Source organism: Mycobacterium sp. ENV421 (assembly GCF_002887815.1).
Classification (GTDB): Bacteria; Actinomycetota; Actinomycetes; order Mycobacteriales; family Mycobacteriaceae; genus Mycobacterium.
In genome coordinates this window covers 1-115,343 of sequence record NZ_PDHO01000006.1, presented here as the reverse complement: position 1 = coordinate 115,343, position 115,343 = coordinate 1, and the positions used below count along the sequence as shown (strand labels likewise).

Genomic DNA, 115,343 nt, shown 5'->3' with positions numbered 1-115,343 from the left:
TCGTAACCCGGCGACAAACACGTCGTACGCGCCGGACATGTCGCCGCCAACGACGAGAACCTCGGGGTTAAGCAGGTTCACCGCGGCGGCGATCACCTCACCGACGTGGCGGCCACTTTCGCGCAGCAGCCGGCGCGCTTCGCCGTCGCCGTGGTTGGACAGTTCGACGACGTCGCGGATGTGGTGGACCTGCCGGCCCTGCTCCTGCAGTGTGCGTACCAATGCCCATCCGCCGGCGATCGCCTCCAGGCAGCCGGTGTCGCCGCAGCGGCACGGTATGCCCGCAGCCGCGACGGTCTTGTTGTGGCCGAACTCGCCTGCCGCGCCCACAGCGCCGCGCTGGAGTACGCCGCCGCACACGATCCCCGCGCCGAGGCCGGTGGATGCCTTGATGAGCAGCAGATCGTCGTGAATTCTCAAGCGCCCGCGGCGTTCCGAGAGCGCCTGAACGTTGGTGTCGTTGTCGAGCACGATCGGTGCCGTCGTCAGCTTCCGGAAGTACGGCTCCAACGGCACGCCGTCCCAACCGCTCATCACCGGAGACGCCAGGCTGCAGCCGCGCTGCTGGTCGACCGTGCCGGGTAGCGACACCCCGACGCCGAGCACGTCACCCGCGGCCCGGCCACTCTCGTCGAGCAGTACCTCGAGGCGCTTGACCAGGTCGGGCATCAGATCATCGGGGCCGATGCGGATCTCGGAGTCCATGTCGGCCAGGGCGTGGATGTCGCCGGCCAGGTTGCACACCGCGAGCCGGGTGCGGCTGCGGCCGATGGCCGCCGACAGGACCACACCGGCTTCGGCGTTGAACCGCACCAGCGCTGGTGGGCGACCGCCGGTCGACGGCCCCTCATCGCCTTCGGAGACCAGCCCGCGACGGGCCAGGGCGGCGATGCGGCTGCCGACCGCCGTCCGGGACAGGCCGGTCAGCTCCCGGACCTCGGTTCGGGTGGTGGCGGTGCCGGCGCGTATCAGCGCGAAAACGTCCCCCGTTGTCGCGGGGGCAGCGGAACGCCTGGTTACCGGCATCTTTCCATTGAACCAAGATCAATCGGCCAGGCAAAGCAATGGAGACACCCATCACTTTGACCAGATTTAGACAAAAGTCGGTTGGTTGTGTGGTTTAAGTGGCGGTAGGGTCGGGGGACAGGGACCGAGCGCTGCACCGCGGCAGCATCCGCCACCGCACAGAAAGTCGATAGCACCCGTGACCCTCACGCTCCGACCCGCCGCACCGGCGGCGTCTCCCGCGCTCTGCCCGACCAGGACCGGGCTGGGCATTCTTGCCCTGGCATTCGGTGCCTTCGGAATCGGCACCAACGAATTCGTCGCGATGGGCCTGCTGCCCGAGATCGCCGGCGGCCTGCGGATCTCTGAACCGACCGCCGGCCACATCATCTCCGCCTACGCGCTCGGCGTCGTGGTCGGTGCGCCCGTCATCGCCGCGCTGACCGCGAAATTCAATCGCAAGGTCGTGTTGATGACCCTGATGGCGTTGTTCGCCGTCGGCAACGTGCTGACCGTGCTGGCGCCCAGCTACGGAGTCCTGATCGCCGCCCGCTTCATCGCAGGCCTTCCGCATGGCGCGTTCTTCGGTGTCGCGGCACTGGTGGCTGCGCAATTGCTCGGGCCCGAACGGCGGGCCAAGGCAGTCGCGCAAGTGATGACAGGCCTGACCGTGGCGACCGTGATCGGAGTGCCACTGGCGTCCTGGCTTGGCCAATTGCTCGGCTGGCGAAGCGCGTTCGCGCTTGTCGTCGGCATCGGACTGGTGACGTTGGCTGCGATCTGGATGTGGCTTCCCGACCTGGCCGCGACCAGCAGCACCAGTACCCGTGCCGAACTCGGCGCGCTGCGACGCCCGCAGGTCTGGTTGGCGCTGGCGATCGGCATGGTGGGCTTCGGCGGCATGTTCGCCGTGTACACCTACATCGCGACCACCCTGACCGATGTCACTGGTGTCTCCCGCTCGTGGGTGCCCTTGGGGCTGATGGTGTTCGGCGCCGGCATGGTGGTCGGCAATCTGGCCGGCGGCCGGATGGCCGACCGGTCGGTGATCCGCGGCCTGTATGTGTCGATGACGGCTCTTGCGCTGGTGCTCGCGGCTTTCGTGGCCGGCGCGCACAACCCGTTCACCGCGATGGTGCTGTTGTTCGGCATCGGTGCCAGCGGAGCGGCGATCGCGCCCGCGCTGCAAACCCGGTTGATGGATGTTGCCGCCGAGGCGCAGACGCTGGCCGCCGCGCTGAACCATTCGGCCTTGAACATCGCCAACGCGTCGGGGGCGTGGATCGGCGGACTGGTGATCGCCGCAGGATATGGCTACACAGCGCCGGCCGCCGCGGGTGCGGGGCTGGCGGTCGTCGGTCTGGTGGTGCTGAGCGTCTCGGTTGCTCTGCAGCGTCGGTCTGCGGCGGTGTCCTCATGATCCGCGTCATGCTGGCTTTTCTGCTGAAGCGGCGGGCGCCGATGTGTGTGGATCTGTATCTGCCTGCGCGGCAACGCGTCACCATTGTCGTGGGGCAGCGGGCGGCCCGTCGGGAGGCGAGCTGATGGCCGAACACGTGATCTTTCGCCACGACCCCGACCGACAGCCACAGCTGACCTTCCGCGGCGTACCCAGCGGCTGCGCAGGCGGAGCCAACACGATGGCCGAGGCCCGTGCGTCCTACCGGACCTGCCTGTCGGCCCGGCTGCACGTCGACCGTCGCGCCCTGCCACCCGTCGTCGAGCACATCGAAGGTTCGGTGGGCGGCATGTGGGTGCGCACCAAAGTGGGTGCGGTGCATCGGGATACGGCAAGTGACCGAATGCTGCTGCAGATCCTGCTGACCGAGCAGACCGGGCTGCGTGAGGAAGTGGCGCGGCTGGCCGCGCTGGGCGCCGAACCCGTCGTCGTGCTGGCTGAACCCGACTATGCGCTCGAAACGCTGCTGGACCAGATGTCGGCGCGGGACGCAATTGTGGTCGCACATTCCGATGACAACGGCTCGGTGGACTGGAGTGTCTTGTTCGGGCCGGAATCATCTGTTCAACAGGGTGTTCCGAGTGTCGTGGTGGACGAAAACCTACGGACAACTCCGGTAGCGACGGTCACCCGGGCGCATCCGCGCGCCGCGCTGGTCGTGCGGCACCAGCGGACCGCACACATCGCGTCATGACCGCCTTGCTCGATCGCGGGATCTGTCACCCGTCGGCGGGGAACACTGATGGACACAACGTCCCCGAAGGGAGGACCGTGCGCGCGACACCGCAATGCTGGCTGACCGATATGGACGGCGTCCTGGTCCGCGAGGAACATGCGTTGCCCGGGGCCGCCGAGTTCCTGGCGTGCCTGATCGACAAGCAGCGACGATTCCTGGTGCTGACCAATAACTCGATCTACACCCCGCGTGATCTCGCGGCACGGCTGGCGCGCTCGGGGCTCGACGTGCCGGAGTCGGCCATCTGGACCTCGGCGCTGGCCACCGCGGCCTTCCTGGATGATCAGCTGCCGGGCGGGTCGGCATATGTGATCGGCGAGGCAGGGCTGACCACCGCACTGCACGAGGCGGGGTACACGCTGACCGATACCGGTCCGGACTTCGTGGTGCTCGGCGAGACGCGCACCTATTCTTTCGAGGCGATCACCAAGGCGGTCCGGCTGATCGGCCAGGGTGCCCGGTTCATCGCCACCAACCCCGACGTCACCGGACCGTCGGCGGAAGGGCCGCTGCCGGCGACCGGTTCGGTGGCCGCGATGATCACCAAGGCGACCGGGCGCGAACCGTATTTCGTGGGCAAGCCCAACCCGATGATGTTCCGCAGTGCGCTGAACCGGATCGAGGCGCATTCGGAGAGCACTGTCATGGTCGGTGACCGGATGGACACCGACGTGGTGGCCGGTATCGAGGCCGGTCTGGAAACCATTCTGGTGCTTACTGGTTCGACGACCGTCGAGGACATCGAGCGCTACCCGTTCCGGCCGGCTCGGGTGTTGCCATCGATCGCGGAGGCGATCGAGCTGATCTGAGGCGCTGCGTATCGGCTCGAGTCAGTTAGCCACTGCACGTCCCTCGAAGCGGACCGGTTTGTGCCGAGTTGGTTGAGCCTGTGGATGAGCGCGGATCTGTGGACAACTCGGCGGTTTCGGCGGTGATTCAGGTCGTAGGCGTCGGCGGGTGTCGGCCTCGTGCCCGACGCTGCACTCATGACGACGATGAGCCGCAACCAGCTCGGTGCGCTGGGGGAGCAGCTGGCGGCCGAGCATCTGGAGTCGCTGGGTTTGCGGATCGTGGTTCGGAATTGGCGCTGCCGCTATGGCGAACTCGACGTGATCGCGGCGGCGCCCGACGGCACGCTGGTGTTCGTCGAGGTGAAGACCCGCACCGGTGACGGGTTCGGCGGCGTGGAATACGCGGTCACCCCGGCCAAGGTGCGGCGGATCCGCCGGCTGGTGGGGATCTGGCTGGCCGGCCAAGACCGGGGTTGGGCCGCGGTCCGCATCGATGTCGTCGGCGTACGCATCGGTCGCCGGCGCACCCCGGAGATCATCCATCTGCGTGGGGTCGGCTGATGGCGTTGGGGCGCGCCTACTCGGTCGCGGTGCGGGGCCTCGATGGCGAGATCGTCGAGATCGAGGCCGACATCACCGCGGGGCTCCCCGGGGTGTACCTGGTGGGACTGCCCGACGCCGCGCTGCGCGAGTCCCGAGACCGGGTGCGCGCGGCAATCACCAACTGCGGCAACGAGTGGCCGATGTCGCGACTGACCTTGGCGCTCTCGCCGGCAACGCTGGCCAAGGCCGGCTCGCTGTACGACATCGCGATCGCCGCCGCGGTGCTGTCGGCAAGCCATAAGAAGCCGTGGGATCGGCTGGAGAAGACGGTGCTGCTGGGAGAGCTGGCGCTCGACGGCCGGATCCGATCGGTGCGTGGCGTGCTCCCGGCCGTCCTGGCGGCCAAGCGACAAGGCTGGCCCACTGTCGTGGTGCCGGTCGCCAACCTCGCTGAGGCCAGTCTGGTCGCCGGCATCGAAGTCCTTGGCGCCCAGACACTGCGGCAGCTACAAGGCTGGTTGACGGGAAAGGCCGCCCTCGCCGACCGCGTGGACACACCGGCGCCGCAGGCTGATTCGGTTGCCGACCTGGCCGATGTGGTGGGCCAGACGCATGCCCGGTTCGCCGTCGAGGTCGCCGCCGCCGGCGCACACCACCTGATGCTCACCGGCCCGCCCGGTGTGGGGAAAACCATGCTGGCCCAACGGCTTCCCGGGCTGCTGCCCGAACTCACCGAACGTGAGGCGCTGGAGGTGACGGCGATCCACTCGGTGGTCGGAATGCTGTCCGAGACCACCCCACTGATCACTCGTCCACCGTTCATCGCGCCGCATCACTCGTCGAGTGTGGCCGCACTGGTCGGTGGGGGCTCGGGCATGGCGCGCCCCGGTGCAGTCAGTCGCGCCCACCGGGGCGTATTGTTCCTCGACGAATGCGCCGAGATTCGGGTCAGCGTCCTCGAATCACTACGAACACCATTGGAAGACGGCGAGATTCGGCTTGCCCGCCGCGACGGGGTGGCGTGCTACCCCGCGCGTTTCCAGCTCGTGATGGCGGCCAACCCATGCGCCTGTGCGCAAACCGACCCGAAAGACTGCATCTGCACGTCGCTGGAGAAGCGGCGCTATCTCGGCAAGTTGTCCGGACCGCTGATGGATCGGGTGGACCTGCGGGTCGAGATGCACATGGTGCGCGCCGGTGCCTTCGCGCCCGATGCCGCGGAACCCACTGCCGCTGTGCGGGATCGGGTTGCTCAGGCGCGTGCTGCGGCCGCCGAACGCTGGCGTCGATACGGATTCACCACCAACGCCGAAGTCACCGGGTCGGTGCTGCGGCGCAAGTTCCGGCTCGACGCCACCGCGATGGCCCCGTTGAAGATGGCACTCGAGCGCGGGGTCCTCAGTATCCGAGGCGTTGACCGGTCGTTGCGGGTCGCCTGGACCTTGGCGGATTTGGCCGGACGCACCACACCGAGCGTCGACGATGTGGCGGTGGCACTGAGCTTCCGTCAGGGAGGAGCAAAGTCATGACGGACGTGGCCAAGACTTTGGCATGGGCGTATCTATCCAGGGTCGCCGAACCGCCCTGCGACGAGATCGCCGCGCTGGTCAAAGACGTCGGCCCGGTGGAGGCCGCCCGCCGGGTCGCCGGAGGCGAGGTCAGTGACGCGTTGCGGGAACGCACCGCCGCGCGGCGCGATATCAATGCCGCCGAGGCGGACCTGGCCCTGCTCGAACGTCGCGGAGGCCGACTGATCACGCCCGACGACGACGAATGGCCGACCCTGGCGTTCACCGCCTTCGGCGGGTCCGCGGTGCGGGAGAAACCACACGGCCGGCCACCGATCGCGCTGTGGGCGATCGGCCCGTCCCGGCTCGACGAGGTCGCGGAGCGGGCCGCGGCCATCGTCGGAACCCGGGCGGCCTCCGGGTATGGCGAGCACGTGGCCGCCGACCTGGCCGCAGGGCTGGCCGAGCAGGACGTCACCGTGGTCTCCGGCGGCGCCTACGGCATCGACGGGGTGGCGCACCGTGCCGCGCTGGCGGCGGAGGGTCAGACGGTGGCGGTGCTGGCCGGCGGCATCGACGTACTGTATCCGGCCGGCCATTCGGCGCTGCTGCACCGGATCAGTAATTCCGGCCTGCTACTCACCGAATACGCGCCCGGTGTACGGCCCGCCCGGCACCGTTTCCTGACCCGCAATCGGCTGGTGGCGGCGCTGGGTACGGCCACCGTGGTGGTGGAGGCCGGTGTCCGCAGCGGGGCGGCGAACACCGCCGCGTGGGCGCGGGCGCTCGGCCGGGTGGTCTGTGCGGTGCCCGGCCCGGTGACGTCGGCGTCGTCGATGGGATGTCATGTGCTGCTGCGCAACGGTGCCGAGCTGGTGACGCGAGCCGACGAGGTCGTCGAATTGGTCGGTCGGGCCGGCGAATTCGCCGACGAGGAGCCGCGACCGGTAGGCGTGCTCGACGGTCTGAGCGACCCCGAGAAGCAGGTGTACGAGGCGCTGCCCGCCCGCGGGGTGCGCAGCGCCGATGACATCGCGGTGGCGTCCGGTCTGGCGCCTACCGCGGTGCTCGGCCCGCTGGCGATGCTGGAGATCGCCGGACTTGCCCGCCGTGAGGAGGGCTGCTGGCGGCTGGTGCGCAGGCCGGCCTGACGATGTAGACGGCCGGAACACACGCTCGAAACGTATAGTCGAGCCGGTTGGCTATCGATTTTCTTTCGTCGGGAGGCGATGTGGCGGGTCGACCACTACACACATTTCAGGTCGTCAGTACCGAGCAGCTGGCGCCGCACATGGTGCGCGTCGTCCTCGGCGGTACCGGGTTCGACACGTTCACACCCGGTGAGTTCACCGACTCCTACGTCAAGTTCGTCTTCGTGCGCGACGACATCGACGTCGCGTCGCTGCCGCACCCGCTGACGCTGGACAGCTTCAAGGACTTCCCGCCCGAACAGCAGCCCACCGTGCGCACCTACACCGTGCGCCGCGTCGACCCGCAGGCTCGTCAGATCACCGTCGACTTCGTGGTCCACGGTGAGCACGGCGTGGCCGGACCGTGGGCGGCGGCCGCCACACCCGGCGACACCGTCTACCTGATGGGCCCCGGCGGGGCGTACGCACCCGACCCGGCCGCCGACTGGCATCTGTTCGCCGGCGACGAGGCAGGACTCCCCGCCATCAGCGCAGCCCTGGAAGCGTTGCCGCCCAACGCTGTTGGCAAGGCCTTCATCGAGGTGGCCGGCCCCGAGGACGAAGTCGAGCTCAACGCGCCGGAGTCCGTGGCCATCAATTGGATCTACCGCGGCGGGCGCGCCGACCTGGTCGGTGACGACCGGGCCGGTGACAACGCGCCCCTGATCGAGGCCGTCACCACCACCTTGTGGCTCCCGGGCCAGGTGCAGGTCTTCATCCACGGTGAAGCCCAAGCCGTCATGCACAACCTGCGCCCCTACATCCGCAAGGAGCGCGGAGTCGACGCCAAGTGGGCCTCCATCTCCGGCTACTGGCGGCGCGGCCGCACCGAGGAGACGTTCAAGCAGTGGAAGCGTGAACTCGCCGAGGCCGAAGCCGGGGAGGCTTAAGCCGGCGCGATCGCCTCGGTGTCATTCTCGGGTTCGGGCTTGATGTCCCGCTCGGCTGGGACCGCGCGCATCCGCTCGCTGTAGGCCGGCCGCTGCCGGACTCGCAGCGGCCACCAGAACCAGGGTCCGAGGATCGCGGCGATCGACGGTGTCATCAAGGACCGCACGATCAACGTGTCGAGCAACAGGCCGATACCGATCGTCATCCCGCCCTGACCGACGTTGAGCAGGTCACCGGAGATCATCGAACCCATCGTGAAGGCGAACACCAGTCCGGCCGCGGTGACCACAGTGCCGGTACTGCCCATCGACCGGATGATGCCGGTGTTGATACCCGCGCCGATCTCCTCCTTGAATCGCGACACCAGCAGCAGGTTGTAGTCACTGCCGACCGCCATCAAGATGATCACTGCGAACGCCAGCACAATCCAGTTCAATTCGATGCCCACGATCCGCTCGAAGATGAACACCGACAGGCCGAAGGCGGCACCCAGCGAGATCACCACCGTCCCGACGATCACCATCGACGCCACCAGTGCGCGCGTGATGATCAGCATCACGATGAAGATCAGTGTCAGAGCGGCGAACGCGGCGATCATGGTGTCGTATTTGGCTCCCGCCTGCACGTCGCGGTACGTGGCCGCCGTGCCGGTCAGGTAGACGTCCGCATTGGCCAGCGCGGTGCCCTTGATCGCCTCGTGCGCGGCGGTCAGCTGGTCGTCGACCACCGAGATGCCGGCTTCCGATGCGGGATTCACATCATGGGTCACAATAAGCCGGGCCGCTTTGCCGTCCGGTGAGAGGAACAGCTTCAGCCCCTTCTGGAAGTCCGGGTTGGCGAACACCTCCGGCGGCAGGTAGAAGTAGTCGTCGCTCTTGGAGGCGTCGAACGCCTCGCCCATCGCGGTGGCCGTGTCGGTCATCTGCTGCATCTGCTGGATCAACCCGTCGAAGCTGCTGTGGATGGTCTGCAGGGTGTGCTGCATCGTCGTGGCGGTTGCGATGATCGGGCCGAACTGCTGCACCATCTGCGGCACCAGCGCGTCGATGCTGTCCATGCCGTTGACCATCTTGTCCATGCCGTCGACCATCGCCGTCATGTCGGTCTGCAGTGCGGCCATGTTGTCGCTGAACGTGTTGACGCCGTCCATCGCGTCGAACGCCGAGCGCACCGCAAAGCAGGCCGGGATGTTGAAACAGTTTGGCTCCCAGTAGAAATAATTACGGAACGGCCGCACCTCGTCGTCGAAGTTGGCGATGTTATCGCGCATCTGGTCCAGCGTGGCCTTCATGGTGTCCATGTCGGCGACGCTGCGGTGCGCTGACTCCACCATGCCGTGGCCCGCGCCGACGGTGGTGTGCATGGCGTCGGAGAACTTCACCATCAACGCTTGCAGCTGAGTCATCGATCCGATCATCGCGCCCATGTCGTCACTCATCTTGCTGATGTCGCCGACGCGCTGCTTCAAGAACTGCAGGTTCTGGGTGATCGGTACCGAGGACATGCTGATCTGGTAGGGGATGGAGCTGTGGGCGATGGGGGAGCCCAGCGGACGGGTGATACTCTGCACCATTGCGATGCCTTTGATTCTGAACAGCGCCTTGGCAATCCGGTCGAGCACAATCATGTCGGTGGGGTTGCGCATGTCGTGGTCCGACTCGATGGTCATGATGTCGGGGTTGAGTCGCGCTGTGCTGAAGTGCTTTTCGGCCGCCGTGTACCCGACGTTGGCCGGCACGTCGGAGGGAATGTAGCGGCGGTCGTCATAGCTCGTCTTGTAGCCGATCATGGCCAGCAGGCCGAGCAGCACGATGCTGGTCGCCGCGGCGAGAATGGGTTTGGGCCAGCGGACTGTTGCGGTGCCGACCTTGCGCCACCCCCTGGTCTTCATCATCCGCTTGGGATCGAGCAGACCGAATCGGCTGGCGACGACCAGGATGGCCGGGGCGACGGTCAGTGCGGCGGCGACGACGATGATCAGGGCCAGGGCTGACGGGTAGGCCAGCGAATTGAAGTAGGACAGCCGGGTCAGCCGCAACGTCAGCATGGCGCCCGCGATGGTCAGCCCGGAGCCGAGGATGACGTGGCCGACGCCGTGGAATGCGCTGTAATAGGCCGATTCCGGATCCTCGCCGTTCTGTCGGGCTTCGTGGTAGCGACCGATCAGGAAGATCGCGTAGTCGGTGCCCGCCGCGATCGACAATGCCGTCATCAATGGGACCGAGAACGTCGAGAAGTCCATGATCCCGAGGTGGCCGATCACCGCGACCGCCCCGCGGGCGGCACCCATCTCGATGCCGACGATCGCCAATATGAGCAGCACGGTGCTCACCGATCGGTAGACCAAGGCCAGCATGATCGTGATGACGATCATCGTGACCACGGTCATCTTGATCATGCCGCGGTCACTGGCTTCGAGTGAATCCGTGGTCAATGGCGCAGGGCCGGTGACATAGGCGTGTAGCCCTGCGGGAGGCGGGGTTTGGTCGATGATCGTGCGCACAGCATCCACCGAGTGGTTGCCTTCGGTGCTGCCCTGATCACCGGCCAGGTTCAGCTGGACGTAGGCGGCCTTGCCGTCACTGCTCTGGACGCCGGCGGCGGTGATCATGTCGCCCCAGAAGTCCTGAACGTGCTCCACGTGCTTGGAGTCGGCGTTGAACTTCTCGACGAGGGTCTGGTAGTAGCGGTGCGCCGCGTCGCCCAGGGGTTGATCGCCGACGAGCACCACCATGGCGATGCTGTCCGACGTGGACTCCTGAAATTTCTGTCCCATCCGCTTGGCGGCGATCACCGCGGGCGCGTCCTGCGGTGACATCGATACGGCATTGGCCATGCCGACCTTCTCGACCTGCGGGACAAGCAGATTCACCGCTGCGGTGAATGCCACCCAGACCAGGATGATCGGAACCGCGAGCGCCCGGATGGTGCGGGGGACCCGGGTCCGAGTGTCCTTGGTGTGGGCGCTCATGCGGCTTTGTCCAGACAGAAGGCTTGCGCGTCACGGCCGTTGGCGAAGTTCTCGGCGACGAGTTTGTCGTCGACCAGGATGCGGCACCCCAGAGCATCGGTATCGCCCTGGGCGACCACATTGGCCAGCACGCCGGGGTCGGTGGTGCTCACCGTCACCGACCAGGGCAACTCCGTGAAGGCGGCCTCTATCGTTTTGCCGTTGACGTCGAGGTAGCTGATCCGTCCGGATGCCTCTGCGGGACCGACGATCTCATAGGTCACCCGCTTGGTGTTGATGGGCTTGATGGCGTCTGCCGGCATCGCGGCGGCGAGATAGGGCTTGTCGGAGTCAAAGAACGTTCGAAGCCGGCCGACCACACCGACCGCGGCGAGTAGGGCGATCACCACCATCGCTGCCACCCAAAACCGTTTCAGCAAGCCAAGCATTGGCGGCATCTCCCTCTCGTGTGACGCGACTCAGGCCGCATCCCGTGGACAGCGACCATCTAGTAATACCATAGGGGGTATGGTATACAGAAATGGTGGGAACCGAGAAAGTCGACGTCGTCGACGTCGAGAAAGGCCAGCAGCCGCAGTGTGATGCGGCCGTCGCCGGCGCGTTGACACGGCTGCGCCGTGTGCACGGTCAACTCGGCGGTGTGATCGGGATGATCGAAGAGGGTCGCGGGTGCAAGGATGTCGTCACTCAGCTCGCAGCGGTGTCAAAGGCTTTGGACCGTGCGGGTTTCACGATCATCGCGACCGGCCTGCGCGAATGCATCGACCCGGCCGCCGCCGGGCGCGAAGGCGCCCAGAAGTTGACGATCGACGAGTTGGAGAAATTGTTCTTGAGCCTGGCCTGACGCCGGCTCTTCCGGAAAGGAGATCACGATGTGCCGAGCTGTGAATTGTCGGGTGTGCGGGAAGACGACGTGGTCGGGGTGTGGCATGCACGTCGATCAAGTACGTCGCGGCGTGCCTGCCGGGCAGTGGTGCTCGGGTCACGCCGAGAGCGAGGCGCCGCGGTCGCGCTGGAATCCGTTCAAGCGGTCCTGACGCCGGCAACCCACAGCCGTTGGTGCGCACAGTGGCGCCGGCGCTCTGTCGGTGGCGGGCGAACAGTTGACTCTGCGCGATAGCCTCGGAGGGTTCCCGACAAGCGAGGTGAGTGGTTCTGCGTTCTTATCGACTGGTCGCGGTGTCGGTTCTCGTGTGGGTGGCCGGCCTCGGGCTGATCGGCGCACCGCGGGCGGCGGCGCAACCCGCTCCCGAGGACGGATCACAACAGGTCACCGTCGCGATTCACCGCCTCGAGCCATTTGTGATGAAGACCAGCACCGGGGAGTGGACCGGGTTCAGCATCGACCTATGGACCGAGATCGCCAGGCGGCTCGGCTGGAGGACCGACTACCTCGCTACCGACGACGTCAACGGCCAACTCGCTGCGGTGGCCGACGGCAGAGCCGATCTGGCGGTAGGCGCGATCTCCTTGACCGCCCAACGCGAAAAGTCCTTCGACTTCTCGCAGCCCACACTCGATGCCGGGCTGCAGATAATGGTGCCCGTCCACCACACCCGACCGTCGGTGCCGGGCCTGGGGGGTTTCCTCGATCTGTTGTGGAGCCGGACCATGTTGATCTGGCTCAGCGCCGCCGTCGTGGTGAGTGTGGTCCCGGCGCACATCTTCTGGTTCATTGAACGTCGTACCGCCAAACCGGTTGTCTCGAGGTCATACTTCCCGGGCATATTCCAGGCGTTCGGTTGGGGAATCGGGTCGCTCGTCGGCAAGAACAGCACCGCGGCCACCCAGTCGGTCACCCGTGCGCTGGCGATTCTGTGGGGCTTCGCGGGCATTGTCTTTGTGTCCTTCTACTCCGCGAACCTGAGCGCCACACTGACCGTGGCGAAGCTGGAGTCCAAGATCAGTGGTCCGGCGGATTTGTATGGCAAGTCGGTGGCGACGGTGGCCGATACGACCGCCTCGTCGTACTTGCGCGGCATGGGCATCGAAGCGACCGAGACCCGTACGATCGACGACTCCTACCACCTGCTCAACAACGCGGATTACGACGCGGTCGTGTTCGACGCGCCGGTGCTCCGCTATTACGCCGCGCACCGCGGCGAGGGTGCCGTCGCATTGGCCGGTCCGGTCTTCCAGGACGAAAGCCAGGGCTATGTCTTTGCCATCAACAGCCCGTTGCGCAAACCGATCAACCAAACGGTGTTCCTGATGCGCGAGGACGGCACCTACAACTTGATCAAGGAGAAATGGTTCGGCGACGACGAGGCAACCTCGGCAAGCAGTGCAAATTAGCGGCTGTTTCGGACACGCCGGGCCGCTCGCTCCCGTAATGTCCGCGCGTCTGCGAACGTAGCGGAGTGGACCCGAGCGACTACGCGGCGATCCTCGACGATTACGCCGAGTACCTCGCGCTGGAGCGCGCCCGCTCCGAGCACACTCAACGGGCCTATCTCACCGATCTGAAATCGCTGTTGGCCTTCCTCGACGAGCGCGCCCCGGGCGCCGGGCTGGGCGGACTGAGCCTGCCGATCCTGCGCTCCTGGCTGGCCGCGCAATCCGCCGCCGGAGCGGCCCGCACGACCCTGGCCAGGCGCACCTCGGCAGTCAAGACGTTCACCGCCTGGGCCGTCCGGCGCGGTCTGCTTGCTGAGGACCCCGCGGTCCGGCTTCAGCTGCCCAAGGCCCGTCGCACCCTGCCCGCGGTACTGCGTCAGGATCAGGCGCTGGCCGCCATGGCCGCCGCCGACCTCGGCGCCGAGCAGGGCGACCCGCTGGCGCTGCGTGACCGGCTGATCGTTGAGCTGCTCTACGCCACCGGCATCCGCGTCAGCGAGCTGTGCGGCCTGGACATCGACGACGTCGACACCGGCCGGCGGGTGCTGCGCGTTCTGGGCAAGGGCAACAAACAACGTACGGTCCCGTTCGGAGCGCCGGCGCTGGCCGCGCTCACTGCCTGGCTGACCGACGGCAGGCCCGAACTGGCCACCCCCGACTCCGGTCCCGCGCTGCTGCTCGGGACGCGCGGCAAACGACTCGACCCCCGCCAGGCCCGCACGGTTGTGCACCAAACGATGTCGGCGGTCGACGGGGCGCCCGACATCGGACCGCACGGTCTGCGGCACAGCGCGGCCACCCATCTACTCGAGGGCGGCGCCGACTTGCGCATCGTCCAGGAGATCCTCGGTCACTCGACGTTGGCGACCACGCAGCTCTACACCCATGTGACGGTCGCGCGCCTGCGCGCAGTGCACGATCAGGCTCACCCGCGCGCCTGAGAATCTAAGTGCCGCAGAATGTTTGAAAGCAGCGGCCGAAATCTTCCGGTGCGGGCTCGGCGTAGCGTTCGAACCCCGCACGCTCGTCGTACGGCGAGCGGAGCGCCACCAGCAGCCGCGTGAACGGCTCGAGGTCGCCCACCGTGGCCGCGGTCAGTGCCTCCTCGACGAGGTGATTGCGGGGGATGTACACCGGATTGACGCGGCGCATCGCTTCGACGTCCGGGCTCAGGCTGCGCCACCGGGTCGCCCACGCCTCGAACGGTGGCTCGATGACACCCTCGGCGAGTCGACGGAAGAACGAGGTGTAGTCGACGCGCTCGCCTTCGAGTAGCTCCACCAGATCCTCGGTGAGTTGCAGGGCGGGTGCGTGCTCGACCTCGGCACCCAGTCCGAGCTTTCGGCGCATGCCCGCCAACCACGCCGAGGAGTACCGCGGCGCGAACTGCTGCAGCGATTCGGTCGCCAGCTCGACAGCGCGGTCCTGATCCTCATCGATCAGCCCGAGCAGCGCCTCGGCGAAGCGGGCGAGATTCCAGGTGGCGACGGAAGGTTGGTTGCCGTAGGCGTAGCGGCCCCACGAGTCGATCGAACTGAACACCGTCTTGGGGTCGAAGGCGTCCATGAAAGCGCATGGCCCGTAGTCGATCGTCTCACCCGAGATCGTCATGTTGTCGGTGTTCATCACGCCATGGATGAAGCCGACCAGCATCCACTGCGCGACGAGGTGGGCCTGAGCGGCGATCACCGAGTCGAGCAGCGCCAGATACGGATTGTCGGCTTCGGCGGCGGCCGGGTGGTGCCTGCTGATCGCATGGTCGGCGAGTCGTCGCAGCACCTCGAGTTCGCCTGCGGCCCCGACATATTGGAAGCTGCCGACGCGCAGATGGCTGGACGCGACACGGGCGAGGACGGCGCCCTCCAGCTGGGTCTCGCGCTGGACGATGCGCCCGGTGGCCACGACCGACAGCGAGCGGGTGGTCGGAATGCCCAGCGCGTGCATCGCCTCGCTGATCAGGTATTCACGCAGCATCGGACCGACCGCCGCCAGGCCGTCGCCGCCGCGGGCGAACGGCGTGCGGCCTGATCCCTTGAGATGCAGATCGCGTAACCGCCCGTCGGCGTCGGTGAGTTCACCGAGCAGCAGTGCGCGGCCATCGCCCAGGCGCGGCACCCAGCCACCGAACTGGTGACCGGCATACCCCTGCGCGACGGGCTCGGCGTCCGCGGGCAGCTGAGTCCCGACAAGTAGCCCGATTCCGTCGGGACTGCGCAGCCAGGCGAGGTTCACCCCCAGCTCGGCGGCCAGCGTCTCGTTGAGCACGAGCAGCCGTGGGTCAGGGGCGGCTTCGGCCTGCCAGCGCAGCGCGATCTCGGGCAACTCGGTGGCGAATCGGTGGCCGAGGACGACGGTCGTGTCGGGCGCGATGCTCATTACCGACCAGCCTACGGAGAATTACTTCTCGCGAGCAGACACCAACTCGCAATTTCGAGAGCCAGTTCGTACGAGTTTGTGTCTGCTCGCGGTGGGGATTCTCACCCCGCCAGCGGCTTGAGCCGAACCGGCGTGCCGGTTAGCAGGCCCAGCGGATCGATGTAGTCGGCTCGCGACGCCGGGCCCCACATCGCCCCCCAATGCAGGCACGCCGGTGCCGGGCAGCCCGCATGCCCGGGCAACAGCCGGCCCAGCGCCGTCGACCCGTCGACGAGCTGACCGACCCGCACCGAGGCCTCGACCGGTTCGTAGCTGGTGCGCAATCCGCCGGCATGCGCCAACGACACCACCGGGCGCCCCGCCAACCTCCCGGCGAAGACCACCGTCGCCGGGCCTGCGGCGTAAACCGGCTGGTCAGGCGTCCCGGCCAGGTCCACGCCGCGGTGACCGCGCTGCCAGTCCGGCGACGGTGCGTCGAAGGCCCTGGTCACCGACGGCGGAGGCCGCAGCGGCCACACCAGCCGGCCGGCGTCGGCACGCCCGGCGCCCGCACACACCAGCAACGCCGCCACCACCACCGCAATGACCCGCATCACTCCAGTTCAGCGCGATATTCGCCGAGACGAAAGCCGCCAGGAGCCATCCTGTGGACGGACGCCGCGCTGTGGACAAAGCACCCCTTCGAGCGGTGTAAACTTTCCCCTGCAACTCGCGCCAGCGGGTTGACTTCGCGCGCCTGTTCCGCAAGTTCGCCACGTCGACACTTGCACCACGCATGCCGGTTGGTCTCGTCCGAGGTTTCACAACGACGGGTCGGCACGCCTCAGGCGCCAGGGCTTGGCTTCACCCGAAGCCGGGCGACAACCGACAACACATAAGGAATGGCCGACCCATGGCTGTTGTAACCATGAAGCAGCTGCTTGACAGCGGCACGCACTTCGGGCACCAGACCCGACGTTGGAACCCCAAGATGAAGCGGTTCATCTTCACCGACCGCAACGGCATCTACATCATCGATCTGCAGCAGACGCTGACCTACATCGATCAGGCCTACGAGTTCGTCAAGGAGACCGTCGCCCACGGCGGCACCATCCTGTTCGTCGGCACCAAGAAGCAGGCCCAGGAATCCATCGCCGAAGAGGCGACGCGCGTTGGCATGCCGTACGTGAACCAGCGCTGGCTGGGTGGCATGCTCACCAACTTCCAGACCGTGCACAAGCGCCTTCAGCGGATGAAGGAGCTCGAGGCCATGGAGCAGACCGGTGGCTTCGAGGGTCGCACCAAGAAGGAAATCTTGATGCTGACCCGCGAGAAGACCAAGCTCGAGCGCAGCCTCGGCGGTATCCGGGACATGGCGAAGGTGCCGTCTGCGGTGTGGGTCGTCGACACCAACAAGGAACACCTCGCGATCAGCGAGGCCATCAAGCTCGGCATCCCGGTCATCGCGATCCTGGACACCAACTGCGACCCCGATCAGGTCAACTACCCGATCCCGGGCAACGACGATGCGATCCGCTCCGCGGCGCTGCTCACCAAGGTGATCGCCTCCGCGGTGGCCGAGGGTCTGCAGGCACGCTCCGGCGGTTCGGGCGACAAGGCTGACCCCGGTTCCGGAGCCGCGGCCGAGCCGCTCGCCGAGTGGGAGCAGGAGCTGCTCGCCAGCGCAACCGCGTCGGCCCCCAACGACGCTGGGCCGGTCGCCACCGAAACCACCACTGAAGGTTCTTAAGTTTTTAGGGAAGGGCCACATGGCTAACTACACCGCTGCCGACGTCAAGCGGCTTCGGGAGCTCACCGGTGCGGGCATGCTCGACTGCAAGAACGCCCTGGCGGAGAGCGACGGCGACTTCGACAAGGCTGTCGAAGCGCTGCGCATCAAGGGTGCCAAGGACGTCGGCAAGCGCGCTGAGCGTGCCACCGCCGAAGGCCTGGTCGCCGCCAAGGGCGGGGCGATGATCGAGCTCAACTCCGAGACCGATTTCGTCGCCAAGAACGCCGAGTTCCAGAAATTGGCCAACGACGTGGTCGCCGCCGCGGCGGAGTCCAAGGCCGCCGACGTGGAGGCCCTCAAGGCCGCCAAGATCGGCGACACGACAGTCGAGGAAGCCGTCGCGGCACTCTCGGCCAAGATCGGCGAGAAGCTCGAACTGCGCCGCGCGGCGTACTTCGACGGCAACGTCGAGGCCTACCTGCACAAGCGTGCCGCCGACCTGCCGCCCGCCGTGGGCGTGCTGGTCGAATACACCGGCGACAACACCGAGGCGGCGCACTCGGTGGCGCTGCAGATCGCCGCGCTGAAGGCCAAGTACCTGACCCGTGACGACGTCCCCGCCGACATCGTGGCCAACGAGCGCCACATCGCGGAGGAGACCGCCAAGGCCGAAGGTAAGCCCGAGCAGGCACTGCCCAAGATCATCGAGGGCAGGGTCACCGGCTTCTACAAGGACGTCGTGCTGCTCGATCAGCCGTCGGTGTCCGACAGCAAGAAGACCGTCAAGGCGCTGCTCGACGAGGCCGGCGTGACCGTGACCCGGTTCGTCCGGTTCGAGGTCGGTCAGGCCTAGCGCCCGACACCAAACTTGGGCGGAACACCAACCGCCCACTGGAAAACCCCGCGCCACATCCGGCGATCCCGGAGGCGCGGGGTTTTGCCATGTCGGGATCGCTGCTATTGAACACGTGCCTGCTAGCGTCGGCGGAATGCAACATGTGAACGCCTACCGCGATGACGCGCTCGGCACGATGGACGCCGTCGCTCTGGTCGACGCCCTCCGCACCGGCAAGGTATCCCGCCTCGAGCTCGTGGAGGCCGCCATCGCGCGTACCGAGGCGGTCAACCCCATGCTCAACGGTCTGGCCCATCAGACGTTCGAGCGGGCACTGGCCCGCGCGGCCGCCGGCGGCCACGGATACTTCGACGGGGTGCCGACGTTCATCAAGGACAACGTCGATGTCGAGGGCATGCCGACCATGCAGGGCACCGACGCCTGGGAGCCCCGTCCCCAGCCCGCGCACGGCGAGTTCGCCAGCCTCTTTCTGGCCACCGGCGTGGTGCCGCTGGGCAAGACCCAGCTCTCGGAGTTCGGGTTCAGCGCCTCCGCCGAGCATCCGCGGCTGGGCGCCGTTCGCAATCCGTGGGACACCGACTTCACCGCCGGGGCGTCGTCGTCGGGCTCCGGTGCGTTCGTCGCGGCCGGTGTGGTGCCCATCGCCCACGCCAGCGACGGCGGCGGCTCCATCCGCATCCCCGCCGCCTGCAACGGCCTGGTGGGCCTCAAGCCGTCACGGGGCCGGCTACCGCTGGACAAGATGACCCGACAGATGCCGGTGCGCATCGTCAACGACGGGGTGCTGACCCGCAGTGTGCGCGACACCGCCGCGTTCTACCGGGAAGCCGAGCGGGTCTGGCGCGACCGCAAGCTGCCGCCCATCGGCGCGGTGACCGGGCCGAGCACTGCCCGGCTGCGCATCGCCGTCGTCACCCAATCGGTCGTTCGTCAGGCCGCACCCACCATACGGGATCACACCCTGAAGACCGCCGAACTGCTTGCCGGCCTTGGTCATAGCGTCGAATACCTCGACCAGCCGCCGGTGCCGCGCTACTTCTTGGACGACTTCCTGTTGTACTGGGCGTTTCTGGCGATGACGCTGGTGCGCACCGGGCAGCGGACGTTCGGTCAGAGTTTCGACAAGACGAAGCTCGACAATCTCACCCTGGGGCTCGACCGGCACGCCACCCGCAACCTGCACAAGTTGCCGATCGCCATCACGCGGTTGCGCAGGCTGCGGCGAATCACCGCCCGGCTGTATCAGACGTACGACGTGATCCTGATGCCCACGCTCGCCGAGGAGACGCCCCGCATCGGTCATCTGGATCCCACCGCGGACTTCCAGCAGATCATGGACCGACTGATCGACTGGGTGGCATTCACCCCGCTGCAGAACGCGACCGGCGAGCCGGCAATCTCTTTGCCGCTGGCCCAATCCGCGTCCGGCATGCCGGTGGGCATGATGCTGGCCGGACCGCTCGGGCACGAACGCCGACTCCTGGAGCTCGCCTTCGAGCTCGAGGCGGCTCAGCCGTGGCCCCGTATCGACACCGCGCCTCGGCAGCCGCTGTCGCACTAGTTGCCACAGACACCTTGATTTAACAGCCGGGGTGCTCGCGTAACTCGGGTGACATCAGCGGATTCGGTGGCCGAAACAGTCCACGCCGAATATTTTCGGTGTGGAAACCTCTGCCTCCACAACGATTTCGCGGCCATCGGTGATCGCCACAACATCCGGAAACAAGACGTTCGTGCGTCTGCTCCGGTTTGCTTGGGCGAACATCCGCCGGCGGCCCGAACGGTTTGTGCTGTCTGTTCTCGGTATCGCACTGGCGATCACCTGCGTGACGGTGGTGCGCACGATTTCGTCGAGCTTCGCCATCACCGGCGCCGATTCGGTGACCGACGTGCTCGGTGGTGCTCAACTGTGGGCGGTGCCTGCCGCGGGCGTCCACTACGACAGCTCGGTGCAGGCGCTCGTCGCCGATGGTCCGGTCCCGGTGATCGACGCCCCTGGGGGGTGGCGGGCGATCAAGACGCTCTCGGGCACTACCGACATCGGTGGTACGCCGGTATCGCTGCGCGGCAACGACGAAATCCCGGACAGCCAAGCAGTTTTGGGCTCCGGCGTCGCGCAACGACTGGGTCTGCACGACGGTGACCGGGTCAGTGTCGGCTCGCAGAGCCTCGCTGTGGTGGTACGCGGCACGGGAGAATCGGTCACGGTGTCGACCCCACTGGCGCGCACCGTGGTGGGCGACAGCGGGTGGTGGACCGTGTACGCGCCGACCGGTCAGGAGAAGAGCCGCAGCCTCGGCAGCACCTTTGGTGACGCGGTAGGGCTGCGGTCCACCTCCGATCCGTCCGTCAAGCCAGATCCCGGCGGCCCGGGATTGATCTACGACACGGTGGGCGGTACCGGCCCGCTGACGTTCGATCAGAAGTTCTCGGCGTTGTTCTCCGGCAAGGTCACCAGCTCGACGCTGGGCATCATCTCGATCATCGGGCTGGTGCTGGGGTTCATCATCGCGGTCTCGTCCTTCCTGGCGGCCGTGCAGGAACGCCGCCGTGAGTTCGGCATCATGTCCAGCATCGGCCTGGCCGACGAGGTGCTGTATTTCTTCCTCGTGGAGTCCGCCGTCGTGTTCATGGCGGCTTACGTGGTGGGGGTGCTGACCGCGGGAGTCGCTGTGTGGCTGGTGATTCCGGGCATCGCGACGCCGGTCGCCTGGCTTCAGGCGGCCGGCATGGTGGCGGGCTTCCTGCCCGCGATGTCGATCGTCGGTGCACTGATACCGGTGCATCGCCTGTTGCAGAACCGTCCGGTCGACCTGCTCGGAGCGCGCTGATGATGAGGTTCGGACTTTCCTACGGCTGGCTGGCGGCACGACGCCGGGTCCGCGAGATGGTGCTACCGATCGTCACCACCGCCACCGGCGCCTTTCTCGTCGTCATCGTCTTCGGAATGTCGGCAGGCATCCAGGAACAGTCGGCGTCGCTGGGTCACGCAGGAGAAATCGGCCGGGCCGTCATCCTGATCGCGATCACGGTGCTGCTGGTGGGTGTCGTGGAAGTGGCTGTGGCGACCACCCGCACGATCGCGCATCGCACCCGCGAACTCGGGGTGCTCGGCGCCACCGGAGTGCCGCGCCGTCCTGTCATCGCCGCACTGCTCGTCGAACCGGCAGTCGCGGCCACGCTCGGAGCGATCGTCGGTGTGGTGCTTGCGATCATCGCCGCCGTCGCATTCGGCATGCTCGGTCTGGTGCCCACCGGGGTGTCGGCGGCCGGTCTCGGATTCGGCTCGGCGATCGCGGTCGCGGTCAGCATTGCCGCCGCCCTGGCGACCAGCGTCATCCCCACCTGGAACGCGGCGTCGCGTCCCCCCGTCCATTCCCTGTCGACCGGAGGTTAGACATGACCGCAGTCGAAGACGCCGTCCCCGACGTCGCGTCAGCGCCCGAGCCGTCGCCGGTGATCGAGATCAGCGACGTGTGGAAGTTGCACAAGCTCGGCGACGAAGTCGTCAAAGCCCTGATCTCCGCCGAGTTGACCGTGATGCCAGGCGAATTCGTCTGCCTGATGGGTCCGAGTGGGAGCGGCAAGTCAACGCTGCTGAACATCATCGGCGGCCTGGACCGGCCGACCAAAGGGTCGGTGCTGATCGCAGGCCGGGACACCGCCAGGCTGACCGAAAGCCAGTTCGCCGCACTGCGCCACGACACCATCGGGTTCATCTTCCAGAGCTACAACCTGATCCCGTTCCTGTCCGCGGTCGAGAACGTCGAGCTGCCGCTGATGTTCGAGCCGTATGACCGTAAGGCGTTGCGGCAGCGCGCACTCGACCTGCTCGACCTGGTCGGGCTGAGCCACCGGGTGCACCACCAGCCGACCAAGATGTCGGGCGGTGAGCAGCAGCGGACCGCGATCGCGCGGTCGCTGATCAGCAACCCGACGCTGGTGCTGGCCGACGAGCCGACTGCAAATCTGGACCACCGTACGGGGGAGACGGTGGTGCGCATGCTGCGCGACCTGTGCTCAACGCTGGGCGTGACGGTCGTTGCCAGCACCCACGATCCCACGGTGGCCGATGAAGCGAGCCGTGTCGTCCGGATGAGAGACGGACAAATCATCAATTGATCCAACTCCGATGGGGAGTTACGTATGACGCAACAAATAGATGCGCCGGCCTCGGCCGGGCGTGACAAGCTGCTGACCACAGAGCTCGTTCCCGAGCAGGTACTGCCGAAGGTGATGACCACCTTCGGCCTGACCGCCACCTACGTCTTCATCATCTGCTGGATCACCGGCTCGTCGATCATGGCTGCCGGCGGGTGGACCGCGATCCCGATGTGGATTCTCGGCATCCTCACCTTCCTGATCCCCGCGGGCATGGCGGTCGCCGAACTCGGCAACCTGTGGCCCGGTGAAGGTGGTGTCTACATCTGGGCGACCCGAACCATGGGCGAGACTTGGGGATTCATCGGCGGCTACCTGTCGTGGATCCCGGTGGTGCTGAACTCGGCGTCCTCACCGGCGATCATCCTGCAGTTCCTGCTGCTGGCTTTTCACGCCGAATTGGGCCTGACGCTCACCATCATCATCCAGGTGGCGCTGCTGTGGGCTGTCATCGGCCTGGCGCTGGCCAAGCTCGCTGCCAACCAACGCATCATGAACACCGTCTTCGTCGTCTACTGGGCCCTGACCGCCGTCATCTTCATCTCCGGCGTCATCTACGCCATCCGCAACGGGTCGGCCCAGGAGTTCACCGCGCACGCCGCAATGGTTCCCGACTTCGCCGGCGCCGGTTTCCTGTATGGCACCGTGCTGCTCTACCTGGTCGGTGTCGAGACGCCGTACAACATGGGCGCGGAGTTCCTCTCGGTACGCAAGAGCGGACCGAAAATGGTGGTGTACGGGTCGATCGCGCTGATCCTGATCTACCTGCTGACCACACTTGGCACCATCATGGTGCTGCCGGCCGATCAGGTGAATCCGGTCACCGGTGTCATCGGCATGCTGGGCACCGCCGCACCCAAGGGCGTGATGGAAGCCGCGGCTGTCGTGCTGGCCATCATCGTGTTTGTGGCGTTGATGAGCTACCAGGTCACCTACTCCCGACTGATCTTCGTCTCCGGTCTGGAACGTCACCTGCCGCGCATTTTCACACACCTCAATCCGCGTACCCGCAATCCCGTGACGGCGATCCTCATCCAGGGCGTGCTCTCGTCGCTGCTCATCGTGGGGCTCTACTCCCAAAGCAGCATGGCCAACGTCACCGTGTTCCTGCAGGGCGGCCTGTCCATCGCGTGGCTGATTTCCGGATTCTTCTTCCTGGTCCCGGTCATCATCGCGCGCAAGAAGTACTCCGATCGCTATGCCGCGGAGAAGTTCTGGCGGATCCCCGGCGGCACGGTCGGTGTCTGGATCACGGTCATCGTCGGCTCGCTGGGTACCATCGGCGGCGTCTATTACTCGTTCGCGAAGTCGTGGATCGCGGATGTGCCCGACAGCACCTGGATGACCTGGACCGGCAGCATCGCGCTCGGCATGTTCGCCCTGGGTGTCGTTGTCTACATTTTCGGCCGGCGCTCGGCGCACAAGACGACCAAGGAAGACGCACTGGCGCATCTGGCCGTGCTCGATCTCAAGAAATCCGAATCACCTAGCCCTGAGGCGGTTTGACCGACAATGACCATGGACAGCACCGTGCTGAGCACGGGAACGACCGATGACCGTGCCGCTTACCCGCTCGACCCGCTCAGCGGAGCCGAGATCGAGATGGCGGCCGCGATCGTCAAAGAATCCGACTATTCAACTCCGACACTAAAATTCGTGATGATCCAGCTCGCCGAGCCGGCCAAGAACACGCAGCTGACGTTTGAGTCGATGACCGATGTCCCGCGGCGGGCGTTCTGCACCATGTACGACGGGGCGGCCAAGATGATCTACGAGTCGGTCGTCGACATCGGCGCCCGGGTGGTGGAGTCCTGGACTGCGATTCCCGGCCGCTTCCCGTCGTATCTGGTCGAGCACATGACCGGCGTCGAGGAGGTGGTCCGAGCCGACCCACGCTGGCAGGAGGCGATGCGCAAGCGCGGCATCACCGATTTCGACCTGGCGATGATCGATCCGTGGCCGGCCGGCTATTACGGAGCGCAGGATCACTACGAGAACTCGCCGCTGATCTGTCGCCCGCTCACCTTCATGCGGGCGGCGCCGTCGGAGCACGGATACGCCCGCCCGGTGGAGGGCGTAATCGTGACCTTCGACCTCGACTCCATGACGGTGCTCGACGTCGAAGACCACGGCGTGGTGCCGTTGCCGCCCAAGGCGGGCAACTACTCGGCGCAGTTCATGTTCGACGCCGACAACCGACCGGCCTTCACCGAGTTCCGCGACGACGTCAAGACCATCGAGATCACCCAGCCGGACGGACCGAGCTTCACCGTCGACGGCTGGAAGGTCGAGTGGCAGAAGTGGTCTCTACGAGTGGGATTCAACCCGCGCGAGGGCCTGACATTGCACGAGATCACCTACAACGACCGGGGCACCGTCCGGCCGATCATGTACCGGGCCGCGCTCTCGGAGATGGTGGTGCCGTACGGGGACACCTCGCCGACACACTGGAACAAGAACGTGTTCGACATGGGCGAGGTCGGCATGGGCTTCTCGGCGAACCCGCTGACCCTGGGTTGCGACTGTCTGGGCGAGATCTTCTACTTCGACGGCATGGTGCACGATTCCGACGGCAATGCGGTCACCATCCCCAACGCGATCTGCATGCACGAAGAAGACTACGGAATCTCCTGGAAGCACACCGATTTCCGCACGGGCGAGGTCGAGGTGCGTCGCTCGCGCCGGCTGGTGATCTCGATGATCTGCACGGTCGGCAACTATGAGTACGGGTTCTTCTGGTACCTGTACAACGACGCGTCGATCGAGATGGAGGTCAAACTCTCCGGGGTGCTCACGACGGGGTCGATCCCCGAGGGTGAGAAGCCGCGGTGGGGCAAGCTGGTGGCGCCGGGTATCTACGGCCCGAATCACCAGCACTTCTTCAGTTTCCGACTCGACATGGCCATTGATGGTCCGGATAACAGTGTCTACGAGGTGGATTCGATCGCCGAGCCCGACCCGGCGCTCAACCCGCACCACAATGCCTGGATCACCCGAGACACCCTTGTCGCGTCGGAGGCCGAGGGCGCCCGGGACTGGAACTGGCAGACCGGGCGCTACTGGAAAGTCACCAACCCGTCGAAGATCAACGAACTCGGCGCCGAGGTGGGTTACAAGCTGGTGCCGCGGGACCCGGTGCCGGTGATGGTGCAGGAGGGCTCCTACATCTATGACCGGGCCCGATTCGTCCAACACAATCTGTGGGTGACGAAGTACGACCCGGCCGAGAAGTTCGCCGCCGGGGACTACATGTATCAGTGCGCCGAGGCGCAGGGGCTGCCCGAGTACGTCGCCGACGACGCCCCGCTGGACAACACCGACGTGGTGCTCTGGTACACGGTGGGGGCCCACCACATCGTTCGGCCCGAGGACTGGCCGGTGATGCCGTGCGCCTACACCGGATTCCACCTCAAGCCGATCGGCTTCTTCGACGGTAATCCCGCGCTTGACCTGCCGCCGTCACCACCGAAAGCCTGCCACGCCAATCACTGACAACCAACGAGGCTGCAGCGCAACGTAATCGGGATCAGCTACTGGTCCGGGGCGCCGAGGGCGGCGAGAATGGTACGGAATTCTCGCCGCTGCTCGGTGGACAGGCCCGCCATCAGCCGCTGCTCGGCGGCGCGGACGCCCGTCTCGGTGCTGTCCAGCAGCTCTGCACCGGCCCGGGTCAGCTTCGCGGGCAACGAACGGCCGGAGGCCACGGTGTCGGGGCGGGTGACCAGCCTGCGTTCTTCGAGGCTGCGCAGCACCATGTTCATCGCCTGTGGCGAGACGCCGGTGTCGCGGGCCAGTTCAGCGTTGGAGCGGTCGGGGAACCGGGACAGAATTCGCATGCAGATGTATTGCGGGAACGAGAGGCCGGCCGGTTCGAGCGCGGTGGTGCTCACTTCGGCGCGCAGCGCCGAGGCCACCCGGTGCATCAGGTAGCCCAGCGGCTCGTCGTGACCTCCACCCATGTCAATGATATTGACATATATCAACTGGGTTGATAGTCGTGGAGGTATGAGTACAGAAGATCTCTTTGATTCGGCCTACCGTCAGTCGGCTCCGCAGTTCGCGGGCCTTCGTCCGCCGTGGAGCATCGACGAGCCCCAGCCCGAGATCGCGGCACTGATCGAACAGGGCAAGTTTCACGGTGACGTGCTTGATGCCGGCTGTGGGGAGGCGGCGGTCTCGATCTACCTCGCCGAGCGCGGCTTCACCACCGTCGGCCTGGACCTGTCACCCGCGGCCATCGAGCTCGCCCGCGCGGAGGCGGCCAAGCGCGGCCTGCGGAACGCGAGTTTCGACGTCGCCGACATCAGCGACTTCGGCGGCTACGACGGCAGATTCGGCACCATCGTCGACTCGACCCTGTTCCACTCGATGCCGGTCGAGTTGCGCGACGGCTATCAGCGCTCGATCGTGCGTGCGGCCGCACCGGGGGCGTCCTACTTCGTCTTGGTCTTCGCGGTCGGATCGATGCCCGCCAATGGGCCCGTGCATCCGGTGACCGAGGACGAGCTGCGCGCCGCGGTCGAACCGTATTGGGTGATCGACGAGATCCGTCCCGCGCGTATTCACGCCAACGTGCCACCGGAGATGGCTGCGATGGTCAAGTCGGCCGGTGGTGACCTGCGCGAGGAGCCGAAGGGTCGCAAGTCGATGCCGGCCTGGCTGTTGTCGGCGCACCTCGGCTGACTGCCGCTTGATGGGCGACGTCGTGTCGTAGGCTCTGCCGCATGGAACTACTACGTCATGTAGTTGTGCTGGTGCACATCGTCGGGTTCGCGGTGACGTTCGGCGCGTGGGCGGCCGAGGGAGCCGCCCGGAGGTTTCGCACCACCCGGTTGATGGACTACGGCCTGCTGGTGTCGCTGCTCACCGGTCTGGCGCTGGCCGCGCCGTGGCCCGCCGGAATTGTCTTGAACTATCCCAAGATCGGGGTCAAGCTGGCCATCCTGGTGGTGATCGGTGGCCTGCTCGGTATGGGCAACGCCCGGCAGCGGCGCACCGGCGAGCCGGTTCCGCGCCCGGTCTTCCTCTCGGTGGGGGTCTTATCGCTGACGGCAGCGGGTATCGCTGTGCTGTGGTGATGGGCGCACCCGGCATAACCCGGGAAATCGGCACCTTCGGCGATGAGGCAGGATGGAAGTGCCGTCCCGAAAGTCGCCGGGATGGCACTCTCATGCCAGGAGCCCGACTAGTCCGAGGAGTCTGATGGGGGAGACGGCGACGGATTCTCAGGAATTGCGCCCACATTTCAACAGGGTGGTGCTCAAGCTCGGTGGGGAGATGTTCGGCGGCGGATCGGTCGGGTTGGATCCCGACGTCGTCGCCCAGGTGGCCCGCCAGATAGCCGAGGTGGTCCGCAGTGGCGTCCAGGTTGCTGTCGTCATCGGCGGCGGCAACTTCTTCCGCGGCGCGCAGCTGCAGCAGCGCGGGATGGAACGCACCCGCTCCGATTACATGGGCATGCTCGGCACGGTCATGAACAGCCTTGCGCTGCAAGACTTCCTGGAAAAGGAAGGCATCGTCACCCGGGTTCAGACCGCCATCACCATGGGGCAGGTCGCGGAGCCTTACATTCCCTTGCGCGCGGTGCGGCACCTGGAGAAGGGGCGCGTGGTGATCTTCGGAGCCGGCATGGGTCTGCCGTACTTCTCCACCGACACCACAGCGGCGCAGCGCGCCCTGGAGATCCGTGCGGATATCGTGCTGATGGCCAAGGCTGTCGATGGCGTCTTCACCGCCGATCCGCGACAGGACCCGAAGGCCCAGATGATCACCGAGATCAGCCACCGCGAAGTGCTCGATCGCGGGCTTCAGGTCGCCGACGCCACGGCGTTCAGTTTGTGCATGGACAACGGAATGCCGATCCTGGTCTTCAACCTGCTCACCGACGGGAATATCGCCCGGGCGGTCGCAGGTGAGAAGATCGGAACTCTGGTCAGCGGTTGAGGAGGACCACTACATGATTGAAGAGGCTCTCTTCGATGCCGAAGAGAAGATGGAGAAGGCCGTCTCGGTCGCCCGCGACGACTTGGCGTCCATCCGGACCGGACGGGCCAACCCGGGAATGTTCTCCCGCGTCGTCGTCGACTACTACGGGTCGCCGACGCCGATCACGCAGCTGTGCAGCGTCAACGTGCCCGAGGCACGGATGGTCGTCATCAAGCCCTACGAGGCGTCGCAGCTACGGGCGATCGAAGACGCGATCCGCCACTCCGATCTCGGGGTGAACCCCACCAACGACGGCAACATCATCCGGGTGTCGATCCCGCAGCTGACCGAGGAACGCCGCCGCGATCTGGTCAAGCAGGCCAAGTCCAAGGGTGAGGACGCCAAGGTGGCGGTGCGCAACGTGCGCCGTCGTGCCATGGAGGAACTGCACCGCATCCGCAAGGACGGCGAAGCCGGCGAGGACGAGGTCGGGCGCGCCGAGAAGGATCTGGACAAGGCCACAGCCACCTATGTCGGCCAGATCGACGAGTTGGTCAAGCACAAGGAAGGCGAATTGCTGGAGGTGTAGCCACCTTTCAGCAACGCATCGAAGTGGCGGAAACCGATACCGGCGGCGCGGCCGCGCAGCCATCGCCCAAGAGTTCGCGCGCAGGGCGTGATCTGCCCGCCGCCATCGCCGTCGGCGTCGTGCTCGGCGCGATGGCGATCGGCAGCCTGCTGTTCGCCCCGAAGTGGTGGATGCCGCTATTGGCCATCGCGATGGCGATCGCCACCCACGAGGTGGTCCGCCGGCTTCGCGAGCACGGGTATGTGATGCCCGTCGTGCCGCTGCTGCTCGGTGGCCAGGCGATGATCTGGCTGGCCTGGCCGTGGGGCGTGGCGGGAACGCTGGGCGCCTACGGTGCCACGATCGTGGTCGCCATGGTGTGGCGCCTGCTCGGTCAGGGTCTGCGCGAGCAGCCGGTCAACTATCTTCGCGACATCGCCGCCTCGGTGCTGCTGGCCACCTGGGTGCCGTTGTTCGCGAGTTTCACCGCGCTGCTGATCTTCCAGGACAACGGCGGCGCCCGGGTCTTCACCGTGATCGCCACCGTCGTGTTCGCCGACATCGGCGGCTACACAGCCGGCGTGCTGTTCGGCAAGCATCTGCTGGCCCCGGCGATCAGCCCGAAGAAATCCTGGGAGGGCCTGGGCGGCTCGCTGTTGTTCGGCGTCACCGCGGCCGTGCTTTCGGTCACGTTCCTGCTGCACAAGCCGGCCTGGGTCGGTCTGCCGCTCGGGCTGATGCTGGTGATTACCGGAGTCCTCGGCGACCTGGTGGAGTCCCAGGTCAAGCGCGACCTCGGTATCAAGGACATGGGCACGCTGCTGCCCGGCCATGGCGGCATCATGGACCGCGTCGACGCGATGCTGCCGTCTGCGGTCGCCGGCTGGATAGTCCTGACTCTGCTGGCCTGACCGCCATACTGGAGCCAATGAAACAAGAGCTCGTCTTCGAGGCACCGCGGCGTGGGTTACCGCCGCGGCATCTCGCCGACCTGGATGCCGCGGCCCGCGCGGCCGCGGTGGCCGAACTGGGGTTGCCGGCATTTCGGGCCAAGCAGCTCGCGCAGCAGTACTACGGCCGGTTGCTCGCCGATCCTCAGCAGATGACCGATCTGCCCGCGGCGGTCCGCGACGCCGTCGCCGATGCGCTGTTCCCGAAGCTGCTCACGGTGGCCAAAGAAATCGAGTGCGACGCGGGTGAGACCCGAAAGACGTTGTGGCGCGCCCACGATGGCGCCACGTTCGAGTCGGTGCTGATGCGCTACCCGAACCGCAACACGGTGTGCATCTCGTCGCAGGCCGGCTGCGGCATGGCGTGTCCGTTCTGTGCGACCGGACAGGGCGGGCTGACCCGCAATCTGAGCACCGCCGAGATCCTGGAGCAGGTTCGGGCGGCGGCGGTGACCTCGCGCGACGAGTTCGGCGAACGCCTGTCGAATGTCGTGTTCATGGGGATGGGTGAGCCGCTGGCCAACTATGCGCGGGTGCTTGCCACCGTGCAGCGCATCACCGCGGCGCCCCCGGAGGGCTTCGGGATCTCCGCGCGGTCGGTCACGGTGTCGACCGTCGGGCTGGCAGCGGCGATGCGCAAGCTCGCCGACGAACACCTCGGTGTGACGCTGGCGTTGTCACTGCACACGCCGGACGATGAGCTTCGCGACACCCTGGTGCCGGTGAACAACCGCTGGCAGGTCAGCGACGTGCTTGACGCCGCGCGCTACTACGCCGACCAGACCGGCCGGCGGGTGTCGATCGAGTACGCGCTGATCCGCGACGTCAATGATCAGCCCTGGCGTGCTGATCTACTCGGCAAGAAGCTGCATCAGGCCCTCGGCCCGTTGGCGCACGTGAACCTGATTCCGCTGAACCCGACGCCGGGCAGTGAGTGGGACGCCAGCCCCAAGCCGGTGGAACGCGAATTCGTCCGCCGGGTGCGCGCTCAGGGAGTGTCATGCACTGTGCGCGACACCCGCGGGCGGGAGATCGCCGCGGCATGCGGCCAGCTCGCCGCCAGCGGTTAGCGCGTCGGCCTAGCGGATCCAGCCGCGGCGGCGACCCCACCAGTCGCGCACGGTCACGGCGAACACCAGCACCGCGAACACGATCAGCACGTAATCCTCGACGTGGCCGACGTGATTGCCCTTCAACATCGCCAGCAGGAAGACCGTGACGAAGATGCCGAGAGCGTGCCAGGTGCGCGGATTGACCTTGCTCCAGCCCCAGGCAGCTGAGGGTACGTCGGCCGGATCGACCTCTGAATAGCGCTCCACCTCGGTGCTGACCATTGCGGCTCCTGTCACTCGGCAACTGCGGTAATTCTGGCATACCGCTTCGACCCGAGCTCAGCCGATCTGGCCGTAGCGCCGCAGCGCTTCGACCCGCTCCGCGGCGTGGTCGACGATCGGCTCCGGATAACCGGGTGGTGGGCCGCCCTTGAGCTTGTGGACATCGGTGACGTCGGCGAGCTCGGGCACCCACCGCCGGATGTACTCCCCGTCGGGGTCGAACTTCTGGCCCTGGGTGGTCGGGTTGAACACCCGGAAGTAGGGGGCCGCGTCGGTCCCGGACCCGGCGCACCACTGCCAGCCGTGCTGATTGTTGGCCATGTCGCCGTCGACCAGCTGCTCGAGGAACCACCGGGCGCCCCACTGCCACGGCAGATGCAGATCCTTGACCAGGAAGGACGCCACGATCATCCGCACCCGGTTGTGCATGAATCCCGAGTCGCGCAGCTGACGCATCCCGGCGTCGACGATCGGAAATCCGGTGCGGCCCTCCTTCCAGGCCTCGAACGCCTTCGTCGACTCGGGGCCGGTGTCCACCTCGATGGCGTCGAAGTTTCGGTTCCAGTTCCACCACGCGCTGTCCGGCCACTGGTCGAGCACCGCGGCGTAGAAGTCCCGGAACGCCAGCTCCCGCAGATACGAAGCCGGACCCTTGGTGCGGAAGTCGAGGTCGGCGGCCATCGTCCTCGGGTGAATCGTGCCGAACTTCAGATGCGCCGACATCCGGCTGGTGGCCGCTTTGTCCGGCCGGTTGCGATCCTCGTCGTAGTCGGCCAGATGGGATCGGACGAACTCCTTCCACCCGGCCAGCGCCGCCGCCTCGCCGGCCTCGAGGTCGAGGTCGGCACCCGGGTCGGGGGCGTCCACCCGCAGCTTCGCGGGCAGGTCCGCCGGGTCGATCCAGTTCACCTTCGCTGTTGCCGACGCGGCGGGACCGCGCCATCCGACTTCCCGCCACCGGGCCAGGAACGGGGTGAAGACCTTGTACGGGGTGCCGTCGTCCTTGGTGACCCGACCCGGCGTGACGAGATAGGGCGAACCGGTGGCCTGCAGCGTCGCCCCCGTCTCGGCCAGTGCGGCCGTGACCGCCGCGTCGCGCCGCACCCCGAACGGGGTGAAGTCGGCCGAGACATGCACCTCAGTGGCGTTGATCTGCTTGCACAGCAAGGGGATTCGTTCCTCGGGCCGCCCGCGGGTGATCAGCAGCCGGCCGTCGAGTGAGTCGGCGAGCGTGCGCAGCGAATCCCCGAGGAATTGCAGCCGACGTGGGCCCGATGACGTCTCCAGACGTGGGTCCAGCACGAAACAGGCGAGCACCTCGTTGCCGTCGGCGGCAGCCTCCAACAGCGGGGGCAGATCGTTCAGGCGCAGGTCGCGACGGAACCACAACAGTGTGGGCATGTTCCTATGCTGCCCTTTCCATGCTGAAGGTATGCGCGACGCAGGTCCTCACCCGCGGGGTGACCCGCACGCCGCCCGAGCTCTCGATCACCGAGCCGGCCGGCGTACGGGTCGCGCCGGTCTACTGCGCCGGCGGCATCAGCACCGTGTCGATGAGGTACACCGTGGCGTTGGCGGTGCGCACGCCACCGCACACCACGTTGGCACCGTTGACCTGCAGGTGATCGCCCGAGCCGGTGACCGTCAGGTCCGCGCCTTGGACGGTCTTGTGAGTCCCCACCACCTTGTCGGGTGTGGCCTGACCCGGAACCACGTGATAGGTCAGGATCGAGGTCAGCAGGTCCTTGTTGGTCTTGAGCTGGTCGATGGTGGCCGGGTCGATCTTCGCGAAAGCGTCGTCCGTAGGCGCGAAGACGGTGAACTGCCCGCCGTTGAGGGTGTCGACCAGGTTGACCTCGGGGTTCAGCTTGCCGGACAGCGCAGCCGTCAGGGTGGTCAGCATCGGGTTGTTGGCGGCCGCGGTGGCGACCGGGGCCATCGACATTCCGCTCACCGAACCCGGCCCGGTGGGCACCTGCTCGGCGTAGGCCGCGCAACCCGGCCCAACCGGACCTGAGTGGTTGTCGGCGGCGGCGACGGGAGCCAGGCCCACCGAGAACACCGCGGCCATGGTGAGGCCGGCCATCGACGCGACCTTCGTGGATACCTTCATCGACATTCGTTCATTCCTTTCGTAAGACGTTGCGCCAGAAGAGGTCAGCGCACCGTGGCGATGTGTTGAGAGTTGTCGTGGTTCGTGCGGAGCGCGCCGGGTCACTGGGCGGGCGGCATCAACACCGTGTCGATCAGGTAGACCGTGGCGTTGGCCGTCTGCACACCGCCGCACACGACGTTGGCGTCGTTGACCTTCAGCGCGTCACCGGATCCGGTCACCGTGACCTCTGCGCCCTGGACGGTCTTGTGCTGGCCGACGACCTGAGCGGGGCTGGCCTGCGCCGGAACCACGTGGTAGGTCAGGATCGAGGTCAGCAGGTCCGAGTCGGTCTTGAGCTTCTCGACGGTGGCGGGATCGAGCTTGGCGAACGCGTCGTCGGTCGGCGCGAACACGGTGAACTGCCCGCTGTCGAGGGTCTGCACCAGGTTGACGTTCGGGTTGAGCTTGCCCGTCAGCGCCGACGTCAGCGTCTTCAGCAGCGGGTTGTTGCTGGCTGCCACCGTCACCGGGTCCTTCGACATGCCCGCGACCGAACCGGGTCCGGTAGGCACCTGTTCGGCATAGCTCGCGCAACCGGGGCCGACGAGCGTGCCGGCCGGTGCGGCCGCCGCCGAGGTGGTGGTCGAGGTCGTCGTGGTCGCCGCAGGCGAGGTGCTCGATGACGACTCCGCCGTCGTACTGGTCGAGGAACAGCCCGCGAAGAGCACGGCGGCCGCCGTCAGTCCGACAGCGCTCAAAACGGTGCGATGAAATGCCATAGGTGACTCCCTTGTCGTGTGAATCGGTTCCAGTCGGTGCGACCGGTCGTGATCGGCAATGCACAGGCAATTCGGCACGCACCGCGGTCCGGACGGGTGCATCCGGGGTGGGGTCACAAACGCGTCACAGTCTCGGCGGGCGCGAATCGACAGGGATGCCGGGATTGCGGGCCGCACGCGGCACAATTGAGTGGTGAGCGCCGCCAACCGTCTCCGGGTCCTGATCTTGGGCAGCACCGGTTCCATCGGAACCCAGGCGCTGGAGGTCATCGCCGAGAATCCGGACCGGTTCGAAGTCGTCGGTCTGGCCGCCGGCGGGGGGAATCCCGACCTGCTCGCCCGACAGCGCGCCGAGACCGGTGTGACCAGCGTCGCCGTCGCCGACCCCGCCGCCGCGGACCAGCTCGGTGATGTCACCTACAGCGGGCCCGACGCGGTCACCCGGCTGGTGCAGGACACCTGCGAGACCGGCGTCGACGTGGTGCTCAACGCCCTGGTCGGGGCGTTGGGGCTGGAACCGACCCTGGCTGCGCTGGCCTCCGGCGCCCGCCTGGCCCTGGCCAACAAGGAATCGCTGGTTGCCGGCGGACCGCTGGTGGTCAAGGCAGCGGCTCCGGGACAGATCGTGCCCGTCGACTCCGAGCACTCGGCGCTGGCCCAGTGCCTGCGCTCAGGCACTCCCGACGAGGTCGCCAAACTGGTGCTCACCGCCTCCGGCGGGCCGTTCCGCGGCTGGTCCGCCGCCCAGCTCGAGCCTGTCACTCCCGAGCAGGCCGGCGCCCACCCGACCTGGAACATGGGCCCGATGAACACGCTGAACTCTGCGTCGCTGGTCAACAAAGGTCTGGAGCTGATCGAGACGCATTTGCTCTTCGGTGTTCCCTACGAGCGCATCGAGGTCGTCGTGCATCCGCAGTCGATCGTGCACTCGATGGTGACGTTCACCGACGGCTCGACGATTGCCCAGGCCAGCCCGCCGGACATGAAACTGCCGATCTCACTCGCCTTGGGCTGGCCGGACCGCGTGCCCGCCGCCGCCGCGGCCTGCGACTTCACCACGGCCTCCACCTGGGAGTTCGAGCCGCTGGACGCCACGGTGTTTCCCGCCGTCGACCTGGCTCGCGAGGCCGGACAGGCCGGCGGCTGTCTGACCGCGGTCTACAACGCCGCCAATGAAGAGGCCGCCGAGGCCTTCCTGACCGGAAAGATCCGGTTCCCGGCCATCGTGCGAACAATCGCCGACGTGCTGCACGCCGCAGACCAGTGGGCCGCCGAACCCGCTACCGTGGAAGAAGTACTTGACGCGCAGCGCTGGGCACGGCAACGGGCCCGCGAGGCCGTCACACAGGAGGTCGCTTCAATCCGATGATGTTCGTTATCGGCATTGTGCTGTTCGCACTCTGCATCCTCATCTCCGTGGCGCTGCACGAATGCGGTCACATGTGGGTGGCGCGCGCCACCGGAATGAAGGTGCGCCGCTACTTCGTGGGCTTCGGTCCGACCCTGTGGTCCACGCACCGGCCCAACCGGCTCGGCTCCACCGAGTACGGCGTCAAGGCGGTCCCGCTCGGCGGCTTCTGCGATATCGCCGGTATGACCTCGGTCGAGGAACTCACGCCCGACGAGCGCCCGTACGCGATGTTCAAGCAGGACACCTGGAAGCGGGTGGCGGTGCTGTTCGCCGGGCCGGCGATGAACTTCATCATTGGTCTGGTGCTGGTCTACGGGATCGCCATCGTGTGGGGTCTGCCCAACCTGCATCAACCGACGAATGCGATGGTCGGCGAAACCGCTTGCGTCGCACCACAAGTCAGCAAAGACAAGGCGGGTGACTGCACTGGACCCGGTCCGGCCGCGCTGGCCGGCATCAAGAAGGGCGACGTCATCACCAAAGTCGGTGACGCCCGGGTCAAGACCTTCGACGAGCTCGTCTCCGCGGTGCGCAAGGTGAACGGTCCCACCGTCTTCACCGTCGACCGGGTCGAGAACGGGCAGTCCCGAGAGTTCACCACCACTGTCGACGTCACCACGACCCAGCGGTGGACGTCCAAGGACGCGACCGCACCGACCACTGTCGGCGCCATCGGTGTCGCGCCCGAGGTTTTCGGTCCCACGCAGTACAACCCGCTGTCGGCGGTCCCCGCGACGTTCGCGTTCACCGGTGACCTGGCCGTCGAACTGGGCAAGTCGCTGGCGAAGATCCCGACCAAAGTCGGCGCGCTGGTGCACTCCATCGGCGGCGGCGAGCGCGACCCCGAGACCCCGATCAGCGTGGTGGGCGCCAGCATCATCGGCGGCGACACCGTCGATCACGGTCTGTGGGTGGCGTTCTGGTTCTTCCTGGCCCAGCTGAACTTCGTGCTCGGCGCGATCAACCTGGTGCCGCTGTTGCCGTTCGACGGCGGGCACATCGCGATCGCGGTGTTCGAGAAGATTCGCAACCTGCTCCGGTCGGCGCGCGGCAAAGTCGCCGCGGCGCCGGTCAATTACCTGAAGCTGATGCCCGCCACCTACGTGATCCTCGTCGTGGTGGTCGGCTACATGCTGTTGACCGTCACCGCCGACCTGGTCAACCCGATTCGACTGTTCCAGTAGTCGGCCCGACGTTTGGAGATGAAGAAGTGACTTCCATTGGCCTGGGCATGCCGGCCCCGCCCGCACCCGTCCTTGCGCCGCGCCGCACGACCCGCCAGCTGATGGTGCGCGACGTCGGCGTCGGCAGCGACCACCCGATCTCGGTGCAGTCGATGTGCACCACCAAGACTCATGACGTCAACACGACGCTGCAGCAGATCGCCGAGTTGACCGCCGCGGGCTGCGACATCGTGCGGGTGGCGTGCCCGCGCCAGGAAGACGCCGACGCGCTGTCCGAGATCGCCAAGCACAGCAACATTCCGGTGATCGCCGACATCCACTTCCAGCCGAAGTACATCTTTGCCGCGATCGACGCAGGCTGCGCGGCCGTGCGCGTCAACCCCGGCAACATCAAGGAGTTCGACGGCCGGGTCGGTGAGGTCGCCAAGGCTGCGGGCGCCGCGGGTATTCCGATCCGCATCGGGGTGAACGCCGGCTCCCTGGACAAGCGGTTCATGGAGAAGTACGGCAAGGCCACCCCGGAAGCGCTCGTCGAGTCCGCGCTGTGGGAGGCCTCGCTGTTCGAGGAGCACGGCTTCGGCGACATCAAGATCAGCGTCAAGCACAACGATCCGGTCGTGATGGTGGCCGCCTACGAGCAGCTGGCCGAAAAGTGTGACTACCCATTGCATCTCGGCGTCACCGAGGCGGGGCCCGCGTTCCAGGGCACCATCAAGTCGGCGGTCGCCTTCGGCGCGCTGCTGTCCCGAGGGATCGGCGACACCATCCGCGTCTCGCTGTCGGCCCCTCCGGTCGAAGAGGTCAAGGTCGGTATCCAGATCCTGGAGTCGCTGAACCTGCGGCCCCGCGGTCTCGAGATCGTGTCTTGCCCGTCGTGCGGGCGGGCGCAGGTCGACGTCTACACGCTGGCCAACGCGGTGTCGGCCGGTCTGGACGGACTCGACGTGCCGCTGCGGGTGGCCGTCATGGGATGCGTCGTCAACGGTCCGGGGGAGGCGCGCGAAGCCGATCTCGGCGTGGCGTCGGGCAACGGCAAGGGCCAGATTTTCGTCAAGGGCGAGGTGATCAAGACCGTGCCAGAGGCACTGATCGTCGAGACGCTGATCGAAGAGGCCATGAGACTTGCCTCCGAGATCGGCGACGCCCAGCGTGACAGCGGCACATCTGCCAGCGGTTCGCCTGTCGTGACCGTAAGCTGATGGCGTAACCCGCCGGGGTTCCTCCGCAGAAAGTAAGGCCCATGTCGGCTCCGCCACTGTTTCGTCTGGTCGACGAGCGACGGGTATCGGTGGTGCGCGACGCCGCGGCGGTGAGCCGGGTTTTCGCCGACGATCCGGTCGGCTCCTGCATGGTCGCGGCGCGCGTCGCCGATCACGGCGTCGAGCCGCAGGCGATCGGTGGCGAACTCTGGACGCGCAGGCGCGCTGAGGAATCCCTCTGCTACGCCGGGGCGAATCTGATTCCGCTCCGTGGCGCGCAACCCGACCTGCACGCGTTCGCCGACAAGGCGATGAGCACCGCCCGGCGCTGTTCGTCTCTGGTCGGCCGGGCCGAACTGGTGCTGCCGCTCTGGGACCGCCTGCAGCACACCTGGGGGCCCGCCCGCGATGTGCGCGACCACCAACCGCTGATGGCATTGGGTGTGTCCCCGTCCGCACGAATCGACCCGGCGGTGCGGCGCGTGCGCGTCGACGAGCTCGATGCCTACCTGGTCGCCGCGATCGACATGTTCATCGGCGAGGTCGGTATCGATCCGCGGATCGGCGATGGCGGCCGGGGATATCGCCGCCGCGTCGCCAGCCTGATCGCGGCGGGCCGGGCCTATGCCCGTTTCGAGCACGGGCAGGTGGTGTTCAAAGCGGAGGTGGGTTCGCAGTCACCGGTGGTCGGCCAGATCCAGGGCGTGTGGGTGCATCCGGAGTGGCGCGGCCACGGGCTCGGCACGTCGGGCACCGCAGCGGTGGCCGCCGCCGTGGTCAACAGCGGGCGCATCGCGAGCCTGTACGTCAACAGCTTCAACGCGGTCGCCCGTGCGGCATATGCGCGCGTGGGCTTCGCCGAGGTCGGGATGTTCGCAACCGTCCTGCTCGACTGATTTCGTCATATTTACATGTGCCCGATCTGAGACGAGATCTTCCCGATCCCGCCTAATGTAGGTGAGACGCGGTGCACGTCGCGTCAAGGTCTGGAGTTCGCGGGGGTCCGGGGTGTTTGCGGTCTGCCCGCGTTGTCGAATCGGGGGGTCGGCATGCGGGAATCTCGTTATGGTTTGCCAACTTTCGGCTGGGTGACCGGCGCCCTGATGGCGCTCGGGGTCGGCGCCTCGATCACAGTGGGCTGCGGTGTCGCGGCTGCTGACGACGGCTCGTCGTCGTCAGCGGCGGCGTCCACGTCGAAATCCGGTGCGGCACATTCCAAGCCGTCCTCACACACCTCGAGTCGGCCGCGCGCGCCGCAGGCGAAGAAACCGGTGGCGGCGGTCGGCACGACCGGCCGCCGGGTCGCGGCGCAGGCGCAGGCGCAGCCCGAAGTCACCGCCTCCGCGCTGGTCGGCGCGCAACCGGTCAAGGCGGCAACGGCCACCAAAGGTGCTTCGGCAGTGGGTAATCCGCTGGGGTTCCTCAATTCGATCGCCCGGCGGATTCAGGTCACTTTCTTCAACCGAACGCCGACGATCTATTACGACGCGTCGAAGAACGTCATCAATGACGACGGCACCATCACCGGGCAGGTCATCGGCAGCGACGCCGACGGCGACGCACTCAAGTACACCGTCAGCACCCCGGCGGACGGGACGGTGAAGGTCGACAGCAGCGGTCACTTCACCTACACGCCCGGGGCCGACTTCGTGCCCGCCTCCGGTGACCTGTTCACCGCGTCGGTGAGCGACGCCATGGCCGGGCGCTACCACGGACTGATGGGATTGCTGGTTCCGGGATGGGGGTCGACGGCAAGCCTGGTTGCGAAGGTGACCGGTACGATCCCGTTGCCCGGCGATCCGGGAGGTGTCGGAACATGGGGTACACCAACGCGATCCACGTTCTTCACTGACTGGTCGGTGCTGTCGGACTGGTGGGTGTACAACGGCAGGACTCAACATGGCAACCGCACACCGAACCAGATTTCGTTCGCCGACGGGGTGATGACGCTGTCGGGTGACGCGGCAGGCAATGATGCGGGCATCGCGTGGGGGCCGGGCCAGAAGTACGGCGCCTGGGAGGTCCGAGTCAAGATCCCGGTGGGTGCGCCGAACTACGATCCCGTGCTGCTGCTATGGCCTGATGCCGAAAACTGGCCCACCGGAGGTGAAATCGACTTCATGGAGATCTGGGGCGACGGCTCGCGGCAGGCGGTGAATTCGGTCCTGCATTACTCGTCGACCAACCAACAGGCCGGTGCGACGATGGCGGTGGACGCCACGCAGTGGCACACCTACGCGGTCAAGTGGACACCGACCGAGATCACCACCTACGTCGATGGCACGACGATCTTCACCACCACGGACACCTCGATGTTTCCGCCGGGCCCGATGCACCTGGCGATCCAGCTGGACATGCTGGGTCCCGACATCTCGGCCGGAGCGAAGATGATGGTGGCGTGGGTCAAGGAGTATTCACTGGCGTCGGTCCTGTGACCGGCGCCGCGCAACTTTGAGGTTCCGATCGACTCCACCGCGGTGTGTTTGCGGCACTTTCCGGTCACGGGCTCATAACATTTGCCCCAATGGCTACTTGCACCTCATTAGCAACACGAGTAACAGGCGTCATCTCGGTTTTGGCGGTGGTGGCGGCGTCGGCGACCCTGTCGGCGTGCACCCCGCGCCCCGATGGGCCGGGCCCGGCTGCGGAGAAATTCTTCGCCGACCTCACCAAGGGCGACACCGCCTCGGCTGCGCAACTGTCCGACCGCCCGGCCGACGCCCAGGCCGCGCTGAACGAGGCATGGGCAGGGCTGCAGGCCACCCACCTCGACGCCCAGATCCTGGGCTCGCGATACACCGAGGACACCGGCAGCGTGAACTACCGCTTCACCTGGCAGCTGCCCAAGAAGCGAACCTGGACCTACGACGGCGTGCTGCAGATGATCCGCGACGAGGGCAATTGGCACGTCCGCTGGACCCCTGCCGGACTGCATCCCAAACTTGGTGAGCACCAGCACTTCTCGCTGCGTTCCGATCCGCCGCGGCGGGCCTCGGTCAATGAGCTCGGCGGTACCGACGTGCTCGCTCCGGCCAACCTGTATCGCTATCAGCTCGACGCCGCCAAGGCAGGCCCCGCGCTGATGTCCACCTCGCGGGTGGTCGCAGACCAGCTGCGCCAGTTCGACAACACCCTGGACCCGCAGCGCCTCGCTGAGCAGGCCAGCTCGTCGAGCGCCCCGCTGGACCTGATCACGCTCAAGCCGGTGGACCACGACAAGGTCGCTCAGGCGCTGGACATGCTGCCCGGGGTTGTCGTCACCCCGCAGGCCGACCTGCTGCCCACCGACGACCGCTTCGCCCCGGCCGTCATGGGCCAGGTGAAAAAGGCGGTGATCGACGAACTCGACGGCGAGGCCGGCTGGAGAGTGGTCAGCGTCAACCAGAACGGCGCCGACATCGACGTGCTGCACGAGGTGGCGCCCACCCCGGCGCCGTCGATCTCGATCACCCTGGACCGGTCGGTGCAGAACGCCGCCCAGCACGCCGTCGACACCCAGGGTCGCAAGGCGATGCTGGTGGTGATCAAGCCGTCGACCGGCGAGATCCTCGGCATCGCGCAGAACGCCGCGGCCGATGCCGACGGACCGGCGGCCACCACCGGGTTGTATCCGCCCGGCTCGACCTTCAAGATCGTCACCGCCGGCGCGGCCATCGACCGCGACATGGCCACCCCCAACACGCTGCTCGGCTGCCCGGGTGAGATCGACATCGGCCACCGAACCGTGCCGAACTACAACAAGTTCGACCTCGGCACCGTCCCGATGTCGAAGGCGTTCGCCAATTCGTGCAACACGACGTTCGCCGAACTGGCCAGCCGGATGCCCCCGACGGCGCTGACCGTGGCGGCCTCGCAATACGGCATCGGCCCGGACTACACCATCGACGGGTTGACCACGGTGACCGGCACGGTGCCGCCGACGGTGAACCTGGCCGAACGCACCGAGGACGGATTCGGCCAGGGCAAGGTGCTGGTCACGCCGTTCGGTATGGCGCTGGTGGCCGCGACCGTCGCCGCGGGCAAGACGCCGACCCCCCACCTGATCGTGGGCAGCCAGACCTCCGAGACCGGCGATCACCCGCCGATCACCCCGGCGATGCTCGACGGTCTGCGCCCGATGATGCGGCTGGTGGTCACCAATGGCACCGCCAAGGACATCAGCGACGCCGGCGATGTGCGCGGTAAGACGGGCGAGGCCGAGTTCGCAGGCGGATCCCACGCCTGGTTCGCCGGCTACCGCGGCGATATGGCGTTCGCAGCGCTGATCGTGGGCGGCGGGAGTTCGGAGTATGCGGTCCGGATGGTCAAGATGATGCTGCAGGAGTTGCCGGCCGACTACCTGGCTTGACCCCAGGCGTCAGAACGTCGGCAGGTACGACAGGCTCTCATTCCAGAAGTCGTCGTCACCGTAGCTGCGCAAGTACTTGGACTTTCGAAACGCCTTGTCGCCGAAGAGGTCGAACACGCCGACTTCGGAGTGGTCTTGCTCGGTCGCGACGTACGCCGTGTCGCCGCGCTCGAGTCGGCGAACCATGTGTTCGCGACGACAACTGTCGACATCGTTCCCGACCTGATACTGAACCGCGACCAGATGGCGATAGTCGCGGCTCTCGGGGGGTGACATTCGCCGAGCAACAATTTGATAACGCATCGCACCACCTCGAAATATGCAGCTAGAAAGCGTGTCGAAGACTCTACAAGAGTTTGCCAAAAATGCAGCGTCGTGTCGAGTTCTCGGCGCGTCGCTGCTGGCTCGAGACCGTGGAACACCCGATGCTTAGATGAGGCGTGGCCAACCGGATTCAGACTCTGCTGGGTGTTGCCTACCCCGTCGTCCAGGCGCCGATGACCTACATCGCGCGGGCCACGCTGGCCGCTGCGGTGTCCGAGGCCGGGGGACTCGGGGTGATCGAAACCCTCACTCCGGAAGGTCGCGCCGACCTGCGTCGAGTGCGCGATCTGACCGACCGGCCGGTGGCCGCCAATCTGATGATCCAGGGCTGGAAACGGGATCCGTCGATCGTCGATGTGCTCGCCGAGGCGAACGTCCGCCACGTGTTCACCTCCGCGGGCGACCCGGCCCTGTTCACCGCCCGGCTGCACGACGCGGGGATGACCGTGGTGCACGTGGTGGGATCGCTGCGGGGCGCCCTCAAAGCCGTCGACGCCGGGGTGGATGCGTTGGTGGTCGAGGGCGTCGAGGGCGGGGGATTCAAATCGGCGCTCGGAGCGTCCACCTTGGTGCTGCTGCCGCTGATCGCCGACCAGGTCGACCTGCCCCTGATCGCGGCAGGCGGGATCTGTGACGCCCGCTCGGCCGCCGCGGCGGTGGTCCTGGGGGCCGAGGGCGTCCAGATGGGCACTCGCATGCTGGCCAGCCGCGAGGCGGCGGTACACGCCAACTTCAAGGACGCCATCGTCGCCGCCGATGACTCCGGGACGATCCTGCTCGACCTTCCCGGCAATCCCACGATGCGGGTGCTGCACGTCGGTCTGGCCCGTCGGGTGTCGGCCGAGGGGGCCTCCGCGCCGCTGATCAGCGGTGTCACCGAGCTCTACTTCGAGGGCGACATGGAGGCCAGCGTGGCCAACACCGGTCAGGTCTCGTCGCGCATCGGCGAGGTTCTGCCGGTCGCCGACATCGTCCGCGATACCTGGCTTGGCGCCCAGGGCGTCCTCACCGGGGCCGCGGCCCGGCTCTGAGTCAGCCGGCGACGATGTTGCCGCCCGCGACCCGCACCGCCACCTGGGTCAACGGAGTCACGGCGGGCCCGCGCAACACGGCGCCGTCCAGGCCGAACCGACTGCCGTGGCACGGGCAATCGAGCGTGCCGTCGGTCACCGTGGACAGCTTGCAGCCGGCGTGCGTGCAGCGGGCCACGAATCCCTCGAAGACGCCGGCGGTGGGCTGGGTGACGACGGTGTCGCCTATCACCTTGCCCGACCCGACCGGGATGTCGGTGGCCGCCGCCAGCACCTGACCCGGTGCACTGGTCGTCGGCGGGGACACGAGCTCACCGGTGTTGGAATTGCAGGCGGCGATCGGTGCGACGGCGGCCCCGATGAGGACAGTTCGACGCGGCAGCCCAAAGATCGACGCACTCATCGGCCCAGGCTAGCCAGCCCGATCCCAGAGGTCGAGCAGGTACCGTGGAGAGGCCATGACCGGAATCGAACACACCCCTGGACTGCGGGTTTCCGATGCCGACCGCAACGGAACGCTGCGGCGGCTGCACAACGCCGTCGCGCTCGGGCTGATCGACATCGGCGAATTCGAGGAACGGTCGGCGCAGGTGTCGGCCGCGCGGATGCATTCCGATCTCGAGGTGTTGGTGGACGACCTGCCGGGGCCCGGGGCGATCGTCACCTCCGCCGCCGATCGGGTCGAACTGCGCGGCTGGATGGGGTCGCTGAGGCGGCAGGGCGAGTGGATGGTGCCGACCCGGCTGGCGTTGGTGCGCCGCTTGGGTTCGGTCGACCTCGACCTGACCAATGCCCGGTTCGCCGGGCCGGTCGTCGTGATCGAGCTGGACATGGTGCGCGGGTCGTTGGATTTGCGGCTGCCCGACGGCGCCAGCGCGTCGATCGACGACGTCACCGTGTACGCCGGCAGCGCCCGCGACCGTCGCAAGGACGCCCCGGCGGAAGGCACCCCGCACGTCGTGCTCACCGGCCGGGTGGTCATGGGGTCGGTCAACGTTCGCGGCCCCAAGCGTCCGCTGTTGCGCCGCCACTAGGCTGGGAACATGCCCGTACGTACCGCACTCCGGCCCGGAACCGTTGCACCGGAACTGCCTGTCCCCAAGGCGATCGAGCGACCGGAATACGTCGGTAAGTCGACGGTCGCCGAAGGCAGCGAACCGTGGGTCCAAACGCCCGAGGTGATCGAGAAGATGCGCGTCGCCGGGCGGATCGCCGCCGGCGCGCTGGCCGAGGCGGGTAAGGCCGTCGCGCCGGGGGTCACCACCGACGAGCTCGACCGCATCGCCCACGACTACATGATCGATCACGGCGCCTACCCGTCGACGTTGCACTACAAGGGTTTTCCGAAGTCGTGCTGCACGTCACTGAACGAGATCATCTGCCACGGCATCCCCGATTCGACCGTCGTCGAGGACGGCGACATTGTGAACATCGATGTGACGGCCTACATCAACGGCGTGCACGGTGACACCAATGCCACCTTCCTGGCGGGCGAGGTCAGCGAGGAACACCGTCTGCTGGTCGAACGCACCCACGAGGCGACGATGCGCGCGATCAAGGCCGTCAAGCCCGGCCGGGCACTGTCGGTGGTCGGCCGGGTCATCGAAGCCTATGCAAACCGGTTCGGCTACAACGTTGTTCGCGACTTCACCGGTCATGGAATCGGCACGACGTTCCACAACGGACTGGTGGTGTTGCATTACGACCAGCCTGAGGTCGAGACCGTGCTGGAGCCGGGGATGACGTTCACCATCGAGCCGATGATCAACCTCGGGGCGCTGGACTACGAGATCTGGGACGACGGCTGGACGGTGGCCACCAAGGACCGCAAGTGGACCGCGCAGTTCGAGCACACGCTGGTCGTCACCGAGGACGGTGCGGAAATCCTGACGCTGGCGCCCTAGTCATGGCGAGTGTGCGTCCTCGTACGCGGTCAGCGGCGTGTTGCGTACGCAACCGCACATTCGGCGCCGCGACGTGAGCGCCGGCGCGCTGCTGATCGCCGGCACCACATCGGATGCCGGTAAGTCGATGGTCGTCGCGGGGTTGTGCCGACTGCTGGCGCGCAAGGGAATTCGCGTGGCGCCGTTCAAGGCGCAGAACATGAGCAACAACTCGGTGGTCGCCCTGGACGCGCACGGGGTCGGCGGCGAGATCGGCCGGGCCCAGGGTATGCAGGCGCGCGCGGCCGGACTGGCGCCGAGCACCCGGTTCAACCCGGTGCTGCTCAAACCCGGCAGCGACCGCACCTCCCAGTTGGTGGTCAGGGGCCGCCCGGTCGGCACTGTCGGCGCAGCCGACTACATCCACCATCGCGACCGGCTCGCCGGGGTGGTCGCCGACGAACTGGCTTCACTGCGCGCGGAATTCGACGTCGTGCTGTGCGAAGGTGCGGGATCGCCGGCCGAAATCAATTTGCGGGCAACCGATCTGGCCAATATGGGCTTGGCCCGGGCGGCCGATCTGCCGGTGGTGATCGTCGGCGACATCGACCGCGGCGGTCTGCTGGCTCACCTGTTCGGCACCGTCGCCGTGCTGTCGCCGGAAGACCAGGCACTGATCGCGGGCTTCATCGTCAACAAGTTCCGCGGGGATCCGGCCCTGCTGGCCCCCGGGCTCGACCAGCTCGCCGAGCTCACCGGCCGGCCCACCTACGGCATCGTGCCGTACAGCGACGGGCTGTGGCTCGACGCCGAGGATTCGGTGTCGGTGGTGGCCGGGCATGTGGTCGGTATCCCGGCTCCGCCGCGCGGTGAGCAGCGGTTACGCGTCGCGGCGATCCGGCTGCCGCGCATCTCCAATTCCACCGACGTCGAGGCACTGGCCTGCGAACCGGGCGTGCTGGTCCGGTGGGTCAGCGAGCCGGCGGAACTGGCCGACGCCGACGTGGTCGTGATCCCCGGCAGCAAGGCGACTGTCGCCGACCTCGGCTGGCTGCGGGAGCGCGGCCTGGCCGATGCGATCACCGCGCATGCGCACTCCGGTCGCCCGGTGCTGGGCATCTGTGGTGGTTTTCAGATGCTGGCACGGCGCATCGGTGACACCGTCGAAACCCGGGCGGGTGATGTCGAGGGGTTGGGACTGCTCGATGCCGAGATCGACTTCGCGGCCGAGAAGGTGCTGCGGCACTGGGAGAGTCCGTTGAGCGGTTACGAAATCCACCACGGCCGGGTATCCCGATGTGGCGAGGACGGCTGGTTCGACGCCGACGGCGCCGTCCAGGGTTATCTGCGAGGCGCGGTGTTCGGCACCCACTGGCATGGCTTGCTGGACAATGACGAGTTCCGGCGCGGGTGGCTCACCACGGTCGCGGCGGCCGCGGGCCGGACCGGTTTCGAGGTTGCGACCGATGTCAGCGTGCCGGCCCGCCGGGATGCCCAGCTCGATCTGATGGCCGATCTGCTGGTCGCCCACCTCGACATCGATGCCCTGTTGTCGCTGATCAGCGGTGGTGCACCGGTGCGTCCGACGGTGAGCACCCGCGTGCATCGCCTACCCTGAACTCATGTCGGGTCGGGCAGTTCTGGTCACCGCGTCGGCGGCTGCGGTCTTGGTCGCCGGTTGCGGGTCGACGGTGTCGGGAACCGCGACGTGGCCGGGTGCCACGCTGGAGAAGGCCACGCTGGCCCCTGCCGATTTCCCGCCCGGCGTGCAGTACGACCGGATCGTCGAGCAGCTCGGTCAACCTGACAACACCGGTAGTCCACCGTCGATGCGGTCGCGACCGGAGGGCTGCGCGAACGCCCTGACCAACGTGATCGCCGACTCGGCCGAACGCGGCCCGGGCAGCGCGGCCAAATACGCGGCCACCTACAACGGCACACGCATCGTGATGACGGTCCTGTCGTGGCCCCTGGATCTCGACAAGCTCGAGGCGGCGGCCGGCCGCTGCGCCCAGTTCGAGACCTACTTCGACACCCGCAGCAAGGGCATCCCGATCACCACCACGGAGCTTCCCGGGTTGAGTGATGATGCGCTGGCCTATCAGCAAACGATGCAGCTGATGGGTTCGGCCAGTAGTGTTTACATGGCGTTCCAGAATGTGGGCCGGTATGGAGTTTTCGGAATCGCTTTTCCCACATCTGATCCCAGCATCGCTGCCAAAGCGTCACTGCCGCAGACGTTCCTGGACGTGTTTGCCAAACAAGCTGTGAAGATCCGTAAGGCGATCTGAGGAGATGAGGAACCCTGCCGAAACTGCCTCGGGCCCGCTGGTTTCCCAGTAACGTGGCGAAATGCCTTCGACGATGGTGACTGTCGACGGGTTCCCCGTCCCGGTCAGCGTGACCGGACCGGAGAAGGGCCCCCATGTCGTCGTGCTGGGCGCGGCCCAGCACGCACCTGCTGCCTATGACGGGGTCTGTCAGCGCTTGCACACGGCGTCGGTTCGCACGGTGGTCATCGGCGCCGACCCTCGGCTACATCCCAAAGCGGTCATCGGCATCCTCGACGCCCTCGACGTCCGATGGGGAATCCTGGTGGGGGATCGCGCGGGCGCCGAACTCGCCTGGGAACTGGCGGCCACCCGGCTCGATCGGTTCACCGGCCTGGTCGTGATCGACCGCGGACATCCGCGTGTCCCCGACCAGAACGGTGTGGTCCGCGATGAGGACTGCCCACCGGTGGAGATCAACACCACCGCGCTGGTCAGCACCCCCGCCGCCCGGGCATTGGCCAGGGCCAGTCAGCGCTACGTCTACAGCGATTACCGGTTGGTGGAGTTCACCGGCAGGCGCAATGCCGCCGAGTCCACCGCCCAGCTCGCGGCGGAGATCGTGTTACGCACCAGCACCTGGTGAGTTCAGCGCGGCGCCGCCTCGGTCGCCTCGCTGGGGGTCCACGCCTGGGGTAGACCCGGCTGTCCGGGGAACAGGAAGTCGACGAAAGCCTGTGCGGTGGGCTGTGGCTGGTGATTGGCCAGCCCGGGCCGTTCGTTGGCTTCGATGAACACATACTCGTCGCGGGTCACGTCGGGCACCAGGAGATCGATGCCGGTGACCGGGATGCCGATGGCGTCGGCCGCCACCACGGCGACCCGGCACAATTCGGGATGCACGATGGCCGTCACATCGTGAATGGTGCCGCCCTGGTGCAGGTTTGCGGTTTTGCGCACCCGCAGCCGTTCGCTTTCGGGAAGGACGTCGTCGAACGACCAACCGGCCTCGGCGACAGTCGCTTCGGTGACGTCGTCGAGGGGGATACGCGATTCACCACCGGTGGCCGCGGCGCGGCGGCGGCTCTGGGTCTCGATGAGTTCCCGCACAGTGTGTTTGCCGGTGCCGAGGATCTCGGCCGGTTTGCGCAGAGCCGCGGCGACGACCTTGCCGTCGATGACCACCAGGCGAAGATCATCGCCGGCGGCGCGTTGTTCGATCAGCACTTCGGGGTGTTGTTCACGGGCGCGCGCGAGAGCGGCGTCGAGCGCCTCGGGGCTGTCGATTCCGACGGTGATGCCCTTGCCCTGCTCGCCGCGGGTCGGTTTGACGACGACGTCGCCGACCTCGGCCAGGAAGGCATGGTCTTCGTGGTCGAAGGTGGCCAGCCGGCCCCGCGGCACGACGATGCCGGCTTCGGACACGATGCGACGGGTCAGTCGCTTGTCGTCGCAGCGGCTCATCGCGACCGCGGAGGTGTATTCGCTCAAGGACTCTCGCGTCACCACACTGCGGCCGCCGTACGACAATCGCATCTCACCGGTTTCGGCGTCGAGGACCTCGATGCGGATTCCGCGGCGCATGGCCTCGTCGGCGATGATGCGCGCGTATGGGTTCAGATCGTCGACAGTCTCGGACGCCGGGGTGAACAGCGGCTCGTTGATCGCGTTCTTGCGCTTCACGGCCAGCACCGGAACGCGCTGGAAGCCCAGCTTCTCGTACAGCGCGATCGCGGCGTCGTTGTCGTAGGCCACCGAGAGGTCCAGGTAGGCGCGGCCGCGCTGGCGGAAGATGGCGGCCAGCGTGCGGGTCAGCGATGCGCCGATGCCGGGCAGGCTGGCGGTCGGGTCGACCGCCAGTGACCACAGGCTGGAGCCGTCCTCGGGATCGTTGAACAGGCGCTTGTGGTCGACGCCGGTGACGGTGCCGACCACCGACCCGTCATCGTCGCGCACCGCGACGAGGTACTCCACCGCGTCGCGGTGCAGGTGGTTGTTCCAGATCAGCTCGGTGGGGGCGGGGACCATGCCGCAGCGCACGTACACCCGGTTCATGTCGTCGGCTTCGGCCTGATCTCGCAATTGGCGCACGGTGAATCCGGCCGGTGTCGGCACTTCGGGGTCGTCGGGGTGCAGCCGCCAGCGGTAGGTGTGGCTGGGGTCGATGAACAGTTCGGCCGGCGACTTGGCCACCAGCACATGCGATTCGCGGGCATAGATGCAGATGTCGCGCCGGCCCTGCTCCTCCTGCTGCAGCACTGCGGCCAGCTTGTCGGGGCTCTCGAAGGTCTGCCCGAAAATCAATCGGCCCCAACCCAATTCGAGAACGGTGTCGTCGGACATCTCACGGACCAGGTCTTCGGGCGAGGCCTCGTGCAGGCTCATCGTGATGGCCTCGGTGTGCGACGAGGTGCTCATGCGGCCGGCCCGGTGATGCCGTGCTGCTGCAGCCATAGCTCGAGGAGTCCGATCTGCCAGAGTTCGTTGCCGCGCAACGGGGTCAGCCGTCCGTTCGGATCGGCCAGCAACCGCTCGACGGCCTCGGGCCGGAACAGGCCGCGTTCCTTGGCCTGGGGCGCGTACAACGCGTCACGGACCATCTCCAGGTACGGCCCCTCCAGATGGGTGAGCGCTGGTACCGGGAAATAGCCCTTCGGCCGGTCTATCACCTCGGCTGGAATCACTTGGCGGGCAGCCTCTTTCAGCACGCCCTTGCCGCCGTGGGCGGTCTTCAACTCGGGCGGGCAGGTCGCCGCCAGCTCCACCAGGTCGTGGTCGAGGAAGGGCACCCGGCCCTCCAGCCCCCAGGCCATCGTCATGTTGTCGACGCGCTTGACGGGATCATCGACCAGCATCACGGTGGTGTCCAGTCGCAACGCGCGGTCCACGCCGGTCTGCGCACCGGCCCGGGCGAAGTGCTCGGCGACGAATGACAGGCTGGGATCCTCCCGGCCGGTGAGCCGGTCGTCGGCGATCAGCGCGGCCACGCCGTCGTGGTCGCGGTCGAAGAACGCCCCCCGGTAGCGGGCGACCGAACCGTCGACGCCGGCCGCGTCCGGCTCGGCCATCGGGGGATACCAGTGGTAGCCGGCGAACACCTCGTCGGCGCCCTGGCCGGACTGAACGACCTTGACGTGCTTGGCGACTTCCTGGCTCAACAGATAGAACGCGACGCAGTCGTGGGAGACCATCGGCTCGCTCATCGCGCCGATCGCGCCCTGCAGAGCGGGCAGCATCCGCGCGGTGTCGATGCGGATCTGGTGGTGGTCGGTGTCGAAACGCTTGGCCACGATGTCGGAGTAGACGAACTCGTCACCCTTGACGCCGCCGACCGATTCGAAGCCGATGGAGAAGGTGGACAGTCCGTGCTGGCCTGCTTCGGCGAGCAGACCGACGATCAGGCTCGAGTCCACCCCGCCCGAGAGCAGGCAGCCGACGGGCACGTCGGCGACCAGGCGGCGCTTCACGGCGGCCCGCAGCGAGTCGAGGACCGCGTCCTCCCAATCGCGTTCGCTCCAGTCGGACCGGTCCGCGCGACGGCTGAAATCCGGTTCCCAGTAAGTGATCTCACGTCGCTTGCCGTCGGGTTCGATGGCCAGCAGGGTGCCGGGGGAGAGCTTGCGGACCCCGCACAGGATGGTGCGCGGTGCCGGGACCACCGAATGGAAGGTCAGGTAGTGGTGCAACGCGATCGGGTCGATGCGGGTGTCGACTCCGCCGCCGGCCAGCAGGGCAGGCAGTGATGACGCGAACCGGATGCGGTGGGAATCTTCGCTGATGTACAGGGGTTTGATGCCGAGCCGGTCCCGGCCGAGCAGTACGCGTCCGCTGTCTCGTTCGGTGATCGCGAAGGCGAACATGCCGGACAAGCGGTCGACGAACCGGTCACCCCAGTGGTGGTAGGCCTTGAGCAACACCTCGGTGTCGCTGTGGGAGAAGAACCGGTAGCCATGACCGGCGAGTTCGTCGCGCAGAGCTTCGTAGTTGTAGATACAGCCGTTCCAGGCGATGGTCAGTCCGAGCTCGGCGTCGACCATCGGCTGGGCGCCGGCGTCGGACAGGTCGATGATCTTCAACCGGCGATGGCCGAGCGCCACGCGCCCCTGTGACCACACACCCGACGCGTCCGGCCCGCGGGGCTCCATCGTCTCCGCCATTGCAGCCACCGCGGCCACATCGGGGGCCTGATTGTCGAGACGGACTTCACCCGCCGCTCCACACATCGTTACGACCAATCCCGTCTGTTTCGCTGTCTTCGGCGTTCCTATTTACCCGCGACGAACGATTCTTAACCCGAGCCTAGACGCCGGTCACAAAAACCGCGCCCCTCGGCCTGGGGCACGAGGGGCGCGGGGCCCGCCTCACGGAGGGCCTGGGGTGTGGTCTCCTGCAGTGTTTAGGAAACCCCCTCCAGTTCCTCACCGGTGAGGTCGATTTGCCGCACCGGCCCGGTGAACCAGTTCTTCACCGACGCGTGCCAGTAGATGTACAGCAGGATCAGCACGCCGCCGACCACCAGTGGGGTGTAGTTGACGAACTTCCACTCGAAGCTCGCGTCCCATGGCGCGCCGCCGATCGAGGTGGGGAACATCGCGATGATCGAGGTGATGATGATCTCGGCCAACGCCAGAGGTGCCATCCACTTGTGATGCCCACGGAGGTTCCATTTGCCCAGGGGGAACGAGTCGCCGGCTTTCCAGCGGAAGTAGATCGGCACTGCGAAGCACAGATAGAGGCCGACCACCCCGATCGAGACCACCGCGAAGAAGGCGATCGGCACCGGGGCGCCATTGATGTCCACCTGGACCAGGGCGGGCAGCGTCAAGATGGCCGCGATCACCGCGGTGACCATGACGGCGTTGGCGGGCACCTTCTTCGTGCTGAGTTTGGACCACAGCTGATGGCCGGGCACCGCCCGGTCGCGGCTGAACGCGAACAGCATCCGCGAGGCGCTGGTCTGGCACGCCGTGGTGCAGAACAGCTGCCCTGCGGTGGAGATCAGCAGCACGATCGCCACCCACTTGGAGTCCATCGCCTGGCTGAAGATGGTGGCGACCGCGCCACCGCCCGTGGTCACGCCATCGACGTCCTGGACGGCGAACAGGAAGCTCAGCAGCAGGATCCAGCCGCCGATCGTGGAATAGAAGATCGACCGCCAGATGCCTTTGGCCGCGCCATCGGCCGCACTCTTGGTCTCCTCGGACAAGTGTGCCGACGCGTCATAGCCGGTGATGGTGTACTGCGTGAGGATCGCCGACATCGGCAGCACGAACAGCAGGAAGCCGAAACCGGAGGTGGATCCGCCGAAGAAGCCGGTGTTGTTGACCGTGGTCGCGAAGACCGTGGAGAAGCTGGCGTGCTGGGCGGGGATCAGCCACAGGATCACGATCACTGCGGCTGCGCCGATGACGTGCCACCACACCGAGATGTTGTTGATCACGGCCAGCAGGTGGCTGGAGAAGATGTTGATGGTCGCGACGATCACCAGGATGACGAGGAACATGACGAATGTCCGGGTCAGGCTGTAGCCGGCCAGCCAACTCTCGCTGAACGTGCCGAGCGTCAGATCAAGGAAGGTCGCCGATCCGTAGGCCACCGACGCCAGGATGGCGATCAGGCCGATCAGGTTCAGCCAGCCGGTGTAGTAGCCGGCTTTGGGACCGCCCAGTTTGGCTGCCCACCAATAGATTCCGCCCGATGTGGGGAATGCCGACACCAGCTCGGACATGCACAGCCCGATGAGCAGGATGAAGACCGACAGGATCGGCCAGCCCCAGGCGATGGCCGCCGGGCCGCCGTTGTTCCAGCCCAGGCCGAACGAGGTGAAGCAGCCGGCCAGGATCGAGATGATCGAGAACGAGATGGCGAAATTGCTGAAGCCGGACCAGGACCGGTGCAGCTCCTGGGTATACCCGAGGCTGGCGAGGTGCTTTTCGTCGTCGTCGAGTAGTTCGTGACCCTCTGGCACGGTGTCTCCTTCTGGGCGTCATTACGAAGAGGCGCCCACCGGCGCTCTCCTGAGTAGGGACAATAGAGTGCTATTGGTCTGGTGTCCTACCTTTGGAGTGACGTTTATGTAAACCTGGACGACGACGCCGTCGCGACGGCGGCATCCAATGGTTGACTTTCCGTCTAATCAACCCGATCCCGGGCTATCGAGAGGGGCACGCGTGACGCCTGATGGTGCCGGCCGCCGCCGGCCAGGTCTGTTGCTGCAGGCCGAGTTGGAAGCCATGGTCGCCGCCGGTGAGATCGACACGGTGATCGTGGCCTTTGCCGATATGCAGGGCCGGCTCACCGGCAAGCGGATCTCGGCCGAATTGTTCGTCGACGATGTCGCCGCCCACGGCGCCGAGTGCTGCAACTACCTGCTGGCCGTGGACGTCGACAACAACACGGTCGACGGTTACGCGATCTCGAGCTGGGAGACCGGCTACGGCGACATGGTGATGACCCCGGATTTCAGCACGCTGCGCCGTATCCCGTGGCTCCCGGCCACCGCACTGGTGATGGCCGACCTGTCCTGGACCGACGGCCGGCCGGTGAGCCAGGCGCCGCGCGGCATCCTGCGCAAACAGCTCGACCGGCTGGCCGAACGCGACATGTGTGCGGTCGCCGCGACCGAACTCGAGTTCATGGCGTTCGACACGAGCTACCGCGACGCCTGGAAGGCGGGCTACCGCAACATCACTCCGGCCACCGACTACAACATCGACTACGCGATGCTGGCGTCGACGCGGATGGAGCCGTTGCTGCGCGACATCCGTAACGGGATGGCCGGTGCCGGCATGTACTGCGAGGGCGTCAAGGGCGAATGCAACCTCGGCCAGCAGGAGATCGGGTTCCGGTACGCCGACGCGCTGGTCACGTGCGACAACCACACGATCTACAAGAACGGCGCGAAAGAGATCGCCGATCAGCACGGCAAGAGCCTGACGTTCATGGCGAAATACGATGAGCGGGAAGGAAACAGCTGCCACATTCACATCTCGTTCCGTGGCACCGACGGCTCCGCGGTGTTCGCTGATGACTCCGACGAGCTCGGCATGTCGTCGATGTTCCGCAGCTTCATCGCCGGTCAGCTCGCCACGCTGCGCCAGCTGACGCTGTTCTATGCCCCGAACATCAACTCCTACAAGCGGTTTGTCGACGGCAGCTTCGCGCCGACTGCGATCGCGTGGGGCATGGACAACCGCACCTGCGCGTTGCGGGTGGTCGGCCACGGATCCGGGATGCGGATGGAGTGTCGCGCCCCCGGCGGTGACGTCAACCAGTACCTCGCGGTGGCGGCGCTGATCGCCGGCGGGCTGTACGGCATCGACAACGGGTTGGAGCTGCCCGATGCGGTTGACGGCAACGCCTACACCAGTGGGGCCGAGCGGCTGCCGACCACGCTGGCCGAGGCGGCCGCGCTGTTCGAGGGTTCGGCGGTGGCGCGCGAGGTGTTCGGCGACGACGTCGTGGAGCACTACCTGAACAACGCCCGCGTCGAGCTGGCGGCGTTCAACTCCGCGGTCACCGACTGGGAGAGGGTGCGCGGTTTTGAGCGGCTCTGAGAGGGAGACCTTGCTCCGTCCCGTCGTGGGCCTCACGACGTATCTCCAGCAGGCTCAGACCGGCGTCTGGGATGTGCACGCCAGCTTCCTGCCCGGCATCTACATCGAAGGCGTCACGCTGGCCGGGGGCATCGCCACACTGCTCCCGCCGCAACCGGTGGACGCCGGCATCGTCGAGCGGATCCTGGACGGCATCGACGGTCTGATCATCACCGGCGGCCGCGATGTCGATCCGTCCGCATACGGCCATGATGCGCACCCGGCCACCGACGTGCCGGACCGTGTTCGCGACGCCTGGGAGCTCGCGCTGGTTGCCGCGGCGATCCGCCGGCACCTGCCGGTGCTCGGCATCTGCCGCGGGGCGCAGGTGCTCAACGTGGCACTGGGCGGCACACTGCACCAGCACCTGCCCGACGTCGTCGGGCACACCCGTCATCAGCAGGGCAACGCGGTCTTCACCACCTCGACGATCAGCACCGTGGCGGGTAGCCGGCTGGCCGGCCTGATCGGCGAGAGCACGAATGCGCAGTGCTACCACCACCAGGCCATCGACCGGCTCGGCGACGGACTGATGATCAGCGCCTTCGACGGTGAGGGTGTGATCGAGGCCGTCGAGGTGCCGGGGGACGTTTTCGTCCTGGCCGTGCAATGGCATCCCGAGGAAACCCTGGACGATCTTCGCGTGTTCGCCGGCCTGGTCGAGGCGGCCCGGGCCTACACAACGGAAAGAGTGAATTGAGTACAACCGAACTGGTCAATCCGGCCACGGAAGAGTCGCTGCGCACGGTGGAGCTGACCGATGTCGCCGGCGTCGACGACGCCGTTGCGCGCGCCAAGGTCGCCCAAAAGGTCTGGGCCGCACAGGCGCCCGCCGAGCGGGCGGCCGCATTGCGGGCGTTCGCCGCCGCAGTCGACGCGCATGTCGGGGAGCTGGCCGCCCTGGAGGTGGCCAACTCCGGTCATCCGATCGGCGCGGCCGAGTGGGAGGCCGGACATGTGCGCGACGTGCTGCAGTTCTATTCGGCCAGCCCGGAGCGCTTGTCGGGCAAGCAGATTCCGGTGGCCGGTGGCCTGGATGTGACGTTCAACGAGCCGATGGGTGTGATCGGGGTGATCACGCCGTGGAACTTCCCGATGCCGATCGCGGCGTGGGGCTTCGCGCCCGCGCTGGCCGCAGGCAACGCGGTGGTGCTCAAACCGGCCGAGTGGACGCCGCTGACCTCGATGCGGCTCGGTGAGCTCGCGGTGGAAGCCGGCCTGCCCAAGGACCTGTTCCAGGTGCTGCCCGGCCGCGGTTCGGTGGTCGGCGAGCGGTTCATCAGCCACCCCGATGTCCGCAAGATCGTGTTCACCGGTTCGACCGAGGTCGGCACCAAGGTGATGGCCGGGGCGGCCAACCAGGTCAAGCGGGTCACCCTGGAGCTCGGTGGCAAGAGCGCGAACATCGTGTTCGCCGACTGCGATCTGGAGAAGGCCGCGGCCACCGCACCCTACGGCGTGTTCGACAATGCCGGCCAGGACTGCTGTGCGCGCAGCCGGATTCTTGTGCAGCGCAGCGTGTTCGACAAGTTCATGGAACTGCTCGAGCCGGCCGTCAAAGGCTTGGTCGTCGGTGATCCCGCGGCCCGGGACACCGAGATGGGACCGCTGGTGTCGCGCAAGCACTTCGAGTCGGTGGCCGCCTACGTACCTGATGACAGATGCGTCGCTTTCCGCGGCTCGGCGCCGAGCGGACCCGGTTTCTGGTTCCCGCCGACGGTGCTCACCCCGCAACGCACCGACCGCACCGTCACCGAGGAGATCTTCGGACCGGTCGTGGCGGTGCTGCCGTTCGACGACGAGGCCGACGCCATCGCGCTGGCCAATGACACCGAATACGGTCTGTCCGGGTCGATCTGGACCGACAACCTGTCGCGGGCCATGCGGGTGTCCCGCGCGGTCGAGGCGGGCAACCTGAGCGTGAACTCGCATTCGTCGGTCCGGTATAACACCCCGTTCGGCGGCTTCAAACAGTCGGGGCTCGGCCGTGAACTCGGCCCGGACGCACCCCTGCACTTCACCGAAACCAAGAACGTCTTTTTTGCTGTAGAGGAGAGCTAGATGGATCTGTCCCAGCGACTCAAGGACAAGGTCGCCGTCGTCACGGGTGGGGCGAGCGGTATCGGACTCGCAGCCGTCAAACGGATGCGGGACGAAGGTGCGATCGTCGTCATCGGGGATCTCGACGAGACAACCGGCAAGACCGTGGCCAACGACTTGAACGTGACGTTCGTCCAGGTCGACGTTTCCGATCAGGTCGCGGTGGATAGGTTGTTCGACACCGCTTTCGAGCTGCACGGCGGCGTCGACATCGCGTTCAACAACGCGGGTATCAGCCCGCCCGACGACGACCTCATCGAGAACACCGGCATCGACGCCTGGGACCGGGTGCAGGACGTCAACCTGAAGTCGGTCTTCTTCTGCTGCAAGGCCGCGCTGCGGCACATGGTGCCCGCGCAGCGCGGCTCGATCATCAACACCGCCTCGTTCGTGGCGGTCAACGGTTCGGCCACCTCCCAGATCTCCTACACCGCGTCCAAGGGCGGCGTGCTGGCGATGTCGCGCGAACTCGGAATCCAGTACGCGCGCCAAGGCATTCGGGTCAATGCGCTGTGCCCCGGCCCGGTGAACACGCCGCTGTTACGGGAGCTGTTCGCCAAGGATCCCGAGCGGGCCGCCCGCCGACTGGTGCACGTGCCGATGGGCCGGTTCGCCGAGCCGGAGGAGCTGGCCGCCGCGGTGGCGTTCCTGGCCAGCGACGACTCGTCGTTCATCACCGGGTCCAGCTTCCTGGTCGATGGCGGCATCACCGGCCACTACGTCACCCCGCTGTAAATCATGGTTCGGCGGGCAGGAACGGAGTGACCCGGGAATTGTCAAGTGCACCGGAACCGCAGCAGGCCCACGAGGCATTGCTGCGTCCGGTGCGCCTTGGCAATGCCTTCGAGGACACCGTCGGCCGGCTGCTGCAGACCATCAAGCTCGGTGTGCTCACCCCCGGTGACTCGCTACCCCCGGAACGGGAGCTCGCCGCCCGGCTCGGCGTCAGCCGAGACACCGTCCGGGAGGCGATCAAGTCCCTGGCCGACGCCGGTTATCTGGTGTCGCGCCGCGGCCGCTACGGCGGCACCTTCCTGGCCGAGTCGCTACCGGCCCCCACCGAAGGCCGGGTGCGGTTCAGCCGCGCCGACATCGACGACGCGCTGCGGCTGCGCGAGATCCTCGAAGTCGGCGCCGCCAGGATGGCCGCGACCCGAACGCTGACCGCGGCCGAGCGGGAAGGGTTGTGGTCCCGGCTGACCGATGTGCGCTGCTCGTGCGCAGAGGACTATCGGCGGCTGGACTCCCGGCTGCACCTGGCCATCGCCGAAGCCGCCGGCTCGGCATCGCTGGTGCCGCTGGTGGCCGAGAACCGGATGCGGCTGAACGCGCTGTTGGATCAGATTCCCTTGCTGCGGCGCAATATTGCGCACTCCGACGAACAGCACAAGGCCATCGTCATCGCCATCCTCGCCGGCGATCCTGATGCGGCCGGGGCGGCGATGCAGGCCCACGTCGCCGGGTCGGCCGCCCTGCTGCACGGCTTTCTGGACTGAATTTCCCTTTCGCTTTATTGCCATTTCTGCGTGCGCTTCACCGCGTGCGCGCATTCTGTGCCCACGGCCGTGGTGAAGGAGATCTGGGATGGGTACCGGACCGGAACACGATGACTCCGCCGATCGCGCGCTGAAGGCCAAGCACCGTGCCCTGTGGGCGTCCGGTGACTACCCGACGGTGGCCGCCGAGTTGGTGGCCGAACTGGGACCGCAACTCGTCGACGCTGTCGGCATCCGGCCCGATCACGTGGTGCTGGACGTGGCCGCCGGCGCCGGCAACGCCTCGATTCCGGCCGCCGAAGCCGGCGCGCGAGTGACCGCCAGCGACCTCACCCCGGAGCTCTTCGACGCCGGCCGCCGGATCGCCGCCGCCCGTGGTGTCGAGTTGGAGTGGGTGGAGGCCGACGCGGAGGCGCTTCCGTTCGCCGACAACCACTTCGATGTCGTCCTGTCCTGTCTGGGCGCCATGTTCGCCCCGCATCACCAGGCGGCCGCCGACGAGCTGGTGCGGGTGTGCCGGCCGGGTGGGACGATCGGGATGATCAATTGGACGCCGCAGGGCTTCATCGGGCAGTTGTTCGCCACCATGAAGCCCTATGCCGCACCGCCACCCCCGGGTGCCTCGCCCGCACCGCTGTGGGGCGACGAGAACCATGTACGAGAGTTGTTCGGCGACAACGTCACCGACCTCACCATGGCACGGCGGGCGCTTCCGATGACGCACAGTCCCAGCCCGCTGGAATTCCGGGAATACTGGAAACGCAACTACGGACCGACGATCGCTGTGTACAGCTTCAATGCGGAGCGCCCCGACCAGGTGGCGAACCTCGACCGCGACTTCCTGGCGTTCCTCGAGCAGTGGAATCAGTCGGATCGGCCCGGCCACACCGCGTATTCGGCCGAGTATCTGGTGCTGACGGCGACCAAGGCCGCGCGGGATTGACGGTGATCACCCGGCGATGAAGGCCAATCCGGCAACCCCGACGACGTAGAGCACAACCACGGCGATCGAGTCCGGACCCATGCGAAGCCATTGCCGCTGTGGGCGAAAGATCAGCCCTGCCATGTACACCACGGTGAGCAGGGCGGCCAGGGCGGTGAGGTAGATGTCGGTGTGATGGGCGGTCGGCAACACGGCGGCGCCGGACAGCAGCGCCGCGAGGAGGAAGAGCACCGGCAGGAAAGCGTTGCCGCCGAAGATGTCGCTCATCGCCAGCTTGTAGTCGCCCATCCGAGTCGACGCCAAGCCGGTCGACAACTCGGGAAGCGAGGTGGCGGCAGCAAGCACGGTGGCGCCGAACAACACCCCCGACATGCCCCAGCGGCTGAACACCTCCTCGCCGCTGCGTTCGATCAGAACACCGGCGAGCAGTGTGCCGAGCGCCGCGACAACGAACACGGCGACCGCGCGGCCGGTGCTGACGCCCCGTTGCGTAGCGGTCTTCTCGTTCGTGGCGGTGGAGTGACCCGGTGGCTTGTCCTGGCTGCCCGGCGCGTGGCCGCCGTCGTGCCACGGCAGGCCCTGTCCGGCGCGGCGGATCAGATACAACCCGATCGCCCAGACGGCGGCGATCAGGACCGCACCGGGAGTCAGCCGCCAGACGATCAGCGAATCGGGCAGCTGCGTGGACATCACCACGATCACCAACAGCGCCACCACGAGACCGGCTTCCAGCACCAGGGTCAGCGATGCAGCCAGATAGGTCAACGGCTTTCGCGGACGCGTGCCTGCGGCGTCGAGGACGGCCAGGACGACGGTCTGGATCGCGACGCCACCGAGGATGTTGCCGACCGCCACATCGACGTGATGGGACAGTGCGGCGCTGGCGGTGATGGCGATCTCGGGCAGGTTGGTCGCAATGGCGAGAAGGATGACCCCGCCGAGCGCCGAGCCCAGATGCCATCGCTGCGAGAGCACATCGGTCGTCTGGGACAACTTGATTCCCGCGAACCAGATCACGGCGGCGCAGACGACGAAGATCGCCACCAGCGCCGGCGAAGCCAGAGAGGTCATGGCGATGTGTTTCCCGCCCGGCGGGATGCTAACCAGAGGGCAACAGTTGTCCAGCGACAAACAATCGGCGCGGGCGTCGAGTCGGTCAGCCGGCCTGATCGTCGCGACCGGCGGCGGCGAGGAGATCCTCGCGCGCCCGCGCCACCCGGGAGCGGATCGTGCCCACCGGGCATCCGCAGACCTCGGCGGCTTCGGCGTAGGACAAGCCCAGCACCTGGGTGAGCATCAACGCATTCCGGCGGTCGGTGTCCAAGCCGTCGAGCAGCATCCTGATCTCGGTGATCTCCTCGAAGCGCCCGCTGCTGCGCCGGGAGTCGAGCACCTGCTCCAGGTCGACCGCCGAGGTCGTGCGCGGTCGCGCCTGGTTGCGGCGGATCTGGTCGACCACGACGCGGCGGGCGATCGACAGCAGCCAGGTCCGGGCCGAGGACCGGCCGGAGAACCGGGGGAGTGCGCCCAACGCCCGCAGGAACGTCTCCTGGGTCAGGTCGTCGGCGTGACCAGGATCACCGAGAAAGGCGACCGCGCGCCACACGTCGCGCTGGGTGGCCTTGATGAACGCCTCGAGTGCGGCCGCATCGCCCCGGCCCGCGGCCAGGGCCAGCGCAGTCACGGGGTCGTCGTCGCGTTCGGCCACGCTCAGTGAGACTAGGGGATCTCCATGACCGCCACATTCCCGGCCCGTTGCAGGCGCGTATTTTGGGAGGCTGGGGAACCCGACGGCAGCTTCAGCCGACTCTTCCCTCGGGTCCGCACCACAGCCAAGGAGAGCGATGACGGTATCGGTCGTGGGCGGGTCGACCGCTCCGGGCGTGTCCGACGCCGCGCACCGGATCGAACTCGACGTCTCGGGGATGTCCTGCGCGGCGTGCGCGGCCCGGGTCGAGACCAAGCTCAACAAGATCGGCGGCGTGCGCGCCTCGGTCAATTACGCCACCCGGGTGGCCAGCGTCGACGCCCCCGACTCGGTGGCCGCCGACGACCTGTGCGAGGTGATCCGCAAGGCCGGGTACGACGCCGCTCCGCGTGCGGCCTCGTCGGCCGAGCCGGTGGACCCCGACGACAAGATGGCCCGCAGCCTGCTGCGGCGGCTGGCGATCGCCGCCGTGCTGTTCGTGCCACTGGCCGACCTGTCGGTGATGTTCGCGGTCGTGCCCAGCACCCGGTTCACCGGCTGGGGTTGGCTGCTCACCGCGCTGGCGGCGCCGATCGTCACCTGGGCGGCCTGGCCGTTCCACCGGGTCGCCCTGCGCAACGCCCGCCACGGCACCGCCTCGATGGAGACGCTCATCTCGGTCGGGGTCACGGCGGCCACGTTGTGGTCGCTGTACACGATCTTCATCGGGCATCGGGACCGGCGCAGTGACGGCATCTGGCAGGCGCTGCTGAGCAGCGATTCGATCTATCTGGAAGTGGCCGCCGGCGTCACCGTCTTCATCCTGGCCGGCCGCTATCTCGAGGCCCGGGCGAAGTCTCGGGCAGGCAGCGCGTTGCGCGCGCTGGCCGCGCTGAGCGCCAAGAACGTGACGGTGCTGCTGGCCGACGGCAGCGAAATGGTGCTGCCCGCTGACGAACTCAAAGAGCAGCAGAAATTCGTGGTACGCCCCGGCGAGACGATCGCCGCTGACGGGTTGGTGATCGAGGGTGACGCCGCCATCGACATGAGCGCGATGACGGGCGAAGCCAAGCCGTCGCGTGCCCATCCCGGTGGCCCGGTGGTCGGCGGAACGGTGGTGCTCGACGGTCGGTTGATCGTCGAGGCGGCCGCCGTGGGTGCCGATACCCAGTTCGCCGGGATGGTGCGGCTGGTCGAGGAAGCGCAAGCCCAGAAGGCCGATGCGCAGCGGCTGGCCGACCGGATCGCCGGGGTGTTCGTGCCGGTGGTCTTCGGTATCGCGGCGCTGACGGCGACGGGCTGGTGGCTGGCCGGGGCCGACGCCGATCGGGTGTTCTCGGCGGCGCTGGCGGTGTTGGTGATCGCGTGCCCCTGTGCGCTGGGACTGGCCACCCCGACCGCGATGATGGTGGCCTCCGGACGCGGCGCGCAGCTCGGCATCTTCCTCAAGGGTTACCGTGCGCTCGAAGCCATCCGCGCGGTGGACACCGTGGTGTTCGACAAGACCGGCACACTGACCACGGGTCATCTGGCGGTCACCGAGGTGACGGTCGCCGACGGCGCGCAATCCGACGAGATCCTGGCGCTCGCCGCGGCGGTCGAGGTGGCCTCCGAACATGCTGTCGCGGTGGCCATCACGACCGCCACCGACGAGCGCCGCCAGGTGGAGGATTTCCGTGCCCACCCCGGCCGCGGGGTCGTCGGGACGGTGTCCGGGCAGCACGTGACGGTGGGCCGCCCATCGTGGGTCGCCGGGCAGGCCGAGATCCCCGAGCCGGTGCAGTCGGCGCGACGGCGTGGTGAATCCCGCGGCGAGACAGTCGTCTTCGTCGCCGTCGACGGACGGGTCTGCGGTGCCGTTGCGGTGGCTGATGCGGTCAAGGAGTCGGCCGCCGACGCGGTGGCCGCGCTGCACCGCCGGGGGCTGCGCACAGTGCTGCTCACCGGCGACAACGCCGCCGCCGCGGGTGCGGTGGCCACCGAGGTCGGCATCGATGAAGTGATCGCCGAGGTGCTGCCCGAAGGCAAGGTCGACGTGATCGAGCAACTGCGCGAACATGGCCGGGTGGTCGCCATGGTGGGTGACGGCATCAACGACGGACCCGCGCTGGCATCGGCGGATCTGGGTCTGGCCATCGGGCGCGGGACCGACGTGGCGATCGGCGCCGCCGACATCATCCTGGTGCGCGACGATCTCGACATCGTCCCGCAGGCACTCGACCTGGCCCGTGCGACCATGCGCACGATCCGGACCAACCTGTTCTGGGCATTCGGCTACAACGTGGCGGCCATCCCGATCGCCGCCGCCGGATTCCTCAATCCGCTCATCGCCGGTGCGGCGATGGCGTTCTCATCGTTCTTCGTCGTCTCGAACAGCCTGCGGCTGCGCAACTTCGACTCCCGATAGCCACCGGAAGGCAGATCTCGATGTCTCACACGTTCAAGGTCACCGGCCTGCACTGCCAGAGTTGTGTGCGGGTGGTCAGCGGTGCGCTGACGGCGCTGCCGGCGGTCAGCGCCGTCGACATCGACCTCGACCCCGAGGGCGCGTCGATCGTGCGGGTCGACGGCGACGTCAGCGTCGAGCAGGTCCGTGCCGCGCTCGCCGACGAGGGCGACTACGCCGTCGTCGGCTGAGACGCGATGACCGTCATCACACCGATCTCGCGGGAGTTCCTGCGCGGTGCACAGGAACTCGAGCAGACGAGCCATGGCCTGCTGCCGCATCGGCTGCCCGGTTGGGCCCGGGCGCAATGCGCCGACCCACAACTCGCGATGGCCGAAGCCCAGCCGGCCGGGTGCCGATTGGTGTTCGAAACCCGGTCCACCGAAATCGAATTGGACGCCCTGCGCACCCGGCCCGCCTATGTGGGCATGCCCATGCGACCCGACGGCCGCTACGACCTGCTGATCGACGGGGAGCTGACGGCGCAGGCCAGCCTGACCGGCGGCAGCCTGCTGATGAAGGATGTCGCCGCCGGCACCGAGGAACTCATCGCCGGCCCGCCAGGGACGATTCGCTTCGCCGGCCTGCCGGACCGGGCCAAGTCCGTCGAGATCTGGTTGCCGCACAACGAGATCACCGAACTGATCACACTGCGCAGCGACCACCCGTTGCAGCCTCGCCCGATCACCCGGCCGGTGTGGCTGCATCACGGCAGTTCCATCAGTCACGGCTCCAATGCCGTGCACCCCACCGGCACCTGGCCCGCGGTGGCGGCCGCCGGCGCCGGCGTCGAACTGATCAATCTCGGTATGGGCGGCGCGGCGCTGCTGGATCCCTTCACCGCCCGCACCATGCGCGACATACCCGCCGACCTGATCAGCGTCAAGATCGGGATCAACATCGTCAACGCCGACCTGATGCGGCTGCGCGCTTTCGGCCCGGCCGTCCATGGCTTCCTCGACACCATCCGCGACGGGCATCCGGTCACGCCGATCGTCGTTATCTCCGCGGTGCACTGCCCGATCCACGAGGACACGCCGGGACCGTTGGCCCCCGACTTCAGCGGCGGAACACTGGCATTCGCCGCCACCGGCAACCCGACCGAGGTGTCGGCAGGCAAGCTGACGCTGCGCGTCATTCGTGATGAACTCGCCCGCATCGTCAGCCACCGCGCGGTCACCGACCCGAACCTGCGCTACGTCGACGGCCTGGACTTGTACGGTCCCGCGGACTTCGCCGAGTTCCCGCTTCCCGACCGGCTGCACCCCGGCCCGCAGGCCCACGAGCGCATAGGGCAGCGGTTCGCCGAAGTCATCCGCGGGACCCTCCCGCTCCTGTAGCGAACCGATCGAATCAGTGTGGCGCCAAGGCCAATTCAGTGCGACGAGTGTGGTGGGCAGTGCCGGTCGCGAGCTACCACCTCGGGTTGAGGGTCTGGCGATGTGCTGCATCGACTCGTCGACCGCGACCGACCTGCCACAGATTCACCCTATCATCTGAACACCTGAACAGATAAGTTGATGGCATGACGGAATACTCATTGCCTGACTTGGACTACGACTACAGCGCGCTCGAGCCCCACATTTCCGGCGAGATCAACGAGATTCACCACAGCAAGCACCATGCGACCTACGTCAAAGGCGTCAACGACGCGTTGGCCAAACTGGAGGAAGCCCGCGCCACCGCCGACCACGCCGCGATCTTCCTCAACGAGAAGAATCTGGCCTTTCATCTCGGCGGCCACCTCACCACTCGATCTGGTGGAAGAACCTGTCGCCCGACGGAGGTGACAAGCCGACCGGTGAGCTGGCGGCCGCCATCGACGATGCGTTCGGGTCATTCGACGGTTTCCGTTCTCAATTCGCCGCAGCCGCAAACGGTTTACAGGGTTCCGGTTGGGCGGTGCTGGGTTACGAGCCGCTCGGTGGCAGACTGCTCACCTTCCAGCTCTACGATCAACAGGCCAACGTGCCGCCGGGGATCGTGCCGCTGCTGCAGGTCGACATGTGGGAGCACGCCTATTACCTGCAGTACAAAAACGTCAAGGCCGACTACGTCACGGCCTTCTGGAATGTCGTGAACTGGGCCGACGTTCAGGACCGGTTCGCCGCCTCGACCGGCAGACCGCTGGGCGGCCTTGCCTGACAGGCTGATTCAGCGCCGGTTCTTGGCCAACTCCCGCAGCATCGCGTTGTAGGCGTCCAGATCGTCGTCGTAATGGGCGTCGGCGTGCCGGTCGGTGCGGGTGGCGGTCCGCCGGTCTTGACGCGCCCATTGGTACACCAGTGCAATCACCACGACGATGACGGGGAGTTCGCTCGAACCCCAGGCGATCGCCCCGCCGAGGTGTTGGTCGTCGTTGAGGCTCGCCAGCCACGGCACGTGCAGGTAGCGGTAGAACGTCCCGCCGAGCACCGAGGTCATGGTCATGGTCGCGATGCCGAAGAACGCGTGAAACGGCATCACCGCGAACAGCAGGCCCAGCCGCCCGATGAACGGCAATCGCTTGGGTCCCGGGTCGATACCGATGATCCCCCAGAAGAACAGGTACCCGGTGATCAGAAAGTGCAGGGTCATGAACTCGTGACCCCAGTGGTAGCGCACCAGGGTGTCGAAGATCGGGGTGAAGTAGACCGCGTACAGCGATCCGACGAACAGCACGAAAGCCGTTGCGGGATGGGACAGGAACCGTGACGCCGGCGAATGCACCAGCCACAGCAGCCGTTCCCGCGCACCCGGCGGATGGCCGGCGCCCGCCACCGGAAGCGCGCGCAGCGCCAAGGTGATCGGTGCGCCGAGCACCAGGAACACCGGGATGAACATGTTAAGCGCCATGTGCTCGGCCATGTGCACGCTGAACATCGCCGACCCGTAGGCGCGCACCCCCGAGCTGGTTGCGAGGAGCAGTGCGGCACAACCCAACAGCCATGCCACCAAGCGGCCGGGCGGCCAGGCGTCGCCGCGCCGTCGCAGCCGGATGTAGCCGATCACGTAGCCCAGCGCCAAGACCACCGCCGCGACGCCGAGCAGCACGTCGAAACGCCAGACAGTGAGCAGCCGAAGCGCATTCGGCGGGTCGGAGAGCTGGTAGCCGAGGAAGACGTCCCAGGCGGTGAACTCGTGTGCCAACAGCCGGGGCGCGGTCTGAACCGCCATCGCCGCCGCGGCGGCGACCGCCACGATGCCCGCCACCGCGCCGGTCACGGCGCTCCGGGGGGCGATCGCCAGGCTCACGATCAGGGCGACCGCGGCCAGCGCGCCGAATCGTCCATAGTCCGACGCCAGCCCGGCCGGTGTCGCCAGCAGGAACCACAGCACGGCGCCGTAGATCAGGGCCGCCGCGCCGGCGACCCGCTGGGTGAGCAGAATCCGTCTGCGCAGTTCGGCCGTCGGCGGGGCCAGCGCCGCACTGACCGCCACGCCGGTCAGCACAGCCAGCGCGGTGGCGAAGACGATCACGGCGCTGGTCGCGTAGTCGTGGTTGGGCCCCTGGCCGGCGTTCCCCGTGACCGGTAGCGCGATCACGCCGATGAACGCGGGAATCAGCAGCACGGCGTGCCACGACCAGCGCAGGGTGGCGCGCAGACTGACGGTCACCACGGCCGCGACGACAGCGGCGGCGACCCAGCCGCGGCCCATTTCCGATGCGCCGAGCGCACTTCCGAGGCCACCGCTGGTGATCAACCGGGTCACCGGCACGCCGGCGGCGTTGGCGGCCTGGACCGGGATCATCGCCAGCGCCGTGACCAGCCAGATGGGGGCGAGGCGCTCGGCCAGCAGATGCACCCGGAATGACGCCGGGTCGAGCACGCCGCGGTCGTCGGGCTCGGCGGCGATGACGATGAACACCAGCGCGCCCAGACAGATCGCGGCGGCCAGCGTCGCGGTGAAGTAGCCGATCAGCCCGGCGACGCTGGTCGCCAGGCCGGGGTAGGAGTCGCCGGTCGCGGTGAAGCGACGGTCACCGGAGGCCACCGCGTAGGCGACGAGGGCGGCGAGCAGCCCGAGGTAGCCGCCGAGCATCCACCGACCCGGCGAGCGGGTGCCTGTGTGGGTGGCTTCCATCATCGCGAGTCTACGACTCGTCGTCGTAGTCGAGTCGCCGTGGTGGGAACTTTCTGGTGCGATGAATCGACCATTGCTGACGTGCCGAGCGGAGAAGGAGTGACCGGTGATCGCTGACCTGACGCTGCGCTGGGTCGTCACGCTGCTGTTCATGCTCGCCGCCGCGGAATGCCTCTCGACCCTCGTCGTCGGTGACCGGCGCCCGGCAGGTGTCGTCAGCCAACTGCTGCACGTCGTGATGGCGGTGGCGATGGCGGTGATGGCCTGGCCGTGGGGCGCGGCACTGCCGACCGTCGCGCCGATGGTGTTCTTCCTGCTCGCGACCCTGTGGTTCGTCGCTGTCACAGCGAGCCCGACCTGCGCCGGCCATCGGGTCGCGGGTGTTTATCACGCACTGATGATGCTGGCGATGGCGTGGATGTATGCCGTGATGAACGGCCGGCTGCTGCCCGGGCAGGCGTCCTACGCCGGGGACACGGCGTCGACGTCCGGCGGGTCGTCGGGCCATGCCGGTCACGCGGGGATGAACATGCCCGGCATGGACATGTCCGGGGCCGCGGGCACGGCGGACAGCTCCGGCGGCGGATACCCGCCCTACATCGACACGCTGAACTGGGTGTACACGATTGGGTTCGCGGTGGCCGCGGTGTTCTGGCTGTATCGCTACCTGGCGGTGCGAATGGACCGCGAGCCCGCTGCGACGGCGCGGCCGCTCGGGATCCTGTGTCAGTCGATGATGGCCGCCGGGATGGCGATCATGTTCGGCGTGATGCTCTGAGGCGACGACCAACTGTGGCCCGAAGGATCGGGCCACAGTTCGTGGTGTGTCGGTCTAACAGGAGCCCTGCGCCCGCAGCGCCGTCTTCGCCGTCGTCGCGGTGCATACCTGCGTAGCTGTCGACGAAGCGCGCCGATGATTACCGGTGGCGACCTGGTGGCCGCTGAGTTGGCGGATCACTGCTGCGGAGAGGTCTGCCTCGTCGGGTAGCGCCGCACCCCTGGTTTGCAGGGAGTCGTAGGTCGTCTTGATCAGGCCGCCGTTCAACAGGCCCGTCACCGTGCCGTTCGATCCGTGGGTCGGGTGCTCGTAGTTCGGCGTGCCAAATGCGTTGTGGTAGTTGATTCCGAGTGCGGAATCGTCCAGGGCCTTGGTGAATGCGGTGCTCTGGTTGAACACCCGGTCGCCGAGTGCTTGGACGGCGCGCACACCCGGTGCCGGATTGCCCGGAGTGTCTTCACTTCCGAAGCCCGGCCGGCCGACTGCGTCGCCTGACGGGGTGCTGTAGCCGTGGGCGTGCCCGATACCCGCTCCGGGAGTCGCGACCATCAGTACCGCGGCCAGAGCGGTCCCGCCCAGTGCGGCGCCTGCGCGAATGCGGCGCCGGGGATTGACGTGCTGCGTGATCATGTGGGTCTGCCTTTCAGTCAATGGTGGTGTTTTTCAACGGCCTCGGCCGTTGCAGGCCGCCGTGGTAGGCACGCCGGTGTCGGTGCACATCGCCCTGGACCCGCCGCCGTTGCCGGTGGCAGTGCCGGCACCGGCCCCGCCGCGGGTATTGGCGCCTCCGCTCTTCGCGCTGCTGTCGGTGCTGCCGCTGGTGCCGGAATCTGAGCCGCCGTGGTCGTGGCCGGGATGCGCGGCCGCATTTCCCGCCAGGGCGACGCCGGCTGAGACCGCTGCGGCGGCCACGAACGCGCCCAGTAGTCGCGGCGCCCGACTGTTTTTTGTGACCTTCATTCGTCTCTCCCGTGTTGGTGGACCCGATCTACTACAGGGCGTAGTAATCGAGGGCATATCGGTGCCCTTGCGGGCCGGCTGACCCTGATTCCGTCAGCTGCGTGCGAGCCTTAAATCATCTCTAGGGGGCTGAGCCCTCACAGCAGACGATCAGGAAACGCACAGATAGTTGGTCGCGGGCCGCCGCGGAAAGTTCCCCGTTGTCAGGTCACGCAGCGCCGTCGGTGGGGTAGAGGTGACCGCGGCGACGGCCGCGAGAGGCACTGTCGGGCAACACCACATCGGCGGTGATGGGCGCGGCATCACCTCGGGGCTCCGGCTCGGACGCCCGGCTGTCGCGCCACACCAGCAGCGCCAGGACGGTCCCGGCCAGCACGGGCAGGTGCGATAGGACGCGGTCGAGCGTCACCGCGCCCGCGACCGCGTCGGAGACGACGTAGCCGGTGAGGACCGCGGTGAACACCGACAGCACCCCGGCCAAGCCGGCGGCCGCGGTAGGTCGCGCCGCCGCGACGATCATGACCACGCCCAGTGCCGCCGACCATGCCGTCGACTCGTTGAGCAGGTGGCCGCCCATCATCGCGTGGTGGGTGGCGGCCGATGTTCCGACGTTGACGCCGAAGGCCTGAGCCCCTGCGACCCCGACCTGCATGAGCCCGATGACGGCCAACGCCGCGCGCAGCATGGTGTTGGTCGATGGCAGCCGCCGACGTGCGGCCAAAAGCTGGTCATTCGGCGCAGCGACGGCCGCCACCTGGGACCGGCCGGCCAGCCGGCGCAGCAGCTGCGTCTGCTCGACGGCCCTGGCGTACCACGCCCCGCACTGGTCGCAGGTGGTGAGATGCTCGTCCACCCGGGCCGCGGGAACGGGTTCACGTTCGCCGTCGATCCGGGCTGACAACGCCTCCCGGGCGACATCGCAGTCCACGCATCAATAGTCGCGTACGGGGGCCGGATTGTTCCAGCGTCCCGGGTCCAGCCCGCCTGCTGGGCTAGATTCCTAGTCATGGATGCCCCCGGCGATACGGCGAAGGTCGAGCTTGCCTCGTCCGCGCTGGCCGATGTGGACATCCACAATTGGACGCAACGCTTCGATCTGTTGTCCGACCCGCACCGGCTGGAGATCCTTCTTGGGTTGCACCGCGCGCCCGGCATCTGCGTCGGTGATCTCGCCGCCGCTGTGGGACGGTCGGAAAACGCTGTCTCGCAGGCACTTCGGGTGCTACGTCAGCAAGGCTGGGTCACCTCGACGCGGGTGGGGCGTCAGGTCAGCTACCGGCTGGAGGATCACACCGTGCACGATCTGCTGCACTGGATCGGCGCCGCCCACTCCGAGTGAGTGACCTCTTCACTCCATTATCTGTACAGGTAGACAGATATCTCGCCGGCCGATTATGGTTGACCGTTGGGGACCGACCCGACCGCGAGGAGACACGTTGAGCGTCCAGATCACGGCCATGCACATGAGCGACGGCCTGGTCAACGCGCCGACCTCGGTGATGTTCGGGGCGCTGGCGATCGCGGCGGTGGCGGTGTGTGGCTGGCGGGCGCGTACCGAACTCGACGAACGCACCGTCCCGCTGGCCGGTCTGGTCGCCGCCTTCATCTTCGCGGTCCAGATGATCAACTTCCCGATCCTGCCCGGCGTGAGCGGGCATCTCCTCGGTGGCGCGCTCGCCGCGATCCTGGTCGGCCCGTACACCGGCGTGCTGTGCATCACGATCGTGCTGGTGGTGCAATCCCTGCTGTTCGCCGACGGCGGCGTGACCGCACTGGGGATGAACATCACCAATATGGCGTTGATCGGCGTCACCGCGGGCTACGCCGCCGCGCGGGTCCTCTACGCACTGGTGCGACGGCGTCGCCCCGGCTCGGTACCGGCGCTCGGAGTCGTCGGCTTCCTCTCGGCGTTGTTCGGGACAGTCTGCGCAGCAATGGGATTCGTGGCCGAATACGCGATCGGCGGTTCCGCGCCGACCTCGCTGGGCACAGTCGCCACCTACATGCTCGGTACCCATGTCCTGATCGGTATCGGCGAAGGGCTGATCACGGCGGTGACGGTGATGGCTGTCGTCCGGTCCCGTCCGGACCTCGTCTACCTGCTGCGCCGCGATCGCGACCGCGAGGTGGTGGCCGCATGAGCGCGCAGGCGGTGGCCCGGCGCTGGCAGTTCTGGGTCGGCTTCGGGGTGGCGATCCTGCTGATCGCCGGTGTGGTGTCCTACTTCGCCAGCTCGAGCCCGGACGGACTGGACTCGGCGACATTGCAGGGCTGTCAGGTCGTCCACACCGACCACGGTGAACAACTGACCGGCAGCTGCATCGCCCAGCACGCGACCGAACACACCATGTCGGCCTCGCCGCTGGCCGACTACACGATCTTCGGCCATCCCGCGACGAGCGGACTCGCCGGCGTCATCGGCGCCCTCGTGGTGTTGGGTATCGCCTTCGGCGGATTCTGGCTGATCGCCCGCAGCCGCCGCGCGAAGGACTGAGATGGGAGCCGGGCACTCCCACCCGCTCTACCGGGACGGCGAATCAGCGGTGCACCGCGCACCCGCGGAAGTCAAGATCGCCGGACTCGTGTTGTTCGTCCTCGCGGTGGTGGCCACCCCGCGGGAGATGATCTGGCCGTTCGCCCTCTACGCCGTGATCGTGCTGGTGGTGTGGCGGGTGGCTTCGATCCCGCTGCGGTGGATCCTGCCGCGGATGCTGATCGAAGCGCCGTTCATCGTGCTGGCCGTGTTGCTGCCGTTCGCCGAAGGCGGCGAACGCGTCACGGTCGGCGGTCTGCAGCTGTCGGTCGCCGGGTTGTGGGCGGCGTGGGGGATCGTGGTCAAAGGCACGCTCGGCGTGGCCGCCTCGCTCACCGTCGCCGCCACCACGTCGGCGCGGGAGCTGCCGTTGGCGCTGAGCCGGCTCGGGGTGCCGGGGCTGGTGACCTCGATGCTGGTGTTGATGATCCGCTACATCGACCTGCTGTCGGCGGAGGTCAGCCGGATGCGGATGGCACGGATCTCCCGCGGCGACTCTCCGCGCGCCCTCCATCAGATCGGCGCGATCGCGAAAGGCGTTGGGGCGTTGTTCCTCCGGTCGTACGAGCGGGGCGAGCGCGTGTACCTGGCGATGACGTCACGCGGCTTCGACGGCACGGTGCCCGAGTTGGCGATCGTCGGGGCCGGTCCGCGGGCCTCAGGGGCGCAGTGGGTGTTCGCGCTCACGCCGGCGGTGGCCGCGGCCGCGGTGGCGGCCTCGGCGTGGGTGCTGCGATGAGCGCGCCGGCCGTCCGCGTCGAGGGTCTGCACTACCGTTATCCCGACGGCCGGGTGGCGCTCGACGGTGTCGATCTCAGCATCGCGCCCGGTGAGCGGGTGGCCATCCTCGGCCCCAACGGGGCGGGTAAGACCACGCTCATGCTGCATCTCAACGGCGTCCTCACCGCCACCTCGGGCACCGTCGAGATCAGTGGAATTACGTTGACCCGCAAGAGTCTTCGCGACATCCGGCGCCGAGTTGGGTTGGTGTTCCAGGATCCCGACGATCAGCTGTTCATGCCCACGGTCGCGCAGGACGTCGCGTTCGGCCCGGCCAACTTCGGGCTCACCGGGGATGCGCTGCGCGCCCGGGTGGCCGCCGCGTTGGAGGTCGTGTCGATGACCGAGCACGCCGACCGCAGTCCCGGGCATCTGTCCGGTGGGCAGCGTCGCCGCGCCGCGCTGGCCACTGTCCTGGCCTGCGAGCCCGAGATACTGGTGCTCGACGAGCCCTCGGCGAACCTCGATCCGGTCGCGCGGCGGGAACTGGCCGAGACGCTGGCTACGCTGCCGGCGACGATGGTGATCGTCACCCACGACCTGCCGTATGCCGCGCAGCTGTGCGACCGGGCGATCGTGCTCGACGGCGGCGCGGTGGTCGCCGACGACACCGTCACCGCGGTGCTGTCCAACGCCGAATTGCTGGCCGCCCATCGGCTCGAATTGCCCTGGGGTTTCGCGGTTCCCGCGCGCTGATCGTGTCCCGAGCAGACACAAAATCGTATGAATCGGGCGAGAATTCCACGAGTTTCTGTCTGCTCGCGAGGGAAATCGAGCACGCGTCAGTCGGCGAGCGACAGGACGACGGGGCCGCCACCCGCGTCGACACCATCCAGGATTCTGGACGGGACCCGGAACACTCGCCCTGGCGATGCGGGCCAGGGCAGGGTCGTGCGGCCGATGACGGCACCATCCTGGCGGGCAACGACTTTGGGAATGCGGACCAGCCGATCAGTCCACAACAGCAGCCGGTGCCGGGCGGGCGCCGGATCGCCGGGACGCACCAGATTGGGAGCCACCCAGCGCAACGGCGCCGCGGCGTGGATCGGAACCCCCGCATCCGTAGGCCGGTGTCCCGCCAGGTGGGCGCGGACCTGGCCGGCGACGTGGCGGCCGTCGAGTGCGGCGATGTCGGCGGTGTCGACGGGGTGCAGCAGGTTGCCGATCGCGAAGACCCCGGGTCGGCTGGTTCGCAGCGCCGTGTCCACGACCGGACCGAGAGTTCCGGGATCGATGTCGAGGCCGGTGCTGCGGGCGAGTTCGTGGTCCGGGATCCAATCGCCGGTCAGGACGACGGTGTCGCAGTCGACGATCCGGCGTTCACCGGTGTCGAGATTCTCGACCTCGACGCCGGTGACTGTCGGCGTGCCGATGATCCGCACCACTCGGGTGCGTGTGGCGATCTGCAGTCCCAGCAGCGGTGACCGGCCGGCGAGGTTGAACACGCCGTAGGACTCCGGCGACGGGTATTCGGTTGTCATCAAGACGGTCTGGCAGCCGACGTGTTTGAGGGTGAGCACCGCCGAGTAGCTGACCAGCTCGGCACCGACCACGACGGCACGCCTGCCGACGGTGCGATGCTTGAGATGCACCGCGTTCTGCAACAGGCCGGTGGTGTAGACGCCCGCCCCGCGATCGCCGGGAATCAACCGGGCCGGGCGTGGTCGCTCACGTGCCCCGGTGGCCAGGACGATGGCCCGGGCGGTGAGGTGGTAGCGCCCCTGCGGTGAGGTGATTTCGAGAGTCTGATCGTCGGCCCAACCGGTGACCATCGCACTGGTGCGTATCGCCGCGCCGGCGGCGCGGGCATCCCGGGTGAGCCGTTGCGCGTAGGCGGGCCCGCTGATGAACGTCTTGCGGTCACGCATTCCGTAGCCCGGGTGATCGCTGTGCCGCGGGATCCCACCGGCTTCCGACTCACGTTCCAGAACAACGACATTCAGCGTGCTGTTGCGGGCCAGGTCGGCGGCCGCCGTCAGTCCGGCGGGGCCGGCGCCGACGATCGCGACGTCGACCGTTTCGGTGGCGGTCATCGGCGGCTCTCCTGGTGAGTCTCACGGTCGAACACCGACTGGACTTCGGCGCCGCAGAAGAACGCCTGGCAGCGGCCGTTCATCACGCGGGTGCGTCGCCGCAGTCCCTCCACGGTGGCGGGCGGGATCACCGAATGGCAGGCGTCGCGAATCTCACCCTCGGTGACCCGCTCGCAGAAGCACACGATGCGCCCGTAGGCGGGGTCGGCGGCGATGGCGTCGGGCTGCTGGAAGGGGCGGGGGAATGCCTCGCCCAGATTCGGCATCTGCGGGGGAGCCGGCAGTTCGGCCTTCGGCACCAACGACAGACCGGCGTCGGCGAGCTGATCCCGCACGTATTCGGCGATTGCCATACCCGCGGTCAGGCCGGTGGAGCGGATACCGCCGACCAGGAGGTAGTGCTGCGCGGTATCGGCCTCGATGAGGTAATCGCCGTTGTCGATGGCCGCACGGAGCCCGGAGTAGGTGGCGGTCACTTCCTCCTCGAGGAGGCGTGGCATCAGAGTCCTGCCCTTGCCGAGCAGGAAATCGAAGCCGGCTTCGGAGGTGCCGGTGGCGGTGCGGTCCTGCAGATCTTCGGACGTGGGTCCGAGCATGACATTGCCGTAGATGGTCGGACTGACCAGCACGCCCTTGCCGCGCGCGGTCGGCACCGGCAACACGATCTTGTCCACCAGTGCACGGGCGAGCTTGTCGTAGACGATGAGTTCGCCGCGGCGCGGGGTGACCGTGAACCGCTGATAGCCGAACAAGGCGTCGACGAGATCGGCGCCGAGTCCCGATGCGTTGACGATCCAGCGTGCGGTGACCTCCCCGCCGCTGGTGTGAAGAGTGGTGGCATCCGCTGCGATGTCGACGCCGTCGACCCGGTGGCCGGTCAGCAGCACGGTGCCGCGGTTGACGGCATCGGTGGCCAGTGCGAGGTTGACCGTCCACGTGCAGATGATCGATTCGTCGGGGACGGTCAAGCCACCGAGTGCGCCCGGTCCGAGGTTCGGGATATCGGCGTAAACCGCTGCGGCGTCGATGATTTCGCAGTCGTGGTAGCCGTTGTCTTCGGCTTTCTTCCGCAAGCCGGGTAGGGCGTCGAGTTGCTCCTGGTCCCAGGCCGCCAGGATGGCTCCGGTTCGTTCGACCGGGATGCCGGTGAGCGAGGCGTAGTCGGAGAGCAGGTGGTAGCCGCGGTGCACCATCGCCGACTCGAGCGTGCCGGGCTTCGCGTCGAAGCCGGTGTGCAGGATCGCGGTGTTGGCCTTACTAGTGCCGTCGCCGACGTCGCTACGGGCCTCGATGAGCGCGACCGAGAGTTGGTGGCCGGACAGTTCACGGGCGATCGCCGATCCGACGATGCCCGCGCCTATGACGACGACGTCGTAGGCGGTGGGGGTGGTCATCACATCTCCTGGGAGGGGTAGGTGGTGGCGGCAAGTTCACGCCACCGATCACGAAAGCCGTTGGCCTGCTGTCCTGTCCAACTCGGTTCGTAGGTCGCCGCAGGTGCCCAGTCCGGAACGACCTCGGACAGAGACTGATTCGGAGACCGGCTCAGCCGGGCCAGCGCCGCGGCACCGAGCGCGGTGGCATGGGCGGACGGGTACACCTCGACGGGCACCTGCAGGATATCGGCGCAGGCCTGCATGAGGATGGTGGACTGGGTCAGTCCGCCGTCGGCGCGCAACGTGGTCAGCGGCGTCGGGGTGTCGGCGTTGATGGCGGTCACCAATTCGGCGATCTGGGCGGCGATGCCCTGCAGGACGGCCAGCACCAGATGACCGCGATCGGTCGACAACGTCATCCCCGAAATGGACGCCTTGGCTTGAGATTTCCACCACGGTGCCGCCAGACCGGCCAGTGCGGGCACACACAGCACCCCGCTGCTGTCCTTGGCTGCGATGCCGTCCATCTCCTCGGCGCCGCCGACGATGCCGAGCGAGCTGAGCCAGCGCACGGCCGACGCCGCGGTGTACACCTGACCGTCGACGCAGAACGTGTCGCGGCCCCCGATCCGCCATGCCACCGAGGAGGTCAACCCGGTGGTGGAGTGCACGCCGGTGGTTCCGGTGTTGGCCAGCAGGAACGCGCCGGTCCCGAAGGTGCATTTGGCCATGCCCGGCTCCAGGCAGGCCTCGGCAAGCAGGGCTGCCTGCTGATCGACGACGATACCGCCGACCGGAATTTCGCCGCCGAATGCCGTTGTTGTGCCGATGGTTTCGTCATTGCCGACGATGGCCGGTAGGCGTTCGCCGTCGAGCTCGAACAGCGCCAGCAACTCGTGGTTCCACTCCTTGGCGCCCAGATCCACCGCCAGGGAGCGACTCGCGGTGGTGGCGTCGGTGACGAACGCTCCGGTCAGCTGGTGCAGCAGCCAGGTGTCCGATGTGGTGACCACTCCGGCGGTCTCGACATTGCGACGCAGCCAGGCCATCTTCGGTGCCGAGAAGTAGGGGTCGAGCACCAGCCCGGTGCGGTCGGCCAGCATCTCGCCCCAGTCGCGCATGGCCGCGCACAGCGGTTCGGCACGGCGGTCCTGCCACACGATCGCCGGCGTCAGAGCACGGCCGGTATCGGGATCCCAGGCCAGGACCGTCTCGCCCTGGTTGGCCAACGAGACCGCGTCGATCGGGGAGTTCGCCTGGGCCACCGCTGCGCGCCCGGCGATCAGGACCGACTCGAGCAACTCATCCGGGCTCTGTTCGACGCCACCGCCCTCGAGATACCGCGGATGCACGGCGACTTCGGCCAGCCCCACCACGCCTTCGTCGGGGTCGACGACGATGGCCTTGGTTCCCGACGTGCCCTGGTCGATGGCCAGGACACTCATCGCGGCACGTCCTCGGCGACTTGCCGTGCGCCGGCCGCGCTGTCGAGTTCGGCATCTATCGAACGCAATCCGGGCATCTTGAGCCCGTCGCGACCGCGGGTGACCAACAGGTAGCCCAGGTAGACCGCGCCGATCGCCACCATCACCAGCACATAGAGCCAGGGCTGCCGGAACGAGGCGTCGCGGAACAACGACAGCGCGAACACCAGCCACGCCACCGCCACGACGATGATCGGGACCTCCCACCGGCCGAGGCTGAACGCTGCGCTCTGCGGCAGCTGACGCCGCTTGGCGATGTAGAGCGCCACGGTGATGGCATAGATGACGGCCGGCAGCAGGGTCGCTGCGGAGAACAGGATGAACAGCGCGTCGGTACTCGTGGAGAAGACGCCGAGGATCACCGCCGAGATCGTGGTCATCGCGATCGTGGCGTTCAACGGGGTCTTGGTGCGGGGAGACACCTTGTGCAGCGCCTGCCAGCCGGGGAAGCGCTGATCGCGGGACATCGCCCAGGTCAGTCGCACACCGCTCATCACGATCACCAGACCGCAGGCGAAGATCGCGATGGCGACCAGGATCAGCAGCGCGGTGCCGACGAATGAGCCGAGGATGTCGCGGATGACGTCGGCGATCGGAGTTCCCGACTCGGCCAGCGCCGTCGGATCGTTGACCGCGGCGGTCACCACCAGCAGGAACAGGAAGCCCAGCACGCCGGAGGCCAGTACGGCCTGCCACATCGCCCGTGGCACAACAACTTCCGGCTTCTTGGTCTCCTCGGCCAGGTTCGCGGCGGATTCGAAGCCGACGATGGTGAAGGCGCCGAGCAGGAAGCCCAGCATCCAGGGGCCGGCGGCGGTCGCGGTGCCGAAGTTCCAGTAACCCTCGGCAGGGATGTCGCCGCGGGAGAACAAGTTGCCCGCCGACAGTTTGTGGGTGACCACACCCACGATGAACAGCAGGACGACCAGCGCCACCATGCCGATCAGTTCAGCACTGACCGCGAAGTTGTTCACCCGTTCGGTCCACTTCGTCGAGACCGCGACCAGAAGACCCTGCAACAGCAGGATGGCGGCGGTGATCAAGAACGACGTCAGTGCCGTGCCCGTGAAGTCCAACAACGCCGGAACGACTGTCGCCGCGACGGTGTAGTCCACCGCGACGGCCACGATGGCCAGGAAGGTGAACGAGATCCAGCCGGTGATCCACCCCAGGATCGGGTTGGCCAGCCGGGACACCCACTGATAGGCGTAGCCGGTCACCGGGATCCGGGCGGCCAGCGCGCCGAGCAGCAGGGCGACCGCCAGCTGCCCGATGATCACGATGGGCCACGTCCAGATGCCCAGTGGGCCGGAACTTTTCAGAACACTGCCGTACGTGGTGAAGATGCCGGTGGCGATCGAGACGAAGGCGAATGCCACTGCGAAGGAGGCGAATCGACCGGTGGAGCGCTCCAGGGTGTCGGTATAGGTGCCCCCGGAAAGGTCCTGAGAAGGGGTCCCCGCGGGTGGCGGTGTGGAAGAATGCGTCACTGGATCGGTCTTTCTGACTCTGAGTGATTCGGATATGAGGTTCGGTCCCGCGGGCGGCGCTGCAACGCCGCCCGCACCCATGTGGGGGGAGCGATTCAGGCAGTGGCTGCGGCCGGCGGCCGCGCTGACAAGACCACACCTCCCGTCTCGTCGAAGGCTGCTGCAACAGCCGCGTCGGTGCTTTGGTCGGTGATCAGGCCGTCGACCGCGCTGAGGGCACACACCCGGTGCGGCGCCACCTGGCCGAGCTTGGAGGAATCGGCCAGGATGTAGCTGCGCGCGCTGTTGGCGATGATCGTGCGCCGGACGTCGATCTCGTCGAGATGGAAATCGGTGAGCCCCGAGCGGGCGTCGACCCCGCCGGAGCCGATCAATGCGAGATCGGGATAGATGTCGGCGAAAAAGGCTTTGGTGTGGGCATTCGAGCAGGCCAGGTCGCCGGGGCGGACGCGCCCGCCGGCCAGCAGCACCTGGATGCCGGGGCGGTCGGCCAATTCGACGGCCACCGGCAGCGACGGCGTGACGATCGTGCCGGTGAATCCGCGCGGGATCGCCTGGGCGACGGCGACCGCAGTCGTGCCGATGTCCAGGACCACGGTCTGGCCGTTCTCCATCAGTCCCACAGCGACTTTCGCAATCTGAGCCTTCGCCTGATGGCGGATGACCGAACGTTCGGTGAACGACGGTTCCATCGCTCGGCGCTGGTCGACCGCCGCGGCACCGCCATGCACGCGGCGGATCACGCCACGCTCCTCCAGCAGTGCCAGATCGCGGCGTACGGTCTCCGCGGAGACACCCAGCCGGCGGACCAGGTCGTCGGTGCTGACGGCCTGGCCGGAGCTGCTGACGGCCTCCACGATCGCTTCTTGCCGTGCGACGGGCAGCATCTCAGCTGACCGATTTTGTGGATTTTTGACCGCACATGACTGCAAGTGTGGAGTGTTGTGTGCATCACGTCAAGCCGAGCAACCACTGAAGCCCGCGAGCAGACACGAAAGGTACGCGACACACCGGTTTTCGGAGGCGTTTGTGTCTACTCGCGAGAGGAAGGTGAGCCGTCAGTGCCGGCGCGACGGCGGCCAGGGCGGCTCGCCGCACAACGCCAGCAGTGCGTTCTCGATCACTTCGGGCAGGGCCGGGTGAATCCAGTACTGACCTCGGGCCATCTCCTGACCGGGCAGCCCGAAACTCATCGCCTGGATCAGCGGCTGGATCAACGACGATGCCTGGTACCCCATGATGTGGGCGCCCAGGATCTTGCCGCTGTCCTGCTCGACGATGAGCTTGGCGAACCCCGTGCTGTCCTCCATCGCCCAGCCGTACGCCACGTCGGAGTAGTCCTGCACCTTGACGTTGATCTTGTATCCGGCTGCGCGGGCTTCGTTTTCGGTGAGCCCGACGCAGGCGATCTGCGGATCGGTGAACACCGCCGACGGCACGAAGCGGTGATCGGAGTACATCAACGCGTCAGTGTCGTCCCAGTCCTGCAGCAGGTTGTGCCGCACCACCCGGGCCTCGTGGTTGGCGACATGCTTGAGCTGATAGTGCGACGACACGTCACCGAGGGCGAAAATGCCTCGCGCGGTTGTGCGTTGGTAGTCGTCGACCTTGACCAGACCGTGCTCGTCGAGTTCCACGCCGGCCAGGTGCACGTCCATCAGATCGCCGTTCGGCTGGCGGCCGGTGGCCACCAGCACGGCATCGGCGTGCACTTGCGATCCATCGTCGAGTTCGACCACGGTCTGGGACCCGTCCGTATGCGCCCCGATCATGTTGCGGTGGCTGCGGATCTCCCACTTCTTGGCGGCGATGTCGGTGAACCGCTCGCAGAGCGTGTCGTCGCAGTGCGACAGCATCGCGGCACCGCGGATGACGATGGTGACCCGGCTACCCAATGCCGAGAAGACATGCGCGAATTCGGCCGCCACGAACCCGCCACCGATGATCACCAGATGGTCGGGTAGCTCGGGGATGCGCATGATCGTGTCGCTGGTGTGGACATCGACACCGCAACCGGCGATCGCGTCGGGCACCATCGCCCGCGCACCCGCGGCGATCACCACCTGCGCGGCGGTGAACTCGTCACCGGCCTCGGTCCGCAGCCGGTAGCGATCGTCGTCGCGGCCGGTGAATCGGGTGTGGCTGTCATAGACCGTCACGTCCGGCGAGGACCGCCGATAGTTCTCGCCACCGGCCGCCAACGGATCGATCCGGCCGAACACCCGCGAGACGATATCGGTCCAGCGCACGCCATCGATGTGGGCGTCGACGCCGAATCGGGCGGCCTCGCGGACGGTCTGAGCCACCTCGGCGGCGTAGACGAACATCTTGGTGGGGATGCACCCCACGTTCAGGCAGGTGCCGCCGAACACGCCCTGCTCGCAGATCGCGATCTTCTTGCCGCTGAACCGCTCGTCGATGATCGTGTTGCCCGAGCCGGTCCCGATGATCGCAATGTCGAAGTGCTCCAACGACTTCCCCTTATCCCTGACCTGCGGCCGACGCGGCGGTGTGGCGTGCGCGGTAGAAGTCCAGCCAGCCCGACAACTCGTCATAGGCTGCGGCACGCGGCTCGGCCAGCGACAGGAACACGTCGTGCTTGGCGTCGCGGATCGGCACCACCGTCGTGCGATTACCGATACAGCCCGCCCGCCGCGCGATCTGCGTGACGTCGAGCACCGCGTCACCGCGCTGCATGCTCGCCGCGTCGGCGCTCTCGGTGACGCTGTGATCGGAACGCAGGATCAGGTTCGGCACGCCGACGTCCAGACCGCGGTGCAATGTGGCGTGACCGCGGCGGATCGCGTGGATCCAGCCGAACGTCACCGGGAAGCCGCCCAGCGGTTTCCACTCCAGGTTGTAGTCGAACTCACCGTGGTAGTCGCGGTGCAGTGTCAGCCCGTAGCCGCCCTTACTGGTGCTGCGCACCACCCGGGTCTTGCGAACCCGCGACATCGCGCCGATGGCCGTCGAGGTGAGCCGGGTGCGCAGGATCGCGGGTCCGTGCAGATCCAGCCATGGGCTGTTCAACACGAGACCGCCGATGGACAGCGCCGCGGTCGCGGAGCGCCGCCGCACCCGATCGAGCCACAGCGACACGATCAGTCCGCCGGCCGAGTGGCCGCATACCAGGATGGTCGTACCGGGATTCTCGATCGCAATGATCTCGACCGCCCGCTCCAGCTCGCGGTCATAGCGGGCGAGGTCGGTGGTGAAGTGCGGCGTCTGGCCGTCGCGCCACGACCGCCCGCACTTGTGTTGGTCCAGCGCGTAGAACCGGAACCCGGCGCCGGTGAAGTGGTCGGCCAGGTCGGTGTTGAAGAAATAGTCGGTGAATCCGTGCACCGCCAGCACCGTGTGGGTGGCCGGTTTGCCGTCCGCGCGGCGCACCAGCGTGGCGAACAGATCTCCCTCACCATCGGGGTCCGGGCCCAACGCCATGGTGGCCTGTTGGTAGCCGGACAGGACGTCGTCACCCCAGTCGGCCTGCCGTGGCGTCACAGCCCCTACCCTAGCTGTGAGCAATGCGGGGTGTGGTGCTGGCGACTCTCGCGAATAAGTCGGTGTCGGGCGGGATAACCTGACTGTCTATACAGCTGTCACAAGTAAAGGACGACGATCCGGTGTCAGATACCACCAAGACCGATGTCGTACTGGTCGGTGCGGGAATCATGAGCGCGACGCTGGGCGCCCTGCTGCGGCTGGTCCAGCCGGACTGGTCGATCACGCTGGTCGAACGCCTGGACGCCGCAGCCGCCGAGAGCTCCGATCCGTGGAACAACGCGGGTACCGGCCACTCCGCGCTGTGCGAACTGAACTACACGCCGGAAAAGGCCGACGGCACCATCGACATCGCCAAGGCCATCACCGTCAACGAGCAGTTCCAGGTCACCCGCCAGTTCTGGAGCTACGCCCACGAAAACGGCATCCTGCCCGACGTCCGCAGCTTCCTGAATCCCATCCCGCACGTCAGCTTCGTGCAGGGCGCCGAGCACGTCGACTACCTGCGCCGCCGCCGGGAGACCCTGGTGCGCAACCCGTTGTTCGCCACGATGGAGTTCATCGACGACCGCGACGAGTTCAGCCGTCGGCTGCCGCTGATGGCCAAGGGCCGCGACTTCTCCGAGCCGGTCGGCCTGAACTGGACCCAGGACGGTACCGACGTCGACTTCGGCTCGCTGACCCGTCAGCTGCTCTCCTTCGGCACCGAGCGCGGCATGAGCACATTGTTCGGTCACGACGTTCTCGATCTGCACAAGGAGTCCGGCGGCGGCTGGACGGTGAAGATCCATAACCGTCGCACCGGGCAGAAGCGCAAGCTGTCGGCCAAGTTCGTGTTCGTCGGAGCCGGCGGTGGTGCGCTGCCGCTGTTGCAGAAGGCCGGCATCCCCGAGGCCAAGGGCTTCGGAGGCTTCCCGGTCAGCGGTCAGTGGCTGCGCACCGGCGACCCGGAACTGGCCGCCGCGCACCAGGCCAAGGTGTACGGACTGCCCCCGCTGGGTGCCCCGCCGATGTCGGTGCCGCACCTGGACACCCGCGTGATCAACGGCCGTTCCTGGTTGCTGTTCGGTCCGTTCGCCGGGTGGTCGCCGAAGTTCCTGAAGGAAGGCAAGGTCACCGACCTGCCGCTGTCGGTCAAGCCCAACAACCTCGCTTCGATGATCGGCGTGGGGCTCACCGAGATGGGCCTGTTGAAGTATCTGATCGGCCAGTTGGCTCTCAGCGAAGCCGACCGGGTCGACAACCTCCGCGAATTCGCCCCCACCGCACGGGATTCCGACTGGGAGCTGGACATCGCCGGCCAGCGGGTGCAGGTCATCCGCCGCGACTCCAAGAAGCTCGGTGTGCTGGAGTTCGGCACCACGGTGCTCGCCGCCGCCGACGGTTCGATCGCCGGCCTGCTCGGTGCCTCCCCGGGCGCCTCCACCGCGGTCCCGGCGATGATCGAGGTTCTCGAACGCTGCTTCGCCGACCACTACCAGGGCTGGCTGCCCAAGCTCAAGGAGATGGTGCCTTCGCTGGGCGTCAAGCTCTCGGAGAATCCGGACCTGTTCGGCGAGGTGTGGGCGCACGGCACCAAGGTGCTCGGGCTCGAGAGCGGAACCCACGCCGGCCACGCCGCACGGGCTGCCGGCCCCGACAGCACCCCGGTCGCGTCAGATTCCGGTGATCCGGAACCCGCGGGAGTGGTGTGACGGTCGCCTTGCGCCGGTCCTGGGCCAAGGACCTCGACGCGGCGACCCTGTACGAGCTGCTGAAGCTCCGGGTCGAGGTGTTCGTCGTCGAACAGGCTTGTCCCTACCCGGAACTCGACGGCCGCGACCTGCTGGCCGAGACCCGGCATTTTTGGCTGGAGCAACCCGACGGCACGGTGATCGCCACGCTGCGGCTGATGGAGGAGCACGCCGGGGGAGAGAAGGCATTCCGCATCGGCCGGGTGTGCACCCAGCGCCCGGCCCGCGGTCAGGGCCACACCAGCCGGCTGATGCAAGCCGCGCTGGCCGATGTCGGTGATCACGCCTGCCGGATCAACGCCCAGACCTACCTTGTCGACATGTACGGCAACCACGGATTCGTGGTCGACGGGGCCGAATTCGTCGAAGACGGGATCCCACACGTTCCGATGTTGCGCCCGGCCGCACCGATCTTGACCGAGAAGCCGTGAACGCACCCGCTTTTCCGTTCAGTGCGATCGTCGGGCACGACCAGCTGCGTCTGGCGCTGATCCTGTGTTCGGTGCGCCCCGAGATCGGCGGGGTGCTGATCCGCGGCGAGAAGGGCACCGCGAAGTCGACGGCGGTGCGGGCGCTGGCCGCGGTCCTGGCCGAGGTGGACGCCGGTGCCCGGCTCGTCGAGTTGCCGATCGGCGCTACCGAGGACCGGGTCGTCGGATCGCTGGACCTGCAGAAGGTGCTGCGCGATGGTGAGCACGCCTTCTCACCGGGCCTGCTGGCCCGCGCCCACGGTGGCGTCCTCTACGTCGACGAGGTCAACCTCCTGCACGACCACCTCGTCGACATCATGCTCGACGCCGCCGCGATGGGCCGGGTGCACATCGAGCGCGACGGTATCTCCCACTCCCACGAGTCGCGATTCGTGCTCATCGGAACCATGAATCCCGAAGAGGGCGAACTGCGTCCGCAACTCTTGGACCGGTTCGGGTTGACCGTCGACGTGCACGCCTCCCGCGATGTCGCGGTGCGCAGCGAGGTGATCCGCCAGCGGCTGGCCTACGAAGCCGATCCCGCCGGATTCGCCACCCGGCACGCGGGCGCGGACAGCGAGCTGGCCGCCCGGATCGCCGCCGCCCGAGCGCGGGTGGCCGCAGTGGTGCTGCCCGATGCCGAACTGATCCGGATCGCGGCGCTGTGCGCGGCGTTCGACGTCGACGGCATGCGAGCCGACCTGGTGGTCGCACGCACCGCGGTGGCGCACGCCGCCTGGCGTGGAGCCGAAGTCGTTGAGCAGCAAGACATTCGGGTGGCCGCCGAACTGGCGCTGCCCCACCGCCGCCGTCGCGACCCGTTCGACGACCCGGGCCTGGACCCGGCGCAGCTCGACGAAGCGTTGGCCGCCGCCGACCCTGAATCCGGCCCCGAACCGGAGCCCGAGCCGGACCCGCCAGGGGGTGGGCAGCCGAGCGAAGGATCTCCGCAATCGTCTGCGCCGCAAGGCACGTCGTCCTCGTCGCCGCGCCCGGCTGCACCCCCCTCGGCGACGTTCCGGACCCGTGCGCTGACCGTGCCCGGCGTGGGGGAGGGCAACCCCGGTAGGCGCTCGCGGGCCCGCAACCGCTCCGGTGCCGTGGTCACCGCGACCGATTCCCCCCAGCAGGGGCACGGTCTGCACCTGTTCGCCACCGTGCTGACCGCCGCGGGCAACCGCCGGTTGCGTCCGCAACCCGAGGACATCCGCCGCGCCATCCGGGTCGGCCGGGAAGGCAACCTGGTGATCTTCGTCGTCGACGCCTCCGGGTCGATGGCCGCGCGGGACCGGATGTCGGCGGTATCCGGTGCGGCACTGTCGCTGCTGCGCGACGCCTACCAACGCCGAGACAAGGTCGCCGTCATCACCTTCCGACAGGACGGCGCACGAGAACTATTGCCGCCCACGACGTCGGCGCACATCGCCTCGCGGCGGCTGACCCGATTCGACACAGGTGGCACCACGCCGCTGGCGCAAGGACTGCTGGCGGCGCGGGACGTCGTGGTCCGCGAACGAGTGCGGGACCGCACCCGCCGCCCGCTGGTGGTGGTTCTGACCGACGGCCGCGCCACCGGTGGGCCGGACCCGCTGGGGCGCAGCCGTTCCGCGGCCCGCCGGCTGGTCGCGGAAGGTGCCGCCGCGGTGGTGGTGGACTGCGAGACGTCCTACGTCCGGCTGGGGTTGGCCGCCGATCTGGCCGAGAATCTGGAAGCCCCCCTGCTGCAACTGGAGCAGCTGCGCGCAGACTATCTGGCACAGGCCGTGCGCAGGGCCGCCTGAAGCTGCGTTAGCGTTCGGAAAGGTTTACGTCCATGCCGCAGGGTCAGCCGCTCACCGTGCCGAACGACGGGCTGACCACCCGGGCCCGTCGCAACACCCCGGTGCTGGCCGTGCACACTGGGCCCGGCAAGGGCAAATCCACCGCGGCGTTCGGAATGGCGTTGCGCGCGTGGAACGCCGGGATGAGTGTGGCGGTCTTCCAGTTCGTCAAGAGCGCCAAGTGGAAGGTCGGCGAGGAGTCGGCGTTCGCCGCACTGGGCCGGCTGCATGACGAGCAGGGACTCGGCGGAGCCGTGGAATGGCACAAGATGGGCTCCGGCTGGTCGTGGACTCGGAAAGCCGGCTCCACCGACGATCACGCCGGGGCCGCCGCCGAAGGGTGGACCGAAATCGCCGGGCGCCTCGCCGAACAACGACACGACTTCTATGTCCTCGACGAGTTCACCTATCCGCTCAAGTGGGGCTGGATCGACGTCGACGAGGTGGTCGACGTTCTCCTCGACCGGCCGGGTGGTCAGCACGTCGTGATCACCGGCCGTGATGCGCCGCAACGCCTTCTCGACGCCGCCGACCTGGTCACCGAGATGGCCAAGCTCAAACACCCGATGGACGCCGGCCGCAAGGGTCAGCGCGGAATCGAGTGGTGAGCATGACCAGCATTCCTGCCGTGGTGATCGCCGCGCCCGCGTCGGGAAGCGGAAAGACCACCGTCGCAACGGGTTTGATCGGCGCGCTGCGGGCCGCCGGCCGACGGGTCGCCCCGTTCAAAGTCGGACCGGACTTCATCGACCCCGGCTATCACGCCGTCGCCGCGGGCCGGCCGGGCCGCAACCTCGACCCCGTTCTGGTGCCCGAGGAGCTGATCGGCCCGCTGTACCGGCATGGCAGCAGCGATGCCGACATCGCCGTGATCGAAGGCGTGATGGGCCTTTTCGACGGCCGTATCGACGAGCATCCGGTCACACCCGCGCGCGGCTCCACCGCCCACGTCGCCCAACTGCTCGGCGCCCCCGTCGTCCTGGTGGTCGACGCCCGCGGCCAGTCGCAGAGTATTGCCGCGGTGCTGCAAGGCTTCTCGACGTTCCACACCGGCGTGCACATCGGCGGGGTGATTCTCAACCGGGTCGGCACCAACCGCCACGAACAGGTGCTGCGCCAAGCGTGCGAGGCGGTCGGGGTGCCGGTGCTCGGTGCGATTCCGCGCCGTGACGAATTGGCCGTGCCGTCACGGCATCTGGGGCTGATCACCGCCGTCGAGCACGGCGAGCAGGCCCGCGCCGCGGTCGCCGCGATGACCGAGCTGATCGCTCGTCACGTCGATCTGCCCGCCGTCGTCGCGCTCGGTGCCTCGCGGGTGCAGGCGCCGGCGTGGGCACCCGAGGACGTGGTCGGCGAACCCCACGGGGGGCATCCGGTGGTCGCGATGGCCGCGGGCAAGGCCTTCAGCTTCGGCTACGCCGAACATCGCGAACTGCTGCGGGCCGCCGGGGCTGACGTCGTCGAATTCGATCCGCTCACCGACAGCCTGCCCATGCGCACCGCGGCGATGGTCCTGCCGGGCGGCTTTCCTGAGCAGCATCTGGCCGATCTGTCGGCGAACTCCGAACTGCGCGCCCAGATCCTTGAGTTGGCCGGCCACGCACCCGTGCAGGCCGAATGCGGCGGCCTGGCCTATCTGATGGATGACCTGGACGGCCATCCGATGTGCGGGGTACTGGCCGGCTCCGCCCGATTCACCCCGAGGCTGACGCTCGGCTACCGGGAGGCCGTGGCGGTGTGTGACTCATCGCTGCATGCCGCGGGTCAGCGCGTTGTCGGCCACGAATTCCACCGCACCACAGCGGAATTCATCCGCGCGCCCGAGTCGGCCTGGGCGTTCCGGGGCCATGCCGGCCAGCCCGTTCGGGAGGGTGCGGTCCACGCCGGGGTGCATGCGTCGTATCTGCACACCCACCCGGTCGCCCAACCGCAGTCGGTCGCTCGATTTGTCGCGCACGCAACCTTGACTAGGCTGCCCCGGTGACCGAGAACGCCTACCTCGTCGGCTTACGCCTGGGCGGCAAGAAGGTCGTCGTGGTCGGCGGCGGGACAGTGGCCCAACGGCGGATTCCGCTCCTGATGGCCCGCGATGCCGATGTGCACGTGATCACCCGGGCCGCGACACCGGCTGTCGAGGTACTGACCACCACCAACCCCGGCATCACGCTGGAATTGCGGGACTACCGCGACGGCGACCTCGAGGGCGCCTGGTACGCCATCGCCGCGACCGACGACCCGGCCGTCAACGCCGCCATCGTCGCCGAGGCCGACCGTCGGCAGATTTTCTGTGTGCGCGCTGACATCGCCCGCGAGGGCAGCGCGGTCACCCCGGCCTCGTTCGACCACGACGGGCTCCTGGTGGGTGTGCTCGCCGGTGGGGAGCACCGCCGGTCGGCGGCGATCCGCACCGCCATCCGCGAAGCCTTCCAGCAGGGACTGATCACCGCCGAGGCTCCGGACGACGTCACGCCCGGCAGCGTCGCCCTGGTCGGGGGCGGTCCCGGCGACCCCGAGCTGATCACCGTGCGTGGCCGGCGGCTGCTGGCCCGCGCCGACGTCGTCGTCGCCGACCGGTTGGCGCCACCGGAACTGCTCGCCGAGCTCGGACCGCACGTCGAGGTCATCGATGCCGCGAAGATCCCGTATGGCCGGGCGATGGCTCAGGAAGCGATAAACAAAATTCTTATAGACCGCGCCCGGGAGGGGCGGTTCGTGGTGCGCTTCAAGGGCGGCGACCCGTTCGTGTTCGCCCGCGGATACGAAGAAGTTCTGGCCTGCGCGGAGGCCGGCATCCCGGTCACCGTCGTACCCGGTGTGACCAGTGCCATATCGGTGCCGGCGATGGCCGGTGTTCCTGTTACTCATCGCGCGGTCAATCACGAATTCGTGGTGGTCAGCGGGCATTTGGCACCCGACCATCCGGAATCGTTAGTGAATTGGAATGCGCTGGCGCAATTGTCGGGAACGCTGGTTTTGTTGATGGCCGTCGAACGCATCGAATTGTTTGCCCAGGAATTGATGTCGGGCGGCCGACCTGCGGAAACACCGGTATTGGTGGTGCAACACGGCACCACCGCCGCCGAACGCATACTCCGGACCACACTGCGCGATGCGCCTGATCGGATTCGAGCCGACGGTATTAGGCCCCCGGCAATCATCGTGATCGGCCCCGTCGCGGGCCTTCCCGGGGCGTTCGGCCTTTAAAGAATCCTTAAGATTACTGTAGGGTAGCTCGGTATGACGGCCCTCAACGACGCTGCGCGGGCGACCGCCAACAGTTCTGAGCGCGCGGTCCCGATGCGCCTCGAGCCGGCAGCACTGGCGAAGACCAACAAGTACATCCCGAGCTGGTTGCCGTCTCGGCGGTTCTTCGCCGCGGTGACCGCCATCGGCGGCATGCAGCTGCTGGCCACGATGGACAGCACTGTCGCTATCGTCGCGCTGCCCAAGATCCAGGACGAGTTGGCGTTGTCCGATGCCGGCCGTAGCTGGGTCATCACCGCTTATGTGCTGACGTTCGGCGGGCTGATGCTGCTCGGCGGCCGACTCGGCGACACCATCGGCCGTAAGCGCACCTTCATCGTCGGCGTCGCGCTGTTCACCATTGCGTCGGTCCTGTGCGGCGTCGCGTGGGACGAGGCGACGCTGGTGATCGCACGGCTGCTCCAAGGTGTCGGTGCCGCGATCGCCTCACCGACCGGTCTGGCCCTGGTGGCCACCACATTCCCGAAGGGGCCGGCGCGCAACGCGGCGACCGCGGTGTTCGCCGCGATGACGGGCATCGGCTCGGTGATGGGCCTGGTGGTCGGCGGCGCGCTGGTCGAGGTGTCCTGGCGGCTGGCGTTCCTGGTGAACGTGCCGATCGGCCTGCTGATGATCTACCTGGCTCGCAAGACCCTGCGCGAGACCCACCGTGAGCGCATGAAGATGGACGCCGCCGGTGCGCTGCTGGCGACCGTGGGTTGTACCGCGGCGGTCTTCGGCTTCGCCCAGGCGCCCGAGAACGGATGGCAGTCGCCCATCACCCTGGCCTCGGGCCTGGCGGCCGTACTGGCCTTCGTCGCCTTCGCGTTCGTCGAGCGTCGCGCGGTCAACCCCGTGGTGCCGTTCGCCCTGTTCCGTGACCGCAACCGGCTGGCGACGTTCGCCGCGGTGTTCCTGGCCGGCGGCGTGATGTTCACGCTGACGGTGCTGATCGGCCTGTACGTGCAGGACATCATGGGCTACAGCGCACTGAAGGCCGGGATCGGCTTCATCCCGTTCGTGATCGCCCTCGGCATCGGCCTCGGCGCATCCTCGCAGTTGGTGTCCCGTTTCCCGCCGCGGATCCTGGTGATCGCCGGTGGCGTGCTGGTGCTGGCCGCGATGATCTACGGCTCCACGCTCAACGGCGGCATCCCGTACTTCCCGAACCTGGTCCTGCCGATCACCGTCGGCGGCTTCGGCATCGGCATGATCGTCGTGCCGCTGACCGTGTCGGCCATCGCGGGTGTCGGCTTCGACCAGATCGGCCCGGTGTCGGCGATCGCGCTGATGCTGCAGAACCTCGGCGGACCCGTCGTGCTCGCCATCATCCAGGCCGTGATCACCTCGCGCACCCTGTACTTGGGCGGCACCACCGGTCCGGTGAAGAAGATGAACGAGGCGCAGCTGCACGCCCTGGATCAGGGCTACACCTACGGCCTGCTGTGGGTCGCCGCCGTCGCGGTGATCGTGGGGGCTGTCGCGCTGTTCATCGGCTACACCGCCGCGCAGGTCGCGCACGCCCAGGAAGTCAAGGACGCGATCGACGCGGGAGAGCTGTAACTCCGCGAGGGCTCACCGACGACCGCCGCGGCGGCCAGTAGGGTAGTCACCCATGTCTGGTGTGAGTGGTCGTCAGCCGACCACCAGACCGCTGTCCTCCAGAGTGCTGGGGCTGGCGATCGTCGCGATCACCGGTATGCAGCTGATGTCCACGCTGGACGGCACGATCGTGATCGTCGCGCTGCCGCGGATGCAGGCCGAGCTGGGCTTGTCGGATGCCTCCAAGAGCTGGGTGATCACCGCCTACGTGTTGGCCTTCGGCGGCCTGCTGCTGCTCGGCGGTCGCGTCGGCGACGCCGTCGGCCACAAACGCGCGTTCATCTCCGGCGTCGGCGTGTTCACCATCGCCTCACTGGCGTGCGGCCTGGCCAACGACCAGTGGACGCTGATCGTGGCGCGCGCCGTGCAGGGGATGGGCGCCGCGGTGGCCGCCCCGACAGGTCTGGCGCTGATCGCCACCACGTACGCCGTCGGACATGCCCGCAATCAGGCATTGGCCGTCTCGGCCGCCATGCAGGGACTCGGATCCGTTCTCGGCCTCGTCGCCGGCGGTGCGGTGACCGGCTTGTCCTGGCGGCTGGCCTTTCTGGTCAATGTGCCGATCGGAATCTTCATCATCATCGTGGGTCTGACCCGGCTCGAGGAGACCCGGCACGAGAGACTCAAGCTCGACATCACCGGCGCGCTGCTGGCCACCCTGGCGTGTACCTCGGCCGTGCTGGTCTTCACCCAGGGCCCGCCGCGCGGGTGGATCGATCCGTGGGTCATCGGTGCGGGCGTGGCCGCGGCGGTGTTCTTCATCTCCTTCCTGATCGTCGAGCGCGGCGCCGACAACCCGCTGGTGCCGTTCTCGATATTCGACAATCGCAGCCGTGTCGCATCCTTCGCGGCGTACTTCATGGCCGGCGGCGTGATGTTGACGCTGAGCGTGATGATCGGTCTGCTGGTTCAGGATGTGCTCGGGTACTCGCCGTTGCGCGCCGGGATCTGCTTCATGCCGTTCGCGGCGGCGTTCGTGGTGGGCAACGTCGCCGCCACCAAACTGGCGCTGCGGATCGCGCCGCGGTGGGTGATCCTCGGCGGTGGTCTGCTCGTGCTGGCGGCCATGCTCTACGGGTCGACGTTGAATCGGTCGATTCCGTACTTCCCCGACCTGTTCGTCCCGATCGTCGTCGGCGGTCTGGGCATCGGGATCATCTCGGTGATCTTGCCGCTGTGCACCCTGGCCGGAGTCGGGCCGCGCGAGATCGGCCCCGTCTCGTCGGTCACCCTGATGGTCTTCAACCTCGGCGGTCCGCTGGTCCTGGTGATCGTCCAGGCGGTGCAGACCTCGCGAACGCTGTACCTGGGCGGAACGACGGGTCCGGTCAAGTACATGACGCCCGCCCAACTCGACGCGCTGGGCCAGGGGTATACCTACTCGCTGCTGTGGGTGGCCGGCATCGCCGTGCTGGTGGGGGTGGCCGCGCTGGGCATCGGGTTCTCCACCCGTGACATCGCCGCCGCCCAGCACACCCGCGAAGCCGTCGAGGCCGGCGAGCTCTAGGACCTACGCGCTCGCATCACCCGATAGCCGCCGTAAACCGCCGCTGCGACAAGGAAATTCACGAAGTACGCCAGATCGGCGCCGTGCAGAGCCGTCGCCACCGGCCCGACGATCAGGTTCGTGTGCATGAACGGCACCGCCGCCGCGAACGCCACGAAGAACGCCGCAAGGGCGACGACGGCGTCAGTGCGGGGGGTGACCTCATCGGCCGGGTTCACCGCGTCGCGGCCTGCGCTGCGGAAGCGCCAGTCGATCGCCACGATCGCCACGAACGCCGGAATCCAGTAGCTGACGAACAACAGCACACCCTGAAAGCGTGACGCCAGGTCGCCGGAGTGCAGCCACATGATGAGCGCGAACGCGATCAACACCACCACGACCGCGGACACCGGCCTGCGTACCCGCACTCCGACGGTCTGCAACGCCAGCGACCCGCTGTAGTCGTTCATCGCGTTCGAGGCCACCGACCCCAGCGCGATCACCAGCAGTGCCACCGCGCCCAGCACGCCGCCGCCCATGATGTCGCGCACGCCCTGCGCAGTCTGATCGGTGAGCGTGCCTGCCGCGGCCACCCCGATCGCCTGCACGGCGATGTAGGCCACCGCCAGGCCGCCGAAGGTGTAGCCGAACACCGCCGTGCGTGATGTGGTGACGGGCAGATACCGGCTGTAGTCCGAGGCGTAGCTGGCCCACGAGATCGCCAGGCTCAGCGCGATGGTGACCTCCAGCGCGAACGCGCCGGCCAGGTCGGCGCCGCCCAGGGTGGGCAATGAGATCACCTGATGACCGCTGATCAGCTTCCACGCGAACACCGCGAAGGTGACGATCAGCACGACCGTCATCACCGCCTGCACCCGGTGGATCACCTCGTAGCCGAAGACCCCTACTGCGCCCTGGGCCGCCAGCACGATCACCACCGCCAACCAGAACGGCATGCCCAGCAACTCGGCGAGCGCCTCACCGCCGAACAACCCGACCAGGCCGTCCCAGGCGATCGAGGACAACCACTGGATCACCGCCACCACGCCGACGGTGCCGCCAAATGCCATGCGCGCGTTGGGAAGTTGCGCGGTACCGGTGCGCGGGCCCCAGGTGGACAGGTAAGCGACGGCCAGCGACCCGATCACCGTGCCGATCACCATCGCCAGCAGTCCAAGCCAGAAGCCCAGCCCGAGCACCACCGCCAGCGTGCCGGTGAACACCACCGTCATGTTCACCTGCGGGGCGAACCACACGGTGAACAGCCGGCGCGCGCCGCCGTACCGGTTGCCGGGCGGAATGGGCGCGATCCCGTGGGTTTCGACTGCCATGTCCCCGACGTGCGACGGCATCCGGCCGGCATAGGTCTGGGCGGCCAGCGATGACCCGGCAGAACCGGTCGGCGACGATTCGGTTGTCACCCACCCACCCTAGAGGCCGCCGGGCTCACACCTCGATGGGTGGGTGCAGCCGCTCCATCGTGTATTGGCGGTTTCGCCGGGCCGCCCAGGCGGTGGCCCCCAGCGATGCGGCGAGGACGCCGGAGAGCACCGCCACCGCGATCCACAGTCGGTGGTCTATCCCACCATTGATGAGTTGGCGTAAACCGTTGACGGCGTACGTCATCGGGTCTGCCGGGTGAATCACCTGGAAGGGCTTTGCGGTGGTCTCCACCGGATAGATCCCGCCGGCCGACACCAGCTGGAGCATCAGGAACGCCAGCGTGACGACGCGCCCGACGGCCACGCCGAACACGGCGTTGAAGGCCTGGATGATGCCGAGGAACGCGGCGATGACCAGGATCAGGAACGCCACCGTGGCCACCGGATAGCGAGCCTTCAACCCGACGCCGTAGTGCACCACCACGTACATCACCAACACCTGGCTCACCGCGACGAGGAGGGCAGGCCAGTACGACGCCAGCACCACGCGCAGCGCTCCGAGCCCGTTGATGATCGGCCGGGACTGCAGCGGGGTCAGAAGCATCCAGATGATCAGCGCCCCGATAAACAGTGCCAGCGGCAGGAAGAACGGGGCGAATCCGGTGCCGAAGGTCGCCGCCGGGTTGTGTGTCTCCATGTCCAGATTCACCGGAGAGGCAACGGTTTTGGCGACGACTTGGCGCTGTTGCGGCGTCCACGACGGAACCTGTGTGGAGCCTTCCCGCAGCTTGCCGGCCAGCTCCTGGCTGCCGTCCCGTAGCTGCCCGGTGCCGTCGGCAAGCCGCTGCGCACCCGCTGCCAGCTGACGGCTGCCGTCGGTCAACGCCACCAGGCCGGCGCTGAGCCGCTGCGTGCCGGAATCGAGCTGTTGGACGCCGCTGCGCAGCTTCAGCACTTCGGCGCGCAGGCTGCCGTCGACCGCCGCGGTGAGGAAGGTCCGCACCTTGCTCGTGGGGTCGCCCAACTCGTTTTCGAGTTGGGCGGCGCTGTCGCGCAGTCGGGCGAGGCCGTCGTCGGTCGTGGGATCGATACCTTGGGCCCGAAGCAACCGCTGGGCGCCGGCGAGGACTGTCCCGACATCGCGCACCGTGGGGTCCGGGTTGTTCGACAAGGTGGCCACCGCCTGATCGACCAGCGCTGCGGCCTGCCGCTGGTCGATGTTCAACGCCGCTATCCGGTCAGAGGCCGAGCGCACCGCTCCGCTGAGGTGTTCGGCGACCGCGCCGACCTCGGCCGGATCCAGTCCCAGCCCGTCGACCCGCTCCAGCACGTGCACCAGCGGATCGGTCGCCGTGGTGACAGCGGCATTCAATTGTTTTGTACCGGTGGCCAATTGGGCTGCGCCATCTCGAGCGGTGGCCATGCTGGTGGCCAGAGTGGCCGATCCGGTGGCGAGTTGGTGGGCCCCCGCGTCGGCGGTGTCCAGCCCGGACGCCAGCCGGTCGGCGCCGTCGGCGGCGGCCTTGAGGCCAACGCCGGCGTCGGTGAGCCCGGTCAACACCGTGCCGACAGTCTGTTCGCCGACGCTGGAATTGACCTGATTGATGACCTCGCGCGCGGCGTTCTGACCAATGATCGAGCCGAGGTAGTTGTTGGCGTCGTTGAAGGTGAACTTCAGGCTGGCCGGGGTGGGCTCATCGCCGGAGGGCGAGGCGATGTCGGCGCTGAAATCGGCCGGGATCGTGATCGTGAAGTAGTAGGTGCCGTCTGCGAGCCCGCGGGCGGCGTCGGCCGCCGACGTCTCGTGCAGCTGCAGTTGGCCGGAATCCTTGAGCGCCTTGGCCACCTGGTCCCCGGCCCGCAGGGGTTTGCCCTGAGCCTGGGCGCCACGGTCCTCGTTGACCAGGGCGGCGGGAACCTTGTTGACCGCGGCGAACGGATTCCAGAACGCCCACAGGTACATCGCTCCGTACAGCAGCGGCATCAGGATGATGGTGACCAGGGCGATGCGGGGCAGGACGCCTCGGGAGTAGCGCTTGAGGTCGGTGCCCAGTGACATTCCGGCGAGCATGGTCAACCCGTCCCTTTCTGGGATTCCGACAATTCGGCGCGGTCGGCGTTGGCGACCGGAATCTGTGACCGGACGTCGTGGCCGCTCACCCCGTTCACTGTCGCGGTCACGATCGTCTGTTCGCGGCCCAGGTCGATCAGCCGCTCGATGAGCAGGTCCCGGTTGAGGTCGCTGGTGACGAAATCGAGGTTGCCGACGACCAGCAACGGCGGGCGCTTGGTGTTGGCCAGGGCGATGCGGAGCAGCAGCCGGTCGAGTTCGGAGAGTTCTTCGAAATACTCGTCGAGGGGAGGCAGTGGATGCGGCCCGAACACCGGCGCGCAGATGGCCGTCAGCGCGGCCATGTCGGCTCTGCGCACCAGGCGATACCACGGTGCGTCCCAACGCAATTGTTCAGTGATCAGATCGCGGACGGTGACCGACTCGGGGACGGTGTCGAGCTCGTCGATACCGGCGAGGGCGGACGTGGCGAAGATGTTGTGGACGTCGCCGGCACCGAAGACGGTCAGCTCGCCGGACTGAGGCGCCATCCGTCCGGCGATCGTCATCAGCAGCGCCGTGCGTCCCGAGCCGGCCGGACACACCAGGACGTTGACGCCGCCGGCCGGCACCTCGAGGTCGACGGGACCGTAGACCGGACCCCACGGTCCCCGCACCCTGATCCCACGGGCGACGACAGCGGGTGGACCGGAGTCGTCACTGTGGCTGTCGGGCAATTCCGGTAACACTGCGCACCTCCCGCGTCGTGCGTGCCCGCACATCAGAACACGCCGAGGCGGTGGCGCGCGCGGGAAATTATGCACGCCCTGACCGCGGCCGGCCAGATCGCTAGGCTGACCTTTGTGAGTGCGTCGGACCGGCCGAGCCGCCAGGAAATCTCCGACGCGGTGACCGGCCTGGGCTGGCGACTGGTGCTCGGCGCGGTCTACGCCGAGGTGACGGTGTCGTCGCTGGCGCAGGCCGGTGAGGCGGCCGCACTGGTGGTGGCCGCCGTCGGCGCGGACGGGCAGGGACACGCGAGCATCGACATCAGGTCCGATCGGGTGGTGGTGCGGCTGCAGTCGGCATCCGCCGGGGCGGTCCTGGATGTGGATATCGCTCTGGCGCAGGCGATTTCGTCAGCGTTGACGGAACGAAACCTGCACCTTGCGCCTTGCTCGGTGCAGGCGTTCGAGATCGCCGTCGATGCGCTGGACATCGGTGCGGTCCGGCCGTTTTGGCAGGCGATCACCGGCTACGTCGATGAAGCCGGGCCATCGGATCTGACCGACGGTTTGATCGATCCGGCCGGGCGCGGCCCGGCGATCTGGTTCCAGCAGATGGATGCGCCCCGGACCCAGCGCAACCGGATCCACCTCGACATCGACGTGCCGCACGACGTGGCATCGGCGCGCGTCGCCGCCGCGATCGCCGCGGGCGGGACGCTGCTGTCCGATGCCAAGGCGCCGGCGTTCTGGGTGCTGGCCGATCCGGAGGGCAACGAAGCCTGCATCTGCACCTGGCAGGGGCGCGACTGAGGGCATCGCTAGGCTTGCCCACTGTGATCACCCGCATGTCCGAGCTGTTCTTGCGCACCCTGCGTGACGACCCAGCCGACGCCGAAGTGCCCAGCCACAAACTGTTGATCCGAGCCGGGTATGTCCGGCCGGTGGCGCCGGGGCTGTACACCTGGCTGCCGCTGGGCCTGCGGGTGCTGCGCAAGATCGAGAAGATCGTGCGCGAGGAGATGGTCGCGATCGGCGGCCAGGAGATCCTGTTCCCGGCGCTGCTGCCGAAAGCGCCCTACGAGACCACCAACCGCTGGACCGAGTACGGCGACGGAGTGTTCCGGCTCAAGGACCGCCGCGGCAACGACTACATGCTGGGCCCCACCCACGAGGAGTTCTTCACCCTGACGGTGAAGGGGGAGTACAGCTCCTACAAAGACTTCCCGCTGCTGATGTTCCAGATCCAGACCAAGTACCGCGACGAGGCCCGGCCGCGGGCCGGGATCCTGCGCGGGCGCGAGTTCATCATGAAGGACTCGTACTCGTTCGACGTCGACGACGACGGCCTCAAGACCGCCTACCACGCGCACCGCGAGGCGTATCAGAACATGTTCAAGCGCATGGCAATTCGCTATGTGATCGTCTCGGCGGTGTCCGGCGCGATGGGCGGTTCGGCCTCCGAGGAGTTCCTGGCCGAAAGCGAGATCGGCGAAGACACCTTCGTGCGGTGCGTGGAATCGGGGTACGCGGCCAACGTCGAGGCGGTGGTCACCGCGGTCCCGGAGGCAATGCCGGCTGAAAAGGTGGCTGGCCTTCCTCCCGCCCAGGTGCACGACACGGGCGATACCCCGACCATCGCCACCCTGGTCGAGTGGGCGAACTCCGCTGGCCTCGGCCGGGAGATCACCGCCGCCGACACCCTGAAGAACGTGCTGCTCAAGGTCCGTGCGCCCGGTGGCGATTGGGAGCTGCTGGCCATCGGCGTGCCCGGTGACCGGGAGGTCGACGACAAGCGCCTCGGCGCCGCGCTGGATCCCGCCGAGTACGCGCTGCTCGACGACGCCGACTTCGCCAGGCACCCCTTCCTGAAGAAGGGGTATATCGGCCCGAAAGGCTTGCTGGCCAACGGGGTTCGCTATCTGGTGGATCCTCGGGTGGTGGACGGGACGGCGTGGATCACCGGCGCCGACGAAACCGGCAAGCACGTCGTGGGCCTGGTCGCCGGCCGGGATTTCGTCGCCGACGGCACCATCGAGGCCGCCGAGGTGCGCGACGGCGACCTGTCGCCCGACGGCGCCGGACCGCTGGTGTCGGCGCGCGGGATCGAGATCGGTCACATCTTCCAGCTGGGCCGCAAGTACACCGACGCCTTCGCCGCCGACGTGCTCGGCGAGGACGGCAAGCCGGTGCGGCTGACGATGGGTTCCTACGGCGTCGGGGTGTCCCGGCTGGTCGCGGTGATCGCCGAACAACAGCACGACGAATTCGGGCTGCGCTGGCCGGCGTCGGTGTCACCGTTCGACGTGCACGTGGTGATCGCGAACAAGGACGCACAGGCCCGCGCCGGGGCCGAGGAGCTGGCCCGCGACCTGGACCGGCTCGGCCTTGAGGTTCTGCTCGACGACCGCACCGCCTCGCCGGGAGTGAAGTTCAAGGACGCCGAGCTGCTCGGGGTGCCCTGGATCGTCGTGGTCGGGCGTGGCTGGGCCGACGGGGTCGTCGAGCTGCGTAACCGGTTCACCGGGGAGAAGCGTGAGATCGCTGCCGAGGGTGCCGTCACCGACATCGCGGCGACCCTGGCGTCTTAGTTACTCGGTGCCGCCGGGGAACGCCTCGGTCAGCGGCCGGATGCCCAGCGCCTGCTTCCAGCGTGCCGTCAGTACCGCCGTGTCGGTCAGCGCGCTGACACCGAAGGCGCGGTCCTGGTCGGACGTCGCCCGTTCGATCACTGCACGCCAGGCCGTCGCGCAGTCGTTCTCCATCCGGATCGCGAGATTGCCCGCGTCGGTCGGGGTGTTCACCGCCATCGGCAGCTGATAGCCGGCGGCGGGCACCGGCGCCTTGACTGAGCGGCCGGTCAGCATCGCGATGGCCGCTTCGCGGCGCTCGCGGTGCTGCGCCATCGCGTCGGAGACCAGATCGTTCTCGTCCGGAGAGCTGTGGGCCGAGACGATGCCGTAGCCGTAGATCGCCGCGTGCTCGGTGGCCACCGCGTCGAACAGCGCCGCCGCGGCGGCATCCGACGGCCGGTCGGGATCTGGCGTGGTCGACGGGGTCGGCGACGTCGACGAGGTGGGTGACGTCATTGCCCGGCCTTTCCGGCGGCGAGGGCCACCGAGTACCCGGTGACGCAGGACGCCGCGATCGAACCGATCAACCCGGCCCGGTATCCGGACAGGGTCGGCGCCAGCGAGGTGGCGCTGTCCGCCGAGCTGCGCAGCGCGGCGACCACATCGGCCACCGTCGGTGCCGGGGCGCCGGACGCCGACGTGGTGGTCGCAGCGGTGGAACTGGTCGTGGATGCCGGTTTGCCGGAGAGTCGCGCGACCTCGGCGGCCAGCACCGTGGCGTGCTTCCCGCGTTCGGCCGCCAGCTCGGTCAATGCCGGCGCCAGCGCTGAGGGAGCGGTCTTCGCCGCGGCGGCCGCCAGTTCGCTGTCGTGGCGGGCCAGCTCGGCCTGCTGCTCCAGCGGATCGGGTTCCGGCGGCGACGGGTTGCCGCAGGCGGTCGCCGCTGCGCCCAACACCGCGAGCAGCGCCAACCCGCGGCTGCCGTCGATGAGAACTCGTCGTCGGGATATCCCGCCGAATGGACGGGGATCTCGGCTCAGCACGCCAACATCCTGCCATTGCAGTGCCCCGCGCTGGCGTATCGTGGAGGGCTGGCTCTCTCGAGAGCGCTGCATCCGACGCAGCTGATCAGGACAACTCAAGATGGAGGAGCTCGCCGTGGCTGGCCGTTCTACGGGGCTACCAACCCAGAAGCAGGTGATCGAGCTACTCGATGGTGAGTTCGTGCGCGCCGGATACGAAATCGAAGACGTCGTGATCGACAGCCGCCCCCAGCCGCCGCGCGTCACGGTCATCGCCGACGGCGACAAGCCACTGGACTTGGATACCGTCGCCGCGCTCTCCCACTCGGCCTCGGCACTGCTGGACGACCTGATCAGCGGCGACGACGCCTACGTTCTCGAAGTCACCTCGCCGGGGGTGGACCGACCGTTGACCAACGAGAAGCATTTCCGTCGCGCGCACGCCCGCCTGGTCGACGCCGAGCTTGCCGACGGAACCACGGTCACCGCCCGGTTGGGCGTCGTGTCCGATGACGCCGTCGACCTGGTGGTGCGCGAGCGCAATGATTGGACGGTGCGCCGGATTCCGCTGGCTGACATCGTCAAAGCTGTTGTCCAGGTTGAGTTTTCACCACCAAAGCCACGCGAGCTCGAACTTGCGGGAGCAGCCGGAACGGAGGCCGAAGCATGAACATCGACATGACCGCCCTGCATGCGATCGAGATCGATCGCGGCATCTCGGTCGACGAGTTGCTCGACACCATCAAGACGGCGTTGCTGACCGCCTACCGGCACACCGAGGGGCATCAGCCCGACGCGCGCATCGAGATCGACCGCAAAAGCGGTGCGGTGCAGGTGATTGCGCGCGAGACCGACGAAGACGGCAACCTGATCAGCGAATGGGACGACACGCCAGAGGGATTCGGCCGCGTGGCGGCCACCACGGCCCGCCAGGTCATGCTGCAGCGCTTCCGCGACGCCGAGAACGAGCGCAGCTATGGGGAGTTCTCCGCCCGGGAGGGCGACATCGTCGCCGGTGTCATCCAGCGCGACGCCCGAGCCAATGCGCGCGGCCTGGTCGTCGTGCGGCTGGGCAGTGAGACCAAGGGCGCCGAAGGCGTCATCCCGGCTGCCGAGCAGGTGCCGGGCGAAACCTATGAGCACGGCGACCGGTTGCGCTGCTACGTCGTCGGGGTCAGCCGCGGTGCGCGCGAACCCCTGATCACGCTGTCGCGCACACACCCCAACCTGGTTCGCAAGCTGTTCTCGCTGGAGGTGCCCGAAATCGCGGACGGCTCCGTGGAGATCGTCGCGGTGGCTCGAGAGGCGGGCCACCGATCCAAGATCGCGGTCCACTCACGGGTGCCCGGGCTCAACGCGAAGGGCGCCTGCATCGGCCCGATGGGCCAGCGAGTGCGAAACGTGATGAGCGAGTTGTCCGGCGAGAAGATCGACATCATCGACTTCGACGAGGATCCGGCGCGGTTTGTCGCCAACGCTCTGTCGCCGGCGAAGGTTGTCTCCGTCTCCGTCATCGACGCGAACACCCGCGCGGCGCGGGTGGTGGTGCCCGACTTCCAGCTCTCGCTGGCGATCGGCAAGGAGGGGCAGAACGCCCGACTGGCAGCCCGCTTGACCGGGTGGCGCATCGACATCCGCAGCGACGCGGCGGCGCCGGAAGACGAGCCGCGACCTGCCGCGTCGCACGACGTGGAGCACTGACGAGAACCGGGCGCTGAGTTGCCGATGTAGCCACATCGGCGACCGGTGGGTACACCATCGTCAATTAGGTGGGTGCACCATCGTCAACAAGGGGGGAATTCGTTGTCAGAACTCGGCGCTGCCCAATCCGTCGACGTGCTCATCGTCGGAGCCGGCCCGACCGGGCTGACAGCGGCAGACGCGTGTGTAGCGGCCGGGTCTTCGGTGGCCATCGTGGAACGCACCGTCTACGTCGGCGGGTTGGCCCGGCCGGCAACCGTGGCCGGGCACGACGTCGACCTCGGCGGTCACCGGCTGCTGTCGGCGACACCCGAGCAGCGCCGGGTGTGGCTGGAGTTCGCCGAGCGGCTCGGCGGTATCCCGATGTCGGACATCGACCGGCACAGCGGAATCCTGCGGGAAGGCTACGTGGTCAGCTATCCGTTCGACTGGCGGCAGTTCCGCCACTCGGCGCCGCTGTCCGTCCGTGCCCGCGGCGCCGCCTCGCTCATCGCCTGGAAGCTGACGGCGCCGGCCGGCCGCACCGACGACACCCTGGACGACTGGGTCAAGAACCGGTACGGGCCGTACCTGTCGGAGAAATTCATGGCCCCGCACGCCCGGAAGGTGTTCGGCATCGACCCGAAGAACATTCCGGCGGCGTGGGCGTCGCAGCGGATCCTCTCGCCGCGGCTCGCCTCGGTACTGGCCACCGCGTTACCGCGGATGCGGAACTCGACGCGTCCCGATGAGCCGACCGACAAGTTCATCTATCCGCACGGCGGAGCGGGCGTCTTGTGGTCGCGCCTGGCTGCATCGCTGGGAAGGAAAGTCAACTGGCTGTTCGACTCCACCGTGGCGGCGATCAGTAGATCCGGTGGCGGACGATTCACCGTCACCGTGTCGGTGCCCGGCGGAGAACACGTCCTGTCGTGCGGACGGATCATCTGGACCGGGCGACCCGATGACCTGGCCGCAAGCCTGGGGCTGACCGCGCTGTCCACCGCGATCGCCAAGGCCTCGGCGCGGCGCGACCTTGTCGTCGGCGTGGTGCGACTGCCCGACGCACCGCCGAGCTGGCATGGCTACCAGTGGCTCTACACCCACGACGCCGGCGTGCGAGCGCACCGATTCAACAACTACGGCGAATGGAAGACGCTGAACTGCCCGTCCGGCGTGATCGGCCTGGAGTACGCGGTTCCGTCCGGTGAGCCGTTCGACGTCCGGTCCACCGCATCGACGGACATGTCGATCCTGCTCAACGGGGGTTCGTTTGAGTTCCTCGGATCCGAGATGACCGCCGATGCGTACTCCAACTTCGACGCCGCCGCCGACCTGTTCGCCGAGCTCGACACGGCGCTTCACCGGTTCGGCGAGGGCATCATCGCCACGGGACGCCAGGGGGCCGGGATCTACATCAATCTCGACCAGGCGAGGGAGTTGGGAACCCGGGTCGGCAGCTTGCCCGCCGACCACGCGGGCGTCGTCGGCCGAGACGGATATTCGCGGTATCAGGAGAAAGCAGGCTGACGGCCCGGCCCGGATCGCCCGGCCAAGGGTGGTTCTGAGCGATGCCGCGATGACGGTAGACTGTGCCGTGATCCAGCGCGAGACTCCGACTCCCGAGCGACCGCATCGACGTACCGAAGGTCCGGTACGGACATGTGTCGGGTGCCGGAAGCGAGAGTTGGCCGTCGATCTCCTCCGAGTGGTGGCTGTGTCGAACGGGAACGGCCATAGCGCCCTAACCGTTGATCAAGCAGGTAACCTCCCAGGGCGGGGTGCGTGGCTGCACCCCGACGACCGGTGCCTTCAGGCAGCGTTTCGACGGCGAGCATTCGGCCGAGCGTTGCGCATCACCGGTTCACCGGATACATCCGCGGTGGTCGAGTACGTCAGAGCCCAGACGGCGCTGAACAACTCAGCCAGCCCGGCAAGAGAACAGGCAGCGAAGAACATGAGCACACCGTGAAGTCCCGACGATGACCATGCGTCGTAGCTAAACCCGAGGCGCGGCCTACCACCGCTGTCGCCTCTTGAGTAGGAGATGTAGTGGCAGGTAAGGCCCGTGTACACGAGTTGGCCAAGGAACTCGGTGTCACCAGCAAGGAAGTTCTCGCCCGACTGAGCGACCAGGGCGAATTCGTCAAATCCGCGTCGTCGACGGTGGAAGCCCCCGTCGCCCGCCGTCTGCGGGAATCGTTCGGCGGCGGCAAGCCCGACAAAGCCCCGGCGAAAGCCGCACCGGCCAGCCCCGCCGGCAACGGAGCTCCGGCACCCAAGCCCGCGCCCGTGTCCGATGGCGCTGTCGCGACTGCGCCGCCCGCGGCGCCGGCACCCAAACCGGCCGCCCCGGCCCCAACCCCGACCCCAGCCCCGGCTGCGCCGACTCCGGCGCCGCCCGCTCCTGCAGCCCCGGCTGCGCCGGCGGCTTCGGCTCCGGCGGCCCCCGCTGCACCTGCACCGACCGGCCCCGGGCCGACGCCCGGTCCCCGTCCGGGACCGGCCGCGCCGAAGCCGGGTATGCCCCGGCCGCCGCGCGTCGGCAACAACCCGTTCTCGTCGGCCCAGCCGGTCGAGCGCCCAGCGCCGCGCCCGCAAGGCCCCGGTGGCCCCGGCGCCCCGCGTCCCGGTCCTGGCGGGCCGCGTCCCGGTGGCGGGCCTCGTCCCGGCGGTGCAACCCCCGGCAACATGCCTCCCCGTCCGCCCGGCGCCCGGCCCGGTGCGCCCGGTCGTCCCGGCGCGCCGCGACCCGGCGGCGGTCCCCGTCCCGGCGGAGGCCCCGGTGGTGGCGGCCGTCCCGGTGGTGGCGGCGGCGGTAACTACCGCACCGGCGGTCCCGGTGGCGGCGGCGGTGGCGCCGGCGGCGCTGCTGCCGGTGGCTTCCGTGGCCGTCCCGGTGGCGGTGGCCCCGGCGGTGGTGGCGGCCGTCCCGGTCAGCGCGGTGGCGCGGCCGGCGCGTTCGGCCGTCCCGGCGGTGCCCCGCGTCGTGGCCGCAAGTCGAAGCGGGCAAAACGCGCCGAGTACGAGAGCATGCAGGCGCCGGTCGTCGGTGGCGTGCGGTTGCCGCACGGCAACGGCGAGACCATTCGGCTGGCCCGCGGCGCGTCGCTGAGCGACTTCGCCGAGAAGATCGACGCCAACCCGGCCGCACTGGTCCAGGCGCTGTTCAACCTCGGCGAGATGGTGACCGCCACCCAGTCGGTCGGCGACGAGACGCTCGAGCTGCTCGGCGGCGAGATGAACTACGTCGTGCAGGTCGTGTCGCCGGAAGACGAGGACCGCGAGCTGCTGGAGTCGTTCGACCTCACCTACGGCGAGGACGAAGGCGACGAGGGCGACCTTGAGGTCCGTCCGCCGGTGGTCACCGTCATGGGTCACGTCGACCACGGCAAGACCCGACTGCTGGACACCATCCGCAAGGCCAGCGTCCGCGAGGGCGAGGCCGGTGGCATCACCCAGCACATCGGTGCCTACCAGGTGACCGTCGAGCATGACGGGGTCGAACGCCCGATCACGTTCATCGACACCCCGGGTCACGAGGCGTTCACCGCCATGCGTGCCCGTGGTGCGAAGGCCACCGACATCGCGATCCTGGTGGTCGCCGCCGACGACGGGGTCATGCCGCAGACGGTGGAGGCCATCAACCACGCGCAGGCCGCTGACGTGCCGATCGTGGTCGCGGTCAACAAGATCGACAAGGAGGGCGCCGACCCGGCCAAGATCCGGGCGCAGCTCACCGAGTACAACCTGGTTGCCGAGGACTTCGGTGGCGACACCATGTTCGTCGACATCTCGGCCAAGAACGGCACCAACATCCAGGCGCTGGAAGAAGCGGTGCTGCTGACCGCCGACGCGGCACTGGACCTGCGGGCCAACCCCGATATGGAAGCCCAGGGTGTGGCTATCGAAGCGCACCTGGACCGCGGCCGCGGTCCCGTGGCGACCGTGCTGATCACCCGCGGCACGCTGCGCGTCGGCGACTCTGTGGTCGCAGGCGACGCCTACGGCCGCGTGCGCCGCATGGTCGACGAGCACGGCGAGGACGTCACCGAGGCGTTGCCGTCACGACCGGTGCAGGTCATCGGCTTCACGTCGGTGCCAGGTGCTGGTGACAACTTCCTGGTTGTCGACGAGGACCGCATCGCCCGCCAGATCGCCGACCGGCGCAGCGCGCGCAAGCGCAACGCACTGGCCGCCCGTACCCGCAAGCGGATCAGCCTGGAAGACCTGGATTCGGCACTGAAGGAAACCAGTCAGCTGAACCTGATCCTCAAGGGCGACAACTCCGGCACCGTCGAGGCGCTCGAGGAAGCCTTGCTGGGCATCGAGATCGACGACGAGGTGGAGTTGCGCGTCATCGATCGTGGTGTCGGTGGCGTCACCGAGACCAACGTCAACCTGGCGTCGGCATCGGACGCGATCATCATCGGGTTCAACGTGCGCGCCGAGGGCAAGGCCACCGAGCTGGCCAACCGCGAGGGTGTCGAGATCCGGTACTACTCGGTGATCTACCAGGCGATCGACGAGATCCAGAGCGCGCTCAAGGGCATGCTCAAGCCGATCTACGAGGAGAAGGAGCTCGGCCGCGCCGAGATCCGCGCGATCTTCCGGTCGTCGAAGGTCGGCAACATCGCCGGCTGCCTCGTGCAGTCCGGGATCATGCGGCGCAACGCCAAGGCGCGGTTGCTGCGTGACAACGTCGTCGTCGCCGAGAACCTCACGGTCTCCTCGCTCAAGCGGGAGAAGGACGACGCCACCGAGGTGCGCGAGGGTTACGAATGCGGTCTGACGCTGACGTACTCCGACATCAAGGAAGGCGACGTCATCGAGACCTACGAGCTGGTCGAGAAGGAGCGCGTCTAGTGGTTGATGTTGGTAGGGCCCGCAGGCTCTCCAAGCGCATCGCCACCATCGTCGCCTCGGCCATCGAGTTCGAGATCAAGGATCCGCCGCTGGCGTTCGTGACGGTCACCGACACCAAGGTGACTGGTGACCTTCACGACGCCACCGTGTATTACACGGTGCGCGGTAACACCCTCGATGACGAGCCGGACTATGCGGGTGCGGCGGCGGCGCTGGAACGGGCCAAAGGCACGCTGCGTACGAAGGTCGGTGCGGGCACCGGCGTGCGGTTCACTCCGACCCTGTCCTTCGTTCTGGACAAGGTGCCCGACACCGCGCAGAAGATGGAGGAGCTGCTCGCCAAGGCGCGCGCTGCCGACGCCGATGTGGCGCGGATTCGAGCCGGGGCCACTCCTGCGGGAGACGCGCAGCCGTACCGTGTGGTAGGAGAAGAGGGGGACGTTGGGCAGGAGCGCAGCGACCCGGGAAATGTGACAACTTCTTCGCAGGACGACCAGGACGCCGGTGACCGCGATCGACTCGACGACTGAGCTCACCCGCCTCGCACGGCGGGTGGATGCGCATGGCGCCGTCGAGGTCCTGCGCGGCGCCGGCGTGGTCAGTGTCATCTGCCACGTCCACCCCGACGCCGACAGCGTGGGGGCCGGGCTGGCTCTGGCCCTGATTCTCGAGCGCGACGGTGTCGACGTCGAAGTGAGTTTCGCGACGCCGTCCACACTGCCGGAGTCCCTGCGCATGCTGCCCGGTGGGCACCTGCTGGTGGCTCCCGGTGCCATGCGCCGTGACGTTGATCTGGTGGTGACGGTCGACGCCCCGAGTGTGAACCGCCTCGGTGCGCTGTCGGAGTTCACTCAGCTCGGCTGCGCGGTGCTCGTGATCGACCACCACAAGTCGAACACCCTGTTCGGCAGCGTGAATCTTGTTGACCCGAAGGCAGATTCGACCACCATGGTGGTGGCCGAGCTGCTCGATGCATGGGGTAAGACGATCGACTGTGATGTCGCATCGTGCCTGTACGCGGGACTGACCACCGACACCGGTTCGTTCCGGTGGGCATCGCCGGGCGCGCTGCGGCTGGCCGCCCGCCTGGTCGAGCTCGGGGTGGACAATGCCGCGATCAGCCGTGAGCTGTTCGACACGCACCCGTTCGTGTGGCTGCCGCTGCTGTCGCGCGTTCTGTCCCGTGCCCAGCTGGTGCCCGAGGCGGCAGGCGGGCGCGGGCTGGTCTACGCGGTGGTCGCGCACGAGGAGTGGATGGAGAACCGCTCCGAAGAGGTCGAGAGCATCGTCGACATCGTCCGCACCACGCACGAAGCCGAGGTCGCCGCGGTCTTCAAGGAGATCGAACCCGGACACTGGTCGGTGTCGATGCGGGCCAAGAGCTATGACCTGGCGGCGATCGCCAGCGGCTTCGGCGGCGGCGGGCACACGCTGGCCGCCGGGTACTCCGCGGCCGGACCGATCGACGACGTGGTGGCGCAGCTGACCGCCGCCCTTGGCTGAGTCGGGTTTTGGCTGGCGCCGCTGCCGCACCATCGAATTTCACCTTTGGTAGCGATCTACTCGTACTTCGAGTGCAAAAGGTGAAACTCGATCTCAATACTCTGGGGTCTGGGCTTGACTGACTCAGCCGACGACGCCTCAGTAACCAGCCTGCGGATCGCGGCGCTGGCGCTTCCCGCGTTGGGTGTCCTTGCCGCCGAACCGATCTATCTGCTGTTCGACATCGCGATCGTCGGCCGGCTAGGCGCGCTGAGCCTGGCCGGCCTGGCGATCGGCGGTCTGATCCTGTCGGTCGTCAGCGCCCAGCTCACCTTCCTGTCGTACGGGACGACGGCTCGCTCCGCGCGTTTCTACGGCGCGGGTGACCGTGCCGCGGCCGTCGGCGAAGGGGTACAGGCCACCTGGCTGGCGCTGGGGATGGGCGTCGCGATCGTGGCTGCCGTTCAAGTGGCCGCGGTTCCGATTGTGTCGGCGATCGCGGGCACGAAGTCCGGCGGTGGCGACATCGCCGGTGCCGCACTGCCCTGGGTGCGCATCGCGATCTTCGGTGTGCCGGCCATCCTCATCTCCGCGGCAGGCAACGGCTGGATGCGCGGTGTGCAGGACACCATGCGTCCACTGCGCTATGTGCTGGTGGGTTTCGGTGTCTCGGCGGTGCTGTGCCCGCTGCTCGTCTACGGCTGGCTGGGCCTGCCGCGGCTGGAACTGGCCGGTTCGGCCATCGCCAATCTGGTGGGGCAGTGGCTCGCCGCGGTTCTCTTCTGCTGGGCGCTGCTGGTCGAGAAGGTGCCGCTGCGCCTGGACACGTCGGTGCTGCGCGCGCAGGTGGTGATGGGCCGTGATCTGGTGCTGCGGACCATGGCCTTCCAGGCGTGTTTCGTCTCGGCTGCCGCGGTGGCCGCCCGGTTCGGTGCGGCGGCCGTCGCCGCGCATCAGGTCGTGCTGCAGCTGTGGAATTTCCTTGCGCTGGTGCTGGATTCACTCGCGATCGCCGCGCAGTCGCTGGTGGGTGCCGCGCTCGGCGCGGGGCGGACGGAACACGCGAAGTCGGTCGCGTGGCGGGTGACGGTGTTCTCCGCGATCGCCGCCTCGGTGCTGGCTCTCGCTTTTGCCGCCGGTGCTTCGGTGCTGCCGTCGTTGTTCACCGACGACCGGTCGGTGCTGGCGGAGATCGGGGTGCCGTGGTGGTTCATGGTGGCCCAATTGCCCATCGCCGGAATAGTCTTCGCGCTCGACGGGGTGCTGCTGGGCGCCGGCGATGCCGCGTTCATGCGCACCGCGACATTGGTCAGCGCTCTGGTCGGTTTCCTGCCGCTGATCTGGTTGTCGCTGGCTTTCGGCTGGGGGCTGCTCGGCATTTGGTCAGGCCTGAGCACGTTCATGGTGCTGCGACTGGTCTTCGTCGGGTGGCGCGCCTTCTCCGGGCGCTGGTTGGTGCCCGGCACCAACTAGCGGCGGGCGATTGCTGCCCAGCCGAAGTCGTTGGTGCGCACGTCGATTCGCTCGAATCCAGCCGCGGAAAGCCGGTCCGCGAGACCGGCCGGATCGATCGGATTGTAGGTGTCGCCCCCGTGCGCGGCCGCCATGTCGTCGTCGCCGATGCCGTCGCTGGCCACCAGCGCGGGACCTCGTCGAACCGCTCGGTGAGCGTCGCGGCGAGCCGTTCGTCGCCGCCGCAGACCTCGTGCGCCTCGTTCAGGAAGCCGAGCGTAAATGAGTAGCCCGTCAAATATGTTGCGTGCCTATGTATCAATTTTTGCTGAGTTACTTCCGAACACGTCGCTGGTGGGTTATTAATGACGTTGCTGATACATCGATTCGTGACGGGGGCTCCATGAGTTCGACCAACTTTGGATTTCGCATTGGGTCGGCGGCGTTTGCCATGGGCCTGGGCGTGGCAGTTGCCAGCAATCCCGGAGTTGCGGCGGCTGAAGGTCCGGACTCCGGCTCGACCGCGCATTCCTCGACATCCTCGAAGTCGTCCGATTCGCCGGGTTCGGCCGATTCTTCCCGATCAGGGCCGCGGGCTGTCGGCTCGTCCCGTCGCGCGGCGCAGCAGCCCCACGGTGCTGCGGGCCCGCAGAAGAAGTCGAACGGCCGGACGTCGGCAACGCGGCCCAGTGCTGCGGACCGGTCAGACACACCAGCGACGACCCCCGCAGATGCCGTGTCTGCGGAGAAAGCGCAAGCCGCTGATCGGGTGGATCTCGGCGGACCGAACACCGCGGCCGCCGTCGCGTCTGCAACCGAGCAGGATTTGCCAGCTGCTACCGCGGCGCCGTCCGCAGTGTCGGTTCCGGCCGCCCTCGTTGCGCCGGCGCGGCACGCCGCGGCCGTCGCGATTCGCCCACCGACCATCGTGTCGGGATTCCTGTCGCTGTTCGGTCTGAGGCCGGGCACCGGCCTGCCGCCGGCCCCGATCCAGCTACTGACCGGCGCACTGGCGCTGATCAGGCGCGACATCGAGGCCGTGGTCAACCAGGTGACGGCGTGGACGTCCGCGCCGGCCGCCCGCAGCCTGTCGGCCGCCACCACCGGCACCACGACCACGATCACCTGGGCCTGGGGATCGAACCCGGCGTTGGCCTTCAACCCGGCCACCGACAAGCTCGACTTCGGGTGGATGCAGTCCAATCAATTCACCGTCGTCGAGAGGTCCGGATCCGTGGTGATCGGGGTTGTCGACAACAACCACTCCTACACGCTGCAAGGCGTCAGCCTCGGGCAGCTGTCGATGACCAACATCGTCGCCAAGGACGCGGGCACCGTGGCCAAGTGGCAGTCGCTGATCAGTGGCGCCCAGACCGCGGTGCCCAGTGTCTCGGTCGCCGACGCGACGGCGACCGAAGGCAACAGCGGCACCACCAACGCCGCCTTCACGATCACCCTGTCGAAGGCCAGCACCAAGCCGGTGACGGTGAATTACACGACCGCCAACGGGTCGGCGACCGCCGGGCAGGATTACGCGGCCGGCTCGGGCACCGTCACCTTCGCCGCGGGGCAGGTGTCCCAGGTGGTGAACGTCGGCGTGCTGGGGGACACGACGGTCGAACCGACCGAGACGTTCACGGTCTCGCTGTCGAATCCGTCGGGTGCCACCATCGGCAGAGCCACCGCGACCGGCACCATCACCAATGACGACGCCGCGCCCGTGCTGCCGAGCATCTCGATCGCCGACGCCACCGCGGCCGAAGGCAACAGCGGCAGCAGCTCGATGGCGTTCGCGGTGACGCTGTCGAAAGCGTCGACGACGCCGATCACCCTGAACTACACCACCGCCAACGGTACGGCCACCGCCGGCCAGGACTACACGGCCGGCGCAGGCACCATCACCTTCGCCGCGGGGCAGGTGTCCCAGGTCATCAACGTCGGCGTGCTGGGGGATACCACGGTCGAGCCGACCGAGACGTTCACGGTGACGCTATCGAATGCGTCCGGCGCCACCATCGCCGACGGCTCGGCGGTCGGCACGATCACCAACGACGACACCGCGACGACGCCGGGCGGAACCGCGCGGTGGGGTGATAGCTTCTTCGCGCCGTACATCGACATGGGCGCCTACCCGGTCCCGAACCTGCTTGGGCTGTCGAAGACCTACGGCACCTCGCTGGTGACGCTCGGCTTCATGCAAGCCGACCAGAACGGCAATCTCGCATGGGCGGGATTGGCTGCGCTGGAACCGAGTTCGACGAACGAACAGGCGGTCGCCATCAACACCTCGATCGCCACGTTCAAGGCGGCCGGCGGCGACGTGATGATCTCGTTCGGAGGCGCGTCGGGCACGAGCATCGCCCAGGCGTATGCGGCGAAGGGCCGCAGCGCCCAGGAACTGGCCGACGCCTACGCCGCGGTTATCGACACGTACGGCGTCACCCACATCGATTTCGACATCGAAGGTGCCGCCGTCGCCGATCCGGCGTCGGTCGCCCTCAACAGCCAGGCGCTCGCGCTGCTGCAGAAGCAAAAGCCGGAGCTGCACATCTGGTACACGCTGCCGGTGTTGCCGACCGGGTTGACCGCCGACGGTCTCAACGTCGTGGACGCCGCGGTCAAGGCCGGGGTCAAACTCGACGGCGTGAACGTGATGGCGATGGACTACGGCGAGTCCGCCGCCCCGACCAGCGGCCCGGGCGCAAAGACTATGGGCGCGTATGCAATTCAGTCAGCGCAGTCGACCTACACACAGCTGAAATCGCTGTACGGCAAGTACGGGCAGAGCTTTGGATACAGCCAGATCGGTGTGACTCCGATGCTCGGCGTCAACGACGTCCTCTCCGAGGTGTTCACCGTGGCCGATGCGCAGGCCCTGGAGGACTTCGCCCGCGCCAACGGCATCGGCATGCTGTCGATGTGGCAGGTGCTCCGCGATACCCCGGGGACCCTCGGGCAGGCGAGCACCGGCGCCTCCGGGTTGAGTGATCCGCAAGGCGCATTCAGCAAGGTGTTCAACGATTACGGCACGATCAACGTCGTCGACTACAGCAGCACCGGGGGCACCGGTGGAACTGGCGGCACCGGCGGTGGCACCCCGGTGACGGGCGGCACGACCACGACGATCACGTGGGGCTGGGGCAGCAACCCGGTGCTGAGCTTCAACCCGGCGAAGGACACCCTGGACTTCGTCTGGATGCAGCCCAGCGAATTCGACGTCACCGAGAAGGCCGGTTCCGTGGTGATCTCCGTGGTCGGCAACAATCACACCTACACGCTGCAGGGTGTGACGCTGAGTCAGCTGCAGGCCGGCAACATCATCGCCAAGGATGCCAGCACGCTGGCGAAGTGGCAGAGCCTCATCGCCGCCGCGAAAGCGGTTTAGCCGGAAGTTATTTCACCTGGCTGCGGCCGCGTTCGATCACCGACGCGCGGCTGGCGGCGATGTCGTCACCGGACGTCGCCGCCATCCACTTCCTGGCCGACATCGCCTCGATCCACAGTCCCGAGCCGGTCTGGTCCTCGTCGATGCGGTGGTATGAAGCCAGCAGCGCGCGGACGGCCTTCTGGTTGTTGCCGACGATCGAGGCGGCCACCGCCCGCGCGGTGGGCAGCAGCTCCTCGTGGGCGACGACCTGAGTCACCAACCCGGCCCGCAGCGCGTCCTCGGCGGACAGGTAGTCCCCGGTCAGGCTCATCCGCCGGGCCATTCCGACGCCGACCTTCTGCGGCAGTCGCACGCTGAGGCCCCACGTCGGCAGCAGCCCTACCCGGGCGTGGGTGTCGGCGAAGCGAGCGTGTTCGGAGGCGATCAGAATGTCGCAGTACAGGGCCAGTTCGAGTCCACCGGTCACGGCCGCGCCGTTGATGGCGCCGACGACGGGCTTGGTCATGGGCGGCCACTTGGGGGAGATGTCGGGCAGCTCAGTGGTGTCTCCGAGCTCCTTGAGGTCCAGCCCCGCGCAGAACACCGGGTCGGCGCCGGTGACGACGATGACGTCGACGCCCTCGTCGGCGTCCGCGTCGCGCAATGCGCTGAAGAAACGGCTGCGCAGTGCGCTCGACAGCGCGTTACGCGAGTTGGGCCGATTCAGCGTCACCGTGCGGACGCGGTCGGTGGTGTCAATGAGCAGGATGTCGTCGCCGGTCATAGGGACACCGTATCGGCACCCCTAACGGCCCGGGCGTGCCGTCCGGCTCGTCGAGCGGTGAGGTGCCGTCGCGGGATGCGGTGGATCGCCCGCGCTGACCGCCGGGCCGCTATCGGGCTGCGGCAGGCCTGGATTCACGGCCGCCGCCGGGTGTGGGGCCGTCGCGGCGGACCGCGCAGGCAGCGGCGGGCGCACGGTCCCCGCGGGAGAGGTGTGCCCGGCCGTGTTGCCGTTCGGTGCCGGACCGTCGTCGGCGGCGACGACATCGGGTATCCGCACCCGGTCCGGAATCCGATGCTGGGCCAATGCTGTTGGGAGAGAAGGAGAAACAGTCTGCTCGCTCGGTGCCGATGCCGCGGCGTTGCTGATTTGCTGCGGCGCCGCGCAGGTGTCGATCATGGCCTGGATGCGGTCCTGCAGCGCGTGAATCTCCTCATGATCCGAGCTTAGCCTCGATCCACCGATAAATTGGTTGGTCGTGGGGTGTCGGAATGAGGAAAGTG

Annotated in this window: 107 protein-coding genes and 2 pseudogenes (1 of these 109 running past the window's edge); 73 read left to right on the top strand and 36 right to left on the bottom strand. The window is 67.6% G+C overall.

The window, feature by feature from the left end; translation table 11 throughout:
- Positions 1-1,026, bottom strand: partial view of an ROK family protein gene (locus CRM90_RS10135; RefSeq protein WP_102806870.1) — the 5' portion only. 153 nt of this gene lie to the left of the window's left edge; only the first 1,026 of its 1,179 coding nucleotides appear in the window; its start codon is at positions 1,024-1,026; its stop codon lies beyond the left edge, outside the window.
- Between the two features lie 178 nt (positions 1,027-1,204).
- Between CRM90_RS10135 and CRM90_RS10130 the strand changes: the two genes are divergently transcribed.
- The 8 genes from CRM90_RS10130 to CRM90_RS10100 all read left to right on the top strand — a co-directional run bounded on the left by CRM90_RS10130 (position 1,205) and on the right by CRM90_RS10100 (position 8,122).
- The gene (locus CRM90_RS10130; RefSeq protein WP_102806869.1) at positions 1,205-2,425 is read left to right on the top strand and encodes an MFS transporter; all 1,221 of its coding nucleotides are present in this window, start codon (positions 1,205-1,207) and stop codon (positions 2,423-2,425) included.
- Positions 2,422-2,550, top strand: coding sequence for a hypothetical protein (locus CRM90_RS31315; RefSeq protein ID WP_286145625.1), 129 nt, complete (start codon positions 2,422-2,424; stop codon positions 2,548-2,550). The genes CRM90_RS10130 and CRM90_RS31315 overlap by 4 nt, the downstream gene beginning before the upstream one ends.
- On the top strand, positions 2,550-3,158 hold the full coding sequence (locus CRM90_RS10125; RefSeq protein WP_102806868.1) for a hypothetical protein: 609 nt from the start codon (positions 2,550-2,552) through the stop codon (positions 3,156-3,158). The genes CRM90_RS31315 and CRM90_RS10125 overlap by 1 nt, the downstream gene beginning before the upstream one ends.
- A 77-nt stretch (positions 3,159-3,235) precedes the next feature.
- A complete protein-coding gene (locus tag CRM90_RS10120; protein WP_102806867.1) occupies positions 3,236-4,009 on the top strand; it encodes an HAD-IIA family hydrolase in 774 nt (257 codons plus the stop codon).
- A 177-nt stretch (positions 4,010-4,186) separates the two neighbouring features.
- Complete coding sequence (locus tag CRM90_RS10115) at positions 4,187-4,552, top strand: YraN family protein (RefSeq protein WP_102806866.1); 366 nt, start codon at positions 4,187-4,189, stop codon at positions 4,550-4,552.
- Entirely contained in the window at positions 4,552-6,063 is a 1,512-nt protein-coding gene (locus CRM90_RS10110) for a YifB family Mg chelatase-like AAA ATPase (protein WP_102806865.1), read from the top strand. The genes CRM90_RS10115 and CRM90_RS10110 overlap by 1 nt, the downstream gene beginning before the upstream one ends.
- Entirely contained in the window at positions 6,060-7,193 is a 1,134-nt protein-coding gene (dprA, locus tag CRM90_RS10105) for a DNA-processing protein DprA (protein WP_102806864.1), read from the top strand. Before CRM90_RS10110 ends, dprA begins: the two co-directional genes overlap by 4 nt.
- Positions 7,194-7,273: 80 nt before the next feature.
- Positions 7,274-8,122, top strand: coding sequence for a siderophore-interacting protein (locus tag CRM90_RS10100; RefSeq protein WP_102806863.1), 849 nt, complete (start codon positions 7,274-7,276; stop codon positions 8,120-8,122).
- On the opposite strand, the gene CRM90_RS10095 is transcribed toward CRM90_RS10100, so the two are convergent.
- Positions 8,119-11,094, bottom strand: coding sequence for an MMPL/RND family transporter (locus tag CRM90_RS10095; protein ID WP_102806862.1), 2,976 nt, complete (start codon positions 11,092-11,094; stop codon positions 8,119-8,121). The genes CRM90_RS10100 and CRM90_RS10095 overlap by 4 nt on opposite strands.
- Positions 11,091-11,522, bottom strand: a complete 432-nt coding sequence (locus CRM90_RS10090; protein WP_233209257.1) for an MmpS family transport accessory protein — start codon at positions 11,520-11,522, stop codon at positions 11,091-11,093. Before CRM90_RS10090 ends, CRM90_RS10095 begins: the two co-directional genes overlap by 4 nt.
- Positions 11,523-11,614: 92 nt before the next feature.
- On the opposite strand from CRM90_RS10090, the gene CRM90_RS31310 reads away from it, so the two are divergent.
- The 4 genes from CRM90_RS31310 (at position 11,615) to CRM90_RS10075 (ending at position 14,372) form a co-directional block, all read left to right on the top strand.
- Entirely contained in the window at positions 11,615-11,938 is a 324-nt protein-coding gene (locus tag CRM90_RS31310; RefSeq protein WP_102806860.1) for a metal-sensitive transcriptional regulator, read from the top strand.
- 28 nt (positions 11,939-11,966) lie between these two features.
- The gene (locus CRM90_RS31555; RefSeq protein WP_502693254.1) at positions 11,967-12,131 is read left to right on the top strand and encodes a DUF8730 family Cys-rich protein; all 165 of its coding nucleotides are present in this window, start codon (positions 11,967-11,969) and stop codon (positions 12,129-12,131) included.
- A 112-nt stretch (positions 12,132-12,243) separates the two neighbouring features.
- Positions 12,244-13,389 (top strand): transporter substrate-binding domain-containing protein, encoded by a 1,146-nt coding sequence (locus CRM90_RS10080; RefSeq protein ID WP_233209256.1) that lies wholly within the window; start codon positions 12,244-12,246, stop codon positions 13,387-13,389.
- A 65-nt stretch (positions 13,390-13,454) separates the two neighbouring features.
- On the top strand, positions 13,455-14,372 hold the full coding sequence (locus CRM90_RS10075) for a tyrosine recombinase XerC (protein ID WP_102806859.1): 918 nt from the start codon (positions 13,455-13,457) through the stop codon (positions 14,370-14,372).
- Positions 14,373-14,376: 4 nt separating this feature from the next.
- Here the strand turns inward: CRM90_RS10075 and CRM90_RS10070 are convergent, their stop codons facing one another.
- Together CRM90_RS10070 and CRM90_RS10065 are read right to left on the bottom strand one after the other, a co-directional pair.
- Positions 14,377-15,807, bottom strand: coding sequence for a protein adenylyltransferase SelO (locus tag CRM90_RS10070; protein WP_102806858.1), 1,431 nt, complete (start codon positions 15,805-15,807; stop codon positions 14,377-14,379).
- 101 nt (positions 15,808-15,908) lie between these two features.
- Positions 15,909-16,400 (bottom strand): M23 family metallopeptidase, encoded by a 492-nt coding sequence (locus CRM90_RS10065; RefSeq protein ID WP_102806857.1) that lies wholly within the window; start codon positions 16,398-16,400, stop codon positions 15,909-15,911.
- Positions 16,401-16,699: 299 nt separating this feature from the next.
- On the opposite strand from CRM90_RS10065, the gene rpsB reads away from it, so the two are divergent.
- The 8 genes from rpsB (at position 16,700) to CRM90_RS10025 (ending at position 26,027) form a co-directional block, all read left to right on the top strand.
- Positions 16,700-17,536: a 30S ribosomal protein S2 gene (gene rpsB, locus CRM90_RS10060; RefSeq protein ID WP_102806856.1), complete on the top strand. Its 837-nt coding sequence runs from the start codon at positions 16,700-16,702 to the stop codon at positions 17,534-17,536.
- Between the two features lie 19 nt (positions 17,537-17,555).
- Entirely contained in the window at positions 17,556-18,371 is an 816-nt protein-coding gene (gene tsf / locus CRM90_RS10055) for a translation elongation factor Ts (protein WP_102806855.1), read from the top strand.
- Positions 18,372-18,507: 136 nt separating this feature from the next.
- Positions 18,508-19,935 (top strand): amidase, encoded by a 1,428-nt coding sequence (locus CRM90_RS10050; RefSeq protein ID WP_102806854.1) that lies wholly within the window; start codon positions 18,508-18,510, stop codon positions 19,933-19,935.
- A gap of 100 nt (positions 19,936-20,035) precedes the next feature.
- Complete coding sequence (locus CRM90_RS10045; RefSeq protein WP_199189846.1) at positions 20,036-21,205, top strand: ABC transporter permease; 1,170 nt, start codon at positions 20,036-20,038, stop codon at positions 21,203-21,205.
- The gene (locus CRM90_RS10040; protein ID WP_102806852.1) at positions 21,205-21,771 is read left to right on the top strand and encodes an ABC transporter permease; all 567 of its coding nucleotides are present in this window, start codon (positions 21,205-21,207) and stop codon (positions 21,769-21,771) included. Before CRM90_RS10045 ends, CRM90_RS10040 begins: the two co-directional genes overlap by 1 nt.
- A 2-nt stretch (positions 21,772-21,773) precedes the next feature.
- Positions 21,774-22,496, top strand: a complete 723-nt coding sequence (locus CRM90_RS10035; protein WP_102806851.1) for an ABC transporter ATP-binding protein — start codon at positions 21,774-21,776, stop codon at positions 22,494-22,496.
- Between the two features lie 24 nt (positions 22,497-22,520).
- On the top strand, positions 22,521-24,041 hold the full coding sequence (locus tag CRM90_RS10030; protein ID WP_199189845.1) for an APC family permease: 1,521 nt from the start codon (positions 22,521-22,523) through the stop codon (positions 24,039-24,041).
- A gap of 6 nt (positions 24,042-24,047) precedes the next feature.
- Positions 24,048-26,027, top strand: a complete 1,980-nt coding sequence (locus tag CRM90_RS10025) for a primary-amine oxidase (protein WP_102806850.1) — start codon at positions 24,048-24,050, stop codon at positions 26,025-26,027.
- Between the two features lie 38 nt (positions 26,028-26,065).
- Here CRM90_RS10025 and CRM90_RS10020 read toward each other — a convergent pair whose 3' ends face one another.
- Positions 26,066-26,494 (bottom strand): MarR family winged helix-turn-helix transcriptional regulator, encoded by a 429-nt coding sequence (locus CRM90_RS10020; protein WP_102806849.1) that lies wholly within the window; start codon positions 26,492-26,494, stop codon positions 26,066-26,068.
- Between the two features lie 46 nt (positions 26,495-26,540).
- Between CRM90_RS10020 and CRM90_RS10015 the strand changes: the two genes are divergently transcribed.
- The 6 genes from CRM90_RS10015 (at position 26,541) to rlmN (ending at position 31,048) form a co-directional block, all read left to right on the top strand.
- Positions 26,541-27,218 carry a class I SAM-dependent methyltransferase gene (locus CRM90_RS10015; protein ID WP_102806848.1) on the top strand — a complete coding sequence of 226 codons (678 nt, stop codon included), beginning with the start codon at positions 26,541-26,543 and terminating at the stop codon, positions 27,216-27,218.
- A gap of 41 nt (positions 27,219-27,259) precedes the next feature.
- Entirely contained in the window at positions 27,260-27,613 is a 354-nt protein-coding gene (locus CRM90_RS10010; protein WP_102806847.1) for a Fe-S protein, read from the top strand.
- Positions 27,614-27,737: 124 nt separating this feature from the next.
- Positions 27,738-28,478, top strand: a complete 741-nt coding sequence (gene pyrH / locus CRM90_RS10005; protein WP_102806846.1) for a UMP kinase — start codon at positions 27,738-27,740, stop codon at positions 28,476-28,478.
- A 13-nt stretch (positions 28,479-28,491) separates the two neighbouring features.
- On the top strand, positions 28,492-29,049 hold the full coding sequence (frr, locus tag CRM90_RS10000) for a ribosome recycling factor (RefSeq protein WP_102806845.1): 558 nt from the start codon (positions 28,492-28,494) through the stop codon (positions 29,047-29,049).
- A gap of 23 nt (positions 29,050-29,072) precedes the next feature.
- Positions 29,073-29,939, top strand: coding sequence for a phosphatidate cytidylyltransferase (locus tag CRM90_RS09995; RefSeq protein ID WP_102806844.1), 867 nt, complete (start codon positions 29,073-29,075; stop codon positions 29,937-29,939).
- A 17-nt stretch (positions 29,940-29,956) separates the two neighbouring features.
- Positions 29,957-31,048, top strand: a complete 1,092-nt coding sequence (gene rlmN / locus CRM90_RS09990; protein WP_102806843.1) for a dual-specificity RNA methyltransferase RlmN — start codon at positions 29,957-29,959, stop codon at positions 31,046-31,048.
- Positions 31,049-31,057: 9 nt separating this feature from the next.
- Here rlmN and CRM90_RS09985 read toward each other — a convergent pair whose 3' ends face one another.
- From CRM90_RS09985 to CRM90_RS09970, 4 genes are all read right to left on the bottom strand, one after another.
- The gene (locus tag CRM90_RS09985; RefSeq protein WP_036338962.1) at positions 31,058-31,312 is read right to left on the bottom strand and encodes a DUF2631 domain-containing protein; all 255 of its coding nucleotides are present in this window, start codon (positions 31,310-31,312) and stop codon (positions 31,058-31,060) included.
- A gap of 57 nt (positions 31,313-31,369) precedes the next feature.
- Entirely contained in the window at positions 31,370-32,713 is a 1,344-nt protein-coding gene (locus CRM90_RS09980; protein WP_102806842.1) for a cryptochrome/photolyase family protein, read from the bottom strand.
- Positions 32,714-32,834: 121 nt separating this feature from the next.
- Positions 32,835-33,425: a fasciclin domain-containing protein gene (locus CRM90_RS09975; RefSeq protein WP_370508195.1), complete on the bottom strand. Its 591-nt coding sequence runs from the start codon at positions 33,423-33,425 to the stop codon at positions 32,835-32,837.
- A gap of 101 nt (positions 33,426-33,526) precedes the next feature.
- Positions 33,527-34,186, bottom strand: coding sequence for a fasciclin domain-containing protein (locus tag CRM90_RS09970; protein WP_102806840.1), 660 nt, complete (start codon positions 34,184-34,186; stop codon positions 33,527-33,529).
- Between the two features lie 193 nt (positions 34,187-34,379).
- On the opposite strand from CRM90_RS09970, the gene dxr reads away from it, so the two are divergent.
- From dxr to CRM90_RS09940, 6 genes are all read left to right on the top strand, one after another.
- Positions 34,380-35,555: a 1-deoxy-D-xylulose-5-phosphate reductoisomerase gene (gene dxr, locus CRM90_RS09965; RefSeq protein WP_102806839.1), complete on the top strand. Its 1,176-nt coding sequence runs from the start codon at positions 34,380-34,382 to the stop codon at positions 35,553-35,555.
- Positions 35,552-36,781, top strand: coding sequence for a M50 family metallopeptidase (locus CRM90_RS09960; RefSeq protein WP_102806838.1), 1,230 nt, complete (start codon positions 35,552-35,554; stop codon positions 36,779-36,781). The genes dxr and CRM90_RS09960 overlap by 4 nt, the downstream gene beginning before the upstream one ends.
- A gap of 47 nt (positions 36,782-36,828) precedes the next feature.
- Positions 36,829-37,980 (top strand): flavodoxin-dependent (E)-4-hydroxy-3-methylbut-2-enyl-diphosphate synthase, encoded by a 1,152-nt coding sequence (ispG, locus tag CRM90_RS09955; protein WP_102806837.1) that lies wholly within the window; start codon positions 36,829-36,831, stop codon positions 37,978-37,980.
- 41 nt (positions 37,981-38,021) lie between these two features.
- The gene (locus CRM90_RS09950; protein ID WP_102806836.1) at positions 38,022-38,876 is read left to right on the top strand and encodes a GNAT family N-acetyltransferase; all 855 of its coding nucleotides are present in this window, start codon (positions 38,022-38,024) and stop codon (positions 38,874-38,876) included.
- Positions 38,877-39,068: 192 nt separating this feature from the next.
- On the top strand, positions 39,069-40,415 hold the full coding sequence (locus tag CRM90_RS09945) for a family 16 glycosylhydrolase (RefSeq protein WP_102806835.1): 1,347 nt from the start codon (positions 39,069-39,071) through the stop codon (positions 40,413-40,415).
- 89 nt (positions 40,416-40,504) lie between these two features.
- The gene (locus CRM90_RS09940; RefSeq protein WP_102806834.1) at positions 40,505-42,328 is read left to right on the top strand and encodes a penicillin-binding transpeptidase domain-containing protein; all 1,824 of its coding nucleotides are present in this window, start codon (positions 40,505-40,507) and stop codon (positions 42,326-42,328) included.
- A 9-nt stretch (positions 42,329-42,337) separates the two neighbouring features.
- Here the strand turns inward: CRM90_RS09940 and CRM90_RS09935 are convergent, their stop codons facing one another.
- The gene (locus CRM90_RS09935; protein ID WP_036338938.1) at positions 42,338-42,604 is read right to left on the bottom strand and encodes a hypothetical protein; all 267 of its coding nucleotides are present in this window, start codon (positions 42,602-42,604) and stop codon (positions 42,338-42,340) included.
- Between the two features lie 164 nt (positions 42,605-42,768).
- Here CRM90_RS09935 and CRM90_RS09930 point away from each other — a divergent pair, with 164 nt between their 5' ends.
- Positions 42,769-43,683, top strand: coding sequence for an NAD(P)H-dependent flavin oxidoreductase (locus CRM90_RS09930; protein ID WP_102806833.1), 915 nt, complete (start codon positions 42,769-42,771; stop codon positions 43,681-43,683).
- A 1-nt stretch (position 43,684) separates the two neighbouring features.
- Here CRM90_RS09930 and CRM90_RS09925 read toward each other — a convergent pair whose 3' ends face one another.
- The gene (locus CRM90_RS09925) at positions 43,685-44,086 is read right to left on the bottom strand and encodes a QcrA and Rieske domain-containing protein (RefSeq protein ID WP_102806832.1); all 402 of its coding nucleotides are present in this window, start codon (positions 44,084-44,086) and stop codon (positions 43,685-43,687) included.
- A 55-nt stretch (positions 44,087-44,141) separates the two neighbouring features.
- Here CRM90_RS09925 and CRM90_RS09920 point away from each other — a divergent pair, with 55 nt between their 5' ends.
- The 5 genes from CRM90_RS09920 (at position 44,142) to CRM90_RS09900 (ending at position 48,482) form a co-directional block, all read left to right on the top strand.
- Positions 44,142-44,717: a DUF1707 SHOCT-like domain-containing protein gene (locus tag CRM90_RS09920; protein ID WP_083116837.1), complete on the top strand. Its 576-nt coding sequence runs from the start codon at positions 44,142-44,144 to the stop codon at positions 44,715-44,717.
- 9 nt (positions 44,718-44,726) lie between these two features.
- A complete protein-coding gene (gene map / locus CRM90_RS09915; RefSeq protein WP_102806831.1) occupies positions 44,727-45,587 on the top strand; it encodes a type I methionyl aminopeptidase in 861 nt (286 codons plus the stop codon).
- Between the two features lie 73 nt (positions 45,588-45,660).
- Entirely contained in the window at positions 45,661-47,184 is a 1,524-nt protein-coding gene (locus CRM90_RS09910) for a cobyric acid synthase (protein ID WP_102806830.1), read from the top strand.
- Positions 47,185-47,188: 4 nt separating this feature from the next.
- A complete protein-coding gene (locus tag CRM90_RS09905) occupies positions 47,189-47,857 on the top strand; it encodes a hypothetical protein (RefSeq protein WP_102806829.1) in 669 nt (222 codons plus the stop codon).
- A 61-nt stretch (positions 47,858-47,918) separates the two neighbouring features.
- Entirely contained in the window at positions 47,919-48,482 is a 564-nt protein-coding gene (locus tag CRM90_RS09900) for an alpha/beta hydrolase (protein WP_102806828.1), read from the top strand.
- A 2-nt stretch (positions 48,483-48,484) separates the two neighbouring features.
- Here the strand turns inward: CRM90_RS09900 and ngg are convergent, their stop codons facing one another.
- From ngg to CRM90_RS09885, 3 genes are all read right to left on the bottom strand, one after another.
- Positions 48,485-50,254: an N-acetylglutaminylglutamine synthetase gene (gene ngg, locus CRM90_RS09895; protein ID WP_199189843.1), complete on the bottom strand. Its 1,770-nt coding sequence runs from the start codon at positions 50,252-50,254 to the stop codon at positions 48,485-48,487.
- A complete protein-coding gene (locus CRM90_RS09890) occupies positions 50,251-52,059 on the bottom strand; it encodes an N-acetylglutaminylglutamine amidotransferase (RefSeq protein WP_102806826.1) in 1,809 nt (602 codons plus the stop codon). Before CRM90_RS09890 ends, ngg begins: the two co-directional genes overlap by 4 nt.
- Before the next feature lie 173 nt (positions 52,060-52,232).
- Entirely contained in the window at positions 52,233-53,804 is a 1,572-nt protein-coding gene (locus CRM90_RS09885; RefSeq protein WP_102806825.1) for an amino acid permease, read from the bottom strand.
- 265 nt (positions 53,805-54,069) lie between these two features.
- Between CRM90_RS09885 and CRM90_RS09880 the strand changes: the two genes are divergently transcribed.
- The 6 genes from CRM90_RS09880 (at position 54,070) to CRM90_RS09855 (ending at position 59,970) form a co-directional block, all read left to right on the top strand.
- Positions 54,070-55,392, top strand: coding sequence for a glutamine synthetase family protein (locus CRM90_RS09880; RefSeq protein WP_233209264.1), 1,323 nt, complete (start codon positions 54,070-54,072; stop codon positions 55,390-55,392).
- Positions 55,379-56,131 (top strand): gamma-glutamyl-gamma-aminobutyrate hydrolase family protein, encoded by a 753-nt coding sequence (locus CRM90_RS09875; protein ID WP_102806823.1) that lies wholly within the window; start codon positions 55,379-55,381, stop codon positions 56,129-56,131. The genes CRM90_RS09880 and CRM90_RS09875 overlap by 14 nt, the downstream gene beginning before the upstream one ends.
- Positions 56,128-57,492 carry an aldehyde dehydrogenase family protein gene (locus tag CRM90_RS09870; protein WP_102806822.1) on the top strand — a complete coding sequence of 455 codons (1,365 nt, stop codon included), beginning with the start codon at positions 56,128-56,130 and terminating at the stop codon, positions 57,490-57,492. The genes CRM90_RS09875 and CRM90_RS09870 overlap by 4 nt, the downstream gene beginning before the upstream one ends.
- Entirely contained in the window at positions 57,493-58,266 is a 774-nt protein-coding gene (locus CRM90_RS09865) for a 3-oxoacyl-ACP reductase (RefSeq protein WP_102806821.1), read from the top strand.
- A gap of 38 nt (positions 58,267-58,304) precedes the next feature.
- Positions 58,305-59,027, top strand: a complete 723-nt coding sequence (locus CRM90_RS09860) for a FadR/GntR family transcriptional regulator (protein WP_102806972.1) — start codon at positions 58,305-58,307, stop codon at positions 59,025-59,027.
- 88 nt (positions 59,028-59,115) lie between these two features.
- Complete coding sequence (locus CRM90_RS09855) at positions 59,116-59,970, top strand: class I SAM-dependent methyltransferase (protein WP_102806820.1); 855 nt, start codon at positions 59,116-59,118, stop codon at positions 59,968-59,970.
- 6 nt (positions 59,971-59,976) lie between these two features.
- Here the strand turns inward: CRM90_RS09855 and CRM90_RS09850 are convergent, their stop codons facing one another.
- A complete protein-coding gene (locus CRM90_RS09850; protein ID WP_102806819.1) occupies positions 59,977-61,041 on the bottom strand; it encodes a sodium:calcium antiporter in 1,065 nt (354 codons plus the stop codon).
- Between the two features lie 85 nt (positions 61,042-61,126).
- Positions 61,127-61,678 carry an RNA polymerase sigma factor SigC gene (gene sigC, locus CRM90_RS09845; protein WP_102806818.1) on the bottom strand — a complete coding sequence of 184 codons (552 nt, stop codon included), beginning with the start codon at positions 61,676-61,678 and terminating at the stop codon, positions 61,127-61,129.
- A gap of 136 nt (positions 61,679-61,814) precedes the next feature.
- Here sigC and CRM90_RS09840 point away from each other — a divergent pair, with 136 nt between their 5' ends.
- The 4 genes and pseudogenes from CRM90_RS09840 (at position 61,815) to CRM90_RS09830 (ending at position 66,248) form a co-directional block, all read left to right on the top strand.
- Complete coding sequence (locus tag CRM90_RS09840; protein ID WP_102806817.1) at positions 61,815-64,064, top strand: heavy metal translocating P-type ATPase; 2,250 nt, start codon at positions 61,815-61,817, stop codon at positions 64,062-64,064.
- A 20-nt stretch (positions 64,065-64,084) separates the two neighbouring features.
- Positions 64,085-64,294 carry a heavy-metal-associated domain-containing protein gene (locus CRM90_RS30675; RefSeq protein WP_199189842.1) on the top strand — a complete coding sequence of 70 codons (210 nt, stop codon included), beginning with the start codon at positions 64,085-64,087 and terminating at the stop codon, positions 64,292-64,294.
- Positions 64,295-64,300: 6 nt separating this feature from the next.
- On the top strand, positions 64,301-65,443 hold the full coding sequence (locus CRM90_RS09835) for a GDSL-type esterase/lipase family protein (RefSeq protein ID WP_199189841.1): 1,143 nt from the start codon (positions 64,301-64,303) through the stop codon (positions 65,441-65,443).
- A gap of 185 nt (positions 65,444-65,628) precedes the next feature.
- Positions 65,629-66,248 (top strand): annotated as a pseudogene (locus CRM90_RS09830) (superoxide dismutase).
- A gap of 9 nt (positions 66,249-66,257) precedes the next feature.
- Here the strand turns inward: CRM90_RS09830 and CRM90_RS09825 are convergent.
- A complete protein-coding gene (locus CRM90_RS09825; RefSeq protein WP_102806971.1) occupies positions 66,258-68,168 on the bottom strand; it encodes a cytochrome c oxidase assembly protein in 1,911 nt (636 codons plus the stop codon).
- 106 nt (positions 68,169-68,274) lie between these two features.
- On the opposite strand from CRM90_RS09825, the gene CRM90_RS09820 reads away from it, so the two are divergent.
- Complete coding sequence (locus CRM90_RS09820) at positions 68,275-68,946, top strand: DUF5134 domain-containing protein (RefSeq protein WP_102806816.1); 672 nt, start codon at positions 68,275-68,277, stop codon at positions 68,944-68,946.
- A gap of 54 nt (positions 68,947-69,000) precedes the next feature.
- On the opposite strand, the gene CRM90_RS09815 is transcribed toward CRM90_RS09820, so the two are convergent.
- The 3 genes from CRM90_RS09815 to CRM90_RS09805 form a co-directional block, all read right to left on the bottom strand.
- Positions 69,001-69,576, bottom strand: a complete 576-nt coding sequence (locus tag CRM90_RS09815) for a hypothetical protein (protein WP_102806815.1) — start codon at positions 69,574-69,576, stop codon at positions 69,001-69,003.
- 33 nt (positions 69,577-69,609) lie between these two features.
- Positions 69,610-69,906 (bottom strand): hypothetical protein, encoded by a 297-nt coding sequence (locus CRM90_RS09810; RefSeq protein WP_102806814.1) that lies wholly within the window; start codon positions 69,904-69,906, stop codon positions 69,610-69,612.
- A 208-nt stretch (positions 69,907-70,114) separates the two neighbouring features.
- Positions 70,115-70,834, bottom strand: a complete 720-nt coding sequence (locus CRM90_RS09805; protein ID WP_102806813.1) for a zf-HC2 domain-containing protein — start codon at positions 70,832-70,834, stop codon at positions 70,115-70,117.
- Between the two features lie 78 nt (positions 70,835-70,912).
- On the opposite strand from CRM90_RS09805, the gene CRM90_RS09800 reads away from it, so the two are divergent.
- From CRM90_RS09800 to CRM90_RS09780, 5 genes are all read left to right on the top strand, one after another.
- Entirely contained in the window at positions 70,913-71,245 is a 333-nt protein-coding gene (locus CRM90_RS09800) for an ArsR/SmtB family transcription factor (protein ID WP_102806812.1), read from the top strand.
- Positions 71,246-71,363: 118 nt separating this feature from the next.
- Entirely contained in the window at positions 71,364-72,047 is a 684-nt protein-coding gene (locus tag CRM90_RS09795; RefSeq protein WP_502693256.1) for an energy-coupling factor ABC transporter permease, read from the top strand.
- Positions 72,044-72,400 carry a PDGLE domain-containing protein gene (locus CRM90_RS09790; protein WP_102806810.1) on the top strand — a complete coding sequence of 119 codons (357 nt, stop codon included), beginning with the start codon at positions 72,044-72,046 and terminating at the stop codon, positions 72,398-72,400. Before CRM90_RS09795 ends, CRM90_RS09790 begins: the two co-directional genes overlap by 4 nt.
- A gap of 1 nt (position 72,401) precedes the next feature.
- The gene (gene cbiQ, locus CRM90_RS09785; RefSeq protein ID WP_102806809.1) at positions 72,402-73,178 is read left to right on the top strand and encodes a cobalt ECF transporter T component CbiQ; all 777 of its coding nucleotides are present in this window, start codon (positions 72,402-72,404) and stop codon (positions 73,176-73,178) included.
- Positions 73,175-73,915 carry an energy-coupling factor ABC transporter ATP-binding protein gene (locus CRM90_RS09780; protein ID WP_102806970.1) on the top strand — a complete coding sequence of 247 codons (741 nt, stop codon included), beginning with the start codon at positions 73,175-73,177 and terminating at the stop codon, positions 73,913-73,915. Before cbiQ ends, CRM90_RS09780 begins: the two co-directional genes overlap by 4 nt.
- An 86-nt stretch (positions 73,916-74,001) precedes the next feature.
- Here the strand turns inward: CRM90_RS09780 and CRM90_RS09775 are convergent, their stop codons facing one another.
- The 7 genes from CRM90_RS09775 to CRM90_RS09745 form a co-directional block, all read right to left on the bottom strand.
- Positions 74,002-75,252 carry an NAD(P)/FAD-dependent oxidoreductase gene (locus tag CRM90_RS09775; RefSeq protein WP_102806808.1) on the bottom strand — a complete coding sequence of 417 codons (1,251 nt, stop codon included), beginning with the start codon at positions 75,250-75,252 and terminating at the stop codon, positions 74,002-74,004.
- The gene (locus CRM90_RS09770) at positions 75,249-76,646 is read right to left on the bottom strand and encodes an NAD(P)/FAD-dependent oxidoreductase (RefSeq protein WP_102806807.1); all 1,398 of its coding nucleotides are present in this window, start codon (positions 76,644-76,646) and stop codon (positions 75,249-75,251) included. The genes CRM90_RS09775 and CRM90_RS09770 overlap by 4 nt, the downstream gene beginning before the upstream one ends.
- Complete coding sequence (locus CRM90_RS09765) at positions 76,646-78,073, bottom strand: FGGY family carbohydrate kinase (protein WP_102806806.1); 1,428 nt, start codon at positions 78,071-78,073, stop codon at positions 76,646-76,648. The genes CRM90_RS09770 and CRM90_RS09765 overlap by 1 nt, the downstream gene beginning before the upstream one ends.
- The gene (locus CRM90_RS09760) at positions 78,070-79,602 is read right to left on the bottom strand and encodes an amino acid permease (protein WP_502693253.1); all 1,533 of its coding nucleotides are present in this window, start codon (positions 79,600-79,602) and stop codon (positions 78,070-78,072) included. The genes CRM90_RS09765 and CRM90_RS09760 overlap by 4 nt, the downstream gene beginning before the upstream one ends.
- A 95-nt stretch (positions 79,603-79,697) precedes the next feature.
- Positions 79,698-80,489, bottom strand: coding sequence for a DeoR/GlpR family DNA-binding transcription regulator (locus CRM90_RS09755; RefSeq protein ID WP_102806804.1), 792 nt, complete (start codon positions 80,487-80,489; stop codon positions 79,698-79,700).
- A 171-nt stretch (positions 80,490-80,660) separates the two neighbouring features.
- Complete coding sequence (gene mtr / locus CRM90_RS09750) at positions 80,661-82,073, bottom strand: mycothione reductase (RefSeq protein WP_102806803.1); 1,413 nt, start codon at positions 82,071-82,073, stop codon at positions 80,661-80,663.
- Between the two features lie 10 nt (positions 82,074-82,083).
- Positions 82,084-83,043, bottom strand: a complete 960-nt coding sequence (locus tag CRM90_RS09745; RefSeq protein ID WP_102806969.1) for an alpha/beta hydrolase — start codon at positions 83,041-83,043, stop codon at positions 82,084-82,086.
- A gap of 182 nt (positions 83,044-83,225) precedes the next feature.
- Between CRM90_RS09745 and mqo the strand changes: the two genes are divergently transcribed.
- The 8 genes from mqo to CRM90_RS09705 are packed head-to-tail and all read left to right on the top strand — an operon-like array spanning position 83,226 to position 93,478.
- A complete protein-coding gene (mqo, locus tag CRM90_RS09740; RefSeq protein WP_102806802.1) occupies positions 83,226-84,797 on the top strand; it encodes a malate dehydrogenase (quinone) in 1,572 nt (523 codons plus the stop codon).
- Entirely contained in the window at positions 84,794-85,267 is a 474-nt protein-coding gene (locus CRM90_RS09735) for a GNAT family N-acetyltransferase (RefSeq protein ID WP_102806801.1), read from the top strand. The genes mqo and CRM90_RS09735 overlap by 4 nt, the downstream gene beginning before the upstream one ends.
- Positions 85,264-87,087 carry a VWA domain-containing protein gene (locus CRM90_RS09730; protein ID WP_102806800.1) on the top strand — a complete coding sequence of 608 codons (1,824 nt, stop codon included), beginning with the start codon at positions 85,264-85,266 and terminating at the stop codon, positions 87,085-87,087. The genes CRM90_RS09735 and CRM90_RS09730 overlap by 4 nt, the downstream gene beginning before the upstream one ends.
- Before the next feature lie 32 nt (positions 87,088-87,119).
- The gene (gene cobO / locus CRM90_RS09725; protein WP_102806799.1) at positions 87,120-87,734 is read left to right on the top strand and encodes a cob(I)yrinic acid a,c-diamide adenosyltransferase; all 615 of its coding nucleotides are present in this window, start codon (positions 87,120-87,122) and stop codon (positions 87,732-87,734) included.
- Between the two features lie 2 nt (positions 87,735-87,736).
- A complete protein-coding gene (locus CRM90_RS09720) occupies positions 87,737-89,110 on the top strand; it encodes a cobyrinic acid a,c-diamide synthase CobB (RefSeq protein WP_102806798.1) in 1,374 nt (457 codons plus the stop codon).
- Positions 89,107-90,330, top strand: a complete 1,224-nt coding sequence (cobA, locus tag CRM90_RS09715; RefSeq protein ID WP_102806797.1) for a uroporphyrinogen-III C-methyltransferase — start codon at positions 89,107-89,109, stop codon at positions 90,328-90,330. The genes CRM90_RS09720 and cobA overlap by 4 nt, the downstream gene beginning before the upstream one ends.
- Positions 90,331-90,363: 33 nt before the next feature.
- Positions 90,364-91,932, top strand: coding sequence for an MFS transporter (locus tag CRM90_RS09710; protein ID WP_102806796.1), 1,569 nt, complete (start codon positions 90,364-90,366; stop codon positions 91,930-91,932).
- A 52-nt stretch (positions 91,933-91,984) separates the two neighbouring features.
- Positions 91,985-93,478, top strand: a complete 1,494-nt coding sequence (locus CRM90_RS09705; RefSeq protein WP_102806795.1) for an MFS transporter — start codon at positions 91,985-91,987, stop codon at positions 93,476-93,478.
- Here CRM90_RS09705 and CRM90_RS09700 read toward each other — a convergent pair.
- The 3 genes from CRM90_RS09700 to CRM90_RS09690 form a co-directional block, all read right to left on the bottom strand.
- The gene (locus CRM90_RS09700; RefSeq protein ID WP_102806968.1) at positions 93,475-94,809 is read right to left on the bottom strand and encodes a purine-cytosine permease family protein; all 1,335 of its coding nucleotides are present in this window, start codon (positions 94,807-94,809) and stop codon (positions 93,475-93,477) included. The genes CRM90_RS09705 and CRM90_RS09700 overlap by 4 nt on opposite strands.
- Positions 94,810-94,903: 94 nt before the next feature.
- Positions 94,904-96,898: a YhgE/Pip family protein gene (locus CRM90_RS09695; RefSeq protein WP_102806967.1), complete on the bottom strand. Its 1,995-nt coding sequence runs from the start codon at positions 96,896-96,898 to the stop codon at positions 94,904-94,906.
- Positions 96,899-96,912: 14 nt separating this feature from the next.
- Positions 96,913-97,638 (bottom strand): ATP-binding cassette domain-containing protein, encoded by a 726-nt coding sequence (locus tag CRM90_RS09690; RefSeq protein ID WP_233209253.1) that lies wholly within the window; start codon positions 97,636-97,638, stop codon positions 96,913-96,915.
- A 114-nt stretch (positions 97,639-97,752) separates the two neighbouring features.
- Between CRM90_RS09690 and CRM90_RS09685 the strand changes: the two genes are divergently transcribed.
- Positions 97,753-98,427 carry a 4a-hydroxytetrahydrobiopterin dehydratase family protein gene (locus CRM90_RS09685; RefSeq protein ID WP_233209252.1) on the top strand — a complete coding sequence of 225 codons (675 nt, stop codon included), beginning with the start codon at positions 97,753-97,755 and terminating at the stop codon, positions 98,425-98,427.
- Positions 98,428-98,450: 23 nt separating this feature from the next.
- Complete coding sequence (locus CRM90_RS09680; protein WP_102806793.1) at positions 98,451-100,205, top strand: proline--tRNA ligase; 1,755 nt, start codon at positions 98,451-98,453, stop codon at positions 100,203-100,205.
- Here CRM90_RS09680 and CRM90_RS09675 read toward each other — a convergent pair whose 3' ends face one another.
- Together CRM90_RS09675 and CRM90_RS09670 are read right to left on the bottom strand one after the other, a co-directional pair.
- A complete protein-coding gene (locus CRM90_RS09675) occupies positions 100,206-100,703 on the bottom strand; it encodes a ferritin-like domain-containing protein (RefSeq protein ID WP_102806792.1) in 498 nt (165 codons plus the stop codon).
- Positions 100,700-101,230, bottom strand: coding sequence for a hypothetical protein (locus tag CRM90_RS09670; RefSeq protein WP_102806791.1), 531 nt, complete (start codon positions 101,228-101,230; stop codon positions 100,700-100,702). The genes CRM90_RS09675 and CRM90_RS09670 overlap by 4 nt, the downstream gene beginning before the upstream one ends.
- A gap of 115 nt (positions 101,231-101,345) precedes the next feature.
- Between CRM90_RS09670 and rimP the strand changes: the two genes are divergently transcribed.
- The 8 genes from rimP to CRM90_RS09630 all read left to right on the top strand — a co-directional run bounded on the left by rimP (position 101,346) and on the right by CRM90_RS09630 (position 110,710).
- Positions 101,346-101,879 (top strand): ribosome maturation factor RimP, encoded by a 534-nt coding sequence (gene rimP / locus CRM90_RS09665; protein WP_233209251.1) that lies wholly within the window; start codon positions 101,346-101,348, stop codon positions 101,877-101,879.
- Positions 101,876-102,910 (top strand): transcription termination factor NusA, encoded by a 1,035-nt coding sequence (gene nusA / locus CRM90_RS09660; RefSeq protein WP_102806789.1) that lies wholly within the window; start codon positions 101,876-101,878, stop codon positions 102,908-102,910. Before rimP ends, nusA begins: the two co-directional genes overlap by 4 nt.
- A gap of 102 nt (positions 102,911-103,012) precedes the next feature.
- Positions 103,013-104,419, top strand: coding sequence for an NAD(P)-binding protein (locus CRM90_RS09655; protein ID WP_158249004.1), 1,407 nt, complete (start codon positions 103,013-103,015; stop codon positions 104,417-104,419).
- A 49-nt stretch (positions 104,420-104,468) separates the two neighbouring features.
- Positions 104,469-104,861, top strand: a complete 393-nt coding sequence (locus CRM90_RS09650; protein ID WP_102806965.1) for a YlxR family protein — start codon at positions 104,469-104,471, stop codon at positions 104,859-104,861.
- Positions 104,862-104,941: 80 nt separating this feature from the next.
- Positions 104,942-107,755 carry a translation initiation factor IF-2 gene (infB, locus tag CRM90_RS09645; protein WP_102806787.1) on the top strand — a complete coding sequence of 938 codons (2,814 nt, stop codon included), beginning with the start codon at positions 104,942-104,944 and terminating at the stop codon, positions 107,753-107,755.
- Entirely contained in the window at positions 107,755-108,285 is a 531-nt protein-coding gene (gene rbfA / locus CRM90_RS09640) for a 30S ribosome-binding factor RbfA (RefSeq protein WP_102806786.1), read from the top strand. The genes infB and rbfA overlap by 1 nt, the downstream gene beginning before the upstream one ends.
- Positions 108,260-109,258 (top strand): DHH family phosphoesterase, encoded by a 999-nt coding sequence (locus CRM90_RS09635; protein ID WP_102806785.1) that lies wholly within the window; start codon positions 108,260-108,262, stop codon positions 109,256-109,258. The genes rbfA and CRM90_RS09635 overlap by 26 nt, the downstream gene beginning before the upstream one ends.
- Positions 109,259-109,408: 150 nt before the next feature.
- On the top strand, positions 109,409-110,710 hold the full coding sequence (locus tag CRM90_RS09630; RefSeq protein WP_199189850.1) for an MATE family efflux transporter: 1,302 nt from the start codon (positions 109,409-109,411) through the stop codon (positions 110,708-110,710).
- Here CRM90_RS09630 and CRM90_RS09625 read toward each other — a convergent pair.
- A complete protein-coding gene (locus CRM90_RS09625) occupies positions 110,707-110,874 on the bottom strand; it encodes a hypothetical protein (protein WP_199189840.1) in 168 nt (55 codons plus the stop codon). The two genes, CRM90_RS09630 and CRM90_RS09625, sit on opposite strands and share 4 nt — an antisense overlap.
- Before the next feature lie 551 nt (positions 110,875-111,425).
- Between CRM90_RS09625 and CRM90_RS09620 the strand changes: the two genes are divergently transcribed.
- Complete coding sequence (locus CRM90_RS09620; RefSeq protein ID WP_233209249.1) at positions 111,426-114,074, top strand: Calx-beta domain-containing protein; 2,649 nt, start codon at positions 111,426-111,428, stop codon at positions 114,072-114,074.
- Between the two features lie 7 nt (positions 114,075-114,081).
- On the opposite strand, the gene CRM90_RS09615 is transcribed toward CRM90_RS09620, so the two are convergent.
- Entirely contained in the window at positions 114,082-114,840 is a 759-nt protein-coding gene (locus CRM90_RS09615; RefSeq protein ID WP_102806782.1) for an enoyl-CoA hydratase, read from the bottom strand.
- 21 nt (positions 114,841-114,861) lie between these two features.
- Positions 114,862-115,343, bottom strand: a pseudogene (locus tag CRM90_RS30205) (hypothetical protein); the annotation flags it as partial.

Bases quoted from the DNA above. Each gene is read 5' to 3' on its own strand.
- CRM90_RS31315 (WP_286145625.1), top strand. From the start codon at position 2,422: ATGATCCGCGTCATGCTGGCTTTTCTGCTGAAGCGGCGGGCGCCGATG.
- CRM90_RS10125 (WP_102806868.1), top strand. From the start codon at position 2,550: ATGGCCGAACACGTGATCTTTCGCCACGACCCCGACCGACAGCCACAG.
- CRM90_RS10115 (WP_102806866.1), top strand. From the start codon at position 4,187: ATGACGACGATGAGCCGCAACCAGCTCGGTGCGCTGGGGGAGCAGCTG.
- CRM90_RS10110 (WP_102806865.1), top strand. From the start codon at position 4,552: ATGGCGTTGGGGCGCGCCTACTCGGTCGCGGTGCGGGGCCTCGATGGC.
- dprA (WP_102806864.1), top strand. From the start codon at position 6,060: ATGACGGACGTGGCCAAGACTTTGGCATGGGCGTATCTATCCAGGGTC.
- CRM90_RS10095 (WP_102806862.1), bottom strand. From the start codon at position 11,094: ATGAGCGCCCACACCAAGGACACTCGGACCCGGGTCCCCCGCACCATC.
- CRM90_RS10090 (WP_233209257.1), bottom strand. From the start codon at position 11,522: ATGCTTGGCTTGCTGAAACGGTTTTGGGTGGCAGCGATGGTGGTGATC.
- CRM90_RS31310 (WP_102806860.1), top strand. From the start codon at position 11,615: ATGGTGGGAACCGAGAAAGTCGACGTCGTCGACGTCGAGAAAGGCCAG.
- CRM90_RS31555 (WP_502693254.1), top strand. From the start codon at position 11,967: ATGTGCCGAGCTGTGAATTGTCGGGTGTGCGGGAAGACGACGTGGTCG.
- CRM90_RS10070 (WP_102806858.1), bottom strand. From the start codon at position 15,807: ATGAGCATCGCGCCCGACACGACCGTCGTCCTCGGCCACCGATTCGCC.
- CRM90_RS10065 (WP_102806857.1), bottom strand. From the start codon at position 16,400: ATGCGGGTCATTGCGGTGGTGGTGGCGGCGTTGCTGGTGTGTGCGGGC.
- rpsB (WP_102806856.1), top strand. From the start codon at position 16,700: ATGGCTGTTGTAACCATGAAGCAGCTGCTTGACAGCGGCACGCACTTC.
- tsf (WP_102806855.1), top strand. From the start codon at position 17,556: ATGGCTAACTACACCGCTGCCGACGTCAAGCGGCTTCGGGAGCTCACC.
- CRM90_RS10050 (WP_102806854.1), top strand. From the start codon at position 18,508: ATGCAACATGTGAACGCCTACCGCGATGACGCGCTCGGCACGATGGAC.
- CRM90_RS10040 (WP_102806852.1), top strand. From the start codon at position 21,205: ATGATGAGGTTCGGACTTTCCTACGGCTGGCTGGCGGCACGACGCCGG.
- CRM90_RS10035 (WP_102806851.1), top strand. From the start codon at position 21,774: ATGACCGCAGTCGAAGACGCCGTCCCCGACGTCGCGTCAGCGCCCGAG.
- CRM90_RS10030 (WP_199189845.1), top strand. From the start codon at position 22,521: ATGACGCAACAAATAGATGCGCCGGCCTCGGCCGGGCGTGACAAGCTG.
- CRM90_RS10025 (WP_102806850.1), top strand. From the start codon at position 24,048: ATGACCATGGACAGCACCGTGCTGAGCACGGGAACGACCGATGACCGT.
- CRM90_RS10020 (WP_102806849.1), bottom strand. From the start codon at position 26,494: ATGGGTGGAGGTCACGACGAGCCGCTGGGCTACCTGATGCACCGGGTG.
- CRM90_RS10015 (WP_102806848.1), top strand. From the start codon at position 26,541: ATGAGTACAGAAGATCTCTTTGATTCGGCCTACCGTCAGTCGGCTCCG.
- CRM90_RS10010 (WP_102806847.1), top strand. From the start codon at position 27,260: ATGGAACTACTACGTCATGTAGTTGTGCTGGTGCACATCGTCGGGTTC.
- pyrH (WP_102806846.1), top strand. From the start codon at position 27,738: ATGGGGGAGACGGCGACGGATTCTCAGGAATTGCGCCCACATTTCAAC.
- frr (WP_102806845.1), top strand. From the start codon at position 28,492: ATGATTGAAGAGGCTCTCTTCGATGCCGAAGAGAAGATGGAGAAGGCC.
- rlmN (WP_102806843.1), top strand. From the start codon at position 29,957: ATGAAACAAGAGCTCGTCTTCGAGGCACCGCGGCGTGGGTTACCGCCG.
- CRM90_RS09985 (WP_036338962.1), bottom strand. From the start codon at position 31,312: ATGGTCAGCACCGAGGTGGAGCGCTATTCAGAGGTCGATCCGGCCGAC.
- CRM90_RS09980 (WP_102806842.1), bottom strand. From the start codon at position 32,713: ATGCCCACACTGTTGTGGTTCCGTCGCGACCTGCGCCTGAACGATCTG.
- CRM90_RS09975 (WP_370508195.1), bottom strand. From the start codon at position 33,425: ATGAAGGTATCCACGAAGGTCGCGTCGATGGCCGGCCTCACCATGGCC.
- CRM90_RS09970 (WP_102806840.1), bottom strand. From the start codon at position 34,186: ATGGCATTTCATCGCACCGTTTTGAGCGCTGTCGGACTGACGGCGGCC.
- CRM90_RS09960 (WP_102806838.1), top strand. From the start codon at position 35,552: ATGATGTTCGTTATCGGCATTGTGCTGTTCGCACTCTGCATCCTCATC.
- ispG (WP_102806837.1), top strand. From the start codon at position 36,829: ATGCCGGCCCCGCCCGCACCCGTCCTTGCGCCGCGCCGCACGACCCGC.
- CRM90_RS09950 (WP_102806836.1), top strand. From the start codon at position 38,022: ATGTCGGCTCCGCCACTGTTTCGTCTGGTCGACGAGCGACGGGTATCG.
- CRM90_RS09940 (WP_102806834.1), top strand. From the start codon at position 40,505: ATGGCTACTTGCACCTCATTAGCAACACGAGTAACAGGCGTCATCTCG.
- CRM90_RS09935 (WP_036338938.1), bottom strand. From the start codon at position 42,604: ATGTCACCCCCCGAGAGCCGCGACTATCGCCATCTGGTCGCGGTTCAG.
- CRM90_RS09925 (WP_102806832.1), bottom strand. From the start codon at position 44,086: ATGAGTGCGTCGATCTTTGGGCTGCCGCGTCGAACTGTCCTCATCGGG.
- CRM90_RS09920 (WP_083116837.1), top strand. From the start codon at position 44,142: ATGACCGGAATCGAACACACCCCTGGACTGCGGGTTTCCGATGCCGAC.
- map (WP_102806831.1), top strand. From the start codon at position 44,727: ATGCCCGTACGTACCGCACTCCGGCCCGGAACCGTTGCACCGGAACTG.
- CRM90_RS09905 (WP_102806829.1), top strand. From the start codon at position 47,189: ATGTCGGGTCGGGCAGTTCTGGTCACCGCGTCGGCGGCTGCGGTCTTG.
- CRM90_RS09900 (WP_102806828.1), top strand. From the start codon at position 47,919: ATGCCTTCGACGATGGTGACTGTCGACGGGTTCCCCGTCCCGGTCAGC.
- ngg (WP_199189843.1), bottom strand. From the start codon at position 50,254: ATGAGCACCTCGTCGCACACCGAGGCCATCACGATGAGCCTGCACGAG.
- CRM90_RS09890 (WP_102806826.1), bottom strand. From the start codon at position 52,059: ATGTGTGGAGCGGCGGGTGAAGTCCGTCTCGACAATCAGGCCCCCGAT.
- CRM90_RS09880 (WP_233209264.1), top strand. From the start codon at position 54,070: ATGGTCGCCGCCGGTGAGATCGACACGGTGATCGTGGCCTTTGCCGAT.
- CRM90_RS09865 (WP_102806821.1), top strand. From the start codon at position 57,493: ATGGATCTGTCCCAGCGACTCAAGGACAAGGTCGCCGTCGTCACGGGT.
- CRM90_RS09855 (WP_102806820.1), top strand. From the start codon at position 59,116: ATGGGTACCGGACCGGAACACGATGACTCCGCCGATCGCGCGCTGAAG.
- CRM90_RS09850 (WP_102806819.1), bottom strand. From the start codon at position 61,041: ATGACCTCTCTGGCTTCGCCGGCGCTGGTGGCGATCTTCGTCGTCTGC.
- CRM90_RS09840 (WP_102806817.1), top strand. From the start codon at position 61,815: ATGACGGTATCGGTCGTGGGCGGGTCGACCGCTCCGGGCGTGTCCGAC.
- CRM90_RS30675 (WP_199189842.1), top strand. From the start codon at position 64,085: ATGTCTCACACGTTCAAGGTCACCGGCCTGCACTGCCAGAGTTGTGTG.
- CRM90_RS09835 (WP_199189841.1), top strand. From the start codon at position 64,301: ATGACCGTCATCACACCGATCTCGCGGGAGTTCCTGCGCGGTGCACAG.
- CRM90_RS09825 (WP_102806971.1), bottom strand. From the start codon at position 68,168: ATGGAAGCCACCCACACAGGCACCCGCTCGCCGGGTCGGTGGATGCTC.
- CRM90_RS09815 (WP_102806815.1), bottom strand. From the start codon at position 69,576: ATGATCACGCAGCACGTCAATCCCCGGCGCCGCATTCGCGCAGGCGCC.
- CRM90_RS09810 (WP_102806814.1), bottom strand. From the start codon at position 69,906: ATGAAGGTCACAAAAAACAGTCGGGCGCCGCGACTACTGGGCGCGTTC.
- CRM90_RS09800 (WP_102806812.1), top strand. From the start codon at position 70,913: ATGGATGCCCCCGGCGATACGGCGAAGGTCGAGCTTGCCTCGTCCGCG.
- CRM90_RS09795 (WP_502693256.1), top strand. From the start codon at position 71,364: ATGCACATGAGCGACGGCCTGGTCAACGCGCCGACCTCGGTGATGTTC.
- CRM90_RS09790 (WP_102806810.1), top strand. From the start codon at position 72,044: ATGAGCGCGCAGGCGGTGGCCCGGCGCTGGCAGTTCTGGGTCGGCTTC.
- cbiQ (WP_102806809.1), top strand. From the start codon at position 72,402: ATGGGAGCCGGGCACTCCCACCCGCTCTACCGGGACGGCGAATCAGCG.
- CRM90_RS09780 (WP_102806970.1), top strand. From the start codon at position 73,175: ATGAGCGCGCCGGCCGTCCGCGTCGAGGGTCTGCACTACCGTTATCCC.
- CRM90_RS09775 (WP_102806808.1), bottom strand. From the start codon at position 75,252: ATGACCGCCACCGAAACGGTCGACGTCGCGATCGTCGGCGCCGGCCCC.
- CRM90_RS09770 (WP_102806807.1), bottom strand. From the start codon at position 76,646: ATGACCACCCCCACCGCCTACGACGTCGTCGTCATAGGCGCGGGCATC.
- CRM90_RS09765 (WP_102806806.1), bottom strand. From the start codon at position 78,073: ATGAGTGTCCTGGCCATCGACCAGGGCACGTCGGGAACCAAGGCCATC.
- CRM90_RS09755 (WP_102806804.1), bottom strand. From the start codon at position 80,489: ATGCTGCCCGTCGCACGGCAAGAAGCGATCGTGGAGGCCGTCAGCAGC.
- CRM90_RS09745 (WP_102806969.1), bottom strand. From the start codon at position 83,043: ATGGCGTTGGGCCCGGACCCCGATGGTGAGGGAGATCTGTTCGCCACG.
- cobO (WP_102806799.1), top strand. From the start codon at position 87,120: ATGCCGCAGGGTCAGCCGCTCACCGTGCCGAACGACGGGCTGACCACC.
- CRM90_RS09720 (WP_102806798.1), top strand. From the start codon at position 87,737: ATGACCAGCATTCCTGCCGTGGTGATCGCCGCGCCCGCGTCGGGAAGC.
- CRM90_RS09710 (WP_102806796.1), top strand. From the start codon at position 90,364: ATGACGGCCCTCAACGACGCTGCGCGGGCGACCGCCAACAGTTCTGAG.
- CRM90_RS09705 (WP_102806795.1), top strand. From the start codon at position 91,985: ATGTCTGGTGTGAGTGGTCGTCAGCCGACCACCAGACCGCTGTCCTCC.
- CRM90_RS09700 (WP_102806968.1), bottom strand. From the start codon at position 94,809: ATGCCGTCGCACGTCGGGGACATGGCAGTCGAAACCCACGGGATCGCG.
- CRM90_RS09695 (WP_102806967.1), bottom strand. From the start codon at position 96,898: ATGTCACTGGGCACCGACCTCAAGCGCTACTCCCGAGGCGTCCTGCCC.
- CRM90_RS09675 (WP_102806792.1), bottom strand. From the start codon at position 100,703: ATGACGTCACCCACCTCGTCGACGTCGCCGACCCCGTCGACCACGCCA.
- nusA (WP_102806789.1), top strand. From the start codon at position 101,876: ATGAACATCGACATGACCGCCCTGCATGCGATCGAGATCGATCGCGGC.
- CRM90_RS09650 (WP_102806965.1), top strand. From the start codon at position 104,469: ATGACGGTAGACTGTGCCGTGATCCAGCGCGAGACTCCGACTCCCGAG.
- CRM90_RS09615 (WP_102806782.1), bottom strand. From the start codon at position 114,840: ATGACCGGCGACGACATCCTGCTCATTGACACCACCGACCGCGTCCGC.